This window comes from Cellvibrio mixtus subsp. mixtus J3-8 (assembly GCF_000766945.1).
GTDB lineage: Bacteria > Pseudomonadota > Gammaproteobacteria > Pseudomonadales > Cellvibrionaceae > Cellvibrio > Cellvibrio mixtus_A.
Genome location: NZ_KN266210.1, coordinates 119,593 through 234,935, shown reverse-complemented (window position 1 = coordinate 234,935; position 115,343 = coordinate 119,593). Strand labels below are relative to the sequence as shown.

Below are 115,343 nucleotides of genomic sequence, written 5' to 3'. Positions count from 1 at the left end.
AATTGAAGGTAGCCCCACTCCGTTAGGGGTTACCTGGATACCCTCTGAAACAAGTTTTAATTTTTCAATATATGCACGCAATGCAACGGGCATTATTTTGTTGCTGTTCCGTGAGGGGAATTACACCGAGCCGGTAGCGGAATTGGTGTTTGATGTTATCAAAAATCGCTCCGGTCGCATCTGGCATATACGTGTTGCCTTGGAGGATGCACAGGATGCCCGATATTACGCGTATCGGGCCCTGGGTGAATTCAATCCTTCGCAAGGGCATAGATACGATCCGCAAAAATTATTGCTTGACCCTTACGCGCGCGGGGTATTTTTTCCTCCGGATTACAGCCGTGGTGCATGTGCGCAACCGGGTTCGACTATGGGTAAAGCGCCGCTCGGTGTACTGCCGCCCAACAATAGTGAATCCTATGATTGGGCTGGCGATGTAAAGCCCCCACGACATCAACACGATTTAATTATTTATGAAATGCACGTGCGCGGTTTTACTCGCGACCCCAGTTCTGGCGTAGCAATTAATGAGCGTGGCACGTATTCAGGAGTTATTAAAAAAATCCCTTATTTGCAGGAATTGGGAATCACGGCGGTTGAGTTATTGCCGGTGCATCAATTTGATCCGCAAGAAGGAAACTATTGGGGTTACATGACCCTGAATTTTTTCTCGCCCCACCATGCTTACAGCCAATTTCCGCAACGTTGTAAACAAATGGACGAGTTTCGCGATATGGTGAAAGCGCTGCACCAGGCCGGAATCGAAGTTATTCTGGATGTGGTTTACAACCACACCTCGGAAACCAATGAACTTGGGCCGACCTACAGTTTTCGCGGGCTGGATAATCTCACCTATTATTTGCTCGCGGACAATCGCGAGTACTACATGAATGACAGTGGTACGGGAAATGTTTTCCATACATCCAACCGTTATGTGCGTCATTTAATTGTGGAGAGCCTGCGATTTTGGGTAAAGGAAATGCATGTCGATGGATTCCGTTTTGACCTGGCTTCTATCTTTACACGCGATAGTAATGGCGGTGTCAATTTAATTGATCCACCTATTATTGCTGCGATTACATCTGACCCCGATTTTCAGGATATCCGCTTGATTGCGGAAGCCTGGGATATTAATAGTTATCAATTAGGCAGCAAATTCCCGGGTATCAGTTGGTTGCAATGGAATGGTGAATATCGCGATACAGTTCGGCGTTTTGTGAAAGGCGATGAACAACAAGTACCCGCATTGATGTCCCGCATTTATGGCAGTACCGATTTATTTCCGGATAATCTACCTGATGTCTATCATCCGTACCAAAGTATTAATTTTATTACTGCCCACGATGGTTTTTGTTTATACGATCTGGTGTCCTACCATCATAAACGTAACCTTGCCAACGGCAATAATAATACTGACGGGACTGACAGTAATTTCAGTTGGAACCACGGTTGGGAAGGTGATGAAAATCTTCCTAATGACATATTGCTATTGCGCAAACAGCAAATAAAAAATCTATTCACCATTTTAATGCTGAGCAACGGCACACCGATGTTTGTAATGGGCGATGAATTTCTGAATACCCAACATGGTAATAACAATCCTTACAATCAAGATACTGAAATTTCCTGGTTAAACTGGCACCAGCTGCAACAATTCCCGGACATGTTTCGTTTTTTTAAATTAATGATTCAATTTCGCAAACAACATCCGTCTATTGGGCGCAGTCGTTTTTGGCGTGACCAGGTGAAATGGTATGGAACTTCGGGGGCTGTGGACCTGGCCAGTTATTCGCGCACGCTAGCTTTTTGCATTCTGGGTGCAACGGAGTTTGACGATGATATTTATGTAATGATTAACGCGTACTGGCAAGCATTGGAGTTTCGTATTCAGGAATCGGGCGCCTGGCATTTGGTGGTTGATACGAGTCTAAGCGGGCCTGACGATATTGTTGATACTAATGAATCACTATTATTGACCAGCGATAGTTATTGGGTAAATGCTCGCTCGGTGGCGGTGTTTATCAAAAAAAGAGAGTAACTATTTTAGGGTTAAAAAGTAATCATTGCGCTCGGTGATGTTAGATCAAAATCCTATTTTAACGACCAATACTACATCTATACTGACAGAAGCTGGCGAATGCGTTTTGCAAAATAAGTCCTACATTCATCAGCAAGGAGAAACATAATGTTAAAAAAAGAAGTTGGCCATATTTTTTCATCAGTAGAAATTCAATCTATTGCGCCCAGCCAACGCCTGCATTTGATTTTGTTGGGTGTAGAGAGTGTTGCGAAATCCCAAGCGTTTTATGAAGCCTTGGGATGGCAGAAATCACCGACAGGTCATGATGAATTTGTGAAGTTTGATCTGGGCGGTTACGCGTTATGTTTAATAGGGCGTGAGGTTTTTGCTGCGGACTCTTTGGCGGACTCTGCAAAACCAGGTGGTTTCAATGGGGTGGGCTTTGTATACCTGGCAAAAACGCCAGAAGAAGTGCCGGCAATTCTTGCCAAAGCAGTGGAGGCGGGTGGGGAATTAGTAAAACCGGCGACACGTACTCCCTTCGGAATTGCGGGATATTTTAAAGATCCGGATGGTCATTTATTTGAAGTAGATTACGAAGAAGTGTGGGTTTTTGACAAGCAACATCGCTTGGTCGTTGATACAGTGAACGAGCGTACTTGTTGAAATAATTATTTAAGGAGTTTGCCTATGGCATTGCCGGAATCCGAACAGCAACGAACCGATGTAAAAAGTCGTCGCATTGATGCTCCTGTCTCACAAGTGTTTGCTGCATTTCGCGATGCAAATAGTTTGGAGCGGTGGTGGGGACCTGCGGGCTTTTCCAATACATTTCATGAGTTTGATTTTCGCACCGGCGGTCAGTGGCGGCATACCATGCACGGCCCTGATGGCAATGATTATGAAAATGAAAGCCGGTTTTTAGAAGTCAGTGATAATCAGCGGATCGTGATTGAGCATTTATCCGGTCATCATTTTATTTTAACGATTACGTTTGAACCTTCGGGTGAGGCTACCCTGGTTCACTGGCAACAATTATTTGATACCGTTGAACACTATGAGCAAATTCGCCAGTTTGTATCACCGGCGAATGAGCAGAACCTGGAAAAATATGCGGCGGAAGTTAATCGAAGGGCGGCCGGGAAATAACAACCTTTAAACTCCGGTCACTCTGTATAAGGCGTATCAACAGCAGTGACCGGACTTTTATTATTTATTTTTTCGTGCCTTCAACATTTCTTTTTTGAAAAATTCACCTTGTTCTGACGGTGTAAAATTCCAGTCCTTGATCATCACTGGTGACCACTCCGGATCAAAAACCCACACTGTATAGGACACACCTTTTCTCGCCATATATTCAACAATATTTGGCCCGTAGGTTCCATCGTTGTTAATCACCGGCACATGCGCGCCGTAATCTGTTTCTTTGGCCCAGCCAAGTTCGGTGGCGATCAGCGGATATTTGTCAGCAACATAGCCCCAGGTTTTTTCCCACATCGCAAAAAAGTTTGCTTTGGTTGGATCTTGCGGCTTGGCTTTTTGCGGATAAGGATGAATTGCGTAAGCAATGTTATCGCGACGCACCGGCGCTGTGGCGACGGGAGATAAATCATAAGCCCAGTTATAACCGGCCACCAATGGAATAGCGTTCTTGTTATAGAGGCGAATTAAATCGATGTAATCTTCCAGCAAATTACGCCAGCTTTCCCAACTCGCTTTGCCTAACGAAAAATCGCCGGTGCCAATATAGTTATGTGTGGGTTCATTAAAAATTTCATAAACCGCAATGGTAGGCACTGTGCGATAACGCAATGCAATTTTGCGCCAGAAGTCGGCCGTTTCATGTTGCGTGGTTTCATACATCACATGTTGGTACATTTCGGCTTCAAGGTTGCCGATGGAATGCCAGTCGATAATTAAATACAGTCCTTGGCTATTGGCCCAGAGCACTGCTTCATCAATGCGTTCAAAGAACCAGTCTTTACCATATTTGCGCCAGGACAGTGGATGAATCGGTAAGCGAATTGTATTTGCCCCCCAGCGATGGACTTCTTCAAACAGTGCCTTGTTCCATCGACCTTGCTGATACAGTTTGCCCGGGTCCGCAATATTTACACCGCGAAAAATAAATGCGTTGCCATCTTCAGTTACAAAGCCCTTGCCTTGTACTTTAATCAGGCTTTGTTTGCGCTCCAGTTTTTTTGCATCAAATGATTGTGGATAGGGAATATTCCACCATTCATCCGCCGATTGCTGGGTATTGGTAAAACCGTGGTTTTGTTCCGGTTTTTGAGGTGTGGCAGTCTTGGGCGTAGCGCTACAAGCAATTAATTGGCTGCACAATAAAAATGCGGCAAAGAGTTTCAAATACAGCTTCATGGTTATTAGCTCTTTTATTGGAATCGGATAACTCGAGGAGGGAATTCAGTCAGTTAAATTCCGCCGGGGCAGGACTCTAACAAAACAGGAGTGGGCTGGCCACTCACTGTCATTACCAGATAGAAGCTTAATATTCCGGGATTTTTATCGGTTAAAAAATTATATTTTATTTTTTAAACGGTGATTAATGGTTTGCTTGAAAAGCAAAAATGCGATGACCCACAGTGTGATCAATATCACTAATAAAAACACAGCGATAAAAGCAAAAATATCCGGTGCTTTCATCAGAGTGGTCATCAGTGAATCCTGGTAATAAAAAAACCATTGATGGCCTGCGGGAAAAATTTGCACATGCAACCAGTAAAACACATCGGTTGGGCCTATTGCCAACACTGCTGCGGTGATTAATGCGATACCTGCAATAAAACCGGTTAACACTTTTTTATAGGAAGGCGGTGGCCATTTTTTCAAGACAGCGATGGCAATCAATATGAGCCATATCGCCGCACCTATCAGCCCTGCCTGGTAAAACCGATCAATCAGATTGGCTACATCTTGCAGGTGAATAATTTCTGCTTCATGCATTAGTCCGGTGGTTTGTCCATTAGGCAACGGGTAACTGATATTTTGCAAACCGCGGCCACTGTCTTGTACCGCATCCGTAATTTCACCAAATAATCGCCAGTGATCTGCGGGAGTGGTGTATTCGAAATCCGCTTTGTTGCGATTGAGTGGCGCATATTCGGCGATGTGTTTATCCAATCCTAATAATTGATACCCAAGTGGATACGCAAAATGGAATTGGGCCAATAGATGCCAGCTAACAAGGGCAAGGGCGATTAACTGGCAGCTAAAAAATACGGGCCAGAACACAATTGAAAGGGAACGCTTCATGGGTGGGAAAGGCGCTGTCTCTGAGGATTTGAAATTGGCCTGCAACTTACCACGTCGGTTTTACCTCTGCATCCCGCAACCTGTTTATCGGTTAAAAAATCATTCCATCGCGGTAGTTACCCAGCACCCGATGACAAGGTTTTGACAGATTTAAGGTGCCAAAAAGTCGAAAAAAATGACATTTTTGCAGTTTTAAGTGCCCAAATGGCGGATTGGTCAGTTTTAAACAGTTGTTTCATATGATGATTTTGGCGACGGCATTAAATATGCTTTTGTGAGTGAGACATATGTCACATTAGGTGTGGGAGGAGCAACTATGTCTAACTCATGGAAAATCAATGTCGTTAGTGTGTTAACTGCAATTTGGGTTTCTATTGCCAATGCGGGGCCTATTACGTGTGAACCGGATAACCAGCGCGTTGCTACGTTGGGAGATGCGCTTGAATGCAGAACGCAAAACTCAATCAATCTGAATGATTCAGATGATCTCAATGCTCTGTTTGAAACGGATTTCGATTGGATAAAAGAAGGTGAATTGACTGCGGAAGGCAGCAATGATTTGTTTTCGGTCGATACAGATTCCTGGGGAACGGATGTGATGGGAACCTGGTATATCGATGAATCTTTCTGGGAAAGTTATAGTCGTGCAGTTATTACTATGCATGTTGGCCAGGGTGGCGGTGATCCCGATGCCTTTGCCTGGATGATTAGCCCCGGCGAGACTTCAGGCTCTTTTTCCTACGAGCGCGTTGCAGGTAAAGGTGGTGGATTGTCTAACATGTTTTTATTTGGTTCCGGCGTACCGGATGTAAAAGTCCCTGAGCCAAATATCAATTTGTTGTTGGCGATTGGTTTGTTGTCGATTTACTTTACTCGCCGTCGTATTTCAAGCTAACGCAGGGAATGCAAGGAGGGGAATGGCCGCGGAATCTTCCGCGGCTTTTTTATTACTGTTTTTTGCCAAATAATCGTTCACTTTTTTCGCCATTTGTTGGCGATCTGTTTTACGTTTGGCTTTGTTGGTTTTTTCATGCACACCACCCTTGCGCATAATCGGGTGGAATGCATGGCCATTGCGACTTTCTTTTTTACCTGGCATTGCAGTATTCCTCTTGGATAATTTTTAAAAAATAGTCATGAAATATACCCACCAATACTACTTCCATATTTCCCTCACCCTTTAATACATAACACTTGTTTGAGTGTATGAACCACTTCAATTAAATCCGATTGGTTCTCCATGACGTCGTCGATGTCTTTGTAGGCCGCAGGGATTTCGTCAATGACATGTTTGTCTTTACGGCATTCCACGCCTTTGGTTTGGGCAATCAAATCGTCTTTACTAAACATATTGCGCGCTGCGGTACGGCTCATTTTTCTGCCTGCACCATGGGCGCAGGAACAAAATGAATCCGCGTTACCTTTACCGCGCACAATGAATGATTTGGCGCCCATGCTGCCGGGGATAATCCCCAGTTCTCCCGCGCGCGCACTGATTGCACCTTTGCGTGTCACCATTACGTCCGCACCAAAATGTTGCTCGCGGCTGACGTAATTGTGATGACAATTGATCGCATGGCGAACGGCGTGGAATTTTGGCAAGAATGGAACAATTGCCCTCAACACCAAGCCCATCATTTCCTCGCGATTAATCCGCGCATATTCTTGTGCCCAATTCACCGCCGTTACGTAATCCACAAAGTGCTCGCTGCCTTCGGTGAAATAGGCGAGGTCTTTGTCCGGCAAATTATGGATATGTTTGCCCATATCCTTTTTTGCCAACTGGATAAAGTATTGGCCGATGGCATTGCCAATCCCGCGGCTGCCGGAATGCAACATCACCCACACATCCTTGTTGTCATCTACACAAATTTCGATAAAGTGATTGCCGCTTCCCAGTGTTCCCAGTTGCTTGGTCCAGATGGTTTGCGGTTGCTTCAGCATCTTCATTACGGTGGGATGTTTTTCAAAAAGCCACTCCACACCGTACGCGAGCTTGTTGCAGCTACTGGTGCGCACATTAACGGTTTTGTGCGCAGCTAAACCCACTGGTACTGCCCGTTCAATCGCACCGCGCATGGCTGCGAGGTTGTCGGGCAATTGCGATGACTTCACTGACAAACGCACCGCGCTCATTCCGCATCCGATGTCTACACCCACCGCAGCGGGAATAATCGCGTTGAGTGTGGGGATTACCGACCCCACCGTTGCACCGATTCCCATATGTACGTCCGGCATGGCGGCAATGTGCGAGTGGATAATCGGTAATTGTGCAATTTGTTTTAATTGCGCCAATGCCTGGTTTTCAATATCGCTGGTGTAAATCTTTACCGGCTTCAAACCATTATTAGCATTTTTATTCAATTCAATTTTTACAGGCATAAAAATCCCTTGCGCGCGTTGATTGATGCGCGAAAAAGTCGAGTGAACCTTCCGGTGGGCAAGATAGTCGCTTACTATTTGACGCGAATCGGGATAAGCTCCGTAATCAATTCGCTGTTAGTAAACATTGAGAAACAAAAAGCCCCGATCAGTTTCCCGATCAGGGCTTTTGTGCCTGACCTGGAAGGTATTAAAAAACCTTCCAGGTATGAATACTCAGAAGGTGTTATGCGTTGGTATAACCTGCGTAAGTCATTGTGAGTACTCCTGTTAAAGTTAGGGCAAGAAACCTTGCGGGCTTGCGGTATTGAACATTGGGTTACCGTGAAATCGGGCCCCTGAAAATTGGCGGCGATAATACGCCGATTTTTTTGCCTGTCAACGCCTTTTAAAATTGCGAATGATTTTTTTGCGCCGGGTAATTGCCAATGCATTGTGATGTCCAGTCATATTAGTGTCTTAATTCTGTCATAGCATCAGTGAGCAATTGTTCCATCACTCTTAATCTGGAAATAGCGAGGATTTACTGTGCCTGAGTTATTTATTCCCCCGGCAAAAAATACATTCCCGGCTTACGGTATTTGGTTGTATAAAGAAAAAAGTCCGGCAATTAAACGGGTAAAAAAGGAATCTGCGCCCAGCGCCCACGGCGATCGCCATTGGGACTCCAGCTATTTATTGATGGATTATTTCACCCATAATCCACTGAAGAAAAAAAGCCGTGTGCTGGATGTGGGATGTGGTTGGGGGCCAACGTCAATTTATCTGGCAAACCAGGGGCATAAGGTTACTGGCCTGGATATTGATGATCAGGTATTCGGTTTTTTACAACTACAAGCTGATTTAAATAATGTGGAAGTCAAAACCCGCCAGGGTGCGATGGACTCCTTGAAAAAAGCTGATTTAACCAAGTTCGATGTGATCGTCGGTGGCGATATTTGTTTTTGGCCGGAACTCACCGATGAATGGTTTTCATTGTTAAAGCGCGCTGCGAATGCCGGCGTAAAAAAATTGGTGTTGGCTGATCCGGGGCGTCAGCCTTTCCTGGATCTGGTAGATAAATGCGAGCGCTGGGATAATGAAATGTTGACCTGGTATTGCCTTGAGCCGAAACGTTTTACCGGTAGTTTGCTTATCGTCAATTTGAATTGAGCTTAATGAATTGCGCGTTAACAACGTGTAAATCAGCTACAAAGCGCATGAGCATCATTTCCCATCAATAACTAGCTTGGCAAGCTCTGTGTTATGAGAGCTTGTCATGAGTAGTCCAGAATCATCGCCGTTGTATCCCCGGCGCGTGAATGCGCCTTATTTTACACATTGATTGCATTGCAATTTATAGTGATCGTGGCTTTCATGATCATGATGCTATTGTCCGCACAAAAATGGTCACAAAAAATTAGCTGCATAAAGTCAGGCATCGTCCTTGATGCAAAGTAGCAATTATTCTGTTCATAAAAAATCCTTCTCGCATCCATTATTGTGATTGTTTTTGGTCAGTGCAATTATTGGATTTCCACCGACTCTCCTTTGTTATTTTTTGCGAACATTCTGGTGTAGCTGGATGCATCAAACGCGCTGTCCAAAACGTTGCTTAATAATGTACTTTCCGTTTCTGCGGGTAAGGGTTTGGTGGCAGGAATGAACGGTGCAACCGGTTTTTTATGTTCATAGCGACCTGAGCCAATCACTTCATTTTCATCCAGGGCTTTTTTCAAGAGTTGTTGTACTTGTGCGCTGGGTGAATCAACAGGGCAGGCGATAAGGTCCATATAATCCACACCTAAACGGTAGGGTGGCCAACCATTTTCCAACCCGGTTTTTACCAACTCGCGATAACAGTGTTTTGCCCGCGAAACTTCGTGTGGATTTTTGCGATCAAACAACAACGGAATTGTGCCGGACAATGTGCGTGATGAGCGTGAGGTAACTGCCAGCAACGGATCAAAACCGTTATCGGTTAAGCATTTACTCATTACTGTGCGATAACGTTCTACCTCATCGGCAGTAAATGGCACTAATGGGGCATACCATAAAATACCTGCACCATCTTTGGCGGGATGTGAATTCAAATCGAGTTTTTTTGCGGTGGGATCAAGCGCATAGGCGATTTTTAAAAAGGCCACTATCGGATAGCCTTCAACGGTTCCCAGTGTATTAACCAATGCACCAAAATGGCGGCGCAGTGCGGAGAATCCCCACTTGGGCAAGTAATCCTGGATTTTTTGCAGCTGTTTAATGTGCTCCGGGCTAAAGCTCCATACACGACAATTTTTTAAACGACGACGGATATCTTTTACCGAGCCAGCAACCGCCGCACGTGAACCATAAAGGGTTCCAAGGCCTGTCCAGGCAGAAATTTTTCTTTGTGTTGCTAATCCACGCAAATAATTTGCGCGTGCTTCGCCGGTGAGTGGTGATGCGAGTGGAGTATCGACTTGCGTAGAAAGAATGCGGCAATCATTCATCATAATAATGCCGCCAATGCCGGGAATATCTTCTGTTAATTTATTCAGCTCGGCCTGGCTTGCAATAAACGCCTCATTGGATTTCCATTCGAATACTAAAATGCGTGTGGCTTCCGGTGCGCGCGCCAATTGCACGCGCGCTTTGGTCACTATGCCAAAATTGCCTTGCCGCAATAATCCTGCCCATGAATATCCGGTGCCCGCATTCCAGCGTTTGGCCATTTCGGCGCAACCCAGATCCTGATATGTGTGACGAAACTCTGTGCCGTTACCCCAAAAACCTTCCAGTTCACAAATTGCATTAAAGTGATCGGCAATCGGCGTCAAACCATATCCACCATCCAGTGCATTCCCCAAAATATTACCGTTGGGTCCAACACCCGTTGTGGGAACTAATAAATTAGCGCCGGATTTTTTTATCGCCGCGTGTAAATCACTTTGGGTAACACCGGGTTCGATTAATGCGGTCGATGAATGCACATCAATATGCACACGACGCAGTTGCGATAAATCCAGAATAAAACTGCGTGTATCAACGGGCAGTGATGTTCCGTAACCAAAATTACGTCCGCCACTGATTGGCCAGAGGGGAACTTTAAACTCATTGGCCAGGGCCAGGATTGCTTCAACGGCATCCACTTCTTTAATAACGATGGCTCCAGCGGGCAAACGGCTGCTCGCACCGGTATCTGCACCGTATTGAAAAGCCGCTTCTTCACGACTCAAGATTTTAGTTCCGGGGATTCGCAGGGCTTCGCTGAAAAAAGAGTTAGTCATATTCATTTTCCTTTCAATGCTGAATGACAAATATTGCTTGAATAGCAAAAGATGGGCTTGAAACTGCACGCAGAAAGCGTTCAAAAAGTCGACACTCCTGGCAGTCAAAGCAAGCATGAGCAAGAATTATGACAAGTCTGGATTTGTTAATGATTTCAAAAGGTTCGCGAAGAAAAACAGCACAATTTGTCAATGGGTAAAGCCATGATTTTGGCGTTTAGGAAAACAAAAACCCGTATCGCCAATTAAATAACTACTAAATAGTCGGCCATATCACAAAAATTTTTTAATCAGTATTGTCGCCAAAAACATTTTTAAATAAAACCGGCAGCGTTTTTTCAGTAAGTGTTGGCTTAAAAGATTTTTTGCATGATGCAAATGACGTCAGTATGTAAAGCAAACCGGCAAGTAGTTGGATTTATCTGAATAAGGCAATTTTTCAATTTCCCCTATAAATAAAGCCACATAGGAGTTTTATTTATAGGGGGGCAGGGGAAGTAAAATCAGGCCAGTAAATTTTCCAGTGTTTTTTCGTAGATGGCCGTTAACGTATTTAAATCTTTGGCACTAATACATTCGTTCACTTTATGGATGGTGGCATTGATTGGGCCCAGCTCCACCACTTGCGCACCTGTTGGCGCGATGAAGCGCCCATCTGATGTGCCACCGGAAGTAGATAATTCAGTGTCCAATCCGGTTTCTGTTTTAATCGCATTTACTACAGCATTTACCAAATCACCACGCGCGGTTAAAAAAGGTTGACCGCTTAATGTCCATTGCAAATCGTATTTCAGGCCGTGTTTATCCAGAATGGCATGAGTACGGTTACGCAGGATTTGTTCGGTTAATTCGGTAGAAAAACGGAAATTAAATACGACAGTGACATCGCCTGGAATTACATTGGTGGCGCCGGTGCCACCATTAATATTGGAAACCTGGAAACTCGTAGCCGGAAAAAACTCGTTGCCATTATCCCAATGTTCAGCAGCCAATTCAGCCAGCGCCGGAGCAAGTTTATGGATAGGGTTATCGGCAAGATGTGGATAGGCCACATGGCCTTGGATACCTTTCACGGTTAATACCGCGCCTAAAGAACCGCGGCGGCCATTTTTAATCACGTCGCCGACTATTGCGGTACTGGAAGGTTCACCCACGATGCACCAGGTCATTTTGGTATTGCGTGCTTCCAGCCACTCCACCACTTTTACTGTGCCGTTAACGGATGGGCCTTCCTCATCACTGGTAATTAAAAACGCAATGCGACCTTTGTGATTGGGATATTTGGCAACGAAGTTCTCGCATGCAATGACCATACTGGCCAGTGAACCTTTCATGTCGGCAGCACCGCGGCCGTGCAGCATGCCATCAATAATTTTTGGTTCGAAGGGGGGATTATTCCAATGGGTTTCGGGGCCGGTGGGTACTACATCGGTGTGTCCAGCAAATGCGAGGATAGGGCCGGATTCTCCTTCTGAACCATTGCGAATGGCCCAGAAGTTATCTACCTCACCAAAGCGCAGGTGTTCGGTTTTGAAGCCGATGGCTTCGAGGCGTTGAATCATTAGCGCCTGGCAGCCGTCATCTTCAGGCGTTACTGAGCGGCAGCGGATTAAATCAATGGCGAGTTGCAGGGTTGGGGTTAACGCAGAAGTCATGGTGTTGTCCAGGATCAAAAAAACTGCGGCAATTCTACGCGATTTTCCCCGGGGTTCTATGGCTTGCCTAAATAAATCTATGGGACTACTGATCCTCCAGGGCCAATACCAGGCGTTAACACTGACTCAAGATTGCGATTCGTTTGCGCCCGTACAAAATGCGGGCTTAAACGGTGAACAAAATCGATGACGTTATTGGTAAGGTCCGGTGCACCATGCGGGCAATGAAAACCCATCGCAGCCTAAACAATGCCATTGAGCGTTTTTGTAAAATTCTGATTTTACATTTTCGAATTTAACGATGGATTTTTTTGGAGATTAAATTATGAATGGGAGCTGTTAAATTTATTTTTTATTTAAACATGCATGATTTCCTGATGATTCTTGTGGCAATGCCTGCACCCGTGTGTTTTAACAGTTTTGTTGTTGCAGGTTGCCGAATAAAAGCTTCTCTTTTCTATGACGATTGCACGATAATAAGCTTTTTATTTATTGCCCCCTGTCTATGGCTAGCTCCTCTACCCGAAATCAATTCCTGTCCCTCCGCTCCCGTCGCCTGGCCGAAGCCACACGCGAATTCCTCGCGCGCGGTAAGTCAGTGATTCGTTGTGATGATTGCCAGCTGGCTGCGTATGCGTGTATTTGCCAATGGCGACCAACCCTGGGTTCACGCAGTGAATTTATTTTGCTGATGCATCGCGATGAGGTATTGAAGCCCACTAATACCGGGCGTTTGATTGCAGATGTATTGCCTGCGCATACCCATGTTTTTTGTTGGAGCCGCACCGAACCTGATGAGAAATTACTCAGGCTCTTGGCGGATCAACAGCGTCGTTGCCTGATTGTTTTTCCTGAGGAGGCAAATGAAGCTGCTGCTAATGCGCGGGAGTTAATCAGTGATTTACCCTCAGATGAAAGAATTAATACATTTATTTTGCTGGATGGAACCTGGAAGCAAAGTGGCCGTATGTTTCATTTAAGTCGATGGCTGGAGAAGATTCCTTGCGTGGTGTTGCCTGAGGTTGAAGGGCGTGGTTATGCCGTCCGCAAATCCCATCAGGAGAATTATTTATCCACCGCAGAAGCGGCAGCACTGTGTTTGCAGTTGGCAAATGAGAGCGTGACCGCAGACGTGCTACGCGATTATTTTGAGCTGTTTAACATCCACTACCTGGCAACGCGCGCTTGTGTACCGCCACAAGCGAGTGAATTGCATGCACGTCTCGCGCGATTAGGTAATTAACAGTTAGTAATCTATCGGCAATCGCTATTGCTGTTTGGTTATAAGCCAATTGCCCCGGTCGTTAATGGCTAATTTCCTACAAAATTCATCGCGTTTTGCGACTATCGCCACAAAGCCATTTACTTGAAAATGGCTTCTAACAAGGAGGTCGTCAGGGAGGGTAGGTTGACCACGTAGGGTCAAGGGAAGCGCCTAATTCTTTGCTCACCTTAGTTAATTGTCATGCAAGAGGGAGACGCCCGGTCTGTGCAGGATGCACGATGGGTAATCAACAAAACGGGATCAATCGTGAAGATTGATCCCGTTTTTCTTTAGGGTTTGGTTTGTCCGCCCGCTTTATTTTCGCTCGCGCCTTGTACTTCAGTCCCACTGGCATGCCGCTGCATAAAGCCACGCACACGTGCTGCCAAAAAGCTGCGTGGGTCGTCTTCCACAATTTTGGGTTGGCTATCTAATGAAGCCTGGATATAGCTGTCCAATTTTTGCCGCATAGCAACTGCGCGATGTAAATCACGTGCTGTGGTTTGGTCGGCATCATCGGGGTTAAAAAAAACATCCAGAACCGGCAATTGCTTATTGGCAAAAATCGAGGTCAATTCGCTGGTATTGAGCGGCTCCTGGTTTTGTAAATTAGTAATTACTAACGCCTGGATGGGGCCGTCAATAGTAGCTGGATCTCTCGGGTTTTCCTTTATTTGCGGTAATAGTTGTTGCAGCACTTGATTGGCAGAGCTGTTATCCACCAGTAATACCGCGTTGAATTGGCCCTTGTCTTGAAGAAACTTGAAAGTGGCCTGTACATAAGCCTGAATCAAAGTATCCCTTGGTATCTGTGACGAGGAGGAAGACGAAGCCTGGCTTGCCGGTTCAGCGCTCGCCGATGATGCAGCCGGTGCCGGTGCCGGTGCCGCTTCGCTTGTGGTTGCTGCGCTGGAGCTGGCACTAGCCGGGCTTGGGCGCCCGGGGATTGGTGCCGGGTACTTTTGCGGCAGGGTTACAGCCAGGGTTTCCCAGCCATAGCGTGGCAGGTTTGCACGCAGGTTTTCCAGGATGGGCGGCCAGGTTTGTGGGTCTTCTGCGGAATGAAACAGAATTAGCACTCCGTGAGTTTTTTTCGCTTCAGTCGGGCGATAAAACGCCAATAGCTTGCCGTACTCTGTATCCAGCCACTGCGCCTGCTCCCCGGCGGCATTAGCGATCAGGGTTTTATCGCGTATATCGCGCGATTCATAGAGCGGTGGCTCTGAGGATGCAGCGCTCGATTGTGTGCTGGCCGTCGCTTCGCTGGATTGATCTGCCGCAGCAGGTTGCTGGGCATAAGTTGTCAGACTGAATGCTATACCAATGCAGATTGCACTGGCGTAATAAGCAAGTACATTAAGGTTTTTTATTGGCATTGAACGTTTGATTGGCTGCATTCTGTTAGCTTATCGGGTTTTGGTTATAAACCTTATCACGTAAAATGATTTGATAAATGGCGTTATCTCTACAATCAACCTGCGCCAGCTACTACAAATATCGGGATATTCACAAAGAACTTTAATTTATGCAGAACTTTAAACGGGATTACAAAATTGCGCCCTCTATCCTCTCTGCCGATTTTGCGCGCCTGGGCGCTGAGGTCGATGCGGTATTGGCTGCAGGAGCGGATATCATTCACTTCGATGTGATGGATAATCATTACGTTCCCAACCTGACATTGGGGCCAATGGTGTGCAAGGCCTTGCGCAACTACGGCATCACCGCACCCATGGATGTGCATTTAATGGTCGAGCCGGTGGATGACCTGATCGTCCAGTTTGCCGATGCCGGTGCAACGTTTATTACCTTTCACCCGGAGGCAACTCGCCACCTGGACCGTTCGCTGCAGCTGATTAAAGATAAGGGCTGCAAGGCTGGCCTGGTACTTAATCCCGCCAGCTCACTTGATAAGGTCAAGTATGTGATGGAAAAGCTGGATATGATCCTGTTGATGTCAGTGAATCCAGGTTTTGGCGGCCAGAAATTTATTCCCTATATCCTCGATAAATTACGCGAAGCCCGTACCTTGATTGATACCAGCGGTTTACCTATTCGTTTGGAGGTTGATGGTGGGGTAGGGATAACCAATATTCGCGCAGTGGCCGAAGCCGGGGCCGATACGTTTGTGGCTGGTTCTGCCATTTTTAATGCACCCGATTATGCCCGCGCGATTGCGGATATGCGTGCGCAATTAGCATTAGTCGAATAAGCCGGTTTGAGGGTAGGCAGTGGCTGAATAATTCAGTACACTTGCCCTCAATTCAAACAGGAAAACTCCTCGTGATACACGCAACTTTTACCACTACAGAGTGCGCTACCCACCTCGTCGCCCGATGGCGCCGCTAGTTCCTATCGCTTTGCCAGACATCTCTGTTCCTGAGCAAAGTCCGCCCTTTCTCTGTTGCGCTATGAATTTCAGTTAGCTGTGTCGCAACGGAGACCTGAACCGATTTCAATAATATGAAACAGCTTGCCCCCTTCTAAATAAAAGAGCAGGGCGAGCCCAAAGGTAATGCCATGAATTCCGAACAATTTATCGAGTTAGCCGCGCAAGGCTATAACCGTATTCCGGTCATGCGTGAAGTATTGGCCGATCTGGATACTCCTTTATCCTCCTACCTGAAACTGGCCGCAGGCCCTTATTCCTATCTATTTGAATCGGTACAAGGCGGCGAAAAATGGGGCCGTTATTCCATGATCGGTTTACCGGCACGCACGGTGTTGAAAGCCTTTGGTGAAACGGTAACTGTCGAGCGCGATGGAGCGGTTGTTGAAACTCATCACTGTGCCGATGCATTGGCATTTGTCGAAGTATTTAAAGAACGTTATCGCGCACCGGAATTGCCGGGTTTGCCACGCTTTACGGGTGGATTGGTTGGATATTTTGGTTACGATTGTGTGCGCTATGTCGAGCCACATTTAAAATCCAGCACGCCCAAAGATGTTATTGGCACACCGGATATTTTGTTAAGTGTTTCCGATGAAGTACTGGTATTTGACAACCTCGCCGGCAAATTAATTTTTGTGATCCACGCCAATCCGGAAATTGAAAACGCGTTTGCCAAAGCCAATGCGCGCCTGGATGAACTGGAGAAAAAACTGCGCGGCGAAACGCCGGCAACGCCCGCTTTATCATTGGGTAATAACGGTAACAGCGAACCACTGTTTACTTCTAATTGCGGCGAAGAAAATTTCCATCGCTACGTCGATAAAATCAAGGACTACATTCTCGCCGGCGACACCATGCAGGTGGTGGTTGCGCAACGTATGTCGATTGATTTTAGTGGCGAACCGATCAATCTTTATCGCGCACTGCGCAATTTGAACCCGTCGCCCTATATGTATTTTATGAATCTGGGTGATCACCACGTGGTTGGTTCAAGCCCCGAAATTCTTGCGCGCCTTGAAGATGGCGAAGTAACTGTGCGTCCAATCGCCGGCACCCGCCGTCGCGGCCGAACAGCAGAAGAAGATAAAGCGCTTGAAGTTGAATTGGTCAATGATCCCAAAGAAATTGCCGAGCATTTGATGTTGATCGATTTGGGCCGCAACGATGTTGGCCGTGTTGCAAAAGTGGGCAGTGTAAAACTGACTGATAAAATGGTGGTAGAGCGTTACTCTCACGTTATGCATATTACTTCCAACGTCACTGGAAAATTGAATGACGGTTTGCGTGCAATGGATGTGCTGCGTGCAGCATTACCTGCGGGAACCTTGAGCGGCGCACCGAAAATTCGCGCGATGGAAATTATCGATGAGCTGGAAAGTGAAAAGCGCGGTATTTATGGCGGCGCTGTTGGTTACATTTCCTGGAACGGCAATATGGATACCGCGATTGCTATTCGTACCGCAGTAATTAAAAACGGCAAATTGTATGTCCAGGCTGGCGCTGGTGTGGTGGCAGATTCGATTCCTGCATTGGAGTGGAAAGAAACCATGAATAAAGCGCGCGCGATTTTCAAAGCAGTGGATATGATCGGTGAAGCAGCAGTAAAAGGGGGCGCAAAATGATTTTAATGATTGATAACTACGACTCCTTCACCTACAACCTGGTGCAATATTTTGGTGAGTTGGGCGCAGAGATAAAAGTCGTGCGCAACGATGAAATCACTGTTGCAGAAATTGCAGCGCTTGCACCGGAAAAAATTGTCATCTCCCCCGGACCTTGTACGCCTAATGAGGCGGGCGTATCCATTGAAACGCTCCAGACGTTTGCCGGCAAAATTCCTTTGCTCGGCGTTTGCCTCGGGCACCAGAGTATCGGCCAGGCATTTGGTGGCAAAGTGATTCGCGCGCCTTTTGTGATGCATGGAAAAACATCGCCGGTATATCACAACAACACCGGGGTGTTTAAAGGATTAAAAAATCCATTCCAGGCCACGCGCTATCACTCATTGGTTATTGAAAAAGAATCCATTCCCGAGTGTTTGGAAATTACTGCCTGGACACAAAATGAAGATGGCAGCATGGCGGAAATTATGGGAGTGAAACATAAAACTCTCGCGGTAGAGGGAGTGCAATTCCACCCTGAATCAATTTTGACTGAACATGGCCATGACATGCTGCGCAATTTTTTAACAGCCTATTAAACTTTATCAACCTGACACAAGACTCTAGAGGCCGGTTCCTGGACCGGGCAACTGACAAAAAGGTAACAGGCAATGGATATAAAACAAGCGTTAACAAAACTGGTTGCGCAACTTGATCTGACCACAGAAGAAATGATTGCAGTGATGCGCCAGGTAATGACCGGCGGTGCAACGCCGGCACAAATTGGCGGTTTCCTGGTAGCGTTGCGCATGAAGAGCGAAACGCTCGATGAAATTACCGGTGCGGCGATGGTGATGCGCGAATTGGCTACACCGGTCAGCATTGATGTTGATTATCTGGTGGACACCTGTGGCACCGGCGGCGACGGTGCCAACTTGTTTAACGTCTCTACCGCGAGCGCATTTGTTGTTGCCGCGGCGGGTGGACGAGTTGCGAAACATGGCAATCGCTCGGTGTCCAGTTCGACTGGCAGTGCGGATGTATTGGAAGCCGCCGGAATAAAACTGGATATCACGTCTGAACAAGTTGCGCGTTGCGTAAAAGAAATCGGTGTGGGCTTTATGTTTGCACCGGCCCATCACAGTGCAATGCGTCACGCCATTGGTCCGCGCAAGGAACTGGGCATGCGCACCATTTTTAATATGCTTGGCCCGATGACCAATCCGGCTAACGTAAAACGCCAGGTGATCGGTGTATTTAACGGTGAGCTGTGCAAACCTATGGCCGAAGTTCTCGGTCGTTTGGGCAGTGAGCATGTGATGGTTGTTCACGCTAAAGATGGGCTGGACGAAATCAGTCTCGCTACTGAAACCCAGGTGGCAGAATTAAAAAATGGCGAAATCCGCGAATACATTATTAAACCGGAAGATTTTGGCATGCAATCCAAAAGCCTGATCGGTTTGAGTGTGACGAATGCGGAAGATTCGCTGTTGTTAATCCGCGATGCGCTTGGCAATCGCCGTGGTCAATACGCTGAAAAAGCGGCTGATATTATCGCGCTTAATGCCGGCGCTGCGATTTATGTCAGCGGTGTTGCCAGCAGCTTGTCTGACGGTGTGGAAATGGCACGCGATGCTATCGGTAGCAGTCTTGCTGGAGAAAAAATTCGCGAGCTGGCGGCGTTTACCCAGTACCTTGAATGATCGAACTTTTATAAATGTTAATTGGAAAATTCCATGTCTGATACACCAACCGTATTACGCAAAATTATCGCCCGTAAGTGGGAAGAAATTGCTGAACGAAAAGCGCGTGTTTCACTTGATGAATTAAAAAGTCGTGCAGCGGCTCAATTGCCTGCACGTGGCTTTGTCAACGCGATTGAAACCAAAATTGCCCAAGGTAAAGCGGCAGTTATTGCGGAAATTAAAAAAGCATCGCCCAGCAAAGGTGTTATTCGTGAGCATTTTGTGCCGGATGAAATCGCGTGCTCCTATGAAAAAGGTGGTGCAGCGTGCTTATCGATATTAACAGACGTGGATTTTTTCCAGGGCGCTGATAGTTATCTACAACAAGCGCGTGCTGCGGTGAGTTTGCCGGTAATCCGCAAGGATTTTCTGGTCGATGAATATCACATTTACGAAGCGCGTGCGTTGGGTGCGGATTGCGTGCTGTTAATTGTTTCCGCATTGGAAACGGCCAAGCTGAAAGAACTTAATGCGCTTGCCCATGAAATCGGTTTGGATGTATTGGTAGAGGTGCATGACGAGCGCGAGCTGGATATCGCATTGGAATTGCCCAACAAATTAATCGGTATTAACAATCGCAATCTCCATACGTTTGATTTAACGCTGGATACCACCTATCAACTGCTGGATAAAATTGGCAATGACAGGATTGTGGTTACCGAAAGCGGAATCCTTGCTCCGGCCGATGTAAAAGCCATGCGCGATAAAAATGTGCATGCATTTCTGGTTGGCGAAGCGTTTATGCGCGCAGCAGAACCGGGGCAGGCGCTAGCGGAATTCTTTGCCTGATTTTCTCCGGCGCAAAAAATAAAGCCCGCATGTGCGGGCTTTATTTTTTTATTCTGGTCAGGCAATTAACGCGTGCCGTAAACTACCATCGTTTTACCTTTCACTAACACAAGGCCTTGATCTTCCAATGTCTTGAGTACGCGACCAACCATCTCACGTGAGCAGCCAACAATACGACCAATTTCCTGGCGAGTAATCTTGATTTGCATACCATCGGGATGAGTCATTGCATCGGGTTCCTTGCACAGTTCCAGCAGTGTACGCGCAACACGACCAGTTACATCGAGGAAGGCAAGGTCGCCCACTTTCCGTGTAGTGGCGCGCAAGCGACGGGCCATCTGGCTGCCCAGGGCAAATAAAAACTCCGGATGGGATTCGGAAATTTCCTGGAATTTGGCATAGCTGATTTCGGCAACTTCACATTCGGATTTTGCGCGAACCCAGGCACTGCGGGAATCTTTTTCATCGAACAGGCCCATCTCCCCAAAGAAGTCGCCATCGTTCAAATAGGCAACGATCATTTCGTGGCCTTCGTCATCCTCAATCAGTACGGTCACTGACCCTTTGACTATGTAATACAGGGAGTCACTCTTGTCGCCCGCGTAAATGATAGTGCTTTTGGCGGGATAACGGCGACGGTGACAATGAACTAGAAATTCTTCCACATTCTTAATGTGCGGTGTTAGTGAGACAGCGACCAAGGTGTGGCTCCTGATTTTTGTAATGGTTGAGAGATTTTTATATGATTAATTTACATATGAAATTTATTATGACGACAAGGACGCTTGGCGGCTATAGAGGAGCCGTAACATCCTGAAAATTTGTGATGCAGTTATAAGCCTAGTTAATTGAATTGTCTAGAAAAAATGACTTGCATAACGGTAAATGTTGAATAATGCGACATTTCGGCTTTGCACTTTTAATATGGTAGGCTACGCGCCTTCTCGAAATGAACGGTAAATACCGGGTGGATGAATATGCAAGCAGTTGTGAAGTGGGTTGATGGTGCCCAATTTCTGGGAGAATCGGGTAGTGGTCACGCTGTATTAATGGATGGCCCGCCGGATCATGGTGGTCGCAATACCGGCGTACGCCCGATGGAAATGTTGTTATTGGGGCTGGGTGGTTGTTCATCGTTTGATGTAATGAGCATTTTGACCAAGGCCCGCCAACAAGTTACTGATTGTCGTTGCGAGCTGGATGCAGAACGTGCTGAAGGTGTGCCCTCGCCATTTACCAAAATCCATATGAAATTTCTGGTAACCGGTAAGGAATTGAAGGAAGCGCAGGTTAAGCGTGCTGTTGAATTATCGGCAACCAAATATTGTTCCGCGTCAATTATGCTGGAAGCGGGCGGGGTAGAGATTACTCATTCTTATGAAATTCGTGAGGCTTGATTAGCGGTATTTTTGCGGGTTTTGTTTTGCCGGAGTTGCATTAAAACAACTCCGGCAAAAAAATTGACACTGTCCGATAGCTTTTAAATGTAATAACTGGTTTGCGTCATTGCTTTTGAAACCAGTGTCATTATTCCTTTCACGGGCGTAGGGAAATTGTAACCACCTGCACTCAATGCCATATCTGCATGGCGCGCTTCATCTTCCAACATTTGTTCTACGACTGCACGACTGCGCAAGTCAGTAATTGGCAATTGCTCCAGATGGCTTTCCAGATGTTTGCACACCTGGTCTTCCGTGGCTGCCACAAATCCCAAACTGACTCTATCACTTACCAGGCCAGCGCCAGCGCCAATCGCGAAAGACAACCCATACCAAACCGGATTGAGATAACTGGTGTGGCTACCCAATGCATCGATTCGCTCCTGGCACCATACCAAATGATCAATTTCTTCCTCTGCCGCATGTTCCATTTCTTTTCGCACTTGCGGCAATTTTGCGGTAAGCGCCTGGCCTTGGTAGAGCGCTTGTGCGCAGACTTCCCCGGTGTGGTTCACACGCATAAGGGCAGCAGCTTGTTTGCGCTCGCTATCACTGAGGTCTGCTTCATCAAGTGGTCGAGCAGGTGAGGGACGCTCGCAGGTCATATCGCCACCTGCTGCGAGGGTACGCAATGCACGGTCAGCGTTGATGATAAAATTGTCGATGAGGCTGAGGTGTCGGGACATGGTCAGTTCTCCGCAGAAGATGTGTTATTAAAACAGAAATCCCGCACAGGCTTAACCCTAATTTACTTGTATACAAGTGGTGCCCTGAATATAGTCAAAAAATAATAAATTTTTTCTGGCTAACGGGGCTTTTTTCCATGTATTTCCGTTTTTCCTTTCGCGTTTTTTCAATGATGCTTGCGACATCTGGCTTGGTGTCAGCTGTGGCAGCTCCGCCGCCACCGATTCAAATCCATGATGCTATTTATAAAGATGCCTCACGTACGTTTGAAATGCGCGCCGCTGATCTTGTAGCGCGCATGACGCTGGAGGAAAAAGTGGCGCAGATGCTCAATGATGCCCCGGCGATTCCGCGTTTGGGGGTGCCTGGATATGAATGGTGGAACGAAGCTCTACACGGTGTGGCGCGCGCCGGTGATGCCACGGTATTTCCCCAGGCGATTGGTTTGGCAGCGACGTTTGACCCGGCGTTGATTGGCGAAGTTGCCCGCGCTATTAGCGATGAAGGCCGTGCGAAACACCATGAATTTGCTCGCCGCGACCAGCGTTTACGTTATCAGGGGCTGACGTTCTGGTCGCCCAATATCAATATTTTCCGCGATCCACGTTGGGGGCGCGGCCAGGAAACCTACGGCGAAGACCCTTACCTCACCAGCCGTATGGGCGTTGAGTTTGTAAAAGGTTTGCAGGGCGATTACACCGGTGCACCAACCACTAAATATCGCAAAACCGATGCAACGGCCAAGCATTTTGCTGTGCATTCCGGCCCTGAAGCCGATCGCCATCATTTCGACGTTTCTCCAAGTGAACGCGACTTATATGAAACCTACTTACCTGCATTTAAAGCGTTGGTACAGGAGGGAAATGTTGCCTCAGTAATGGGCGCTTACAACCGCGTTGGTGGGGAATCTGCATCGGCCAGCCAGCGTTTATTAATTGATATTTTACGCAAGGACTGGGGTTTTACCGGTTATGTTGTTTCTGATTGCGATTCAATTGAAGATATTTTCCTGCATCACAAAATTGTTAAGACGGCTGAACAAGCGGCGGCCCTCGGTGTTAAAAAAGGCACTGAATTAAATTGTGGAAAAACCTATCACGCGTTAGTGAATGCCGTTAAGCAAGGTTTGGTGAGCGAAGCGGAAATCGATGATTCGTTGCGCCGTTTGTTTTTAACACGCTTTCGCCTGGGAATGTTTGATTCTGTTGCTGATGTATCCTGGGCGCAAATTCCTTACTCAGTTAATCAATCCCCCAAGCATGATCAACTTGCACGCAAAGCCGCGCAACAATCGCTTGTGTTATTAAAAAATAATGGCATTTTGCCATTAAAAAAATCGGTAAAAAATATTGCAGTTGTCGGCCCCACCGCGGATGAGGTCATGTCGCTGCTCGGTAATTATTACGGTACGCCAGCTGCACCAGTCACTATTTTACAGGGAATTCGCGCAGCGGTTTCGCCGGATACACAGGTTGTGTATGCGCGTGGCGTTGACCTGGTGGAAGGGCGGGAAGATCCACGTGCGGCTGCGGTAATTGATCCCGCTTATTTGCGTCCTTCAGCGAATTCAACTGAACAAGGTTTACACGGTGAATATTTCAAAGGTGTAGAGCTTGCTGGAAAACCGGTGCTGGCTCGTGTGGATTCTCGTATTGCTTTTCGCTGGGATCGTGGGGCACCTACAGATTCATTTGTTGCGCGCGGAGAAATTGCCGCGACTGCCGGTTTGCCTGGTGATAATTTTAGTGTGCGCTGGACTGGGCAATTATTGCCCCCGGTTTCCGGTGTGTACGAATTAAATGTCAGTGCCAATGATGGCGTGCGATTAAAAATTGATGGAAAAACAATAATCGATTCATGGCAATTGGCTGAGCGTTTGCGCAGCCATAGTGCGCAAATTGAATTGCACGCTGGCAAAGCATATGACATTACCCTGGAATATTTTGAAGATATTCGCGATGCTGAAGTGCGTCTCGCCTGGCGTTTGCCTGGAGGCAAAGCCCCATTTGATGAAGCAATCGCCGCTGCAAAAAATGCGGATGTTATTGTCTTCGCCGGCGGTTTAACCGGCGATGTGGAAGGGGAAGAAATGAAAGTAAATTATCCCGGCTTTGCCGGCGGAGATCGCACTGATATTCGCATACCCTCCATCCAGCAAAAATTATTGGAAGCGTTACACAAAACTGGAAAACCCATTGTCATGGTGTTGACGGGTGGTTCGGCGATGGCAATTGATTGGGCAGATAAAAACCTTTCCGCCATTTTAATGAGCTGGTATCCCGGCCAGCGTGGGGGGAATGCGGTCGCGGATGTATTGTTTGGTGATATCAACCCCGCCGGGCGTTTACCTGTTACGTTCTACAAGGCGGATGAAAAGTTGCCACCTTTTGAAGATTATTCCATGGCAAATCGCACCTATCGTTATTTTGCCGGCGACGCGCTTTATCCATTTGGTTTTGGACTGTCCTACACGCGGTTTAATTATTCCGGATTGAAACTCGATCAAACCCGTATCACAGCACAACAGAAAATTAACCTGCAATTGCAAGTAAAAAATACCGGAAAATGGGCGGGCGATGAGGTGGTGCAGGTATACGTTAAACCGCTGCAACCGCAACGTTCACGGGCATTAAAAGAATTACGTGCAGTGCAGCGAGTGCATTTGGATAAAGGCGAATCCCGTTCGCTGTATTTTACCTTGCAGCCTGACAGGGATTTGCTGATTTACGACGAGCAGAAAAAAGCCTACGCCGTTGATCCCGGCCGTTATGAGATCCAGGTCGGAGCCTCCAGCAGCGATATTCGCGTCCAACAAGTAATTGAAGTCATGGCGCCTTAACAGTTTGGGTAAAAATTGATTGCAAGGTGTTGGTTGTCGCTGCATGCTTGTTTCCTGCAACTGTAACGGCTGGTGGTAATAACCGCGGTCGGATCGAAAGGAGACAAGCGTGCAAGATGTTGATGAAATAAAACTGTTACTGGATTCGCGCATACCATTATTGGTAATCGAAACCTACGAAGAAAAGAAAGCGCTGGATGTCTTGCTGAAAGTAGCTAACAAACATAGCAAGGATTTGCATCGCTGGTCTGTGACTGATGGTTTATCGCGTTTGAACTTTGGTCCGCAACTGGTTCCCAAAGGTACTGAATTAAATGAAGCAGAAGAAATGCTTCGTCATATCAAGCAGCAAATGCAACCGGGCATGTATGCGTTGTGTGATATTCATCCGTTCCTTATTGACCAGCCGCAAATTGTACGGTTGTTAAAAGATATTGCACTCAATCACTTTGCTATTCCCCACACGCTGGTTTTCCTGAGCCATCAATTGCGCTTGCCCGCTGAATTATCGCGTTACAGTGCGAGCTATGCGTTGACCTTGCCTGATGACGATAAAATCATGGAAATTATTCGCGATGAAGCCAAAGACTGGTCTGATCGCCATATGGGGGCGCGTGTCAAAACGGACAACATTACACTTAAAAAACTTGTGAATAATTTGCAGGGCATGAATGCCAGCGATGTGCGCCGTTTGGTGCGCGGCGCTATCTGGAATGATGGTTCTTTGAATGAGGATGATTTGCCGCGCATCAATAAAGCAAAATTTGCGTTGCTCGATATGGAAGGTGTGGTCAGCTTTGAACAGCAAACGGAAGATTTTTCCAATGTGGGTGGTTTACACAATTTAAAACGCTGGCTGTTAACGCGCCGCGAGGCGTTTAGCGATGACGACTCTAAACTCGACAGACCCAAAGGGATTTTATTATTGGGGGTGCAGGGCAGTGGTAAAAGCCTTGCGGCGAAAGCAGTTGCCGGTTTGTGGGGCCTGCCGTTAATGCGGATGGACGTAGGTGCGCTCTACAATAAATTCCATGGTGAAACCGAACGCAATTTGCGCGAAGCCTTAAAGTTGGCCGACGCAATGTCGCCTTGTGTGTTATGGCTGGATGAAATTGAAAAAGGCATGGCGCAGGATGGTAACGATAATGGTGTATCGCAGCGGTTACTCGGCACTTTATTAACCTGGATGGCGGAGCGGCGCACAAGGGTATTTATCGTAGCGACCAGTAATGATATTTCGCGCCTGCCACCGGAATTAATTCGCAAGGGTCGCCTGGATGAAATCTTTTTTGTCGATTTGCCGGGTCCGGAGGTACGCAAAGATATCTTTGCAATTCATTTGCGCAAGCGCGGTTGCCCATTGCCGGGTTTTGATCTGGAAAAATTAAGCCTCACAACCCAGGGATTTTCCGGTTCGGAAATTGAGCAGGTGATTATTGCTGCGCTTTATTCTGCATCTGCAGAAGGTAAACCGATAAGTACAGATATATTGCTGCATGAAATTGCAGCAACCAGTCCGCTATCGGTTGTTATGGCAGAACAGATTGCGCAGTTGCGTGTTTGGGCCGAAGATCGCACAATTCCTGCGTAATTTCATTTCTTTAGTTGCGCTCTCTCATTTGGGGAGAGCAAATCAGGTTTAACAATGACAACTGCGAACGAACAAGACATCGCCATTGTTGATAGTTGGTTAAACATTGCGCGCAAAGTACCATCACCCAATTTCAACCAGCGTCCGCCCGATACACCAATCAGTTTGCTGGTGATTCACAATATCAGCTTGCCGCCCGGGGAATTTGGTGGTGGATATGTGCAGCAATTTTTCCAGAATCAATTGGATGCAAGCCGGCATCCTTATTTTGCAACAATTGCTGCTTTGCAGGTTTCTGCGCATTTATTCATCGAACGCGACGGTAACGTGACGCAATTTGTCGCGTTTGACCAGCGTGCATGGCATGCGGGTACGTCCAGTTTTAACGGCATAGCCAACTGCAACGATTATTCAATTGGCATAGAATTGGAAGGTACGGATACCCTGGCGTACACCGATAAACAGTATGCCACGCTGGCGAAAGTGACTCGCCAGCTGTTGCTGACTTATCCTACACTTACACCTGAGCGTATTACTGGCCATGAGCAGATCGCTCCCGGACGCAAAACAGATCCGGGCCCCGCATTTGATTGGCCGCGTTTTTCTGCATCCTTGTGAACCTGGTTTTTAATTCACGAGCCGTGTAAGCGTTAAACCTCAAGAGTTAACCATTATGATTTTTCTCAGTTTGGTCGTAGTACTTGGAATTGTATATTGGTTGGGATCAGCCAGTGTGTTGCACTACGATGGTTGGTTCCGCTGGCTAATTAATCGCCTGCAAAAGGTGCCCGGTTTTTCATCGGTGGCAGGATTGCCTTTGGCACTTTCACTGATAATTCCGCTAGCGGTGCTGGTTGTTATCTTTGTGATTATTAACCAGGCGTTTGATAAATCATGGATCTGGTTATTTTTGCTCTACTCCGTTGTATTGCTCTACAGCCTGGGGCGCGGCGATATAGTGGCAGATGTAAAAGAATATATTGAATTAGCCACACGAGGTGACTCGGTGGCTGCTGCTCAATTGCTGGATCGTGTGCGTGGGAACAGTGATGTGGACCCGGTGGTAGGCGATGTATCCGATTGGCGCACCTTACATACAGAAGCATTAAAAATTATCGCCTATCGCGGTTTTGAACGTACGTTTGCCGTGCTCTTCTGGTTTTTTATTGCGGGCCCGTTCGGAGCATTGCTATATCGCTTGAGTGTTTTGTACCGCGATTTTTCCGAGCATGACAGCGATGCGGCGAAAATGGCGAGCAAATGGTTATGGTTGCTGGAGTTTCCGTCGGTACGTTTGATGGGGCTTACCTGGGCGTTTGTGGGCAACTTTGAAACTTGTCCGTTGCGCAACAATTTACTGGATGTACAAAGTTCGTCCGAGCACGTGTTAAATGAATGCTTGCGCGGTGCGTTGGGTGCGCCTACAGAAAGCTCGACTGAAATTCTGGCAACATTGAATCCGGAACAAAAGGCGGAGCTGCAAGAAGAAATGGAAGAGGAAACCCAGGATATTATTGAAGATCTCACGGGTGATGTAGTGACTACCCACACTGAGCCGGCGTATTCATTTGCATTAATTAAATCCAGTGTGCCGCTCTATACTCGTTCATTGTTGTTCTGGGTATGTGCTATCGCTTTCGCCACCCTGATTGTTTAAAGCTTAATTTGAAATTGATTGAGGTTAGTTATGCCATCGTTTGATGTGGTTTCGGAAGTTGATAAACACGCGTTGACCAACTCGGTTGATCAGGCCCAGCGTTTGATTACCAATCGTTTTGACTTTAAAGGCGTAAATGCAAGTTTCGAACTTAAGGAATACGAAATTACCATCACGGCTGATGCTGAAATGCAACTTGATCAAATGCTGGACATTCTCAGGCCAGCAATGGCAAAAAATGGTATTGATGTGAGTTGCCTGGAAATCGGCCAGGTAAAAAGTGCCGGCAAACAAGTGAAGCGTGAAGTCACTGTGCGCACCGGTATTGATAAAGATTTGGCCAAAAAAATTGTGGCGCTGGTGAAAGACAAGAAATTAAAAGTCCAGGCCAGCATCCAGGGTGAACAAGTGCGCGTTACCGGTAAAAAACGCGATGACTTACAGGAGTGCATCGCTGCATTGCGCGCCGCGGAATTGGGAATGCCCATGCAGTTTGAAAATTTCCGCGATTAATTTTTAATTCGCAGTTGCTACAAAAAAGCCCTGTTCATTGAGCAGGGCTTTTTGTTTTTTGGCGGGAGCAAGTAGGTCGTAAGGGATGAGCCGGATACGGGTTTAATCGCACTCCCTATTGTACGGGCTACTCAAGCTAATCGGTTTTTTGTAGTCGATTCCAGAGCCAGGCCAGAATTAACAAGGTAGGTATTACTGACAAACTGCTAAAAATATAAAACCAGGAATAGCTCGTTGCTTCAACGATATACCCGGACAATCCACCAATAAATTTCCCCGGCAAATTGGCCAGGGATGCAAGTAATGCATATTGCGTTGCGGTGAAGTTCTGGTTGGTCAGGCTGGACATAAATGCAACCAACACAACACCGGCAAATCCTTGCGAAATATTGTCTGCACTGATGGTGGCAAAAAATGCCCACTCCTGACCAGGGTTGTTTGCCATCAATAAATAAGCGATGTTCGACAGTGAAACGATAATGGCGGCGACTACCAACATGCTTCGCATACTGAATGCGGCGATACAAATCCCACCTAGAAATGCGCCGGCGATTCCCACCCACACACCAAATAATTTGGATACTGTTGCTATATCTGCTTTGGTATAACCCGAGTCCAAATAAAAAGGTCCGGCCATTACCCCGATCATTTGATCGGGCAATTTAAACAAGCCGACAAAAAGTAATAATGCCAATGCCAGCAGGATACCATTGCGCGAAAAAAATTCCTGGAAGGGTTTTATAAATGCGTCAATGATATGAACATCGCGGGCTTCAAGTGCGCGTTCGGCGTTTGGTTCTTTGCAAATAATGGCGGCAATTAATGGAATGACGAGAAATAGTGCCATCATTAAATAAGCACTGGTCCAGCTAAAAAGTTCAGCGATATAGAAAGCAACTGCACCGGATAAAATCAACGCAATGCGATAACCCAAAATATACGTTGAAGCCAGTGCAGCCTGAAATTCTATCGGTGCAACCTCAATGCGATAAGCATCAATGACCGTATCCAGTGTTGCGCCGGCAAATGCGGCCACACCTACTAAAACAATGAAAAAGCTCAGCGATGATGTTGGCCCCTGCAATGCAATTGCCGCCAGTGAAACAATTAGCACTATGAGGGATACTACCAACCACCCTTTGCGACGCCCCAAAAAAGGCAGGCTGTATCTGTCGATCAATGGTGCCCATAAAAATTTGAGTACGTAAAAAAAACCGGCGAAGCTGATCAAGCCAATCACACTTAATTCAAATCCAACATCGCGCAGCCAGGTCGACAGCGTCATGCCGCCCACCAGTAAAAATGGCAGGCCGGAGCCCAGGCCAAGGCAAAATAAAGTCAGTGCAGAGGGCGTAGCAAACGCACGTTTTATTCCGCTCCAGCCTTTGTAATTATTTTCGTTGGTATCGGGTGATGAAGTCATAGGGCGAGATGCTTTTAATAATCGGTGGGTGGTTACCGGTGATGATTAATTATTGTAACCGTAAATACGCAGGCTAATTTTGTTGTTTTTAACCACAACACCTTCAGCTTCCAGACGACGTTTTTGTTCGGCGTGACCCGGCGAACCTTCTGGCAATGAGATTTTCCCTTGCGAATTAATCACTCTATGCCAGGGCAATTCGGTATTGTTTGGCAAACCGGATAACACTTTTCCCGCAAGGCGCGCATTTCCCGGCAAACCGGCCAGTTTTGCCAATTGGCCATAGGCGATGACCTTTCCTTCCGGAATATTCATCAATGCCAGATAAATCGCTGCCTTGCTTTGCGCGAGCGCTGTGCCAACCGATTTTTCTGCTGCATCTGCTACTTTCGTCGATGTTTTTGCTGTTTTTTTCATAGCGCTACCAAAATGCGGAAAATTGACCGCTATTAACTCGCCTAAACGCCAGCCTAACCAATATTTACACTATTAACATTTCTGACATTGCAGCGCCGGATGCCGGTTACTTTAATGAATATCTCCATTCAGGTAAAACCGGCGGGTTAATTGTGAAGCATTTTGTCATTTTATTCGGCTGGTTATTTGCATTCAGTGCACAAGCAGGAGTGATCGAGTTAGCCAACGGCGACCGTTTGGAAGGCGAGTTGGTTCGCCTGGATGGAGAGCATGTCGTGTGGAAGTCCAGCAATTTTGGCGAGCAATGGATCACTAAAGCAAAGATCAGAAATATCCAATCAGAGCGCCCATTGAAAATTAATGGCAGCAAATCGGCTTGTCGACTGCAAAATATGGAAAGCGAAAATTTAGTTTATCAATGTGAAAATTCTTCCCGTATTCGCCGTTCATCGTTACTGACTGTTAAAACACTGATGCCCTACGAGGAGTACAAAAAGGGCGCTTTTATGCATCGCGGGCGATTGAATTTGTGGGGCGCTTATTCGCGCGGTAATGAAGTGCGCGATGAGTGGAATTTACAAACTGAAATGGAATTTCGCCGCAGTGATTTTCGCCATATAGTCGGCGGTGAGTTTGCGCGGGCATCCTGGAATCATGCGCCGGCGCAAGATCGCTGGAACAGCCGTTATTCGCTCGATTGGTTTTTGGCTGACCACTGGTTTTGGTATAACAGCCTGCTCGCTGGTGCTGATCCGCAGCGGGGTATGGATAGTTACCGCAGTTTGGGTTCCGGTGCGGGTTATCAGTTTTTTGAAAATCAAAAATCAGCACTTTCGGTAAAAACCGGGGCTGCTTATATGGATGAGCAATACATTGTTCCGCAACATATTTCTGATGAGTTTGCCGCGGAGGATGAGTTTATGGCGTTTCGCCTCGCCACGGATTTTCGTTACGCCATGCCTTGGGGAGTGGGTTTTTTCCATAACAATGAAGTGTTGCAGTCGACAGAGGATAAACCCAACTGGCGTTTGAAAACCTCAACGGGCCTGAGCTCGATGATCCTCAAGCGCATCTATTCAGAATTTAAAGTTGATTACTGGAGGGACAACGAACCCCAACCTACCCGCAAAAGTGCAGATACCCGTATGTCGCTGGGTGTGAGTTACAAGTGGTAGACTAGCCCTTCATTTATTGCTGTGGATTGATTGCCAATGCGTGTTCTACTCCTGTTAGCGTTTCCCTTCCTTGAGCTCTGGCTGATGATTGTCATCGGCGATGAAGTAGGGGCGTTGGCAGTTATCCTGTGGTTGGTGGCAATGATTGTTATTGGTATGAATTTGCTGCGTTACCTGGGAGCGGCGAGCATGCTGAAGGCGGCGCAAGGGGTGCGCACTGGCGAATTACCCGGTGTTGCAATTGCCGAAGGTTTGTTTAAAGCCATAGGGGCGATTTTACTGATAATTCCCGGATTCATTACCGATGCGCTGGCGTTGATTTGTTTTATTCCCTGGTTCCGGCGTTTACTTATCCAGCGTTGGGCGGCAAAAATGACGATCCGCGCTGCCGGCTTTGCCAATCAACAATCACCTTTTGGCCGCGATCCGTATGGTGCGGGTAATATTTATGATCACGATGGCTCCGCACGAACTGATGCCGATACCCCGCATGGCGGGGTGTTAATTGAGCAGGAAAAATCCCCGTCACAGGATAATTCCAACCCGTCCGATTCCAAAAAGCCTTAATTCAGGATTTTTTCATTTTTCCGGTTGAAATCCCCAAAGCCAGCCCCACATAGGTTGTCACCGCTTTCGGCCACCGGTTTCCGGACGCTCCGGAGTATCGGCGGCCATCCGGACAGCCTTGAAACTTTCAGGACTGTCCCTATAAACCTCACGCTGGAGTCGCTTCGCTCAGCCCACCTGAGCCGGGCTCCCTGTTTAGTAAAAATTGATTGTTAGGAGACATAACTTCATGAAAATTCGTCCATTGCATGATCGCGTTGTGGTTCGTCGCAAAGAAGAAGAAACCAAAACTGCTGGCGGTATCATTCTGTCCGGTTCTGCCAAAGAGAAGCCAAATCAAGGTGAAGTGGTTGCTGTGGGGAATGGCCGCGTATTGACCAGCGGTGAATTGCGCCCGCTGGATGTGAAAGTGGGTGATGTAGTGGTGTTTGGCAAATACGCTGGCAGCGACACTATCACTATCGATGGTGAAGAGCTGGTGATTCTGAGCGAATCTGACATTAAAGCGGTATTGGAATAATTCCACCGTTTCGACAATTTCCCAATATCAAAACGAATTTTTAAAGGTATAAATCATGTCAGCTAAAGAAGTTAAGTTTGGTGATAACGCCCGTCAACGTATGCTCGCTGGTGTAAATATCCTGGCCGATGCGGTTAAAGCAACCCTGGGCCCGAAAGGCCGTAACGTAGTTCTGGAAAAATCCTTCGGTGCTCCAACCATCACCAAAGACGGTGTTTCTGTTGCCAAAGAAATTTCCCTGAAAGACAAGTTCGAAAACATGGGCGCGCAAATGGTGAAAGAAGTTGCGTCCAAAGCGTCTGACGATGCGGGTGACGGTACTACTACGGCAACCGTTCTGGCACAAGCTATCGTGAACGAAGGTTTGAAATCGGTTGCTGCGGGTATGAACCCGATGGACCTGAAGCGCGGTATCGACAAAGCAATCGCTGCTGCCGTTAAACACGTTCAATCTATCGCTGTTCCTTGTGCTGATACCAAGTCTATCTCCCAAGTAGGCAGTATCTCCGCTAACAGCGATACCTCTGTGGGTGAGCTGATTGCAGAAGCGATGGAAAAAGTAGGTAAAGAAGGTGTTATCACCGTAGAAGAAGGTACCAGCCTGGAAAACGAGCTGGACGTGGTAGAAGGTATGCAATTCGACCGCGGTTACCTGTCTCCTTACTTCATCAATAACCAGGACAGCATGAGCGTTGAACACGATCATCCGTTCATCCTGTTGGTTGACAAGAAAATCTCCAATATCCGCGAATTGCTTCCAGTGCTGGAAGGTGTTGCCAAGTCTGGCAAGCCGCTGATCATAGTTGCTGAAGACGTTGAAGGTGAAGCGCTGGCGACCCTGGTTGTGAACAACATCCGCGGTATCGTGAAAGTAGCTGCTGTTAAGGCGCCAGGTTTCGGTGATCGTCGCAAGGCCATGCTGCAAGACATCGCGGTGTTGACTGGCGGTACTGTAATTTCTGAAGAAGTTGGTTTGGACCTGGAAAGCGCCACCCTGGAGCATTTGGGTACTGCAAAACGCGTAACCATGAACAAAGACAACACTACTATCGTTGATGGTGCTGGTAACGCTGACGAAATCAAAGCGCGCGTACAACAAATCCGCGTACAAATCGAAGAAACCTCTTCTGATTATGACCGCGAAAAACTGCAAGAGCGCGTCGCTAAACTGGCTGGCGGTGTTGCGGTAATCAAAGTAGGCGCTGCTACCGAAGTTGAAATGAAAGAGAAGAAAGCACGCGTTGAAGATGCCCTGCACGCTACCCGTGCGGCGGTAGAAGAAGGCGTGGTTCCTGGCGGTGGTACTGCTCTGATTCGTGCAGTTGCTGCTATCGCTGACCTGAAAGGTGACAACGAAGATCAAAACGCCGGTATCACCATCGCACGTCGTGCAATGGAAGCACCGTTGCGTCAAATCGTTGCCAACGCCGGTGACGAGCCATCAGTCGTTGCTGATTCAGTGAAAAAAGGTTCCGGTAACTACGGTTACAACGCGGCGACTGGTGTATATGGCGACATGATCGAAATGGGTATCCTCGATCCGGCTAAAGTTACCCGCACTGCACTGCAAGCTGCCGGTTCTATCGCAGGTTTGATGATCACTACTGAAGCAATGGTTGCTGATCTGCCTGAAGATAAGCCAGCTGGTGGTGGACATAGCCATGATATGGGTGGCATGGGTGGTATGGGCGGCATGATGTAATTGCTGTTCAGGATGACCTGTAAAATGCGCGCAACTGTTGAGCCTATTAGCTTTAATACGTGGCACTTTTTTGGTGCCGAAGGTAATGGCTCATAATTTTGCGTTATAGTTACGGCCCTTTTGGGCCGTAACTATTTTTAATCATGAGAAAATTATTAAGCTGTTATTATTCGGCCCGCACATGATTAGTTGAATTTTGTTTTGTCCAAAAACTGATTTGATCGATACAACCGTGAATTAGGAGAACCATCATGGCTTTTGAATTACCAGCACTTCCTTATGCCAAAGACGCTCTGGCACCACATATCTCTGCAGAGACTCTGGATTACCACCACGGCAAACACCACAAAGCGTATGTAGATAAACTGAACACACTGGTTCCTGGTACCGAGTTTGAAGGCAAAAGCCTTGAAGAAATCATCAAGTCTTCTACTGGCCCGGTATTCAACAATGCTGCACAAATCTGGAACCACACGTTTTTCTGGAACAGCCTGAGTCCCAATGGCGGTGGCGCTCCAACCGGTGCTGTTGCAGAAGCAATCACCAAAGCATTTGGCTCTTTCGATAAATTCAAAGAAGACTTCACCAACTCTGCAATCAACAACTTTGGTTCTTCATGGACCTGGCTGGTGAAAAAAGCAGACGGTGGCGTAGCTATCGTAAACACCAGCAATGCAGCGACTCCACTGACTGACTCTTCAGTAACTCCTATCCTGACTCTGGATTTGTGGGAACATGCTTACTATATTGACTACCGCAATTCGCGTCCAAACTACATTGGCGCTTTCTGGTCATTGGTAAACTGGGAATTCGTGAACGCCAACTTTGCCAAGTAATAACCAGGCAAAGAGATTTGGTGGCATCACTACAAACGGGCTTCATGCCCGTTTTTTTTATGGCTTTTGTACGAGGTTTATTGCTGATACTGGCCTATGTTTGTACTAGCCGCTGCTATAAAATGCGCGCACACTGAGCTATCCCTCCCAAATTACTGAATTGTTTAAGGTATTGTTGTTATGGAACGCAGAGAACCCACACTGTCCACCGGCGGAGTATCCGAACAGCCCGAGCCGCGTCGCCAACAATCCCTCGTGCCGGATCATGATGAGCAGCCCTCACGCCCGGCACGCAGACCTACACCCACATCAAATGTTGCTTATGCTCCGGCACCGTCTGGCAGCCTGCCGGCCATCGCTTTGGTCATCGCCCTGGTTGCCGCAGGCGGCGCCGGATTTTTAGGATGGCAATTATTTGAAGCACAAGCACATCTCAAGCAAGCGGATGAGCGTATTAAAGGATTGGAAGAGCAATTGAATTTGACCTCGGAGCAATCCAGCGGATCGGTAATTGCGATTGAAGCCAATCTCAAGAAGGTCGATGCAGAAGTGCGTCGTATTGCCGGGGTGGTGGAGGAGCATCGCAAAGGCCTCGCGGCAAACGGTGAAAAAATTGCGGCTGTTGGGCGCGATACTGCCAATGCACAAAAAGCCATCGCGGATGGAAAAACTGCACTTGCATCACTTAAGCAAGAAGTTGCCGCCAACAAAACAACGGCTGATGCGGCAGCAGCAAAAATTGATGGTATGACCACCGGTGTTAGCCAGCAAGCCCAACGCGTACAAAACATGAAAGAAGAATTGGATAAAATGGCCTTGGAGATGACTGCGCTGGATAGCCTTGCATCGCGCACCAAGAATAATGAAGAAGCTATTTCTGCAATCGATGATTTCCGCCGCAGTACCAACCGTGAAATCCTGCAAATTAAACAACAATTAGGTACTGCACCAAAATAATTACCGGCTCTTGAAAATACGCTCGCCACACGGCGGGCGTTTTACTTCTACAGCATCTGTTTTCACCGCAAATATTTTTGAAAGTGTGTAGTACTTTTAGTGAGTTGTACTTTCTTCAGCAAGACGAGAAATGATTATGCCAACCGTGATTCGCCAACAAGATCTTATCGACAGCGTCGCCGATGCGCTGCAATTTATTTCCTACTATCACCCTGTTGATTTCATCCAGGCCATCCACAAAGCATACGCGCGGGAGCAAAACAAAGCCGCAAAAGATGCGATGGCGCAAATCCTGATTAATTCACGTATGTGTGCCATGGGCCATCGCCCGATTTGCCAGGACACCGGTATCGTAACGGTATTTGTAACCGTGGGTATGGACGTACAGTGGGATGCGCAAATGAGCCTCACCGATATGGTCAACGAAGGTGTGCGTCGCGCTTACAATCATCCAGATAACGTATTGCGCGCATCTATTTTGTCTGACCCGGATGGCGCGCGTAAAAATACCGGCGATAACACGCCGGCAGTTATTCACTACAACATTGTTCCCGGTAATACCGTTGATGTTCATGTTGCGGCGAAAGGTGGTGGCTCTGAGGCCAAAACCAAATTTGCGATGCTGAACCCATCAGATTCTGTTGTTGATTGGGTGTTGAAAGTCGTTCCTGAAATGGGCGCAGGTTGGTGTCCGCCGGGAATGCTGGGAATTGGTATCGGTGGTACTGCTGAAAAAGCCATGTTACTCGCCAAAGAGGCCTTGCTTGATCCGGTTGATATTCAAGAGTTGCAAGAGCGCGGTGCAAGCAATCGCTACGAAGAGTTGCGTATCGAATTATTCGATAAAGTAAACCGTTTGGGAATTGGTGCGCAGGGGCTCGGCGGTTTAACGACAGTGGTGGATGTCAAAATCAAAGACTACCCAACCCACGCCGCTAATAAAGCCATCGCCATCATTCCTAACTGTGCTGCAACGCGTCACGCGCATTTTGTATTGGATGGTTCAGGTCCATCATTCCAGACTCCACCAGCGTTGGAAGATTATCCGGAAATCAGTTGGGATGTTGGCAGCAGTGTGCGCCGTGTGAATATGGACACCGTCACTCCGGAAGATGTACTGGAGTGGAAAACCGGCGAAACCATTTTGCTCTCTGGCAAGATGCTGACAGGCCGCGATGCGGCGCATAAGAAAATGACTGACCTGCTCGCTAAAGGGGAATCACTGCCGGTGGATTTGAAAGGCCGCTTCATTTATTACGTGGGTCCGGTTGACCCCGTGCGCGATGAAGTTGTTGGTCCTGCAGGTCCGACCACTGCAACGCGGATGGATAAATTCACACGCACTATGTTAGAGCAAACCGGTTTGCTTGGCATGATTGGTAAATCTGAGCGCGGTCCAACAGCAATTGATGCAATTCGCGATAACAAATCGGTATATCTGATGGCCGTCGGTGGCGCAGCCTATCTGGTAGCCCAAGCGATTAAGTCATCAAAAGTTCTTGGTTTCCCGGAATTGGGGATGGAAGCTATTTACGAGTTTGATGTGAAAGATATGCCTGTCACTGTCGCGGTAGATTCACGCGGTGAATCGGTCCATACCATCGGACCTAAAATCTGGAAGGCAAAAATAGAAGAGGGTGTTGTTGAAGTTAAATAGCTCTGTACTAACTTCACCTTTAAAAAGCGGCAGCTAATAACTGCCGCTTTTTTTATGCAGAAAAAATTACATTTATAAATTGAGAGAATAAAAAATAAATTGCTATATGTAATTAATCACCACACCGTTTTAAAAGTTATGTTGCTATTTTTGACGACATAAATTTTTATCAAAATCATCGCAAACACAGCATTAGAAAATAAACCTGCTACTTTTAAATCATTCCTCTGTAAGAGCCATTTAGGTCGGTGAGGTGGTTATTGCATTATTTGCGATGGAGTCGGATGCGCGTATGCAGGTAAAACGGGTGACATTTTTTTTAGCGGCTGGAATAAGTGGCTGCCTTGTTTCCTACTTTGTATATCCCATTGCCGGGCCTGTGGTTGCATGCATTATTTTGGCGTTAGATAAATGGCATTCGCCAGAAGCGATAACAACGATTGCTAATCACCGGGATGAAAACATCACGTCAACCCAAACGCTGCAAGATGCGAGCATTCTTTTCGGTCAGATATTGCAGGAAAGTAAAGAAAATTTGCAGGCGCAAATTGGCATTCAAACCGATGCGGTTAATACCCTGAGTAATGCTTTTAACCAGATCAAGGAATTACTTGAAGCGCAACAGCGCGATGTAAAACGCTTGTTATATGAAGCCGGCGATGATCAGAGCCTGGATACCATTTCTGCACGTATGAGTTCATTTGCAGAAAATACGTATAACTTACTCAATCGATTTGTCGATACCACCGTCAACATGAGTACATCGTCCATGGAACTGGTGGAAAAAGTTGATGCTATTGCCGATCAAATGCCGCGAGTATTAAAAGCATTGAAAGATATAGATCAAATTGCATCACAAACTAACCTGCTGGCATTGAATGCAGCGATTGAAGCTGCGCGTGCTGGCGAAAGTGGCCGTGGTTTTGCGGTGGTTGCCGATGAAGTGCGGGCATTATCAACACGTTCTGCCGGCTTTAGCCTGGATATACAAAAACAATTAAGCGCAATTGCAGCTGCAATTGACGATTTAACCAAAACTGTTGGCGATGTTGCCTCACAAGATATGACGTATGTTTTGCAAGCCAAAGGTGAAATGCAAAAAGTCAGTGACAGCATGATTCATAAAGCTGACAAGGACCAGGCAATAACAGAATCAATGGAACAGCAAGTTGTACAGTTGGTTGATGCATTGCATACCGCTATGCGTGCAATGCAATTTGAAGATATGTCTACCCAAAATATGCGTTACATGATTCAACGCCTGGATGAATTGATTCCAGTCAGCCGTTTGTTGGCAGATACATCGCATGGCTTTTCGCAATTGGAGATTGCCCTGGGGCAATATAAAGAAAATGAGAGGCACATTAAACACAATCCTGTGTCTGCAACTTCTGTTGAGAGTGGAAGTGTTGATCTTTTTTGATAATGGTTATAGGAGCACCCTATGAGCAACTCTGCAGTCATAAGAATGCCGAAGCGGTTTGACTATTCATCCAGTGCCGATTTTAACAGCGCAATTGCAAGTGCGCTGGAGCACCCGGGAATAATTACCCTGGACTGTATCGAGCTGGAATATGTAGACAGTGCCGGTATTGGTTTATTAGTTATGTCACAAAAAAAAGCGCAGTCACGGAATTCAAAACTCGTCATGATCAATCTTAAAGCTGCACCTAAAGAAATCCTTAATTTGGCTAACTTGCAGAAAATTATCGACATTCGTTAATGCATGAACATAAATTGGTTGAACATTATTTGACTGGATACTAGCTGGTTGAAATGTGGGTGGAATCGGTTATGGCAACAACAGCAACCGTCATATTACCTGGTCGTTTTGATTATGGTTATCACAATGATTTTCAGCATCAGTGTGCGGAGCACATTGAAAACCCAGCAATCAGCGGCCTGATTTTTGATTTCAGTCGGGTCGAATATGTAGACAGTTCTGCATTGGGTATGATGCTGATGTGGCAGCGAAGAGCTGCTTCCGCCAGCAAAAAAATGTATATCAAAGGTGCAAAAGGCGCTACAGCCCAGATATTGGAAATGGCCCATATGCAGCGAATATTTGAATATATTTAACTCTTTGTTCATCAGGTTTTTACTTCCATTTAATTCCTGGTTTAACTACAGCAGCGGCGTATATGGTAATTGAAGCGGCTCAAGCAGATTTCTCCAACAGCATTTTTGTTGTGGATGATGATCTATTTCTTAACGAATTATTTTGCCAGTTTTTGCAGGGAAAAGGTTTTACTACCCACAGCGCCGGCAGTCTTGTCGAGGCTATTTTAATTATTGAAAAAGGTATAGCCACAGATCTTATTTTGTTGGACTACAACCTGGGGGATGGCACCGGCCTGGATTTTTTAGCGCGCTTGCAACAGGTTTCCGGCAACAATATTCCTCCGGTTATTATGGTCAGTACGAACGAAGACCCTTTATTTCTGGAAAATTGTTTTGCGGCTGGTGTTGCAGATTATGTTATTAAACCGGTCAATCTTTCATTGCTGGCATTGAAAGTGGCTGCACTAATCCGGTCAATAACATTGCAGCGTTTGATTAGCCTGCAAAATATTGAACTGGAGCGATTCAAAAAAAATGCTGAACGCGAGGAGGCGGTTGCTAAATTTACGTATGAATATTTGCTGCGTCATAACAGCCAGGTTATTGACGGCGTCAGCATATGGTTAAAACCGTCAACGTCGTTTAGTGGTGATATTGCTATAGCAAAAATTTCACCTGGTGGCGACCTGTACTTTTTATTGGCCGATGCAACAGGGCATGGATTGTCCGCGGCGATTACTGTTATGCCGGTAGTTTCTATTTTTAACACCATGGTAGCAAAAGGATTTGATTTGCAACCCATTGTTATTGAAATGAATCGCAAGCTGGTGCGCGACACCCCTCATGACCGTTTTGTCGCCGCCGTAGTGATACAAATTCAGCATGTTCGCAATGAGATTCATATATGGAATGGCGGCATGCCAACTGCTTACTGGATCTGGAATGGAGAAATAACCCGGCAATTTAAATCGCGGCATATGGCATTGGGTATTTTGGAGGATGATCGCTTCGATGCAAATGTAGAAAGCTGGCGCCCTACTAACAATGGTATGTTGTTCATTTGCAGTGATGGCCTACTGGAAGAAACTAACAAGCAGGGCGAATGTTTTTCCAATGAGCGGCTGCTCGAAATAATCCATTCAGATCCTGAGGATTTGCAACGTTCGGTTGTTGATGCTTTGGCGGAGCATTCCGGAAATTCATCTTATATTGATGATGTTTCTATTTGCATATTAACGCCAGCGCAGATTCCGCGGAGCAGGAATATTGCCGCTGATGAAAAATCGTTCCATGGATATATTGAAGAAGAACTATCCGATTTTTTTTGGCACATCCGCATCAGCGGAAAAAAATTATCCAATTGCGAGTTGCCACCTTTATGTAACAAATTTTTGCAACATATTGGTATTGAACAAAATTTTTGCCAGATTATTTTTTTAATTGTTAGTGAAATGATCAGCAATGCATTGGATCACGGAATTTTACGCCTGGATTCAAATTTAAAAGAGGAACCGGAGGGGTTCACACGCTATTTCCAGGAGCGTGAAGCGCGATTGGCTCGCTTAACCAGTGTCGATGCTATTGATCTGAAGTTGCGGTGGGAGCCATCCCCTTCCGGTGCACAACTGGTTGTCAGCGTGGAAGACACCGGTGAAGGTTATGGTTATTCCGGTGTGTGGGCACAACGTGATGACCTTCTTTCCGGGCGCGGCTTACGCATGATTAAAAGCTTGTCCAAACAGGTAAAAATTTTTCCACCGGGAAATCGTATTGAAGCGGTTATTAGTACCAGTTGATACAAAACGTTTAGGAAAATTGTTATGAGCAAACAAGTATTAATTGTGGATGATTCGGTATCGGTGCGGCAAATGGTAGAAGCCACATTGAAATCAGCAGGCTATATCGTTACGGCGGCAAAAGATGGGCTGGAAGCCTTGAATATTTGTAAAGCCCGGAGTTTTGATTTTATTTTGACGGATCAAAATATGCCAAATATGGATGGGCTTACCTTCATTAAATCGACACGTGAGTTGCCAGCACATTTGCGCACACCGATTGTAGTATTGACTACAGAAGCCAGCGATGCGATGAAGGCGCAAGGTCGTGCAGCAGGCGCAACCGGTTGGATGGTAAAACCGTTCGATCCGGCGAAGTTGTTGGAAATTGCCAAAAAAGTTATGGGTTAATCAATTCCAGCGTGGCAGCCCTAAATAACCGCGAAACATAATTGGTAATCGGGTGATACTCCGAAATTTCGAAGGACGTGAATATGTCTATCGACATGCAACAATTCCATGCTGTCTTCTTTGAGGAAAGCCAGGAGCACCTTGAAGAAATGGAGCAGCTATTGCTGGCTCTGGACATCGAGGCTCCAGACTCGGAAATGCTTAATAGTATTTTTCGCGCTGCCCATTCCATTAAAGGTGGAAGCGGAATTTTTGGTTTTGACGCCTTGGGCAGTGTCACCCATATTATGGAAAATCTGCTCGATAAAATTCGCAAGGGACAAATGGCAATTTCTTCCAGTATGGTTGATTTGTTTTTGCGCTCTGTTGATCAATTGAAAGATATTTTGCATTCCTACCGTACGAACGAATCTATTGATTGGGCGAGTGTGCACCAGCTTACCCAACAATTGGAATTAGTCACATCCGGAAAAAACCAGCAGGAAGCGGATTTGGAAAAAAAACAAGGTTACGGATTTTTCCCAAAAACTGAATCACTCCCTGAAGATGCCTATGGCTTTTTTGATAAGCCGGCGGCCGATGACAGTTTTGGTTTTTTTGACGATACCGTTGAGGCAGATGGTTTCGGATTTTTTGGTGATTTACCTGCAGCGGTCGGGCAGCCAGCACAATCTGCCACTGAATCTGCGCGGGCAGCAAGTGCTGCCGTTTTTGGTTTTTTTGAAGAGTTACTTGAGCCGGGTAATACCAAAAACGCTTCAGAAAATAATCCTGGCGCAGGTATTCCCGCGTTTTCTCCACACAATATTGTTGAAATAAAAAATCTACCGGACCCACCTGTAACAATACCAACTGCTTCGCCAGTAGCGGTGGATTCATTTGAAAAAACAGTATCTGAAAAAAAAGATCCTGAGCAAAAACAACCGATACCCAAACAAAAGCCTGCTGATCATGTCAGTGTGGAAAGTTCTTCCATTCGTGTCGATGTTGCCAAGGTTGACCAATTAATTAATCTGGTTGGTGAAATTGTTATCACCCAATCAATGATGAGTTTGTTAGGGAAAAGCCTGGAAGGCGCGTTGGCCGAAAAATTCCAGGCCGTTGCCAATGAACTGGAACGTAATACCCGTGAAATCCAGGAAGCGGTGATGTCCATTCGCATGTTGCCTGTGTCATTTGTATTTAATCGCTTTCCGCGTGTGGTTCGCGATCTTTCCACCAAGCTTGGAAAGCAAATTGAATTGCTAATTGAAGGTGGCGAAACAGAGTTGGACAAAGGCCTTACGGAAAAGTTGGTAGATCCACTGACACATTTGGTTCGCAACAGCATTGACCACGGTATTGAATCAGCAGATGTAAGGCGCGCGCGTGGAAAAAATGCAACGGGCAAAGTGGTGCTTCGCGCTGCGCAACAAGGTGGCAATATTGTTATTAGCATCAGGGATGATGGCGGCGGCTTAAATCGCGAACGCATCCTCGCTAAAGCACGCGAAAATAATATTCCTATCGGCGAAAATCCACGCGATGAAGATGTATGGCAATTAATTTTTGCCCCCGGCTTTTCCACAGCGGCTGAGGTTACTGATGTCTCCGGTCGCGGTGTCGGTATGGATGTAGTGAAGCGCAATGTGCAAAGTTTAGGCGGGCGGATTGATATTGAATCGCGCGCCGGGCAGGGCGCAATTTTTACGATCCATTTGCCTCTTACCCTCGCGATTGTGGACGGCATGGGTGTTGCTGTCGGTGATCAAACATTTATTGTACCGCTCGTTCACATTGTTGAATCCATGCAGCCTGCCGCGAAAGACATAAAAACGCTGGCTGGCGAAGACCAGTTGCTTCATGTGCGTAACGAATACTGGCCCATCTTATCGCTTCATAAAGTCATGCAATTGGAACCGCAGTTTACCGATACCAGTAAAGGCATTGTCGTTCTTATCGAAACCACTAAATATCGCTTTGCATTATTTGTGGATGCACTCGTTGGACAACAACAAGTAGTAATAAAAAGTCTTGAAAAGCATTACAAGCGCGTGCAAGGGGTCGCAGGTGCAACCATTATGGGGGATGGCAGCGTCGCACTCATTCTGGATGTCGAATCCCTGGCATTAAGCGTTAATCAGACTGCGCACCTGGCCATAGCAGTTTAACAACGAGCAGAGTAATGAGGGGTTTATGGACGCATCATCAACAACCGATATTTCCAAGGAATACCTGACATTTACGTTAGGTGATGAACATTACGCCATTGACATTTTAATGGTTAAGGAAATTCGCGGCTATGAATCTGTGACGAAAATTGCTAACGCCCCGCCTTTTATAAAAGGCGTGATTAATTTGCGTGGAGATATAGTGCCGATTATCGACTTGCGTATTAAGTTCAATGTGGGTGCCGCTTCCTATGATGAATTTACTATCGTCATAGTACTCCATATCCATAATCGCATTGTAGGTATCGTTGTTGATGGAGTAAGCGATGTCGTCAGTTTGAGCCGGGATCAACTGCGGCCTCCGCCAGATTTCGGTGTTGCGTTCGATAGTCGTTATCTCTTGGGCTTAGCCACGATTAATGAGCAAATGATTATTTTGGTAGATATTAACGAACTAATTTCAAGCGAGGAAATGGGGCTGTTTGCCTTTGATGAGAAGTAAATGACTCAATTGAAATTGTGAAGGATTTTTAAATTTTTTTGCAGGGTTATGTGGAGCATTAAACATGATACTTAATAACATAAAAGTAAAAACAAAACTAATTACCAGTTTTGTTGTTGTAGCTCTGGTCAGTGCTGTTGTGGGTATTTTTGGCATCTCCAACATGTCAAAGATAAGCGCGGCAACTGAACTAATGTTTGAAAAGGAAGTGTTGGGTGTTTCATATATCAAAGATGCCAATCTCAATTTATTGGAAGTGGCCCGGGATTGGCGTTCTGCCCTTTTAGCAAAAGATGCGACTGAACGACTCCAGAAGATTGAGGATTCCAAAACCTGGATGAAAAAATTTGAAGAAAATCTGGATAAAGCAAAACCGCTTTTTTATACACAAAGTGGTAAAGACACTTTTGATAATCTGGAAGAAGCGAAGAGTAAATGGAAATCTTCCATGCAAGTAATTTATCGCCTTATTCCCAATGAAAATGCCGCCGCGTTAAGCCCTGAATTCGACAAGGTCGCGGTGGATGCGCGCGAACAATTAAAGGATGTAAATACCTATTTGGGAGAGCTAGGCACAGCAAAAGTAAAAAATGCACAGAAAGCCTCCGAAGATATATCGGCCCTTTATCAGTTCAGCCGCTCTATGATGATCGGGGTGATAATTTTTGGAGTTATATTGGGCGCTAGCATTGGCTACTTTATATCGCGGCTGATTACTCGTCCCTTGGCTGATGCTGTGGTAGTTGCTAAAAAATTATCGGTTGCAGACGTCAGTGGCGAAATTGACATTCCCGGTTCGGATGAATTGGGAGTACTGCTGTCCTCAATGCAAACAATGAAAGAATCCATTAAGGAAGGTTTCATCGCGGCTGAGGCGAATTCTCGAGTAAAACAAGCGCTGGATGCCACATCTTCTAATGTTATGGTGGCCGATGTTAATCGTAACATCGTTTATATGAATCCGGCAGTTATGAATATGCTGCGGGTTGCTGAGGCAGATATTCGTGCGGTATTACCGCATTTCGCGGTTGATAAAATATTAGGTAGCAACATGGATATTTTTCATAAAAATCCGGCTCACCAAATGAAGTTATTAGAAAACCTTAGTACATCCTATGCATCAAATATTGTGGTCGGTAAACGGCATTTCCGACTGGTAGCTAATCCCATTTTTTTCACCGATGGTACTCGGTTGGGGTCTGTTGTGGAGTGGCAGGACCGCACACAGGAAATAGCTGTAGAATCCGAAGTAAGTGATGTTGTGCAAGCCGCCGCTGCGGGGAATTTTACAGCGCGAATTCCACTGGACGGAAAAGCCGGATTCTTTTTAACGTTAGCGGAAGGTTTGAATTCCCTAATGCAAACAGCAGAAATCGGTTTGGGTGAAGTCAATCGTGTCTTGGGGGCTATTGCGAAAGGAGATCTCACCGAAAAAATTACCACAGATTACTCTGGCACGTTTGGTGAATTGAAAGACTATTGCAATAGCACGACGAATAGCCTTAGCGAGATCATTGGAGAAATACGCGGAGCAGCAGAAACAATTTACACCGCTTCCAGTGAAATTGCCCAGGGGAACGCTGATTTATCGAGCCGGACCGAACAGCAAGCGGCAAATTTGGAAGAGACCGCTTCCAGCATGGAGGAGTTAACATCCACTGTTAAATTAAATGCAGACAATGCAAAACAGGCCAATGTATTGGCCGAGCAAGCTTGTACTGTAGCAATAGATGGCGGTACCTTGATTGAAGATGTGGTTACGACGATGAGTTCGATCAATGACTCCTCACAAAAAATTGCAGATATTATTGGCGTCATTGATGGCATCGCTTTCCAGACCAATATTCTGGCACTGAATGCGGCTGTAGAGGCCGCTCGAGCCGGGGACCAGGGGCGTGGGTTTGCGGTCGTCGCCTCTGAGGTAAGAACGCTGGCGCAACGCTCGGCGAATGCAGCAAAAGATATCAAAGGTTTGATTTCTGACTCTGTTAAGAAAATTGAAAATGGAAATGTTTTGGTTAGCAAATCAGGCGATACCATGAAAGATATCGTTACGGCTATTAAACGCGTGAACGATATCATGTCTGAAATTGCGGCCGCTTCTGTAGAGCAATCATCCGGTATTGAAGAAGTATCCACTGCTGTATCGCAAATGGATGAAATGACCCAACAAAATGCGGCGCTGGTTGAACAGGCCGCCGCCGCCGCTGAAAGTTTGCAGTCACAAGCAGATCAATTGAATCGTAGTGTGTCGAGGTTCCGCCTTGGAGATAACCATGATCTCCCTGTGCCTTCAATTCGTACCAGCCCCCCCAGGGCGATAACAAAATCGCCAATTAAGCCAGCGGCAAAAACAGATGCCGCTAAAGCTTCAGTTGCGAATAAAAAACTCATTCCACCTGCGTCTTCCGCAGAAGATGAGTGGGAGCAGTTTTAAGATATTTTTATGAGTAACGGTGGCACTTTGCTGTCATCTTTATGAAATTAATTTCAGCGGGAATGATAAGCGTGAGTACGCATTCGGGGCGCGAATTTGAGTATGCAGACGCTGATTTCAATCGGGTGAAAGCAGTAATTCATCGCAAAGCTGGTATTCATTTGGCAGATAGCAAAAAGCAATTGGTTTATAGCCGTCTGGCACGACGGCTACGTTTTCTGAATTTGCATTCTTTCAGGGCCTATCTGGATTACCTCGAACACACGCCAGATGAATTGCAAGAATTTATAAATGCATTAACAACTAATCTCACGGCATTTTTTCGGGAAGAGCACCATTTTCAAATACTTTCGGATTTCCTTCAAAAGTCCGGAAAGAATAAATTATGCCGGATTTGGTGTGCGGCTTCCAGCACGGGGGAGGAGCCTTATTCAATTGCTATGACAGCTATACATGCTTACGCTAGTTACACACCTCCGGTTGAGATTATTGCTTCCGATATTGATAGCCAGGTTTTGCATACTGCTGCTGCGGGTGTGTACACGATGGAACGGCTCGAATCGCTGAGCATCGAACAAAAGAAACAGTTCTTTCTGCGCGGAAAAGGCGCTAATTCAGGTAGGGCTAAAGTCATCCAGGAACTGCGCTCGCTAATTGATTTTCGTCAGATTAATTTGTTGGATAAAGATTGGCCACTGGATGGAAAATTTGATCTTATTTTTTGTCGAAATGTGATGATTTATTTTGATAAGCCGACCCAAATTAAAATATTGGAGCGTATGGTTCAATTACTCGCCCCGAATGGGTTGTATATCGCGGGTCATTCTGAAAGTTTCTCCCATGCAAACCACTTGGTATCTCTCGTAGGAAAAACAACTTATCGACGGACAAGCTCCAGAGCTACAGAGATAGCCAATGAATTACGATAATAATGTTTATCTCGCCCCTAATATCTATTTTGATCGTCATTTCGGGCGGCAAGCGGTAAAGATTTTGCCAGGTGAATATTATGTTACCGCTGGCGACAAATTAATTGTCACTGTGCTCGGTTCATGTGTCGCAGTTTGCTTGCGAGATAAGCACACCGGTACGGGGGGCATGAATCATTTTTTACTACCCAGTGATAATCCCAATAATTCAGATTTACCTGGCGAATCCGCGCGTTATGGTGTTCATGCAATGGAACTGCTGATCAACCATTTATTAAAAATGGGCGCGAACCGTTCGCGGATGGAGGCTAAAGTATTCGGTGGTGGCAATGTCCTGCGCGGAATGATAATGAACAATGTTGGGCAGCGTAACGCGGAATTTGTGCTGGATTATTTGCAGATTGAGCAAATTCCCGTTACAGCAAAGGATTTGCTTGGTGAGTTCCCGCGTAAAGTTTATTTCTTTCCCGACACCGGGCAAGTATTGGTAAAGAAAATCAAAATCCTGCACAACAGTACAATTACAGATCGCGAAAGCGAATACCGTATGCGGGTCAAGTTCACTCCCAAAAGTGGTGACGTGGAGTTGTTTGATTAACTTTTTGCATCTGAAATTTCCAGGGATTTGAATATGGCGATTAAAGTATTGGTTGTCGATGATTCTGCGTTGGTGCGTAGTTTGTTGGCAGAAATTATCCATGATGCACCGGATATGACATTAGTCGGTGCAGCGCCCGATGCGTATGTGGCCCGCGATATGGTGAATCAATTTACACCCGATGTCATTACGCTGGATATAGAAATGCCGCGTATGGATGGCCTGGCGTTTTTGGAAAAATTAATGGGCGCCCGCCCGACTCCCGTAGTAATGATTTCTACCCTGACTGAAGAGGGGGCCGATGCAACCTTGCGTGCGTTGGAATTGGGGGCGCTGGATTTTATTCCCAAACCCAAACTCGGGGTAACCAGTGGCATTCGTGAATATGCAGAGTTAATAGTTGAAAAAATTCGCGCCGCAGCGGGTGTCAAGGTAAAGCCACTGGTAAAAAAAAATCGTCCGGAATTGGGCAGTGAACAAAAATTACCGGCGTCCGCAAGTTTGCAAAGTACCGAGAAAATTATTGCGATTGGTGCATCTACCGGTGGCACTGAAGCCATTAAGGATTTATTGGTGCAGTTGCCTGCGGCAGTTCCCGGTATAGTAATGACCCAACATATGCCGCCAGGATTTACGCGTACGTTCGCTGAACGTTTAAATAAAACCACACGCTTGCACGTAGTGGAAGCCAAAGGCGGTGAGCGTATTTTGCCGGGGCATGCTTTTTTGGCTCCGGGTGGCCATCATTTGGTGGTAGTGCGTTCCGGTGCGGATTATCGTGTAAAACTTTCCGATGCTGAACCTGTACATCGCCACCGGCCTGCCGTGGATATCATGATGGAATCGGTAGCGCAGATCGGTGGTAAGAATGTGGTGGGCGTATTGCTCACCGGGATGGGAAAAGATGGCGCCAGGGGAATGCTGGCTATTCGCAATCGGGGCGGTTATACGCTGGCACAAGATGAGGCCAGTTGTGTGGTGTACGGCATGCCTAAAGAAGCGGTGGCATTGGGTGGTGTCGATCAGATTGTTGCGTTGGATAAAATGGGGCAAGTGCTGCTGGAGAAAATAAAAGCATTGGGCAGTGGCAATCGTTTGTAACCGGTTTTCAGCTTAGGAACTGGTTGATCGCGCGCGGAAAATCTATTTGAAAGTAGCAAAATTCTTCTTTGTTCTCGACATGGATTTTTCCATGCATTTTTTCGATGATTTCTTTTGCAATTGCAATTCCCACATCGCCTGGTTCAATGTAATCCTGTTTCTCATTTTCCGTTGCATTGCCAAAGTGCTCGCACAGGTTTTTACGTTGCTCATCCGTTAGCCCGCGATTATTAAAATGGATGCCGATATTAACCCGGCTGCGCTCTTCATTAAGGCGAATAACCAATTCTGTGTCAGGCGGTGAGTTTTTAAATGCGTATTGCAGCAGCTGCGTCATTGCCTGGTAAAAACGGGTGATATCGATATGAATAGTCAGGTCATCTGTGCTGGCAGTAATAGTCGCTCTATTTTGGTAAATATCTCCAAAGGTTTTGTTCCTCCGTACCACTTCTTCCAGGAGTGGCAGAATCGGTGTGGTTTCCAAACGGAAGTTGATATCGCCTTTGGATATATTTTGAATTTCGATCAAATCGTGCATCAGTTGCTGCAAGCGCAAACTATTGGTATGGGCAATATCCACCACATTTTTTATGGGCGTCGATAAATTATTTTGCTCTTTGTTTTTCAGGCGCAAAATAGCTTCGCTAATCAGATTCAGGGGGCCAAGAATTTCTTTGCTGGCACTGGTAATAAATTGGTTACGTAAGTTATCGGCACGCTTTTTTTCAGTGATATCACGGATAATGCCAATAAACACTGGCTCACCGTTTTGAAATACTCGCGACACCATGAGGTCCATGGGGAATTGATTGCCATTGCGACGCAACCCGATCACTTCGCGGCCTATTCCCAAAATATTTTTTTTGCCGGTGAGGAGATGGTTGCGAATATATTCGTCGTGCATGGATTTATAGGGATCAGGCATAAGCGCGCTGATACTTTTGCCAATAATTTGTCGGGCACGGTAACCAAAAATAGTTTCGGCAGCGTGATTGAAGGATTGGATAATACCGCGCTTATCGATGGTAATGATGCCATCAGCAATATCATTTAAAATAGTTTGGGTTTGTTGCGTGGTGGCCTCCAGGGCGGCGCGATCACGGGCATGGCGTTGTTCATGGTTCATTGTTTGCACAAATTGCGCAATGGTTTTCAGGATGGGTTCCAGTTTGGTGGCATCGTCGAGGTGATAACCACCAGGTGAATTGGCCAGGCCGAGAATCGCAATTTGTTCGCGCCCGCTAAAGATAGGAATACCAATAAAATTGTGAATTTTAGGATGGCCTTCCGGTAAGGTCCCGGCACGCATATCGCGCGCCAGGTTAATACTGATAACAGGCCGCTCCGATTGCATGATCATGCCAAATAAATTATCCAGGTTGCGATATTCACCATTTTCCGGCAGGTGGGTTATCCGAAAATTTTCCAGATCGCGATTATCTTTTTGCGTGCTGCCAAAAATCAGTGCGCGCATGTAGGGGGTGCCATTGGGGGCGTGCATAACCTGGCCGATGAATCCCTGCTCGCTATTGGTGGCAGGCAAGGTTTCCCATAACAGATTTTGTAGTGCGGATTTAATGTCGTTATCGCTAATAAAAATTGACTGGGCATTGTTAATAATTTTTTCCAGCTGCTGTTTATGGTTGAGTTCTGTGGTGAGTTTGAGCAAATGCTGGTTTTTCTGGATTTGCTCTTCCATATTGCGCCGTGTGCGGGTGCTGCTGGCAATCACAAAAAATATAAACAGGAATGTCATGCTCGACATGGCAATCGCTGTGGGACCTTCGTCCAAAAAAATAAACAGGCTGAGTGGTGTTATTGCCAGAATGACAAATCCCAATGATGAATATTTATCGGCAGTGAGGGATGTCATTGAACCGGCGGCGACACCGGCGAGTGAAAAAGCGAGTAGAGCCTGGTAAATCGCATTGTTATCGGCAAATAACAGTAGCGCTGTAGTACCCCAGGCTGCTCCGGTCAGCCAGACACCAACACGAAAACACCACAACCAGAAACGGGCTGAATAAAGTTGCCAGGTGTTTTGCCAGAAAATCCATAGGGTCAAGCGCGCGAGCAGGGTGCTGCCTAATAATAAATTCCATAGAATTATTTCTGCTTGCCCAATGACTTTCCAGTGGGACAAACTGAGAATCAAGGCGATCACAATGGATGAGAGCAAAGAGACTGGCAAGCTATGGTAAAGCGAATGGACTTGCTGTTGTGTGAGCGTCCACTCATCGGCAGGCTCCATCGGCACGTCATTATTCTGTGGCGACTCTGTCATGTATATCCCGACACTATGAGGGGTGGATGACATGGGCAACAATTGTGCCCTGCGAAGAAACAAAGAGAAACAAAACGGAAATAAAACTGCTTTGAGTATAGATCAGCTTTTAGCCTTTCCGGATATTCGGCGCAGGGAATTCCCCTTCCTCCACAACAACGCGCGGCAAGCTGAAATAAAAGCAACTGCCCTGGCCGGGGCTCGAATTGACGCCGATACTGCCGCCCATTCGTTCAATTAATTCCTTGCTAATTGCAAGGCCCAAACCTGTTCCGCCTTTTTGGCGGGTAGATGAGGAATCGATTTGGGAAAATTTTTTAAATAATTTGTGCTGTTGATCTTTGGCGATTCCTGTTCCCTGATCTTGTATTGTCACTTGTACCCGATCCGCTTCGAGCAATAACGAGATCAGGATTTCACTGTGGGGGGGTGAGAATTTTGCGGCGTTGGATAACAGGTTGGTGAGCACCTGCTGCAAGCGCAATGCATCAACATTTACCAACGGCGATGTGGAGGGTACTTGTAAACGATAACTGACTTGATATTGCTGCGCGTAATATTGATTACTTTCCAGCGCTTTTTCGATCAAAGGCAATAAAGGTTGTATGGTGGAATCGAATTCCATTTTGCCGGCAATCAATTTATCCATATCCAGCAAATCATTGATAAGTCGCGCCAGCTTTTCGCTGTTTTGCACGGCAATTTGTAGAATTTTTTCGGTGCCGCCATGGTGTTCCAGTTTTCCACTAGCCATTAATTTCAGCGACCCCATAATCGCGGTGAGAGGCGTGCGCAATTCATGGCTGACGATAGAAACGAATTCATTTTTTAATTGATCCAGCCGCGTGCGTTCACTGATATCGAGCATTTGTAACAACCAGTGTGTTTCTTCATTGCTGCGATAACAAATACCAAGGGTGATAAAGCTCGTTAACCATTGCCCGTCGGAACGGATTAAACGTGCCTCAAATTGCCGGCTGTGATCGGTGTGCGATACGTAATCATTGCGAATATCCTGCATGTGATTAAGCAGCTGCACCCGGGCTTCCGGAGTAAATAGATCAATTAAGCGGGCCTGGTGGATATCCGCTGCGGTGTAACCCAGCATCAAACAGAAGCTGGTATTTATTTCAATCCAGTGACCCTCATCATCAAGCAGTGCGAGGCCTTGTGGCGATGTGGTAAACATGCGCGCAAACCGCTCCTGGTGTTCGCGCAGGGCGAGCAGGGTTTGAGCGTGTGCTTTGATGGAGCGCAAAAAGCGAGCGAGTAAAATGGTGGTGAGCAAAGCGACCAGCCAGCCACCAATTCGTAAACTGATTAACGTTGAATTCATGGGGAGGGGTGCTACTGCACCGGTAATCTCCCAGCGATGTCCCGGTACTTCCATAATTTGCCGCGTTTGTATCGCGCCCATAACGGCATTGCTGGCTAACACAATTTTGCCGGAATCCGGATCGCTAATATTGAGCACTAAGCTATGCTCATCCGCGTAGGTAAATAATCGTTTGAATAAAGTATCGGCATTGATAACAACACTGATAATTCCCCAGTAGTGATCATTCTCTAAAAATACTGGCGAGCGATAAATAAGCCCGTTACCCCCTTGCTCCAGGGCGAGCGGGCCAACCAGGTTGGCCCTGCGTGTTTGAATTACTTTTTCAATGTCCGGCCATTGCTTGGGATTGTCTGGATAATAAAGCCCCACGGCCTTCTCATTGCCTGTAAGCGGGAACATATAGGCGATACGATTGTCCGGTGCTATACCGATATTGCGAATATGGCGGCCGCGCGCTTGCAAATTGGTAAGCCAGGGGGCAATTTCTTCCGCACGCAGATTGCCGGATTTGGATTCCACATAAGCTTGCAAACCGTTGACTAAATAAATGGACGCGTTAAGTTCCTGCTCCAGCAAACGGCTGAGGTCGGCAATATCTTTACCTAATTGTTGCAATTGCTGGTTGCGCAACTGGTTATGGTTGCCCTTGATCGCCAACTCGAGGGCGCTCACCATAAAAATGAATAACACTATCGGCAAGGCAAGGCTGGCGAGTTTGAGCCAACGCGTGCGTTGGCTTATGTCGCCTGACACTGTGCCAGCTTGATCTTGCCTGATGGATCTCATTACAACTCCTGAAGGAGTAAAGAAATTATGTTAAGTGAAAAAAACTGTAGCGCATGTCGGAGCGATTCGCCGCTATTGAGCCAACAAGAGTTGGAGCTCGCCCTGAATGAATTGCCTGGCTGGACGATAGAAGTAGTGGCTGGTGTCAATCAATTAGCACAAACTTTTCAATTCAAAAACTTTGTGCAGGCAATGGCGTTTACCCAGGCGGTAGGTGCGCTAGCGGAGGAATACGGACATCACCCGGCGCTGTTAACAGAGTGGGGGAAAGTCAAAGTGAGTTGGTGGACGCACAAGATAAAAGGATTGCACGAAAATGACACAATCATGGCCGCAAAAACCGGGCAACTTTTTAATGCCCGGTTTGCGGCAGATTTGAAGCGTTAGCCAAAGGGATTAATAAAATAATTAATACAGGCGATATTGCTCGGGGATTTGTTCAATAGAGTCGATTGGCGGTGTCAGTTTGTGCAGGATGCCGTCATGAATATCGTAGATCCAGCCGTGGATGGTTAATTCCTGTCCGCGTGACCAGGCATTTTGCACGATGTTGCTGCGTGAAATATTGTCTACTTGCTGGATTACATTGAGTTCGCACAGACGGTTAACTCGCTCATCCATATCCGTCAACTGATCGACAACCTCTTTATTGTTGTAATACACATCGCGAATATTCCGTAGCCAATAATCAATTAAACCCAGTTTGCGATTTTCCAGTGCTGCCCTTACACCACCGCAACCGTAGTGACCGGTGATCATCACGTGTTTTACTTTCAAAAATTCTACGGCGTAATTTAATACCGTCATACAATTCAGATCGGTATGGATTACTACGTTTGCCACATTGCGGTGCACAAAAATCTCGCCCGGTGCCAGGTTGAGAATCTGGTTGGCGGGTACACGGCTGTCGGAGCAGCCGATCCATAAATATTCCGGGGCTTGTTGTTTGGCCAGGGTGGAAAAAAATTCGGGGTCTTCCCGTTTAATATCTTCAGCCCATTTAACGTTGGCGGCAAACAGGCTCTCTAAATCGCTCATGGCAGGCTCCAATCTCTCTTGTAACGAATGTTGTTGGGGTCGCTTGTTGTGTTGGCTTCAGGTTTAGCTGGATTTGGGTCGGCAGTATAGGGGAAAGCGGCCCATGGGTGTTACATTGCAGCTTTTGTTCCAGCAGTAATAGCGAATTATTTTCTAGTGGTGGATATAACGAATGATCAAGGGCGAGCAGCAAAGCACATTGTATTGGCACGATTACGAAACCTGGGGCGAAGTGCCGGCGATAGACCGTCCGTCACAATTTGCCGGAGTGCGCACGGACGAAGACCTGAATATTATCGGCGAGCCATTAATGATTTATTGCAAACCCGCGCCTGATATATTGCCCAAGCCGGAAGCCTGTTTAATCACCGGTTTACTGCCTGAGGTTGCCGAAGAAAAAGGGCTGCCGGAATACCAGTTTATTGCACGTATCCACGCGGAATTATCCCGCCCCGGCACCTGTGGCGTCGGGTTTAATTCCATTCGGTTTGACGATGAAGTAACCCGCTATACGCTCTACCGGAATTTTTATGATCCCTATGAGCGCGAGTGGCGCAATGGCAATTCGCGCTGGGACATTATTGATATGGTGCGCATGACGCGCGCGCTGCGCCCTGACGGCATTGAATGGCCCAATTACGAGGATGGTCGCCCCTGTTTCAAATTGGAAATGCTGACTAACGCCAATAACTTGATTCACGAAGCGGCGCACGATGCGCTCTCGGATGTTTACGCTACTATCGCTGTGGCCAAACTGATCAAAACCCGCCAGCCCAAACTGTATGATTACGCCTATAAATTGCGCGATAAACGCTTTGTTGCAAGCATGATTGATATCGATAGCCACAAACCGCTGCTGCATATTTCATCGCGTTTTCCATCCGAAAATGGCAATGCCGCGCTGGTGTTGCCGCTCGCGATGCATCCCACCAATAAAAATTCGGTGATTGCATTTAATTTAGCGACTGATCCAACAGCGTTGTTATCGTTGCCTGTTGAAGAATTGCGAGTAAGTTTATATACGCGCACGGAAGATTTACCCGAAGGTGTCGAACGTTTGTCGTTAAAGGAAATTCATTTCAATAAAACGCCGATGCTGTTGCCGGCAAACATGCTGGATGATGCAACTGCACAACGGTTGCAGATCGATAAATCGCTGTGTGAACAACATTGGAATCGGCTGCGCAATTTGACCTTGATTGAGCAACAACAATTGCAACAAACTTTGTTCCAGTTGTATGGCGACAATAATTTTGCCGAAAAAACCGATCCCGAGCAGATGCTTTACAGTGGTTTTTTTGATGATCAGGATAAGCGTTTAATAAACCTTGTGCGGCAAGCAGATGCTGAAACCCTGGCCAATGGCTCGTTTGAATTTCGCGATGCCCGATTGGGAGAAATCCTGTTCCGCTATCGCGCGCGTAATTTCCCCTCCAGCCTTAATCCTGACGAGCAAGCGCGTTGGAAAGCATTTTGCCAATGGCGCCTTACTAATAAAGAGGCCCAATCCAGCCTCACCCTTGCAGAGTTTTATGCGCGACTGGCGCACCTTGCGGGCGATGCTAACCTTAGTGAACAACAACAATTATTGCTCAAGAAACTTCAGGCTTATGCCGATGGGTTACAAGTGCAATAGCAGCATTGCAATAACAAAATAAATAGATAAGTCAATAACAACAATATTCCATGGATGGTCCATCAACCCGGCGGGACAAAAACACAGAGCACCATAACGATAACTCGCCGGTACAGGTCAACCACTACTCTGGAGTCCAGTCAATGGCAGCTCGTTGGTCACTACGCAAAAAAATCAGTGCGTCGGTTGCGGTTTCGCTTTTATTAGTCGGCTGCGCTGTTTCGTATCTTTCTTACTCCTCGGCCATGACGGCGATGGAAGTCAATATTAATCGCCAGATTGCCGGTATTTCCGCCACATTTAGCAAATATGTGAGCGATTGGTTTGCACTCAAAGGCAAAGCGCTGGAAGGTTTTCCTGCCAGTGCAACCGACGAAAATTACAACGCGCATTTAACCCAGGTAAAAATTTCAGCGGATGTCGATAACAGTTTCCTCGCATTTGCCGATGGCAAACTCTATAACGCCAATAACCTGGTAATGGCAGCGGGGAATGACGATCCGCGTGTGTGGGGCTGGTATATCGCTGCGAATAAAAATCCGCGTGAAACCTATATTGATAATCCATCAGTCGCCTCGGCGACCGGTAAAAATGTTGTGTCACTGGGGCGCGCTGTGTTGGATGGCGATGGCAACATCAAAGCTATTTTGGGTGTGGATGTGGTGATCGATGATATTGTCCAGCAACTGCGCGATATCGATTTGCCCGGTAACGGTTATATGTTTATTGCACGCGGAGGAAAAGTATTTGCGCATGCGGATAAAAACCTATTGAGTAAATCGCTAACCGATATTTCGGCCGATCTCACTCCCGCCAAACTTGAGCAAGTAATACGTACGCAAGATGATCTGCATTTAATCCAGATTGATGGAAAATCCATACAGGTTTTTGCATCCGCAATTCCCAAAACGGATTTAACCCTGGTGATGTTATCCGAGCGCGATTTATTGGTGGGGCCTGTGCAATCCACGTTGCTCGGTCAACTTGCGGCAATTCTGGTGTTATTGGTTGCTACAATTCTCGCGCTCAATTGGCTTAACGGCGTGTTGTTGCAACCGTTACACAATGTGTCTGAATCGCTCTCGCAAATTGCATCCGGTGGCGGGGATTTATCCCGACGATTATCGGTAACGTCCAATGATGAAGTGGGATTACTGGCGGAGAATTTTAATTCGTTTGTCGACCATATGAACGATCTGGTTCGCCATATCCGGACACAAGCCAACGACCTGCAGGATAACGCCCGCGCTATGGCAGATTCGGCGGTGAAATCGGTACGCGAACTGGAAGTGCAGCAACAACAAATCGGTATGGTTGCGCAAGCGATGAACGAAATGACCAATGCCACCCGGGAAATTGCCCATCATGCAGAACATACCGCAGATTCGGTGCGCGAATCAGTGAGCAGCGCTGAAGAGGGTAAACACCAGGTGGATAAAACCCGCGATTCCATCGTGATACTGGCAGAAAAAGTGGATCAAGCCGGATCAGTCATCTCTACCCTGAATGCCAATGCGCAGAATATCAGCGGGATTCTGTCTACCATCAAAGGCATCGCCGAACAAACTAACTTGCTCGCACTCAACGCTGCCATTGAGGCCGCGCGGGCTGGTGAGCAAGGCAGGGGATTTGCAGTGGTAGCGGATGAAGTGCGGGTACTTTCCCAGCGTACACACGCCAGTACAGAAGAAATCCAGGCGATGATTGCTGCTTTGCAATCGACGGCGCAACACGCAGTGTCGATTATGGAAGAGGGAAGTCATCTGGCGGGCGGCAGTGTGCAGAATGCGGATAATGCATCACAATCGCTGGCTAAAATTAATACATCAGTGGGAGCGATCAGCGGCATGGCTGTGCAGATTGCGACGGCTGCGGAAGAGCAAAGCCATGTGGTGAAGGAAGTATTGCGCAATATTACCGCGATCCAGCGTGTCGCCAATGAAGCGGCGACGGATGCCAACCAGGGTGAAACGCGCGCGAAAAGCCTGCAGGATCTGGCACTCGGGCTGAATGACAAGGTATCCAGTTTCCGTCTCTAAATAGCGTTTCATTTGCGCCGTTAAAAAAAGCAGCCTCCATGGCTGCTTTTTTATGGATGCAGGTTGATAGCTATTTGCGTTTGCGTCGGGATAGTGGATTTAGCTGCAATAAAAGCGTGCATTTAACTGCAAGAAGTGTGGGAATTTCACTGGCGGGCGAGTACAATTCCGCGCCCGAATAAGCACCTGCCCCAAGTGGATCGTTAACGAATTTTAGTGGGAGCCCCCCTATGTCTTCTATCAAGAAAGTGGTTCTGGCCTATTCCGGCGGCCTGGATACCTCTGTGATCGTCAAATGGCTGCAAGAAAACTACAACTGTGAAGTGATCACCTTTACCGCTGACATAGGTCAGGGCGAAGAGGTAGAACCAGCGCGCGCCAAAGCCCAGGCATTGGGCGTGAAGCAAATTTATATTGATGACCTGCGCGAGGAATTCGTCCGCGATTTCGTATTCCCGATGTTCCGCGCGAACACCATTTATGAAGGCGAATACCTGTTGGGTACGTCAATTGCCCGTCCACTGATCGCCAAGCGTTTGATTGAAATCGCCAACGAAGTCGGTGCAGACGCAATTTCCCACGGTGCAACGGGTAAAGGTAATGACCAGGTGCGATTCGAGCTGGGTGCTTATGCATTGAAACCCGGTATCAAAGTAATCGCTCCATGGCGCGAGTGGGACCTGACTTCCCGCGAAACCCTGATGGAATACTGCGAGAAGCACAATATTCCGGTTGATTACACCAAGAAGAAAAAATCCCCTTACTCAATGGATGCCAACCTGTTGCACATTTCTTACGAAGGCAAGGTTCTGGAAAATCCATGGGCTGAAGCAGAAGAAGATATGTGGCGCTGGACTGTTGCCCCTGAAGCCGCTCCGGATAAAGCCACTTACCTTGAATTGACCTACGAGAAAGGCGACATCGTTGCTATCGATGGCAAGCCAATGTCACCCGCTACCGTGCTGGCTTACTTAAACAAAGTGGGTGGCGAGAACGGTGTTGGCCGTCTGGATATCGTAGAAAACCGCTACGTAGGTATGAAGTCACGTGGCTGCTACGAAACTCCTGGCGGCACCATCATGATGCGTGCACACCGCGCGATAGAATCTATTACCCTGGATCGCGAAGTTGCCCACTTGAAAGATAGCCTGATCCCCAAATATGCAGACATGATTTACAACGGTTACTGGTGGAGTCCCGAGCGTCTGATGATGCAGGCAATGATCGACCAGTCACAGGTTCATGTTAATGGTGATGTCCGCGTGAAGCTTTATAAAGGTTCGGTACAAGTTGTTGGCCGTCGTTCAGCAGACAGCCTGTTCGACGAAAAAATCGCGACTTTTGAAGATGATGCAGGCGCATACAACCAGAAGGATGCGGAAGGTTTCATCAAGCTGAATGCCTTGCGTATGCGTATTGCTGCCAATAAAGGACGCACCCTTAAATAGGACAGGCATGCCCTTAAGTAAAAACAACAAATGCCGAAATACCGGTTTGTACAGAAAATATCCAATAATGGACTATTCTACAAACCGGTTACACGTGCATAAATAATTTGATAAATATCAATCCTCATACCGGTTAAGTGAGACAAAATGCCACGCTTAGGGCAAAATGCCGCACCGAAAGTAGGGGTATAGGCTTGATGATTGCCGTTAGTTCTGAGAGACAAGTTTGGTGCTGTCAGAGACAAAAAGTTTTTATTTCTCTTAAGTTATAGGAAAGTCCTATGGGTAGTCATGCAACAGTTGCTGGGGATCCACCAGCATACGACTTCGATATAGTGCGCAAATTCTCGATTATGACCATTGTGTGGGGCATATTCGGTATGGGAGTGGGCGTATTTATTGCGGCGGAATTGGTGTGGCCTGGTCTGAACGACCTGCTGCAACCGTATACCGGGTTTGGCCGTTTGCGCCCATTGCACACTAACGCGGTAATCTTTGCGTTTGGTGGTTGTGCGCTCTTTGCTACTTCTTATTATGTAGTCCAACGTACTTGCCAGACGACATTATTTGGTGGATGGCTGGTTCCCTTTACCTTCTGGGGCTGGCAAGCGGTTATTGTTCTTGCAGCAATTACACTGCCTCAGGGTATGACTTCTGCAAAAGAATACGCTGAGCTTGAGTGGCCAATTGATATTCTGCTGGCAGTGGTGTGGATCTCCTACGCGATTGTGTTTTTTGGCACTATCGTCAAGCGCAGAACCTCGCACATCTATGTTGCCAACTGGTTCTACGGTGGTTTTATCGTAACTGTTGCTGTACTCCATATCGTTAACAGCGCCGCTATCCCTGTTACCCTGACCAAATCCTATTCTGCTTATGCCGGTGCTGCCGATGCGATGGTGCAGTGGTGGTATGGTCATAACGCAGTAGGTTTCTTCCTGACTGCGGGCTTCCTGGGCATGATGTACTACTTCGTACCCAAGCAAGCGGGCCGTCCTGTTTACTCTTATCAATTGTCTATCGTTCACTTCTGGGCGTTGATTTCCCTGTACATCTGGGCTGGCTCACACCACCTGCATTACTCTGCATTGCCTGATTGGACCCAATCACTAGGTATGGTGATGTCGCTGATCCTGTTGGCTCCCAGTTGGGGCGGTATGATCAACGGCATCATGACCCTGTCTGGCGCATGGCACAAACTGCGTACTGACCCAACCCTGCGTTTCCTTGTGGTAGCCCTGTCGTTCTACGGTATGTCTACTTTCGAGGGCCCGATGATGGCAATCAAAAACGTAAACGCCTTATCCCACAACACTGACTGGACTGTAGGCCACGTTCACTCCGGTGCTTTGGGCTGGGTTGCGATGATTTCTATCGGTGCTGTTTATCACATGATCCCGAAACTGTTTAACCGCGAAGAAATGTTCAGTGTCAAGTTAATCAACGCCCACTTCTGGTTGGCGACGGTTGGTACCGTACTGTACGTAGTGGCGATGTGGATCAACGGTATTGGCCAGGGTTTGATGTGGCGTGCATTCAACCCGGACGGTTCTTTGACTTACAGCTTCATTGAAACTGTAGTGTTCAGCAAGGGCGGTTACCTGATGCGCTTTATCGGCGGAGCCTTCTTCTTGAGCGGTATGCTGATCATGGCGTACAACACTTATCGCACCGTTAAGGCAGCCAACGAAGCTGCTGCTACTAACCAGCCTGTCCAGGCGCCAGCTGTGTAAGGGGAAAGCCGTGAAAGGTCATGAAATAGTAGAAAAAAATATCGGCCTGATGACTGTGTTTATGGTTATCGCCATTAGCTTCGGGGGTTTGGTAGAGATTGTTCCGCAGTTTTTCCTCAAGCAAACCACAACACCAATAGAAGGCTTGAAGCCTCTGACCGCATTGCAACTGGAAGGTCGCGATGTGTATATCCGTGAAGGCTGCCACGTATGCCACACCCAAATGGTGCGCCCGTTACGTGCAGAAGTTGAGCGTTATGGCCATTACTCGGTTGCCGGTGAATCTGTTTATGAGCACCCGTTCCTGTGGGGCTCCAAACGTACCGGCCCGGACTTGGCCCGTGTAGGTGGTCGCTATTCGGATGATTGGCACAAAGTGCACTTGTTCAACCCGCGTATTGTTGTACCTGAGTCCATCATGCCTGCCTATCCCTGGTTGTATGACAACAAACTCGATGGCAAACACACTGCAGCTAAAATGCGTGCGTTATCCAAAGTGGGTGTTCCTTACACTGAAGAAGATATGGCTGGTGCAGAGCGTGCAGTAAAAGGCACGACTGAAATGGATGCATTGGTAGCCTATCTGCAAAACCTCGGCGTATTACTGAAAGAGAAACGCTAATGGACGCAGGTACAGTCGGTGCAATTTCAACGGTATTGGTAACTATTGCCTTCTTCGGAGTGTGCTTCTGGGCATTCTCGCCCAAACTGAAAAAGCGCTTTGAAGAAGATGCAAAGTTGCCATTTGCCGATGATGAAGAGCAGAAACCGACCGCAACCCAGGCGAAAAACAATCAGACAGATGACGATGGTCGCAAGTAATCATCGATTAGGGCGGATTTAACTATGAGTACTTTTTGGAGTTTTTGGATCATTATCCTGACTACCACCAATCTGGTGCTGTTGTTCTGGATTCTTATGGCCAACCGCAGAAGAGCGGTGCATGGCGAAGAAAGCACGGAAGCAAAAACCACTGGTCACGAATACGACGGTATTGAGGAGTACGATAACCCTCTGCCGCGCTGGTGGTTCTACATGTTCTTGTTGACGTTTATATTTTCTATTGGCTACCTGATTATTTATCCAGGCTATGGCGCCTACGAAGGTTTGAAGTTCAAAGACGCTCCGGCGTGGACCTCTGTGGGTGAATTGCGTGGCGATCAGGCAAAAGCGGAAAAAGTATACGCCGAAACCTACGGTGTCTATTCCAAAATGCCAATTGAAGAAGTGGCTAAAAACCCGGATGCGCTGAAAATGGGTTTCCGTTTGTTTGCTAATAACTGTGCGGTTTGCCATGGTGCAGACGGTGGTGGTAACCCCGGCTTCCCGAACTTAACCGACAAAGATTGGCTCTATGGTGGTACTACCGAAAAAATTCTGGAAACCATTACCCACGGTCGTAAAGCGGCTATGCCGGCCTGGTTGCAAGTCATCGGTGAAGAAGGTGTCGTAAACGTTACCGAATATGTACTGCAAATTTCTGGCAATGAGCACGATGCTGCTAAAGCAGAAGCGGGCGCCAAAGTATTTGCTGCCAACTGTGTTGCTTGTCACGGAGCTGACGGTAAAGGTAATCAGTTGGTTGGTGCCCCTAACCTGACCGATAAAATCTGGTTGTACGGTGGCAAGGCTGCCACTATTCGTCAAACCGTGCGCGATGGCCGTAACGGTGTGATGCCCGCACAACAGGAACTGTTGAAGGAAGATCGCATCCATTTACTGGCTGCTTACGTGTATAGCCTGTCATTGGAATCTAATTGATTTTTCGTGCAAGGAAGGCAGGCTAAAAGCCTGCCTTTTTTTTCGCGTCCAATTAGCTTTTTTGACTATTTTTAAACCAAAAAAGGTTGGATAGTCAAAAGAGCTGGAGCAACGAGGTAACGCTGTGACCCAACAACCTCCATCAGAACAAAAACCGGCATCTCAAGATACTGGTATTCGTTATGTAAACCTCTACGAAGCTGACGACAAAATCTACACTCGTCGCATCACCGGTTTTTATCAGCGCTTGCGTCGCTATACCGGCTTGCCGTTAATGCTTGGTTTCCTGTTATTGCCGTGGTTGGTTATTGATGATCGCCCGGCGGTATTATTCGATTTGCCCGCGCGCAAGTTCCATGTCCTCTGGTTAACCTTCTGGCCGCAAGATGCCATGTATCTCGCATGGTTATTGGTCATCGCAGCATTTTTATTATTTACCGTCACGGTCCTGGTTGGGCGAGTCTGGTGCGGTTTTACTTGTCCGCAAACCGTATGGACCCAAATGTTTATTTGGGCGGAGCATGTGTGTGAAGGAGACCGCAACAAGCGTATCAAGCTGGATGCACAGCCCTGGAATTTTGAAAAAATCTGGCGTAAATCGGCCAAGCAATTTATCTGGATTGCCATTAGCCTGGTCACGTCAATGACCTTCGTTGGCTATTTCATGCCAGTGCGTGAATTGGTTGGTGGTTTTTTTACGTTCAGCCTGGATCTCGTGCCGTTGTTCTGGGTGTTTCTCTTTGTAGGTGCAACCTACATGAACGCCGGTTTTATGCGTGAGCAATTTTGTAAGTACATTTGCCCTTATGCGCGCTTCCAGGCAGTGATGTATGACAAGGACACGCTGACTGTTTCCTATAACAACCTGCGTGGTGAAAAGCGCGGTCCACGTAAACCTGGCGAGGATTACCAAGCCAAAGGCATGGGCGATTGCATCGATTGTTCCTGGTGCGTCCAGGTATGCCCGGTGGATATTGATATCCGCGATGGCTTGCAAGCAGAATGTATCGATTGCGGATTATGCGTCGATGCCTGCAATACCGTCATGGATAAAATGGGGTACCCGCGCGGTCTGATCAGTTTCACTACTGAAGACGCAATCCGCACTGGCCATACCCAGGTGTTTCGTCCGCGTTTGATTGGTTATGGCTTGATGCTCGGTATTATGATCTCGCTGTTTGTCTATTCGATTGCGACGCGCGTGCCGGTTGGCCTTGAAGCGCAACGTGATCGCGGTGTGCGTATGTATCGTGAAGTGGAAGATAACATCCAGAATGTGTACACATTGAAAATCAGCAATATGGATCGCGGCACCCACACTTACGATCTGGAAGTGGAAGGCGATTATCCTTTTACAATCCAGGGCTACAAAGTTATTCCGGCGGAAGAGGGCGAGGTGTTGACGGTGCCGGTGCGCGTTTCAGTAAAATCTTCTGAATTGACAACGACCAAAACTGAAATTCATTTCAGGGTTCGTGCGCGTGAAAATCCTGAAATCACTGCAACCAATACCACTACCTTTATTGGCCCATGATTGAGGAAAATGTTGTGCAAATGAGAGAAGCAACTATGGTCGATCCAAATGATGAAAGTGTAAAACCCTGGTATCGCCAGTTCTGGTTCTGGTTTGTATTCAGCCCATTAATTTATATTGTCATCATGTGCTCTGTTACGGTGACCATCGCGCTCAAAGGTGCAGATGATGTGATCATCGACAATTACTACAAAGAAGGACGCATGATTAACCAGGCACTGGATCAGGATAAGCGTGCAAGTGAGTTGGGGTTAAGTGGTGATTTACGTTTTGACCTAACCACCGGCGACGTGATTTTGAAAATCGCGAATGCCCCGGTCGATGAAACATTAATGCCTTCCGAGTTATTGTTGATGATGGGGCATCCTGTCAAAGCCGCAAAAGACCAAATGATAAAACTTAAAAATATTTCACCCGGTTACTACCGTGGCGAATTATTGGAGAAGCCTGAATACTCCTGGTATTTAACGCTTTATCCAATTAATGATATTGCCAATCGCAATGCCGCGCCCTGGACCTTGAGTGGCGATGTGAATTTCCAACTGGGCGATACCACACAGTTGACTCCGCGCGTTAAAAATTAACGCAATGATTGACGTTATTGCGACAACGTCCAAACCGCAGATGTGTTATCACTGCGGTTTACCTGTTCCTGAAGCAAGCTATTATCCTGTGCGAATCCAGGGGCAGGAACATTTAATGTGTTGCCCTGGTTGCCAGGCGGTAGCGATGGCTATTGTCGACGGCGGTTTGGAGAATTTTTATCAGTTTCGCACTACTGCGAATGATCGCCCGGAAACAAATCCGCAAGGTGAACAACGTTTTTCTATTTATGATCTGCCGGAAGTCCAATCTGAATTTGTTATTCCCTTCGACGGTTCCTTCAAACAAGCCAATTTATTATTGGAAGGTATTACTTGCGCTGCTTGCAGTTGGCTGATCGAAACCCACCTCAAAAAAAATCCTGCGATTCAATCTATCACCGTAAATGTAAGCACGCATCGTTGCGCAATCGTTTGGGATTCGCGCGAGTCTCTCAGTGATATTTTTTGCGCGTTAGCTGCAATTGGTTATACGCCGCGTCCAGCCACCGATGACCAGCAACAACAATTAATTAAAAAAGAAAATCGCATTGCGCTTTTTCGCATTGGCGTTGCCGGTTTTGGCATGATGCAAGCGATGATGGTTGCGGTGGGTATGTACACTGGTGCGACGGATTTTTGGCTGGATTTTTTGCGCTGGCTCTCGATGCTGGTGGCTACGCCGGTGGTATTTTTTTCCGCCTGGCCTTTTTTCCAGGCGGCCTGGCGCAGCATAAAAATGCGGCACCTGGTAATGGATGTTCCTGTTGCCCTCGCAATTGGTTTGGCGTACCTCGCCAGTGTGTGGGCAACAATAACCAGTACTGGCGAAGTGTATTTTGAATCGGTTTCGATGTTTACGTTTTTCCTGTTGCTTGGTCGCTATGTAGAACTGCGTGCGCGTCATCGCAACCGTTTGGCGTTTGGTAATCTCGCCCAATTAATGCCGCTAACAGCCTGTTGTTTACGTGAAGAAAATGGCTGCGAAGTTGAACAAAATTTGCCGTTGAAACTATTGAAAGCGGGCGATCTTATTTTAGTAAAACCCGGTGAGACGTTTCCCTGTGACGGACAGGTTGTTGTCGGACAAAGTGCAGTTGTGGAAGCATTGCTCACGGGTGAATCCCATCCGGTAACCAAAGGTCCTGGCGACAGGGTTATTGCGGGAACCTTGAATCAACATAGCCCGTTAAAAGTGGAAGTGACGGCCGTTGCCGGCCAAACCCAATTGTCTGCGATTGAGCGCATGGCAACGCGCGCCGCAGAAGAAAAACCGCAACAAGTACTCGCTGCAGATCGCACCGCGCGATTTTTTATTGCGCGCCTGTTAATTGTTTGCAGCGCTGTGTTTGCATTCTGGATGTGGTATCGGCCGGAAGATGCGTTCTGGATTACCTTGTCAGTATTGGTGGTCACTTGCCCTTGTGCATTGGCGCTGGCAATGCCCGCCGCGTTATCGGCGGCGACTGCCAATTTGCGCAAGCGCGGTTTCCTGGTGGCACGCGGTCATGTGATTGAAGGATTAAATGATATTACCCGCGTTATTTTCGATAAAACCGGCACGCTCACTCGCGGTCAATTTGTTGTCGAAGATGTCATTCCGTTTCCTTCTGTATTGTTAGCGCGCGATGAAGTACTGGCTCTGGCGGCAGCACTGGAAACAGGTTCAAATCACCCATTAGCGGCAGCATTTAATCCCTGGCGCGACCGGGTTATTGCTTCCGGCGTCCGCCAAATTACCGCTGCCGGTGTCGAAGGTCAGGTCGATAATACCCGTTACCGATTGGGCACCATCGCATTTATCGCAGAATGGGTGGGTGTGAAAGAACCATTGGAATTACCACAGGCATCGCATCACACCTGGTTGTTATTGGCTGATGAAACACGTGCATTAGCCTGGATTAGTCTCGCCGATGAAATCCGGCCTGATGCGCCAGTGTTAATCCAGCGCTTGAAATCACACGGAATTGCCATAGAGCTGTTAAGTGGTGATCAACCGGCAGCCGTGAGTTATCTGGCGAAGCAGCTGGGTATCGATACCTTTACCGCCTGCGCAACTCCAGGCGACAAATTGTCACACCTGAGTGCGCGGCAAGCGGCGGGTGATAAAGTATTGATGATTGGTGACGGTATTAATGATGTGCCGGTATTAGCCGGAGCAGATGTTTCAGTCGCCATGGCTTCCGCATCGGATCTGGCCCAAACCCGCGCAGATGCCGTATTGCTGAATAACCAACTGATTGTTATTGCAGATGCTTTGGCGATTGCGCGGCGCACCAAAGCGGTTATCCGGCAAAATTTACGTTTTTCATTGTTATACAATTTACTCGCCCTGCCATTGGCCGCGGCTGGTATGATTCCGCCATGGCTGGCAGCGATAGGTATGACGGCCAGTTCCCTGATCGTGATTTTCAACGCATTACGCCTGGTAGATTAACTCTGTGGAAAGTCTCTATTTTCTTGTTCCATGTGCTTTGATTTTTATTGGTCTGGCGATCAAGGTTTTGTTCTGGGCCATCAACAACGGGCAATACGATAATCTGGATACTGAAGCTCATCGCATCCTGTTCGATGCGGAAAAATCCAAAAAGGCGAAAAACCCTTCCGATCCTTCCCCTCCAGCGCCTGACTCCAAGAACCCTTAATTATGTTTGATTGGTCATCATTGGCTGCCGCTTTCGCGCTAGGCCTTTTCAGTAGCGCCCATTGTGTCGGAATGTGTGGCGGCATTATGGGGGCGCTCAGCATGGCGATCCCCGCCGAAGCCAAAACACGCCGTTGGTGGATACTCCTGTGTTACAACCTCGGGCGTATTGGCAGCTACGGGCTGATTGGATTATTAGCGGGTGCGATGGCGAATGAATTGGCGCAACTCGGCGCTGCTTCCTGGTTACGCTGGATTGCCGGTTTGTTATTGATTGCGATGGGGCTGTATTTGGCTGATTGGTGGCGCGGCCTGACGTATCTTGAAACTGTAGGGCGCTACCTCTGGGCCTATATCCAACCCCTTGGCAAACGTTTAATGCCAGTGGATTCCATTTCCAAAGCAACATTATTGGGATTGGTTTGGGGTTGGTTGCCCTGTGGACTGGTTTATTCCGCGCTGGCCTATGCGATGGCGCAAGGGCAAGCTGTTAATGCGGGATTGGTGATGCTGGCATTTGGTTTGGGCACCCTGCCATCGGTGTTAGCCACCGGCCTTGCGGCACAACAATTGGGTAAATGGCTACGCAAACCGCAGGTGCGTTGGCCATTGGCTGTAGCAATTATTTTATTCGGGTGTTGGACAATTTGGGGCGGCGGCCATACCGGCCATGATCATAACCATCATGGATCATCTGCTCCGGAACTGCATGATCATTCAGCGATGGAGCATGGTAATTCGACCAAAAGTGAAGTTGATCGCGACAGTATGGATCATTCACAAATGGATCATTCACATATGAACCACGAACATATGAACCACGAACATATGGATCATTCGCAAATGGATTCAGATCAAACCAACACTGACAGCGCTTCTGCAAATAGTTCCGCTAGCCATGAGCATCATCATTAAAAACTTCTTAACAACTGGTCGCTATGCGAACTTATTCGTGCGTGGTAATTTGCGCGCGCCTGCTAAACTTGAAACTCAACAGAAATTGTTTTGTCCAAGTACTCGTAACTAGCTTGTCCGCCAATTCCCCCGTGAATATTTGAGACACGTTTTATGATTAGAATCCCGTATGTCGGGCTTCCAAAAGGATTATCTGCGTTGCGTGTCAGCGCACTCTCTCTTTTCATGCTGGCTGTAAACGCGCAAGCTGAAGATGCGCCAGAGACTGACCCTAGCTGTAAACCATTTGGCAGTTACCGCGAAAAAATCGATGATTTAAAAAATACCCGTATAGATTCAAAAATTTTTGATTCATTGGCGGGAAAAAAAATTCGCCATATTGAATACAATACTATTTCTGTTTTTAACAAGGATGATCCTGACGAAAACAATTCCCTTTATTTATTTTTAAATAAACTGCACGTCAATACCCGCCCCGGAACCATTAAAGCTCAATTATTATTCAGCGAAAATGATTTGCTGGATATTAAAAAGGTCCAGGAAAGTGAACGTATACTGCGTAAACGTGCTTACCTGACTAATGCGTATATTTTGCCGGTGACGGTGTGTGATGATCAGGTAGATCTAATGGTAGTTACCCAGGATTCCTGGGCACTGGAACCACAATTCTCCGTGAGCAAGGAATCTGAAGGAACCAATTCAGGTCTTGCGATTTCCGATGGTAACGTATTTGGTACAGGTACAAACCTCACTATTGGCTACGAAGAAAATACCCAGCGCAATCTGGTGTCATACGAATTCAGCAACCCGCATATTTTTAATTCACAAATTGCAACCAAACTTTATTTTGCTGATACCAGCGATGGACGGGATACTATTGTTGATATCTCCCATCCATTTTATTCCCTGGAAACGCCTTGGTCCGCCGGTTTTTACACGCAGGATGTCAGCCAGGAATTACCTATTCGCCATATGGATGAAGAGATAAATGAATTCCGTCACCAAAGCATGTCAAACCGGATGTTTTTTGGTGTGGCAACGGATATCCAGGAAGACCATACCCAACGCTGGGTTGTTGGCATTTCCAATGAGGAGGATAAATTTTATCCCACCGATGAAACGCTCATGCCAATTCCCGGGCCGCGTAAATTGGTTTATCCCTGGGTTGAATATCAATATCTGCAAAATCGCTACGGTGTTTTTAAAAATATCAATCAAATCCAGCGTCCTGAAGATGTGGCGTTAGGGCACAACCTGGTATTTCGTTTAGGTTATGCCGGTACCAGTCTGGATAATCCTGATGATGTTTATCGCTACATCGGCAAATACAGTTACATTATGGATTTTGATGCGAAGCATATTTTTGAAACCTCAATCACCCTTGATGGTCGTCATCACAACCGTTTAGCAAATAGCAACAGTGCAATAATGACAGCCAGCTTTGCGTATAATTATTTTGATGATGACAAGCGTCGCTGGTACATGGGGCTTAACTACAGCTTGGGCCAGGATCTTGCTCAATATGAAGAATTAACCGTGGGCGATATGACCGGGTTGCGCGGCTACCCAACGGATTTCCAGCGCGGTGAAAAAAGTTATGTCTTCACAATTGAGCGCCGTTACTTTTCTGATATCCACGTGTTCAATATTTTGCGTATGGGCGCTGTGGCTTTCTTCGATGTGGGCAAAGCTTGGGGATTGGAGCAATATGGTTACAGTCCAACCCTGAGCAACGTTGGTTTCGGTTTGCGTTTAAGCTCCAGTAAAGTGCGTATTGGGAATGTGGTACATGTTGATATCGCCACTCCGCTCGCGGCAAAAGACAGCGTTGATAAATATCAACTTACGATTGGTGCTCAGCAGCGATTTTAGGTCCACAGCAATTTCTACCAATACGTAACTCGAAATTAAGTCTCTTCTACGCCGGTGTATTGTAAAATGCACCGGTATTCATGTTTGATTTATTGTCAGCATTACAACCAATTTTTATTTGTCGATAAAGGATGAGTATGCGTATCCTTCATACTATGTTGCGAGTAGGCAACCTGCAAAAATCCATCAACTTCTATACTCAAGTGCTGGGCATGAAGCTCTTGCGCCAGCATGATTATCCGGAAGGACAATTTACCCTTGCGTTTATTGGTTATGGTGATGAAGCAACCAACACGGTGATTGAGCTCACGTACAACTACGGGGTTGAATTCTACGACCTTGGCAAAGGTTACGGGCACATCGCGCTGGGTTGTAGTGATGTATATGCAACTTGCGAAAAAATTCGTGCTGCCGGTGGCAAAATTACGCGTGAACCAGGCCCGATGATGCACGGCACTACCATTCTTGCTTTTGTAGAAGATCCGGATGGTTACAAAATTGAATTATTAGGTATTGAGTAATGATTTCATCCTTGCAGGAGCTGGTGTTCGACAATCGCCTGGTGCGTGAATTACCCGCTGATCCGGAACTGGAAAATTATCGTCGTCAAGTCACCAATGCGGTGTATTCACGCGTAACGCCGACGCCGGTAAAAAATCCGCAGTTAATCGCGGGCGCTAGTGAAGTCGCTGCGTTACTGGATTTACCTGCAACGGTTTTTTCTGATCCTCAATTTGCACAAGTTTTTGGCGGTAATGAATTACTGGCGGGAATGGACCCCCACGCCTGTGTGTACGGTGGCCATCAATTTGGTAATTGGGCAGGGCAATTGGGTGACGGGCGCGCGATTAATTTAGGCGAAGTGCGTAACCATCAAGGTGATCATTGGACACTACAATTAAAAGGTGCAGGGCCTACTCCTTATTCACGCACTGCCGACGGCCTCGCCGTATTGCGTTCTTCTGTGCGCGAATTTTTATGCAGTGAAGCAATGCATCATTTAGGTGTCCCTACCACTCGTGCTTTAAGCCTGGTGAGCAGCGGCGAGATGGTAAGGCGCGATATGTTTTACGATGGTAATCCGCAACTGGAGCCGGGTGCAATTGTTTGCCGTGTGGCACCCACATTTACCCGTTTCGGCAATTTCGAAATTTTTTCAGCGCGTAACGATATTGTTTTGTTAAAACAATTTACCGATTTTACTTTGCGCACGGATTTTTCCGAGTTATTTCCTGCTGCAACGAGTGAATTTGGTAAAGCAGATTATCTGCACTGGTTTAATGAAATTTGTATTCGCACTGCACAATTAATGGCGCATTGGATGCGTGTTGGTTTTGTTCACGGCGTGATGAATACCGACAACATGTCAATTCTCGGGTTAACTATCGATTATGGTCCTTATGGGTGGCTTGAGGGTTATGACCAGGATTGGACTCCTAATACCACTGATGCCCAGGGGCGTCGCTATCGCTATGGTAACCAGCCACGCGTTGCGCTCTGGAATCTGGCGCAACTGGGCAACGCAATTTATCCGCTGATTAATGAGGTAGAACCTTTGCAAGCGGCGCTGGAAAATTATCGCGTGGAATATGAACGTTGTGCGCAACGCGATGCTGCTGCAAAATTGGGGTTAAAGGAATTTGATCCTGCGCAGGATCAAACGTTGACGGAGCAGTTGCTGGCATTTTTACCGTTAATTGAAACCGATATGACCATTTTTTATCGCAACCTTGCGCAGTTGAATGTTGATGACATTCCTCATTATGCGGATGCCCGCTGTGTTGATATTGTGCGCGAAAGTTTTTACTCAACACCTGATGAACATATCGAGACACATTTGGCAAACTGGATGCGAGCGTATGCGGCGCGCTTGCAACAGGATTATGTATTGACCGGTAATACCCATGCGCAAAAAGTTGCGCGCATGAATGCAGTGAACCCTAAATATGTGCTGCGCAATTACCTCGCGCAACAGGCTATTGATAAAGCCACACTGGGTGATTATTCCGAAGTGGAAAAACTCTTGAATATCCTGCGCAAACCTTATGATGAACAACCCGAACATCAGGATTATTTTGTTAAACGCCCGGAATGGGCGCGACATAAAGCCGGTTGCTCCATGTTATCCTGTAGTTCCTGATTATTTCTTTTGCAGTAGCACATTATGATTGGAAAAATTATTGGGTTTTTTATCGGCCTCGCGCTGTTGAATCCGTTTACCGCAATTATCGGTGCGATCCTTGGGCATTATTTTATCGATAAACCCCGTCGCGTCGCGCCTAAAATCCCGCCTGAACAACTGCACGCCATTCAGGAAAGTTTCTTTACCACCGTATTTACTGTATCGGGGTATCTGGCCAAGGCGGATGGACGTGTTAGTGAAACGGAAATCCAGTTGACCGAATCACTGATGAACAAAATGGGCTTGAGTGCAGATCACCGCCGCGAAGCGATTCGTTTGTTTAAAGTAGGCGCGACGGCGGATTTCAACCTCGACTCCGCGTTGGCAGACTACAAACGTGTGTGCGGGACAAGCAGTAACCTGAATAACATGCTGGTGGTGAATTTATTGAACCTGTCCATGGCTGATGGTGTGCTGGATGAACAGGAAGCACAGGTATTGCGACAGGTTGCTGATCGTATCGGTTTTTCACGTTTCGGGTTTGAGCAATTATTGCGAATGTTGAATGCGCAAAATGCATTTAATCGTGAACACCGGGATGGTAATCAAAGCGGATATCAGCAGGGCGGTTATCAACAACCGCGCGCTGATGAGCTTGCGCTCGCCTATGAAGCGCTAGGCGTTGAGAAGGACATTTCCGATGCAGATTTGAAAAAAGCGTACCGTAAGTTAATGAGTGAATACCACCCGGATAAACTTATCGGACAGGGCATGCCGGAAGATATGATCAAGGCTGCCACCGAACGTGCCCAGGAAATCCAGGCAGCTTACGACCTTATTAAAAAATCCCGCCGGTAACCTGGTTGTAAATGCTGCTTATAAATATCGGCTAAATTTTTGGGCTATTTAAGCCTGTTTTTTTGCTTAAATTTATAAGCAGCCCACATTACTTTCTAGTCAATAAATCCCCTGTACGATAAATTCGTGACGCCTTAAACATTCTTCTGACAAATCGTTGACAACGTTGTCGGTGTGGGTGTATGTTTGAATCGTTTTCTGGTTTTACACTATTTAACAATAACAACAATCCGTTCAACCAAGGACCGACGGTGAAAAGCAAATTTCCCTGTGGGCCTTTGTTATTTCATTGCACTTCATCCAGGACGTAATTTGGCTCTGTCTACACAGGGTTAGCGGTACGTTTTATTCCAAATTTCTTTTTCAATAATCGGGTAATTACCCAGGGCCTCGTTTTGCCTGAAATTCATGGGCAATAAAAAATCCCGGCCAAAAAAATGAAAAAGAATTTCCAAAATAGTTTTAAAAAAACCTGATTACCATGATTGACCTGATGGTAAAAAAAAGGAAACCAGGTACTCGCGGACAAAAAAATAACAAATGGAAAAAGGTGAGAAACGGGCTTGCCGAATGCTATCGAAAATAGTGCGAGAGATACACCGAGTGCTATTTACGAGTGGGCATCGTTTGTGAGACTGGGAGATTGCACGTGCTGGCACACGATATTATTGCGACAGTTTTTCGCGATGATTTCTTGCCTGGCACGATGCAATAAAAACAAAAATGATTCCGAGGAAAAACCAATGAAATCGCTTAAATTAATTATGTTGTTGTCTGCAGCAGGTTTAATGACTGCTGAAGCGCAGGCTTACAATTGCAGTGGTGTACCTAATTATCAACAAGGTACTTATGCAAACGGTGCAATCGTACAAAATGGTGGCAACGCCTATTCTTGTACCGTTGGCGGTTGGTGTTCGGTAGGTGGACCTTATGAGCCAGGTGTCGGTTGGGCCTGGGGTAATGCATGGTCAAGTCTGGGTGCATGTTCCGGTACGACAACGTCATCAGTCACATCGAGCGTGACACCGGTAGCAAGCTCGGTAAAAAGTTCAGTGGCAAGCAGTGTTGTCTCATCTGTTGCAACAACGACAGGTTGCAATGGCATTGCTGAATGGACTACAACGGCAGCTTATTCCGGTAACACCCAAGTGAGCCGTAGCGGTTCACTTTATCAAGCGAAATGGTGGACCCAGGGGCAAGACCCGCTCAACAATTCCGGTGCTTACGATGTGTGGGCAAATAAAGGTGCTTGCGGCACAACGTCATCTGTTGCGAGTTCCGTTGTTGTTAGTTCAAGCAGTTCATCTAAAAGCGCTGTGGCAAGTTCAGTTGTAACATCTGTCAGCAGTGCGATTAGTAGTTCATCTGCCAGTTCTGTCGCCAGTTCAAAATCCAGCGTTGTTGTTTCCAGCAGTTCAAGTTCTGTTGCAACTGTCGGCGGCAAAAAAGTGGTGGGTTACTTTGCCGAGTGGGGCGTTTACGGCCGTAACTATCACGTGAAAAATATTGCAACCAGCGGTTCTGCGGCGCAATTAACTCACATCCTTTATTCATTCGGTAATGTGCAGAACGGCAAGTGTACTATTGGCGATTCTTATGCCGCCTATGACAAAGCCTATGATGCAGCTGGCAGTGTAGACGGTGTTGCCGATGCATGGGATCAACCACTGCGCGGTAACTTCAACCAATTGCGTAAACTGAAGAAGCTGAATCCGAATTTGAAAGTGATTTGGTCATTCGGTGGCTGGACCTGGTCTGATGGCTTCCCGCAAGCTGCTCAAAATCCAGCTGCATTTGCAGAATCTTGCTATGCATTGGTTGAAGATGCGCGTTGGGCTGATGTGTTTGATGGTATTGATATCGATTGGGAATATCCAAATGAATGCGGTTTGAAATGTGATACCACCAGCGGATTTTCCGGCTATAAAAATCTCATACAAGCATTGCGTGCACGTTTCGGCAGCAGCGCACTGATCACATCTGCAATTGGTGCCGGTACTGCAAAAATTAACGCGGCGGATTACGCCGGTGCTGCACAATATCTCGATTTCTATATGCCTATGACTTATGACTTCTTTGGTGCCTGGGATAAAACCGGTCCGACGGCTCCGCACTCAGCGCTTTACGATTACGCAGGAATTCCAATTGCCGGTTATAACTCTGACAATGCGATCCAGTTGTTAAAATCAAAAGGTATTCCTGCAAACAAAATTCTGTTAGGAGTCGGTTTTTATGGTCGTGGCTGGACCGGGGTAACTCAAGCTGCGCCTGGTGGTTCTGCAACGGGTGCTGCCGCCGGTACCTACGAAGCGGGAATTGATGATTACAAAGTATTGAAGTCCAAATGCCCTGCAACAGGTACAGTGGCCGGAAGTGCTTACGCATTCTGTGGCAACAATTGGTGGAGTTACGATACACCGCAAACCCTGGTAGGAAAAATGGATTATGTCCATCAACAAGGGCTGGCCGGAACTTTCTTCTGGGAATTAAGTGGCGATACTACAGACGGTGAACTGATACGTGTGATTGGCAACTCAATGCGTTGATACTATTTTAATACGCAATTTAAAAAAACCGGGAATCCTGAACTGCATCCAAAAGTTGGACATCCGTCCAACAAAGTAAGGTGCAGTTCAGTTTTCCGATTTTTTTATGGCTGTAATAAGCGATAGTTATGCAATCAACCAATGCAGAGCTAAAAATACCTGGATAGATTAAACTGCGCGCTCTTTTTCTGGATTATTGGAAAACATGTATGAGCGTGCTTGAAAATTACCCTATCAATGAAATCAGTGTGGGCCAAGCGGTCACCTACAGTAAAACACTGACCCAAACCGATGTGATTCTATTTGCTGCCTGTTCAGGCGATGTAAACCCGGTACATTTAGATAAAGATTATGCGTCGACCACAGTGTTTGGCGAACCTATTGGCCACGGTATGTGGACTGGCTCACTGGTTTCTGCGGCAATTGCTACCCGCTTGCCGGGGCCGGGTTCTATTTATCGCAGCCAGAATATTAGTTTCAAACATCCCGTAAAAATTGGTGACACTGTGACGGTTACGCTCACCGTTAGCGACATTAAAGCGCGAGTGAAATTGGTAACGCTGGATTGTGAAGCACACAACCAGGATGGGAAATTAATTGCGAAAGGGGTTGCAGAAGTAATTGCACCGGCGGAAAAACTTTCAATCAAGGCTGGCGAACTGCCTGCAATCACAATTGATTCAAGCAAGTAATTCAATCAAAAAGGTCGCTGCTAATTTTTCAGCGATCTTGGTCCATTGCCAATAATAAACTGGCAACATTTTTCCCCATGCCTTTCACTACTAATTGATACGAATTATCAATCATACGCTTAACTTCCCCATCGGGAATTGAGCCATTGATGATGACCGTATTCCAATGTTTTTTATTCATGTGATAGCCGGGAATGACAGCATCAAAAACCATCCGCAATTGTTCGGCTTCGACCGGGTCACATTTTAAATTGATACGTACTTCTTTATTTTCTGTACCTATCAGGGCGAACATTTTATCGCGCACTTTATAGACGGCAACCTCGGGGCCAAAGGGAAAATCCTCTTTGGCTTCGGGTTTATCAAGCAGGTATTTTTTGATGTTGAAAGCCATGATGTCTGCTCCCGGAAATTTACGCGAATAAATTATTCCGTTTCTTCATCAACTTCGCCTTCCACGGGCTGCCAACCGCCCAATTCTTTCCAGCGATTGACAATCATGCAAAATAAATCAGCCGTTTTTTCTGCATCGTAAGCCGCAGAATGCGCCGCCGAATTACTGAATTCAATTCCCGCTACCTGGCAGGCTTTGGCAAGTACAGTTTGACCAAACGCAAGGCCGGCGAGTGTGGCGGTATCAAATACAGAAAATGGATGGAACGGGCTACGTTTGATATTGCAACGTTCAATTACCGCGTTAACAAAATTCAAATCGAAATGCGCGTTATGGCCAACAATCACGGCGCGGGTACAACCATTTTCCTTTACCGAGCGACGCACCGCGGTGAGCAAATCCGTCATTACCATTAATTCCGGTTCGGCCAAACGCTCGGGGTTATCCAAATCTATGCCGGTAAAATCCAGTGCGGCCTGTTCGATGTTGGCACCTTCAAATGGCTCAACATGAAATGAAAAGGTTTCATGTCGATGCAAATTGCCGTCGTCATCCATACGAATGGTGACAGCGGCAATTTCCAGAAGTGCATCGGTTTGCGAGTTAAAACCGCCAGTTTCCACATCGACAATCACTGGCAAAAAACCACGGAAGCGCTGCGCCAATGGAGAATTAGGATCGCGGGTATTTTCAGGTGGATTCACTGGTGTCCCTTAAGCAGTATGTAACTGCCAGCGTAATGTTTCGCCCGCGCGCAATGGCACCAGCGGTTGATCGCCAAAACTCAATGAGTCAGGCACTTGCCATTCTTCTTTCACCAACGTGATGGTATCGGTATTCCGTGACAAACCATAAAAATCAGCGCCGAAGTGGCTGGCGAAGGCTTCGAGTTTATCCAGCGCATTCGCATCCTCAAACGCTTCTGCATAGAGTTCAATTGCCGCATAAGCCGTGTAGCTACCGGCGCAACCGCAAGCGGCTTCTTTTTTGTCTTTTGCGTGCGGTGCGGAATCGGTACCCAAAAAGAATTTCGGGCTTCCACTGGTTGCTGCTTTGATGAGCGCTTGCTGGTGTGTGCCGCGTTTTAAAATCGGCAAACAATAATAATGCGGGCGAATACCGCCGGCGAGCATATGGTTGCGGTTGTATAACAAGTGGTGAGCGGTGATGGTCGCTGCAACATTTGCCGGCGCTGCTGCAACAAATTCAGCTGCATCAGCTGTGGTGATATGTTCCAGCACCATTTTCAAGGCCGGGAAATTTTTAACCACCTGGCTGAAGGTGCGATCCAGGAATACCTTTTCGCGATCAAAGATATCAATTGCAGAATCAGTGACTTCGCCGTGTAGCAAAAAATGCATACCGGCTTTTTCCATGGCTTCCAGTACCGGATAGATTTTTTGCAAATCTGTTACACCGGATGCGGAGTTGGTTGTGGCCCCTGCCGGATAAAGTTTGCAGGCAGTAACGCCAGCGGCTTTGGCCTTGGCAATTTCGGCTGGATCGGTGTTGTCTGTCAGGTAGAGAACCATTAATGGCTCAAAATTGTTACCTGCCGGGCGCGCTGCCTTGATACGTGTTTTATAAGCCAGTGCCTGTTCTGTATTCATCACTGGCGGTACCAGATTGGGCATTACGATGGCGCGGGCAAATTGCCGGGCCGCGTCAGTCACGGTGCGGCTCAGGGCAGTGCCATCGCGCAAGTGAATATGCCAATCATCGGGGCGAAGCAGGGTCAATTGTTGGGTCATGAGGTGGGGATTCCATAGCAGTACACCAAAACAGGCGAATTGGGCGGCATGCTACCAAAATCGCGTCCCCTCCGCAGCCTTATCCGTAGCGGGCATTTTGGGCGGGGCTGGCTATACTCGGTAAATTCCTTTAACACGGCGGTGCGGCTCTCCCGATGAATGTGGTTTTTCTATCAAATATGCCCCTTGCGGCGCGTCTATTTTTGACAGTGATTACGCTGTCTCCCGGTTTTCTGGTTAGCCATGCAGCGGCACAAACTTATATCGCTCCTTTTTCTGACTCCCAATGGAAGAATCAATCCGGTGATTTTGCTTGCAGCCTGACCCACGAAATCCCTGGCTTTGGTAGTGCGCGATTAGCCCGCAAAGCCGGAAGCGGTGAAGTGCTTGAGCTAAATGCCAAATCCCAGGGGCTGGGTTCTGATGCTTTCAAAGTAGAAGCTGTCGCTCCCCCGTGGCGTAGTGATGTCACCCCGAGAACCCTCGGGCAAGCGCAAGCAAATAACCAATCCTTAAACGTTAGTGGTACGCAAATTGGCGCAATCACTAGTGCTTTGGAGCAGGGCACTAACGTGATTTTCAGTGGCAGTACCCTGCGTGCAGGGTTAGCGGCGCGTAATTTCGGACCCGCGTTTGCAATCTATCAGAAATGTGTGAAAAATTTGATTCCTTATACCTTTCAACAATTGTCACACACAGTATTGAGTTATGACGTCGATGCAGATGAGTTGAGTTCCCGATCCAAAACCGGGCTGGATAAAATTGTGCGCTACGTAAAAGCGGATAAACAAGTGCTGGGGCTCATCGTGGATGCCCACAGCGATAAGCTGCCAAAACCGGAGCAGGGTGATGCATTATCCAAACGGGAAGCAGAATGGGTGACGGCTTATCTGGTTGAAAAAGGTATTCCTGCAGAACAAATCACTACCCGTTGGCATGGGGATAAGTTTCCCATCGCGGATAATAAAACCAAAGCCGGGCAGGCTAAAAACCGCCGTGTAACCGTGCGTTTGGAAAACGCGGAAACCCGCAAGGAAATGGAAAAAAAAGTAGCAGCTATTAAAGCAGCAGAAGAACAAGCCGCTGCGGAAAAAGCAACGAGTTCCGCCGCTGAAAAATCAGTGCCGGCGATAGACGCCAAACAGCTTCAGGATTTAACCGAACAGCAAAATATATTGAATGGAAAACAGCCTGAGGTGGGGTTGCCGCGGTGAATCAGGCTGTAATTGGTTGTAAGTCTCGTTATTGATAATTATTCTGCCGCGCTTGCATTTTTTTAGCATAATTCCCTAAACATTCTTAACCCGGAATTTACAACCGGATTGGAATTTTTTGCAAACCGTTTAGTCTCAAGCTGCGAATGCATGTTGTAGTGGCCCGAGTGGTGCATTACTTCAGCGAATTAATAACCAAGGAGTTAATTATGCAAGTTTTAACCCGCCAATGGATGAACACCATGTTGGTTCTCTGTGTGGCATGTTTTTCCTTCAACACTTTTGCAGCAGAACTGCCTGATTTCACACAGCTTATTGAGAAGCACTCACCGGCCGTGGTGAAGATTACCGCTATTTCCAAAGCATCAGTAGCAAGAGTAGACCAGCAACAATTACCACCTGATTTGCAGGGTTTACCCGATATTTTCCGCGAGCTGCTGGAGCGTCGCCAGGCACCGCGTGATCGTGGTTCCATGGGTTCCGGTTTTATTATTTCTGATGATGGTTATGTACTGACAAACAACCACGTTATTGAGCAAATGGATAACATCACCGTGATCCTCAATGACCAGCGCGAATACACTGCCAAATTAGTGGGCAGCGACGAGCGCTCGGATTTGGCGCTATTAAAAGTCGAAGCGAAAAATTTGCCGACCTTAACCCTGGCCAAAGATGAAACCTTGAAAGTGGGCCAGTGGGTTGTCGCTATTGGCTCGCCATTTGGTTTGGATTATTCCGCTACTGCAGGCATTGTTAGTGCAATAGGCCGCAGCATTCCGTCGGCGCGTACAGAGAGCAATTATGTTCCATTTATTCAAACCGATGTGGCAATTAACCCGGGCAATTCCGGTGGCCCATTGTTTAATTTGAACGGTGAAGTGGTGGGCATCAATTCACAAATATATTCACCCTCCGGTGGTTCTGTAGGGCTTTCATTCGCAATTCCTTCAAGTTTGGCAATCGATGTCGTTGCCCAGTTAAAAGATAAAGGCCGCGTAGATCGCGGTTGGTTGGGGGTAATGATCCAGGATGTTGATAAAAATCTGGCCAATTCGCTTGGTATTGATAAGCCGATAGGCGCATTGATCAGTGAAGCTGACCCTGAAGGCCCGGCCACTAAATCCGGTTTGAAAGCGGGTGACTTGATTATTAAATTCAATGGACACGATGTGCATACTTCCAGCGACTTGCCGTATCTGGTTGGCAGAACCGTGCCTAAATCCAAAGTGCCGGTTGTAATTATGCGCAAGGGTAAAGAGCAAACACTGAATGTAACTGTAGGTATATTGCCAGTATCACCGGAAGAAGCAGTTGAGCGTCCGGCTAACGCACCTAAAACAGAAACGGCGGTAGATAGTTTGGGCTTAACCGTAACACCACTGGATCGTTCTACCCGTGGTGGTGCAGAAGCAGGGGTCATTGTGAAAGACGTTAAGCCTAATAGCCCAGCCGCAGAAGCCGGTTTGCAACCAGGTGATGTGATTACGCAGTTGGCATTTGGTGATATCAAATCTGTTGCGGATTACAACAAGATTGTGAAAGGCTTGCCAAAAAATGAACCTCACGCAGTTCGCTTCTATCGCCAGGACCGCCCTGTGTTCAGGTCGATCATTATTAAATAAAGAGTGTTATTTAAAGCTACAACGAAAAACGCCAGCAATAATATTGCTGGCGTTTTTTTTGAGTCGGTATTGTCAATCAACGTATATGAAAAAGACCTGTGGGTATCTGGCATCGATAGTCCCACAGGTATAAAACAGAAAGAGCTTAATTCAAAAACCAGTATGGTGATATCCAGTGGATGGTGCGCCGTATTTGATTCGGTATCGTTTGGTGATCCGATGCCGATAAACAACTTAATCCATGGTTGTTCAACGGCGTGCTGCTGCCATGACCGCATTGTTATTGTGCAAAAACAGTCGTATTCCGTCTGTAAAAAATTGTGGGTAAGTTTACCTATCTGTAACAGTGACGTTACCTGAAAAGCGGTGGTGAAGCCTTTCACTTTCTAAAATGAAGGTCGATTCACAGAACTCTTTCCCGCGCCGGCGTCACATGGCACCGGATGGCCAAATAGGCTAGAATGCCGCCCATTCTTATCGCCCCCCTGTTTCCGGGGATCAAATCCAACTCGTTAAAGTAGTTAAGCACCTGTGACTGACCTGAGCCATATCCGCAACTTTTCCATCATCGCCCATATTGACCACGGTAAATCCACCATTGCCGACCGCTTTATCCAAATGTGCGGTGGCTTGAGTGACCGTGAAATGGAGGCGCAAGTCCTTGATTCCATGGATTTGGAGCGTGAACGTGGTATCACCATCAAAGCCCACAGCGTAACCTTGCACTACAAAGCACGCGATGGCAAAACCTATCAACTCAATTTCATTGATACCCCGGGTCACGTGGACTTTACCTATGAAGTATCCCGTTCGCTTGCGGCGTGTGAAGGTGCGTTGCTAGTGGTGGATGCGGGCCAGGGCGTAGAAGCCCAGTCTGTTGCTAACTGCTATACCGCAATCGAACAAGGCCTGGAGGTAATTCCGGTCTTGAATAAGATGGATTTGCCTCAGGCAGAGCCAGACCGCGTTGCGCAGGAAATCGAAGATATTATTGGTATCGATGCTACTGAAGCTGTGCGTTGCTCGGCCAAATCCGGCATGGGTATGGAAGATGTATTGGAAGAATTAGTGCGACTGGTTCCACCGCCGGTTGGCGATGTTGATGCACCCTTGCAAGCGCTAATTATCGATTCCTGGTTCGACAACTATCTCGGTGTAGTGTCGCTGGTGCGCGTAAAGCAGGGCACCTTGCGATTGAAAGACAAAATCATTACCAAGACTATCGGCAAAGCCCAGATTGTTGATGGTGTGGGGGTATTTAGCCCGAAACCAACCCAATTAAAAGAACTGAAAGCCGGCGAAGTAGGTTTTGTAGTTGCTGGTATCAAGGACATTCACGGTGCACCGGTAGGCGATACCATCACCCATGCGCAAACGCCGGATGTTGAAGCGCTGGAAGGTTTCCAGAAGATTAAGCCGCAAGTTTATGCCGGTATGTTCCCGATCAGCTCTGACGACTTTGAGGATTTCCGCGAAGCGCTGGCCAAGTTGACCCTGAACGATGCTTCCCTCTTCTACGAACCGGAAAGTTCGGATGCATTGGGCTTTGGTTTCCGTGTCGGTTTCCTCGGCATGCTGCATATGGAAATCATCCAGGAGCGTTTGGAGCGTGAATATGATCTCGACCTGATCACTACTGCTCCAACGGTGGTTTTTGAAGTGGTTAAACGCGGTGGCGAAGTTATTTACGTTGATAACCCATCCAAATTACCCGACCCGGGTTCAATCGATGAAATGCGTGAGCCAATCGTTGAAGCCAATATCCTGGTTCCCCAGGAACATTTAGGTAATGTGATCACGCTTTGTATTGAAAAGCGTGGCGTACAAAAAGATTTGCAATTCACCGGTTCACAAGTATCGGTTAAATACGAGTTGCCGATGAATGAAGTTGTGACAGATTTCTTTGATCGCCTGAAGTCAGTAAGCCGGGGGTTTGCGTCGCTGGATTACAGTTTTGTGCGTTTCCAGGCTGCAAGTCTGGTGCGTTTGGATGTACTGATTAACAGTGAAAAAGTAGACGCGTTGGCGATTATTGTGCACCGCGATAAAGCGCATGGTATGGGGCGCTCACTCACTGAAAAAATGAAAGAGTTGATTCCTCGCCAAATGTATGACGTTGCAATCCAGGCGGCGATTGGTGGTCAAATTGTTGCACGTTCTACTGTAAAAGCTTTGCGTAAAGATGTGACGGCAAAATGTTACGGCGGTGATGCAACGCGTAAGAAGAAACTGTTGGAAAAACAAAAAGCCGGTAAGAAGCGCATGAAACAAGTGGGTAGTGTTGAAATCCCGCAAGCGGCGTTCTTTGCGGTATTAAAAATAGATAGTTAATGCATTGCTGGCCAACAACACATTAAGGAAACTCAATGAGCAGTATTAATCTTCCGCTGATTCTCACGCTGGCTGTACTGGTTACCGGTTTGGTGTGGTTATTTGATGCACTGGTATTGGCGCGTCCGCGCAAGCAAAAAGTTGCGGCTGTTGAACAGCAATTTAGCGGTATGGCATTGGAAACCGAGCAACAGAAAACGGCTTATGAGGACGCTAAAAGTGTTGCGGGCCGCGAGCCTGTATTGGTGGAATACGCCAAGTCATTTTTCCCGGTGTTGTTTATTGTCTTCTTTTTACGTTCCTTTTTAGTGGAACCGTTCCAAATCCCATCGGGCTCTATGATTCCAACATTGGAGGTCGGTGATTTTATTCTGGTGAATAAATTTGCCTATGGTGTCCGCGAGCCTATTACTAATACCCAACTTATTCCGGTAGGAAAACCACAGCGCGGTGATGTTATGGTGTTTTTCCCGCCCCATGCTCCCGATACTTACTATATTAAGCGTGTTATCGGTATTCCAGGCGATCATATTTCCTATAACAATCACGTGTTGACTATTAATGGCAAAGTGATTGAAGAAAAATTGGTGGCTCAATTACCGGTAGGTGCACCTTATTATCGTACTGTGACGGAAACTATCGACGATAAAACCTTTACTGCGAATAAGTATTTGCAGCCTGGTCATTTGAGTGTGCGTGGCTCATGGGTTGTTCCTGAAGGACACTACTTCATGATGGGCGATAACCGCGATAACAGTCTGGATAGCCGTGAATGGGGCGTGGTGTCTGAAGATGCGATTGTCGGTAAGGCATTTGCCGTGTGGATGCACTGGGATAAATTCCTGAGCATTCCTTCTTTTGATCATGTTGGCGTTATCAAATAAGTTTTTGTGCTAGCGTAAATGCAGGACCATTTTCTGTTGCGGAGACCAAGCGAATGAAAGCTATTCAGATGAAATCACTTAAACATCAGCGTGGTTTGGGGATGTTGCAATGGGCCCTTGTTATTGCTGTTGCCGGTTTTTTTCTGTTATTCGCTTTTAAAGTTGTCCCCCTTTATGCAGAGAATCGTTATGTAGAATCTGCATTGCGTTCGCTGGTCTCCGGCGGTGAAAAAATTGAGGAGATGACGGATGCAGAAATCACTAAAAAACTTAATAACTTCTACATGATTAATAATGTCCGTAGTGAAGGGCCAACTAAAAACATCAAGATTGAACGTGAAGCAGAAAAAGCGGTAATTACCGTTGATTACGAAACACGTGTCCCGTTGTTGTACAACATTGATTTGGTATTGGTATTCAAGAATCATCTTGATAGCACCAAGCCAACGCAGTGTTGCAAACCTGTAACTAATGCCGCGACCAAGTAATTTTGCAAAACCTTAAATACCAGCGCCTTGAAGAACGTCTTGGCTATCAATTTGAAAACCAGCGCCAGTTGCAACTGGCGTTGACCCACCGTAGCCATGGGGCTACTAATAATGAGCGCCTTGAGTTTCTGGGCGATTCCATTTTAAATTTTATCATTGGCGAAGCATTATTCAGCCGGTTTCCTGAAGTGCGGGAAGGGCAGCTCAGCCGTTTGCGTTCCCAACTGGTTAAGGGTGAAACCCTGGCTGAATTAGCCCGTGAATTTGAAATGGGGGATTACCTGATTTTAGGTGAGGGCGAGTTGAAATCGGGGGGGCGAAGTCGCGACTCCATTTTGGCAGATAGTATAGAGGCGATTATTGGTGCGATTTACAGCGAACGCGGTTTGGAAATATGCCGCGAGCGGGTATTAACCTGGTTTGCTTCTCGTTTGGATGCAATCGGCATTGATACCAGCGCCAAGGATTCCAAATCACGCCTGCAGGAATATTTACAGGCCCAACGCCAACCGTTGCCGGAATATGCTGTAATCAATGTTGGTGGTGAAGGTCATGCACAAGTATTTACGATTGAATGCCGGGTAGCTATCGCCAAAAAACCGACCCAGGCTTCTGCATCCAGCCGAAGAGAAGCGGAAAAGCAATCTGCGGTATTGATGCTTAAACAGCTGAAAATTGACTAATCTGCTTCCGCTGTTTTTTTATTTTTAATCCTTATTTTTTCTGTAGTACTCGCTTATGACTTTTGATTCCGATACTGAAAACACCGATACCCGTTGTGGCTATGTTGCCATTGTTGGCCGGCCTAACGTGGGTAAGTCGACGTTGCTCAATCATATTCTCGGGCAAAAAATCAGTATCACTTCACGTAAGCCGCAAACCACCCGCAATGCGGTTGTTGGTATTAAAACTGAAGGTGGTGTACAAATTATTTTTGTGGATACACCGGGAATGCACCTTGGTCAGCAAAAGGCGATTAATCGTTACATGAATCGCGCTGCTACTACTGCAATGAAAGATGTGGATGTTGTGGTGTTTGTGGTGGATCGCTTTATCTGGACCGAAGAAGATGAAGCTGTTGCAGAAAAGCTCCAACACATTAACAGCCCGGTGATTCTGGCGGTCAATAAAGTCGACCAAATAGAAGATAAAGAAACCTTGTTGCCGCATTTACAGCAATTGGCTGAAAAATTAAATATTGCAGAAATTGTCCCTATCTCGGCGTTGCGTAACAATAACCTGGATCGCCTGGAACAATTAATTATCGAGCGTTTACCGGAAGGCATTCATATGTATCCGGAAGATCAAATTACTGATCGTAGTTCGCGTTTCATGGCCGCTGAAATCGTGCGTGAAAAAATTACTCGCCAGCTCGGTGATGAATTGCCTTATGAAATGGCTGTTGAAATTGAGGAGTTTAAGCAGGAAGGAAACTTACTCAATATTTCAGCACTGATTCTGGTTGAGCGCGATGGACAGAAAAAAATCCTGATTGGCGATAAGGGGGCGCGTATCAAATTGATTGGTACCGAAGCCCGTATCGATATGGAAAAATTATTTGAAATGAAAATCATGCTCAAGCTCTGGGTGAAAGTAAAATCTGGCTGGTCGGATGACGAGCGGGCGTTACGCAGCCTCGGCTACAATGATTTTTAATCGTCACAGATGCGTGTTGATCTCCAGCCAGCATATATCCTTCATTCCCGTCCTTACCGTGATACCAGTTTATTAGTTGATTTGCTCACGCCCGATTTCGGGCGCGTCACTGCTATCGCGCGCGGTGTGCGTAAAACCAAAACCCCGAAGCGACAATTGCTTAATCCTTTCAGCCGTTTGTTAGTGTGTTGGCAAGGCAAAACGGACATGAAACTGCTTACCAGCTTTGAAGCGGATAATCATTTTCTCTCGCTCAAAGGCAATCATTTATATTCTGCGTTTTACCTCAATGAATTGTTAGTACGATTGTTGCCGGAAATGGATCGACATAACGGTTTATTCTTCGCGTATGAGCAGTGCCTAGCTGCATTGCAGCAAGAGTTGGATATAGAACCCCTGTTGCGCGGTTTTGAATTTCGCTTGCTGGAAGAACTGGGTTATGCGCTGGATTTTACGCTGGATGTGCGCAATGGATGTGAAATAGAGGCGCAAGGGTTTTATGATTGCCACATCCAGGAAGGATTTTATGCCGCTGCGCCGGATATTCCGGAAGCCTATTTGTTAAAAGGTGAATGGATATTGGCTATCGCTGCGGGAAATTATTCCGCGCCTGCAACTCGCCAGGCAGCAAAAAAATTGGCGCGGCGTATGCTCAAGCCTTTGCTGGGCAGTAAGCCATTGCATAGCCGCGAACTGTTTAAACAAATTAATCCTGATAATTAATTGGCTGGTGATTCGTCCGGCTCAAGGCCAAATAGCGCATCAATATTTTTATTCCGCCCCCAATTAATCAAGTCATCCAATGCGTGGTTAAGTGCAGGTATTGCACTGCGTGCCTGTTCATATTGTTTGCTTTGAAATAATTTATCCAACAAACCACTGATATGTTTCAAGCGCGGCACTCCGCAATAGCAACTACTGCCGTAAAGCCGATGGACCAGTTCGCCCACTTCTTCATACTGTTCTGCATTTAACGTTTGATTGATCTGTTCCTTTTCCACTTCAAGCCCCGCTAATAACATGCTCAGCATATCGCGGGCGAGTGCCGGTTTGTGATTGGCGAGTTTCAGGCACAATTGAATATCAACCGAACCGGTGAGGTCTTCCGTGGGAATAGTTTCCCGGGTGCTGGTAATCAATTTTTCTTCGGGTTGCACGACAACTTCTTTTTTACCGGAAAGGCTAGCCCAGCGATTAATGATGTGCGCCAATTGGCTTTCATTCACGGGCTTGCTGATACAGTCATCCATTCCGGCAATTAATAATTCAGCTTTTTGTTCGGTGATGGTGTGTGCTGTTAACGCAATAATGGGTGTGCGACGCTTGCCTTGTTCCAGCATGCGAATGTGGCGTGTTGCTTCCATGCCATCCATGCCTGGCATTTGGATGTCCATAAAAATTACATCGAATTCATTTTCTTTACAGGCATCAATTGCTTGCGGGCCGCTATTAGCCTGGGTGACTTGGGTATTTAATCCCCGCAATAATTCCGAAGCCAGTTGCAGGTTGGCAGGATTATCGTCTACCAATAATACTGAAATACTTGGGCCAAGCAGTTCTTCATCTTCCTGTTCGCGCATATCTTTAATATGCAGGTCCAGTTGCCTTCCGAGCGTTTGCAGCAACGAATCGTACGCGATAGGCTTGTTAATAAAGAGCACTTGTGATTTATCGGAGTGATTGCGGAATAACCGTTGATGTGCCGGTGTACAACATACAATCAAGGTACAACTGAACTCCATATGCAATTGTTCAGCAAGATTATTCAATAGCACCGGCGGAATTTTTCGTTCGTTGGGTGCGATATCCAGAATTAATAGATCAAAATTATTATTGCTATTGCGCGCATTGCGCAAAATAGGGAAACAGTCATGAATCGCAGGAATATTTTGGGTGTTGCCATTCCACTCGTGCAACAAATTATCAATTTGTTTGAGCGAGGCCTGGTTTTCTCCGCAAAGTAAAATCCGGTAATCGCTAAGATTAGCTAGCTGGCTAACGGATGGTTGGCGTTTATCGATACCGAGGCGCGCTGTAAACCAGAAGGTAGAACCTTGTTCGGGCTCGCTCACTACACCGATTTCACCATGCATCCGCTCTACCAGGCCCTTACATATCGCAAGACCAAGGCCGGTTCCTTCATGCTCGCGTGTAATTGAGGTATCAGCCTGGTTGAATGGGCTAAATAATTGATCCTGTTCTTCGCGGCTTAAACCAATCCCTTCATCACTTACGCATACTTTTAGTGTAATTTGAGTTTCTTGTCTTTGTAGTACGCTTATATCAACAATGATGTTGCCACTATTGCTGTATTTGATTGCATTGGTAACTAAATTCGATAATACCTGTTTAAAGCGAAGCGCATCGCCGAGCAAATTTTTAGGGATGGATGGCTCAATATAATTGACTAATTCAAGGTTTTTTTCATGGGCATCGGGTGCAAGTATGTGCAGTACTTCATCAATACTTTGACGAATGGGGAGCGGTGCATAATCCAGGGTTAATTTACCGGATTCAATTTTGGAGAAGTCGAGGATACCGTTAATAACAGTCAACAGGTTTTGTGCTGAATCGCGGATAGTTTCCATATATTCGCGCTGTTGTTCATTTAACTCGGTTTTTAGCGCGAGGTTAATAAAACCAAGAATGCCATTTAACGGTGTGCGAATTTCATGACTGGTGTTGGCGAGGAATTCGGATTTAACCCGGCTGGCTTCCAATGCCTCTTTGCGCGCTAAATCGAGCTCAACGTTTTGGATTTCAATGGTTTCCAGTGTTTCGCGCAGATCTTCGATTGCATGATCAATATGGCCTTGCATATCCGTTTGCGCTGCTTCCATATAATCCGCCATGGTATTAATGGCTTCTGCAAGGCCAAAAAACTCACTGGAACTCTGCTGTGCAACCCGCTCACTTAAACGCCCGCGGGCGAGAGCGTGGACAATATTTTTAATGTGGTCGAGAGGATCAGTAATGCGATAGTAAAGTGAAATCGCAAAATAGGCGCCGATGATCAAACATAAAATAGTCAATGCAATCGTCAGCACAATCGCTTCATAACGAACCACTGCATAAGGCGCAGCTAACAATTCAATTTCAACCCAGCCGACAGGATTTTTGTTTTCAAGGTTTACTAATGGATGCGAAAAGCGCAGGGTGCGATAGGTTTTTCGTTCTAGCGGCTGGATCATATTCGGCTCGCCTGAGTCATGGGTTTCCATAAATTGTGGGCCGCTATGGAAGGTTTGGTCCTTGTCTGCGTAGTAAACGTGAATCGCGCGAATGTAAGGTTCTTCCAGCGAAGCATCCATGATGTTTTGCACCAATTCGCGATTATTTTCCAGCATCGGTTTGTGCAATAGATGGGCGGTTTTTTGGGCGAGGATGCTACCGCGTAAATCGATAAATTTATCGACCTGGGAAATGCACAAATACGTCAGGCTCACCGCGATGAAAATAATAATACTGATGGAAGGGATAAATATAAGGCGCCATACATCGGACTTAATACTGTTGCGTTTATTCATGGCTGGATGCCTTGTTCCTTTTTTTTTGCTGAAAGGGCGTTGATAGAAAAGCGTTATTGATACACACCTGGCTGGTTATTGGATAAAAACCTGTTGATATGGTCACGGCGAGTGTAGCCAGGTGTTCGCAGGGGCGAGTGATCACAGGTAGAATAGCCGCCTCGCGCGCGCATGCGCAACCAGCCCACAAATTGATCTGCCTATACCAGTATAAGTGCAGTTGACGGGCATCAGACTCACTGACTGAGGCATTTATGGATTTCCCTACAATTGACGCGTTTGTTGGCAACACGCCATTGGTGCGTTTGCAACGCCTGCCGGGCGCTACGACCAATAATGTACTGGTAAAGCTGGAAGGCAATAACCCTGCCGGCTCGGTTAAAGATCGCCCGGCGCTGTCGATGATTACCCGCGCTGAATTGCGCGGTGATATTAAACCCGGCGATACCCTGATTGAAGCTACCAGTGGTAATACCGGGATTGCACTGGCGATGGTGGCAGCGATTAAAGGCTATCGCATAATTTTAATTATGCCGGACAATTCCACTGCAGAGCGCAAAGCCTCCATGGCTGCCTATGGAGCGGAATTGATTCTGGTTTCCAAGGAATCCGGTATGGAAGGCGCGCGCGACCTTGCATTGCAAATGCAAGCAGAAGGCAAGGGTATTGTGTTAGATCAATTTGGTAATCCCGATAATCCACTCGCGCATTACACAACCACAGGGCCAGAGCTTTGGCAGCAGACTGGCGGTACCATCACTCACTTTGTCAGTTCCATGGGAACTACCGGAACTATCATGGGGACCTCGCGTTTTCTCAAAGAGAAAAATCCGGAGATCCGGATTATTGGTTTGCAGCCGTCGGAAGGGGCACAAATCCCCGGGATTCGCCGCTGGCCAGAAGCGTACCTGCCTAAAATATATGAGCGTGACCGTGTCGACGGCATAGTAAGCATGCCCCAGCAACTTGCAGAAGACACTATGCGTGAGCTTGCACGTAAAGAAGGGATTTTCTGTGGTGTTTCATCTGGCGGTGCAGTGGCTGCGGCGTTAGAACTTAGCCAGCAAGTAGAAAATGCGGTAATAGTGGCGATTATTTGTGATCGCGGTGATCGCTACTTATCGTCAGGTTTGTTCAACGTTTAAGTAAAAGTTTTTCACACAATACAGCGATAAAAAATTAATCAACAATAATGAATCAGGAGATTTTATGTCGGCAGTTATTCGGGTTTTAGTGATCGTTTCGGCGTTACTAACAGGGGCGTGTGGAGGTTCAGGTTCAGGCAGCAAAGGCAGCGGGGCTTCATCGCCGGCAACGGTTTCCTCCGCGGTAAGTTTGTCTTCCACGGCAAGCGATTCGTCACTGGCTATAGTGTCATCAAGCGCAAGCAGCCTTGCAATACCAGCAGAATTTCCCAAGGGAACGGCTGAAACCCTGCCGAAATTATCGATTACTACCGATGGTGCAGCACCTATTGTCTCTAAAGAAAATTACATCACCGGGCAATTCTCGTTAGCAGGTGCTGATGTTGAGCAAGTCAGTGGCACGATGGAGATTCGTGGGCGCGGCAATTCCACCTGGTCCTGGGATAAAAAACCGTATCGTTTAAAATTAACCAACTCTACTACGTTGCTGGGAATGCCGGCGAGCAAGCATTGGGTGCTGTTGGCGAATTACGCCGATAAAACCTTAATGCGCAATGACGTCGCCTTTATGTTTAGTAAAAGTGTGGGAATGGAATACACACCGCGCGCGCAATATGTGGAAGTTAGTGTAAATGGTGCGTATCAAGGTGTTTATCAATTAGTTGAACATATCCGTGTGGCCAAGGATCGTGTGAATATTCCGGAAATGAAAGTGACAGATGTCGATGCAGAAAAAATTACCGGCGGTTATTTAATGGAAATTGATTTCCGTTATCACAAGGATTTTTGCAAGAACAACGCTTATGAATCTTTCTGTGTCAATGGCGAGAATATTAATCGCCAGATCGACTTCTGCATTGATTCAAACTATGGTATGGACCCATTTTGCTTGCAGAGCCCGGAAACTTTACTCGATCCCGCCTGGTCTGCCCAGCGCGAATATATAGCGAAATATTTTGCCGATACTGAAGCCGCATTATTTGGTGGTGATTTTAAAGATCCTAATAAAGGCTATGCCGCATTTATTGATGTAGACTCTGTGGTGAATTACTACATTATTAATGAATTGTTTAAGAATCCGGATGGCGCCGCTGCAAGTGCATTTGTGTACAAGAAGCGCGGTGGAAAATTATTTTTCGGTCCGGTATGGGATTTTGATTTGTCATTTGGTAATGCCGGTTATAACGATGTCGATAAAACCTATAATTGGCACATCCGCAATTCGTCGTGGTTTAAGCGTTTATTTGAAGATCCTGCTTTTGAAGCCAAGGTGAAGACGCGCTGGCAAGCCCTGAAAGCCGAGGGCAAATTTGAATTATTATTTATTTATGCTGACGCACGGGCAACCTGGCTGGAAAAACAACAGGCAAAAAATTACACCATTTGGTCAGTTACGGATTTTGCGCCCTGGATTCTCCATGGTACACATGGTGGCACCGGCAGTTATGATGCAGAAGTGAAAGAAATGATTCGCTGGCAGAAGGCAAGGTATCAATGGATCGACTCGCAACTCGGTAAATAACTATTGTCTTTGTACAAGAGTTGTTTGGTGAATGTTTGTAAATCAATGTTGGTTAATAACAGCGTGTAAGTAAATGTTCGTTAATAGATGTTCGTTAATAGATGTTCAGAGAAGGTTTAATGACCAATCGCAGTGGTAAAGGTGGCAATAGTAAAAACGGCAACGCTAGTAGCGGCAAACGTACCGGTGGAAGTTTGCTCGGGAAAAAACCGCGCCCGAAAAAAGCAGGCGAACCGGCGTATGTTCGCGATGATGCACCACGGATGAACGCTCCGCGTGTGGCGGAAAAAATCCTGCCGCAAATTAATAAGCGTATGGGCGAATTTACTATTGAGCGATGGAGCCACGATGGCCGTGGCCTAACTCATCTGGATGGTAAAACCTTATTTATTCAAGGTGCGTTGCCGGGTGAGCGAGTAAGTGCGCGGTTGGTCGAAGAGCATCCACGATTTATTGAGGCCCGTGCGGATCAAATAATAGAGGCATCTGCTGATCGAACCGAGCCTCCTTGTGTGCATTATCATGAGTGCGGTGGTTGCCAGTTACAGCATGTAAAACCTGACGCACAAATTGCGCTTAAGCAACACGCGCTAATTCAACAATTGCAACATTGGGGCAAGGTAACCCCGGCGCGAATTTTGCCTGCGGTGAGCGTTGCTGATATGGAATATCGCAACCGCGCACGTTTAGGTGTGTGGTATGAAAATGATGGCAGTGTGAGCCTCGGTTTTCGTCAACAGCAGAGTAAAACAATTGCCGCGATTCAACATTGTTTAGTGCTTGCACCGGAATTAAATGCGCTGATTAAACCGTTGCAAGCATGGTTGGAATTGCACTCGGCAAAGGTAGTAACCCATATCGAACTGGTGCGCGGCGGCGATGAATCAGCGGTAATTTTGCGACATATCAAAAAATTATCTGAACAGGACTTGCATAATCTCAAACAATTTTCACAGCAGTACCAATGCATTGTGTGGCTGGAGCCAAATGGCAATACCGGGTTGACGGATTTGGATAGTAGTGCCGTTAATCCGCGTTTAAATTATTTAGTAGATAAATTGCAATTACATTTTCATCCGCAGGATTTTACCCAGGTGAATCCGCGAGTGAACGAACAAATGGTGACCCAGGCATTGGCGTTACTTAATCTACAACCCCATGAACGGGCATTGGATTTGTTCTGTGGTATTGGCAATTTCACCTTGCCAATGGCGAGGGTTTGCCGCGAAGTAATAGGCATTGAAGCAGTTGAATCGATGGTATTGCGTGGTCGTGAAAATGCACAGCGCCTGGGAATTGCCAACGCAAAATTTATTGCCGCGAATCTGGCTGATATGACCCATACTCAATGGCAACGCTTGGCGGGGGGTAAAGAACATGAAATTGCTGCAATTTTGCTTGATCCGCCCCGCGATGGTGCAAAAGAAGTGGTAACAACCATAAAACAGTGGGTTGAGGCGAAGCAACTTTCCCCCAAGCGGATTGTCTACGTCAGTTGCAACCCGGCCACTCTGGCGCGAGATGCAGCAATTTTGGCTGAAGCAGGTTACCAATTGGATGCTGCCGGGGTGCTGGATATGTTTCCCCACACTAGCCACGTAGAGTCAATGGCGTTGTTTTTGCTTAAGTGATTGGCTTGTTATGGCATTTAAATTCTCATTAAATGCCAATCGTAAAAACCAGAAAAATAAAACAACCCCGAATTATTGAAGTAGACGTTATGGTTAAAGTCAGAGCAGATCACCCCATAGCCGCTGATGGCAAGGTCGATATTGATGCCTGGATCGACCGCCTCAATCACTCCCACCTGCAAGTGGAAACCAGCCGTGCCGAGCTGCGTCGCGCCGCCGAAAAAAGCTTATCGCTGGTCAATATTCATGCCGACGATGACCATAACTGGGGTGAAGAATTCTCCTGTTTTCGCATCGGCCTGGAAATGGCGGAAATCCTGACCGATTTGCAATTGGATCAGGATGCATTGGTTGCGGCCATTCTCTATCGCGCAGTGCGCGAACATAAAATCAGCCTCAAGGATGTGCAAGACGAGTTTGGTGAAACAGTAGGCAAGCTGGTAAAAGGTGTGTTGCGTATGGCGGCCATTAGTTATCAGCGCAATGAGGAGGAGCGGGTACTTGGTTCCCAGGCAACTGAACAGGCAGAGAAAATCCGCAAGATGCTGGTTGCCATGGTTGATGATGTCCGTATCGCCCTTATCAAGCTGGCCGAACGTACTTGCGCAATCCGCTCGGTAAAAAACGCGAGCCCGGATCGTCGTCGCCAGGTTTCCCGTGAGGTCGCTGATATTTATGCACCGCTTGCCCATCGCCTGGGCATTGGCCACATCAAGTGGGAATTGGAAGATCTTTCCTTTCGCTATTTGCAACCCGATGATTACAAGCGCATTGCCAAACTGCTGGATGAACGCCGTTTGGCGCGGCAGGAATATATCGATAACCTGCTAAGGCTTCTGCGCGATGAATTGAAAAAAGCGAATATTGATGGCGCTGTGGGTGGACGTGCAAAACACATCTATAGCATCTGGCGAAAAATGCAGCGCAAAGGCATTCCTTTTTCGCAGGTTTATGATATTCGCGCTGTGCGTATCCTGGTTCCGACCATCCGTGACTGTTATACCGTCCTCGGTATAGTGCACAGCCTCTGGCGTAACATCCCCCATGAATTTGATGATTACATTGCGTCGCCTAAAGAAAATGGTTATCGCTCGTTGCACACCGCCGTGTGGGGGCCGGAAAATAAAGTACTGGAAATCCAGATCCGCACCCAGGAGATGCATGAGGAATCTGAACTTGGCGTGTGCGCCCACTGGCGTTACAAAGGCACAGATACCAAGTCCACCCAGGATGCTTACGAACAAAAAATCTCCTGGCTGCGTCAGGTGCTTGAGTGGCATGAAGAGCTGGGCGGCGATAGTTCGCAATTACAAGATGATTTGCGCTCGGTTAACCAGGACCGTATCTATGTCTTTACCCCTGAGGGGCATGTGGTGGATTTACCGCGCACCGCGACGCCACTTGATTTCGCTTACAAAATCCACACGGATGTCGGGCATCGTTGTCGTGGTGCAAAAGTTAATAACCGCATAGTACCGCTCAATTATCATCTGACTAACGCAGATCAGGTGGAAATCCTGACCGGTAAACTGGAATCGCCCAGCCGCGATTGGTTGAATGCTGCACTGGGTTATGTGAATACACCGCGCGCGCGCGCCAAAATCCAGCATTGGTTCAAGCAACAGGCGCGCGATAAAAACATCGCTGAAGGCCAGGCGTTGTTGGATCGCGAATTCAAACGCCTCGCATTATTGGATCTGGATTTTGAAGAGCTGGCGAAAAAGCTGCGCTTCAACTCGCTCGATGATTTATACGCTGCGGTAGGGGCGAGTGATATTGGTGTGGGCCAGGTATTAAATGCTGCCCAGAAATTGATTGATGAGGCGGATCCACAACAGCCGTTAATTCCATTCAAAACCAGGGCGCCGCGCCCGAAAAAAGATTCGGATTTTTATATCGAAGGTGTGGGCAACTTGCTTACCCAAATCGCCAATTGCTGTAATCCGGTGCCAGGGGATGCAATCACAGGTTACATTACCCTTGGGAAGGGCGTTTCTATTCATCGCCAGGATTGTTCGAATATCCTGCAACTGCAAGCCGATGAACCCCAGCGCATTATTAAAGTCGAGTGGGGCGATGCACCGCAAAGTTTCTATTCCGTGGATGTGGTGATTGAGGCCTATGATCGTTACGGATTGTTAAAAGATATTACGGCGCTGCTTGATCAGGAGCGTATTAATATCATCGCTTTGCAAACACTATCGGACAAACGCAAAAATACAGTGGATATGCAGGTGACTGTGGAGATTCGTGGTTTTGACGAACTGAGCCGCATACTTACCAAGTTAAACCAATTGCCGAACATTGCCTCTGCGCGCCGCAAGCATTGATTTTTATGGAATTTGCTGTGAACCAATACTCTATCGATGACTTACTGTATCTCATGGCACGGTTGCGCGATCCGGAGTCAGGCTGTCCCTGGGATATCAAACAGGATTATGCCAGCATTGCACCCTCAACATTGGAAGAGGCTTACGAGGTTGTCGACGCAATAGAAAAGCAGGATTTTGTTCATCTGAAAGAAGAGCTGGGCGATTTGTTGTTTCAGGTTATCTTTTACAGCCAACTGGGGAAAGAAGAGCATCGTTTTGAATTTGCAGGCGTTGTATCTGACTTGGTTACCAAACTAATTCGCCGTCATCCCCACGTATTTCCAGACGGCACTTTGCAGAGCTACATCGATAATCGCCATACCTTGCCAGGCGATGTAAAGGCGCGCTGGGAGGCTATTAAGCAACAGGAACGTGAGGCCAAGGGGGCGCAAGGTTTGTTGGCCGATATCCCGCTAAATTTACCGGCGCTCAGTCGCGCCGCAAAATTGCAAAAACGCGCGGCCAGTGTTGGTTTTGATTGGGATGATGTGTACGGGCCTATTGCCAAGGTCCGTGAAGAATTACTGGAAGTTGAAGCCGAACTGGATTCAGGTGACCACCAGGCGCTGGAAGAAGAATTGGGTGATTTATTGTTTGCAGTGGTGAATATTGCGCGTTATATGAAGGTTGATCCCGAGCAGGCATTGCGTCGAGCGAATCAAAAGTTTGAACAGCGATTTGGTTTTATTGAAGAAAATGTCAGTCGACCGTTAGAGGAAACCTCAATCGATGAAATGAACCGTTTATGGGATCTGGCCAAAATCTCATAACTTTTTACCCTGTAAAAACCCCCATTTGATCGAATTTACCTATTGAAAGCTGGCACATAAATCTTCATAAAGTAATAAGCCGTTATTTTTTGATAGCTTTTTGTTTAATGTTAACGCTTTCAAAAGCAGCTATGATTCGATCATCGGTGAGTCATTTACCCACCATTTTTCTAATCAATACGGCGCTCCGCAGTAATAATAACAACAGCAAAGTGAGGTTTCTTTGGATCGGCATGAAGTAAAGCCGGGCTATGTGGATAAGCGTCTAAGTACCGTCAAGATCCACATCTCTGAGCTGAAAATAGGTATGTTTGTTTCCAAGCTGGATCGCGACTGGCAGGAAACCCCATTCTTGATGCAAGGCTTTATGATTGAAAGCCTGGATGATATAGACGCGGTTGCCCAATATTCACAACATATCTGGATTGATGCTGTCCGTGAAGAGTGGATTCCGCCCGAACAGCGCGGTGTTTCTGGTCCTCCTATCCCCAAAGTCAAATCCTATATCAACAAGATTGATGCGCAAAAAGAACATCAGGCAGCGCTGGGTGTTTTTCGTGAAGCCAAGAAATTAACCAAATCCTTGCTGGATGATGCCCGTTTGGGGGGCGTCGTCAATACCGAGCAAGCCAAAGCGACGGTCAAAGACTGTGTCGGCAGTATTTTGCGTAATCCGGATGCATTGATCTGGATGTCACGCATGCGCAATGAAGATGAATACACCGCCGAGCACTGCTTGAATGTGTGCATCCTTTCTATCGCCTTTGGGCGACATCTTGGTATGAATGAAGATGAATTGGAAAAGTTAGGGCTGTGTGGATTGCTGCACGATGTGGGCAAAATGCGTGTACCGGCCAATGTCTTGAATAAACGCGAAGAGCTTTCCGATAAAGAGTTCAACATTATCAAGGCCCATACAGTTCATGGTCGCAATTTACTAATGTCATCTCCCGGTATCCCTAACGCCACTGTTGACGTTGCCTACAGCCACCATGAACGTGTCGATGGAACAGGTTATCCCCGTAAACTGAAGGCGTCAGGGATTTCCGATTTCGCGCGTATTATCGCTATTGTTGATGCATATGATGCAATGACGGGCGATCGTTGTTACTCCCGTGCCGTTCCCGGAACGGATGCGTTAAAGCGTATTTTTGATGATCGCGGCAAACATTTTGATGAGCGCCTGGCATTGGAGTTTATTAAATGCGTTGGGCTTTATCCTCCGGGAAGTATCGTTGAGCTGATCAACGGTTTGATTGGTATAGTATTGGAAACCAATTATCGTTATCGCCACTTGCCAAAAATCATTGTAGTGAAGGATTTGAGCAAGCCTTTGGAAAAAGAATTGATTTTAAACCTGGTGGATGTGGAGCAGAAAAAGCTCGACAAAACGTATCTGATCAAGCGCGCGTTATGCGACGGCACTCATGGTATTCGACTGCGGGATTATCGAGAAAAAGGGCTGACTTTTACTTATGGTTAAGCAGATTTTTAAACACTAAAGGCGCTTCGGGCGCCTTTTTTATTGGGCTTGCAGGAGGTTTTTCCATGTTACAGGGGGCGGAGCTTATGTTGGCTCCCGTGTAATCTTTGGCTTTGGTTTTTGAATCACCAATGTTTGTGTTGCCGGTTTGGCTACTTTGGTTGGCAGTTTTGCCCGCGAACCGGCTCCCGGTTTTTTTCCTGCTGCTGGTTTTGCTGTACGTCCTGTCTCCCCCGATTTGTTGGTAGCGCGACCATCCGTTGATTTGTACTGGGCAGGTTTATGATGCGTATTCGTTCCGCCCGGTTTTTTCGCTTCCGCAGTTGTGTTGCCAGTGCGCCGTTGGGTTGGCCGTGCCTGGGGGCTTCCCGCCGTCCTGGGCAAATGGATGGTTTCAGTTTTATATTTACCCGGTTCAATGCCTTCCAATGTCCATGAGCCTATTTTCACCCGCACCAGGCGTAGCGTAGGGTGACCGACTGCTGCAGTCATACGGCGCACCTGGCGATTACGGCCTTCTGTAATGACAATTTCGATCCATTGGGTTGGAATATTTGCGCGGTCGCGAATCGGTGGATCCCGCTCCCAGAGTTTAGGTGCTGGAATCAGACGTACTTCAGCTGGTTGCGTCATGCCATCATTGAGTTCCACGCCCTGGCGCAGCCTGGTTAATGCGTAGCTGTTCGGAGCCCCTTCGACTTGCGCCCAATAGGTTTTGGGCAGTTTGTGTGACGGATGGGCAATATGATGTTGCAACTGGCCGTCATCGGTCAGCAATAGCAGTCCTTCCGAGTCATGATCAAGGCGGCCGGCCGGGTAAACATGAGGGATTTTGATATATTCCTTCAGCGTGGGGCGGCCTTCTTCGTCTGTGAATTGCGAGAGCACACCAAATGGTTTATTAAAAAGAATCAGAGCAGACATAAAGCGTTACATAACTCACTATGGATACCAACAGAACGCGAATTTTATCCCATATTGGTGCTCCGGCCATAGCAACATAACTCATGCATAAAGGCGGATAGACGTGTAGAATCGCCGGCGCTCTGGCAAGGGGGCAGTTCCCTGTGGCGGGGCTCTTTTTCTAAATTTTCATAACGTTTATGGCAAAGCTCACAAGGCCGAGCCGCATGAATTGATGGAGCCATCTTAAATGACTGATTCAAAAATTATCTATACCCAAACTGACGAAGCCCCAGCCTTAGCTACTTATTCTTTACTCCCTATCGTTCAAGCCTTCACTCAATCTTCCGGTATAGCTATCGAAACTCGTGATATTTCCCTTTCAGGGCGTATCATCGCTGCCTTCCCCGAGTCGCTGACGGAAGAACAACGTATTGGCGATCACCTGGCTGAATTGGGGAAATTGGCAACCACTCCAGAAGCGAACATCATCAAGCTGCCAAATATCAGTGCGTCCATTCCACAATTGAAAGCCGCCATCAAAGAATTGCAATCCCAGGGTTACAAACTGCCTGATTATCCTGAGAACCCGGCGAATGATGCCGAAAAAGACGCGAAAGCGCGCTACGACAAAATCAAAGGTTCCGCTGTAAACCCGGTACTGCGTGAAGGTAACTCTGACCGCCGCGCACCCTTGTCAGTAAAAAACTATGCCCGTAAGAATCCCCACAAAATGGGTGCCTGGTCGGCAGATTCCAAATCCCATGTTGCGCACATGGATGCCCATGATTTCTTTGGTAGCGAAAAATCCACGACTGTTGCAGAAGCAGGCACGGTAAAAATTGAACTCGTTGCTAAAGATGGCTCTACCAAAGTTCTGAAAGAGACCACCAAAGTACAGGCAGGCGAAGTTATCGATGCTTCGGTACTGAGCAAAAACGCTCTGCGTGCTTACATTGCTGCACAAATTGAAGATGCTAAAAATGCTGGTGTATTGTTTTCAGTTCATTTGAAAGCAACCATGATGAAAGTATCGGACCCGATTATTTTCGGTCACTTTGTTTCTGTTTACTATGCGCCAGTGCTGGAAAAACATGCCGCCGTTTTGGCTGAGTTGGCGGTAGATGTTAACAACGGCATCGGTGACCTTTACACCAAGATCAAATCGCTGCCTGCCGAAAAACAAGCGGAAATCGAAGCGGATATCAAAGCGCTTTATGCAACTCGCCCGCAATTGGCGATGGTGAATTCTGATAAAGGCATTACCAACCTGCACGTTCCCAGTGATGTGATTGTGGATGCGTCCATGCCGGCGATGATTCGCGACTCCGGCAAAATGTGGAATGCCGAAGGCAAACTGCAAGATACCAAAGCGTGTATCCCTGATCGTTGCTATGCCGGTGTGTATCAAGTTGTGATTGATGATTGTAAAAAGCACGGCGCTTTCGATCCAAAAACCATGGGTAGCGTGCCGAACGTAGGTCTGATGGCGCAAGCAGCCGAAGAATATGGTTCACACGATAAAACGTTCCAAATTCCTGCTGATGGCGTGGTACGTGTTGTCGATGCTGCAGGAAAAGTCCTGTTGGAGCAAAACGTAGAGCAAGGTGATATCTGGCGTATGTGCCAAGTAAAAGATGCACCAATCCAGGATTGGGTGAAGCTCGCCGTAAATCGCGCCCGCGCTTCCAATACCCCGGCCGTATTCTGGTTGAATCCTGCCCGCGCCCACGATGCCCAGCTGATTGCCAAGGTTAATACCTACCTGAAAAATCACGATACTTCCGGTTTGGAAATTCTCATCAAAACTCCGGAAGAAGCTACGCAGTACTCACTGGATCGCATTCGTGCTGGCAAAGATACTATCTCGGTTACAGGCAACGTATTGCGCGATTATCTGACTGACCTGTTTCCGATTATGGAATTGGGTACTTCAGCAAAAATGTTGTCGATTGTTCCTCTGATGAACGGCGGTGGCTTGTTTGAAACCGGTGCTGGCGGTTCTGCGCCCAAGCATGTGCAGCAATTTGTCGAAGAGGGCCACCTGCGTTGGGACTCGTTGGGCGAGTTCCTTGCATTGGCTGAATCGCTGGATCATTTCGGCAACGTTGCCAACAATGCCAAAGCGAAAGTGTTTGCTAAAACCCTGGACCAAGCTAATGGCAAGTTCCTGGATGAAAACAAATCTCCAGGTCGTGCAGCGGGTGAGTTGGATAACCGTGGCAGCCACTTCTATCTGGCTCTTTACTGGGCCCAGGCTCTGGCTGCACAAACTGAAGATGCAGCATTGCAAGCACAATTTGCACCTTTGGCCAAAACCCTGGCTGAAAACGAAGCGAAGATTGTGGCAGAGCTGAAAGCAGCTTCTGGCAAGCCAATTGATTTGGGTGGCTATTATCGCCCGAATTTCGCCAAAGCTTCAGCAGCATTGCGTCCAAGTGCAACTTTTAATAACGCCCTCGCAAGCCTGAACTAATTCCGGGGTTAAATCCCAGGCAAGACAAAAAGCCTCTTGTGGAAACACGAGAGGCTTTTTTATGAGTGATGTTACACTCCAGTTATTGTGTAACTACTTGATTTTTCTAAGCCGGAACCGGGCTCGTTCGTAAATTGCTGCCAGCAGCAATAGGGGCAGCAATGTTGACTGCATGCAGCCCTTTATCTCCCTTGGTGATCTCGAAAGTCACCTGTTGGCCTGCCTTGAGGGTTTTGTAGCCCTCCATTGTGATGGCCGAATAATGTGCAAACAGATCTTCACCACCTTCATCCGCAAGAATAAAGCCGTAACCTTTTGCATTATTGAACCATTTGACTGTGCCTGTTGGCATATTATGGAATCCTTCTGCCCGAGTGATGCCCTTGAAAAACACCACTGTCGTTATTATTGTCCCAAGTACTGCAATTGCTCGGGGGTCATGGACGAGAGATTTTGCTTGCCGGGGTGCTAGTGCATTTAACTTATGCTTTTAAGTGGCCAAGTATTTTATTGTTATTTGCAATAACCGCCCCAATGTAAGCAAAGTGCCGTGTTTATATACAAACGGCGTTCTTTTTTTATCCAACAATTGACCCAAAGTCAAGCTCTTAGTCTGTATTGGCGAAGATTAGGCTGCGTTGGTGGGGCATTAGGGAGTTGTTATGCCGATGAGTTACAATGCCGGCGAATATCCAATCATTTTTTATTTGTATTGAATCTCTATGGGCAATCTCCAAAACCTTCAACTAACCTTAGGTAAAGATGATGATAATTCTGCCGATGAATCTGATGGCGGTCTTGCAGTTTTAACATCCAAACCCAAGTTAAAACGACCACCGATGTATAAAGTGGTTTTATTGAATGATGACTACACACCCATGGATTTCGTGGTGGAAATATTGGAAGTGTTTTTTTCCATGTCGCGCGAAAAAGCTACCCATGTGATGTTAACGGTCCATGTTCACGGTAAAGCGGTTTGCGGCATATATTCTCGCGATATTGCTGAAACTAAAGCGGCGCAAGTGAATCAATATGCTAGAGAAAATCAACATCCGCTGTTATGCGAAATCGAAGCGGTTGAGGATGAGCAGTGAATATGAGTTGTTAAAATCATATTGGTAAATGTGAGAAGTTAATTTTGTTGGTTAGAAGAGGGTAGGCGCGATGTTAAGTAAAGATCTGGAAGTAACCTTAAATCTTGCTTTCAAAGGTGCGCGCTCCAAGCGACACGAATTCATGACCGTTGAGCATCTACTTCTTGCGCTCATCGATAATGATTCGGCGGCCAATGTGTTACGCGCTTGCGGTGCTGATTTAATTAGTTTACGCAAAGAATTAATCGAATTTGTCGATTCCACTACTCCGCTCATCCCCGAAAATGACAGCGAACGCGAGACACAGCCTACGCTGGGTTTTCAACGTGTATTACAACGCGCTGTATTCCATGTTCAATCTTCCGGTAAGCAAGAAGTGACCGGTGCAAATGTACTGGTGGCTATCTTTAGTGAGCAGGAAAGCCAGGCTGTTTATTATCTGAAACAACAAAGTATTGCTCGCATTGATGTGGTTAATTACATCACTCACGGCATCCATAAAGTGGCAGGCAACAATGACCATAGCGGTGATCATCATCACGGCTCACAAGAAAATCAGGATGAAGAATCGGTAACGGGTGAGTCCACATCGCAAAGTCCATTGGAAAATTTTGCTACCAACCTGAATGAAGCTGCAATGCAAGGGCGTATTGATCCTTTGGTAGGCCGTGAATTTGAGGTTGAGCGTGTTTGCCAGATTTTGTCTCGTCGCCGTAAAAATAATCCATTATTGGTTGGTGAATCCGGTGTGGGTAAAACTGCAATTGCGGAAGGGTTGGCCAAACGTATTGTGGATGGTGATGTACCAGAGTCATTAGCGGATAGTGTTGTTTTTTCGCTCGATATGGGAGCACTTTTGGCGGGTACCAAATATCGTGGCGATTTTGAAAAACGCTTCAAAAGCTTGCTTAACGAATTGAAAAAACAAAAGAATTCCATTTTGTTTATTGATGAGATTCACACTATTATTGGTGCTGGTGCAGCATCGGGTGGGGTGATGGATGCCTCTAATTTGTTGAAGCCTTTATTGTCCTCTGGCGAAATTCGTTGCATGGGTTCAACAACCTATCAGGAATATCGCGGTATTTTCGATAAAGACCGTGCGCTCTCCCGTCGCTTCCAAAAAGTAGATGTTAATGAGCCCACTGTTGATGAAACCTATCAAATTCTTAAAGGCTTGAAGAGCCGTTTTGAGAAGCACCACAATTTACGTTACACCGATGCTGCATTGCGCGCGGCTGCAGAATTGGCTGAACGTTACATTAATGACCGTTTCCTGCCGGATAAAGCGATTGATGTAATTGACGAAGCGGGTGCATACCAGCAATTGCAAACACCAAGTAAACGCAAGAAAACCATTGGTGTGACTGATGTAGAAAACGTTGTGGCTAAAATTGCGCGTATTCCTCCAAAAAGTGTGTCTTCTTCTGATAAGGAACAGCTGCGTAAGTTGGATCAGAATTTGAAGATGACTGTATTTGGTCAGGATGAAGCGATCGACACTTTGGCTACTGCAATCAAATTGTCGCGCGCTGGCTTGGGTTCTGCTGAAAAACCGATTGGCTCATTCCTGTTTGCAGGGCCGACAGGTGTTGGTAAAACAGAAGTATGCCGGCAGCTGGCAAAATGCATGGGAATGGAGTTGGTGCGCTTTGATATGTCCGAATATATGGAGCGTCACACGGTATCCCGTTTAATTGGCGCACCTCCAGGTTATGTTGGTTTTGACCAGGGTGGTTTGTTAACTGACGCAATTACCAAGCAACCGCATTGCGTATTGTTATTGGATGAGATCGAAAAAGCGCACCCTGAGGTTTTTAACTTGTTATTACAAGTTATGGATCATGGCAGCTTGACTGACAACAATGGCCGCAAAGCAGATTTCCGCAATGTGATTTTGATCATGACCACCAACGCAGGTGCTGAAGTGATGAGTCGTGCCTCTATCGGCTTTACTCATCAGGACCACACTACCGATGGTATGGAAGCGATCAAGAAAATGTTTACACCGGAGTTCCGCAACCGTTTGGATGCGATTGTCCAGTTCGCCGCACTGACACTGGGCACCATCAAAACTGTGGTAGATAAATTCCTGATGGAACTGCAAACCCAGTTGGACGATAAGCATGTAACCCTTGAAATCAGTGATGAGGCTCGCGAGTGGCTGGCAATCCACGGCTACGACGTAAAAATGGGGGCACGTCCAATGGCTCGCCTGATTCAGGATAAACTGAAAAAACCGCTGGCAGAGGAAATCCTGTTTGGAACCTTATCCAATGGCGGTGGTACTGTGGATGTTGATGTTGATCCGGTTGAGGATAAGATCACTATCGCAGTAAAAGCCAGGCAGGCTGCGCAACCCGCCTGATGGTTTTTGGTGATGTTAAAAACAAAAGCCGCACTGTTTAGTGCGGCTTTTTGTTTTCAAGCGATGTGTCAGAAAACAACTTGATTAACGGGCGCGGTAAGTGATGCGGCCTTTAGTCAGGTCATAGGGAGTCATCTCAACCTTGACCTTGTCTCCTGTCAGGATACGAATATAGTTTTTGCGCATCTTGCCAGAGATGTGGGCGATAACCACATGTCCATTTTCCAGTTTTACGCGAAAGGTTGTGTTGGGAAGGGTATCAACCACTTCACCGTCAAATTCAATGCAATCGTCTTTTGCCATGCGGCAGTTTCCTCAGGGTTCAATAATTCTTGCCTGCCACTATGGGGGTGACAGGGGGGGTAAAAAAATAGGCGTGAATTGTGCCTTAATTAACCAGAGCCGCCAAGGGGAATAAGGGACAAAAGCGGGATTTCCCGCAGGGTTCGGCGTATATCTGCGCAAATCTGCCGCTAATTATTCAGTTGAGGCGCATCCAGCGGCGGTTGACCAGCAGCTCCAAGGGGCGATATTGGGTTTTATAGTTCATTTTTTCGCAATCTTTGATCCAGTAACCCAGATAAACGTAATCGAGATTCATTTCCCGGGCTTTCTCGATCTGGGCCAATATGGCGAATTTACCGGGGCTGCGATGCTCTTCGGCCGGATCGTAAAAAGTGTAAACAGCAGATAGGCCATCCCCCAATTGATCACAGACAGACACTCCGATCAATCGCCCTTCCAGGCGCAACTCTATATATTGGGTGATACCCCATTCACTGGTTAAAAACGCTTTGTATTGATCCTCTGATGGAGGGTACATATCACCATCCTGGTGGCGCCCCTCAATATAACGCGCGTACAGGCTGTAATGTTCCCGTGTGTTGATATCGTTGGTAATGTGCAGTGAAACATCGCTATTGCGTTGCAGGCAGCGGCGTTGGGTCCGTGTGGGTTTGAACAGCTTTACCGGAATGCGGCAGGAAACACAGGCCTGGCAGCGAAGGCATTGCGGGCGATATAAATGCGCCCCGCTGCGACGAAAGCCCAATTGCGACAGCTGCGTATAGAGCGATGGATCTATTTTTGCCTCCGGATCGACAAAAACAGTCGTAGCCTCCTGCCCATCGAGATAACTACAGGGGTGAGGCTGGGTCGCAAATAATTTTAATGTTGATAGGTCAGACATGATTGCCTCGCGCAAATCCGGTTATTCCCACGGCCCTGGGATCAATGTTGACCACGGCTGGGAATACACACTCGGCTCACGAACAAAGTTTACCAGTATTTTTTGAAATTCTTCACGGGGAATTTCTATTGCCCCCAGGCTGAATAAATGATCGTTGGCAACCTGGCAATCAATGAGTTCAAAATTCCATTCGCATAATTGCCGAACCAGATGCGCAAATCCGAATTTGGAAGCATTATCGGCCCGACTAAACATGGATTCTCCAAAAAAAACTTTACCCAATGCGATACCATAAAGGCCGCCAACTAATTGATTTTCCTGCCAGACTTCCACCGAGTGAGCAAAGCCACGGCGATGTAATTCAGTATAGCCCGCAATAATATCTTCACTAATCCAGGTTCCATCGGCATAGCTTCGCGGTTGTGCGCAGGCACGCATCACATCTTCAAAACAATTGTCAAAGGTCACGCGATAAATTTCTTTGCGCAGCAATTTACGCAAGCTTCTGGAAAGATGGAGTTGATGTGGATAAATCACGGTACGCGGGCTGGGGCTCCACCATAAAATCGGATCATCAGGATTGAACCAGGGAAAAATGCCCCGATGATAAGCCGCGAGGATGCGCTCAGGTGACAGGTCACCACCAACTGCCAACAAGCCATTAGGTTCATCCAACGCACATTCGAGCGCTGGAAATTGATAATCGTAAGGATCAAGCCAGGGAATAGAAATCATGAATATCTACAATATCCGGAAAATGATCGGGTGTGATTATGATTCAGTGATAGGTAAGTCATTGGTAAAAAATTTACATTGTTATAGTGTTTACTTGGCGCGTTTTTTGAGTGTAAAAGTTTAACGGGAAATCAGTCAATTAATTGTTATTACTTTTAATACTTGAGAAATTTAAGGCTATGCTTAGGGATAAAGAATTATGGTATTTTTTCAACGCGAAGGGCATTTTAAACCTGTTACTGTTTTATTGATCTGCATTTACCGCTTTAATCGCTAACCGAGGTAGATTATGAGTATATTCAGTCATTATCGCGAACGTTTTGAAACTACCCAGCAGGAAGAGTTAACGATTAAGGAGTATCTCGATCTTTGCAAAAAAGACCCTGGCGTCTACGCGTCAGCCGCTGAACGTATGCTGATGGCTATTGGTGAACCCGAAGTTGTTGATACATCTCAAGATCCACGCCTAAGCAGAATTTTTTCCAATAAAATTATCAAACGTTATAAAGCCTTTGGTGAATTTTATGGCATGGAAGAATCTATCCAGCAAATAGTGTCGTTTTTCAAGCATGCTGCGCAAGGACTGGAGGAAAAGAAACAAATTCTTTATTTACTCGGGCCGGTCGGTGGTGGTAAGTCATCACTTGCTGAAATGCTGAAGTCCTTAATGGAGAAAATGCCAATTTATTGCATTAAAGGTTCTCCGGTATTTGAGTCTCCACTCGGGTTATTCAATCCGGATGAAGACGGAAAAATCCTGGAAGAAGATTACGGGATTCCGCGCCGCTACATCAAATCAATTATGTCTCCTTGGGCTGCAAAACGTTTACAAGAATTTCATGGTGATATAACCCAATTTAAAGTCGTAAAAGTTTATCCCTCAATCCTCAATCAAATTGCGATAACCAAAACCGAACCGGGCGATGAAAACAATCAGGATATTTCTTCCCTGGTGGGTAAAGTAGATATCCGCAAACTGGAAGATTTTCCGCAAAACGATCCGGATGCTTACAGTTTCAGCGGTGGTTTGTGTCGCGCGAATCAAGGTTTGATGGAATTTGTGGAAATGTTCAAGGCACCGATTAAAGTGCTGCACCCCTTATTAACAGCAACACAGGAAGGTAATTTCAACAGCACAGAAGGTTTGGGTGCGATTCCTTTTGATGGCATTATCCTCGCGCACTCGAATGAATCCGAGTGGCAAAATTTCCGCAACAACAAAAACAATGAAGCTTTTATCGACCGTGTTTACATCGTCAAAGTTCCTTATTGTTTGCGTGTTACGGAAGAAATGAAAATTTATGAGAAGTTATTGCAAAATTCTTCCCTGTCCAGGGCGCCATGCGCACCCGATACATTGCGGATGCTTGCGCAATTTTCAGTGTTGTCGCGCATTAAAGAACCTGAAAATTCCAATATCTACTCCAAGATGCGGATCTATGATGGTGAGAATCTCAAAGACACTGACCCACGCGCAAAATCCCTGCAGGAATATAAGGATGCTGCCGGTGTAGATGAAGGGATGAACGGCTTGTCGACCCGTTTCTCATTTAAAATTTTATCTAAAGTATTCAATTTCGATCCTACTGAAATTGCAGCAAACCCGGTGCATTTAATGTATGTGCTCGAGCAACAAATCGAGCAGGAACAATTCCCTAAAGAAGTGCAAGATAAATACCTGAATGCCTTAAAAGAATACATCTCACCCAAGTATGTAGACTTTATCGGTAAAGAGATTCAAACCGCTTATTTGGAATCCTATGCGGAATACGGCCAAAATATTTTTGATCGCTATGTAACCTATGCGGATTTCTGGATTCAGGATCAGGAATATCGCGATCCGGAAACCGGTGAAATACTCAATCGCTCTTCACTCAACGACGAGCTTGAGAAAATTGAAAAACCTGCAGGCATTAGCAATCCCAAAGATTTCCGCAATGAAATTGTTAACTTTGTGTTGCGTGCAAAAGCACACAATGCCGGTAAAAATCCGGATTGGCGCGGTTACGAAAAATTGCGCATTGTGATTGAGAAGAAAATGTTCTCCAACACCGAGGATTTACTGCCGGTTATTTCGTTTAATGCCAAGGCTTCAGTCCAGGACAAGAAAAAACATCAGGATTTCGTGCAACGTATGGTTGAACGTGGGTACACCGAAAAACAAGTACGCTTGTTATCAGAATGGTATCTAAGGGTAAGAAAGTCCCAATAACAGAGGAAAGCAACCTGAAAGTCTTTTGCGTTCATCAAGGTTAAGGTCGGACTATGAGTTACATTATTGATCGACGTCTGAATGCCAAAAATAAAAGCGCTGTGAATCGGCAGCGCTTTTTAAGACGCTATCGCGAGCAAATACAAAAAGCAGTTTCTGACGCAGTAAACGAACGTTCTATCACTGATATTGATAAGGGCGGCAAAGTGAGTATTCCTGGCCGTGATATCAATGAGCCAATTATTCACCACGGACAGGGTGGATATAACGAACGTGTATTGCCGGGTAATAAACAATTCTCTGAAGGTGACAAAATCGCGCGCCCGCAAGGCGGCAGTGGCCAGGGCGGTGGTGGAAAAGCCAGTGATTCCGGTGAAGGAATGGATGATTTTTCATTCACGCTTTCCCAAGAGGAATTTCTGGATTTTATGTTTGATGGGCTTGAGCTACCGAATCTCATTAAGCGCCAACTATCTGGCTTGGAAGAATTTAAAACGGTGCGCGGTGGTATTGCCAATGAAGGTCAGCCGGGGCGTATGAATATCGTGCGCTCATTACGCTCCGCCAATATGCGTCGTTTGGCATTAAGTGGTGGAAAGCGTCGCCAGTTGCAAGAATTAAATGCTGAATTGGCGGAGCTTGAAAAAATCCCTGAATCTGCGCGTGATTTAATTCGTTATCGCGAAGTATTGGAACTCATTGCCAAACTCGAACGTTCTATTAGTAAAATACCCTGGTTGGATACTTTTGATCTCAAATATAACCTGATGATCAAACAACCGGTTCCGCGCTCCAAAGCGGTAATGTTTTGTATTATGGACGTGTCCGGTTCAATGGATCAGGCCACCAAAGATATCGCCAAACGTTTTTTTATCCTTCTTTATTTATTCTTGCAACGCAATTACGAAAAAACTGAAATTGTATTTATTCGCCATCATACCAGCGCGAAAGAAGTGGATGAAGACGAATTCTTTCACTCGCGCGAGACTGGCGGCACAGTTGTTTCCAGTGCTTTGCAATTGATGCAGGAAATTATTAAAGATCGCTACTCTCCCGAGCAATGGAACATTTATGGTGCCCAGGCTTCCGATGGTGACAACTGGGGGGAGGATTCCGATGTGTGCCGCGATATTCTGGTCGATGATCTTTTGCCCGGCTGCCAATATTTTTCCTACATTGAAATTACCAACAATGAGCACCAGGCGCTGTGGAGTGTGTACGAATCCATCCAACAGCAATATCCGGATGTCTTTGCATTGCAACACATTCGTGGTGTGGGCGATATTTATCCGGTATTCCGTGAGCTTTTCCATAAGAAGGTCGCATGAAAAAACCGTTGTTTACCACCTCTGAGTGGAATTTTGATTTGATTCAGGACGTGGACAAAGTTCTCGGCGATCTGGCTGCAGAATTTGGTTTGGATACTTATCCAAATCAAATCGAAGTCATCAGTTCCGAGCAAATGATGGATGCCTATTCGTCGGTAGGGATGCCTATTGGTTACAGCCATTGGTCCTATGGTAAACAATTGCTCAGTACCGAGCACTCCTACAAACGCGGGCAAATGGGGCTTGCCTATGAAATTGTGATTAATTCCAATCCATGTATTGCGTATTTGATGGAAGAAAACACCATGACCATGCAAACGCTGGTCATTGCCCATGCATGTTATGGGCATAATTCTTTTTTCAAAGGCAATTATTTATTTCGCACCTGGACAGATGCCAGTTCAATTATTGATTATCTGGTATTTGCAAAAAATTACATCAGTAAATGTGAAGAGCGTTATGGCATAAGTGCGGTTGAAGATATCCTGGACTCTTGCCACGCGTTAATGAATTACGGTGTTGATCGATATAAGCGCCCTTATCCCATCTCAGCGCAAGAGGAAGAGCGCCGGCAAAACGAACGTGCAGAGTATCTGCAAAAGCATGTTAATGACCTATGGCGTACTATTCCCAAATCTGCGGCAACAGATACGCAAAAAAATGCCCCACGTTTTCCAACAGAACCCCAGGAAAATATTCTGTATTTCCTGGAAAAAAATTCTCCGTTATTGGAATCCTGGCAGCGCGAAGTGATTCGTATTGTGCGCAAAATCGCCCAGTATTTTTATCCGCAGCGACAAACGCAAGTAATGAACGAAGGGTGGGCAACTTTTTGGCATTACACCCTACTGAATGAATTACATGAGCGCGGTTATGTGACCGATGGTTTTATCATGGAGTTTTTACAATCACACACCAGTGTGGTAGCGCAGCCTGCTTACGACAGTCCCTATTTCAGCGGCATTAATCCTTATACGTTGGGTTTCGCAATGATGAGCGATATACGCAGGATCTGTGAAAACCCGACAGAAGAAGACCGTGTCTGGTTTCCCGAGATTGCCGGTTCCAATTGGAAGGAAACATTGCAGTTCGCAATGAAAAACTTCAAGGACGAAAGTTTTATCCTGCAATTTTTATCGCCCAAAGTAATGCGCGATTTAAAACTTTTCAGCATTGTTGATAACGATGAGGAAGAGAAAATTCGTGTCGATGCTATTCATAATGAACGCGGATTTCGCAAATTGCGTGAAAACCTGGCGGGGCAATATAACCTCGGCAACCGCGAGCCCAACATCCAGGTGTATAACGTGGAAGTGCGTGGTGACCGCTCTCTAACATTGCATCACTACATGCACAATCGCCGGCCCCTTGGCGACTCAACGCCGGAGGTGCTGAAACATTTGCACCGTCTGTGGGGGTTTGATGTGCATTTACATTCTGTGGATGGCAACGACATAAAACAAAGTTTCCATTGTCAGCAACACCCTTCCTGATACTTGAGTGCACAAATAGTTAATGATATAAACCAATGAGTGGCGGTGTGGTCAGCCTATGCTGTACACATGCTTTCTGTGTCTTATTGGGTGAATTCCCGAGGGATGAATAAATAATAACCAGGATATATTTATGTGCAATTCAATTTTTCGTTTTTTTATACTCTTTATTACATTCCTGCCGTTCAATATCCATGCCCGTGAAATTGCGCTAACGTTCGATGATGCGCCCACTCCTGACTCGGCGTTAATGACTGGCAATGAACGTACGCAAAAATTAATTTCTGCATTGAAACAGGCGCAAATCCCTGATGCAATGTTCTTCGTGAAGGCAGATTACATAAATTCGCAAACAAGCGCACGCTTGAAACAATATACAGATGCAGGCTTTCATTTGGCGAACCATAGTTTTACGCACCAATCTGCTAATCAGTTAGATATAAATGCTTATGCAGTGGATGTCTATAAAGCACATCTCGCATTAAAGCCCTTTAACAATGTGCTTAACTATCATCGCTTTCCCTATTTGCATTACGGCAAGGATTTATCCGATATTAATCAGTTACAAAAATTATTGATCGAATTGGGCTACAAGGATGGTTATGTCACTATTGATAACT

General features: G+C 46.7%; 97 protein-coding genes and 1 pseudogene (2 of these 98 only partly in view). 75 read left to right on the top strand and 23 right to left on the bottom strand.

All coding sequences use genetic code 11. From position 1 onward, the window contains the following. The 3 genes from A596_RS15995 to A596_RS15985 all read left to right on the top strand — a co-directional run. A protein-coding gene (locus A596_RS15995; RefSeq protein ID WP_039916545.1) for a glycogen debranching protein crosses the window boundary here: on the top strand, positions 1-2,038 show its 3' portion. 17 nt of this gene lie to the left of the window's left edge; the window shows 2,038 of its 2,055 coding nt (coding positions 18-2,055); its start codon lies beyond the left edge, outside the window; its stop codon occupies positions 2,036-2,038. Between the two features lie 147 nt (positions 2,039-2,185). Next, entirely contained in the window at positions 2,186-2,686 is a 501-nt protein-coding gene (locus A596_RS15990; protein ID WP_084128461.1) for a VOC family protein, read from the top strand. 24 nt (positions 2,687-2,710) lie between these two features. Beyond that, positions 2,711-3,169 carry an SRPBCC family protein gene (locus tag A596_RS15985; RefSeq protein WP_039916543.1) on the top strand — a complete coding sequence of 153 codons (459 nt, stop codon included), beginning with the start codon at positions 2,711-2,713 and terminating at the stop codon, positions 3,167-3,169. Positions 3,170-3,229: 60 nt separating this feature from the next. On the opposite strand, the gene A596_RS15980 is transcribed toward A596_RS15985, so the two are convergent. Next, positions 3,230-4,399 carry a glycoside hydrolase family 5 protein gene (locus A596_RS15980; protein ID WP_039916542.1) on the bottom strand — a complete coding sequence of 390 codons (1,170 nt, stop codon included), beginning with the start codon at positions 4,397-4,399 and terminating at the stop codon, positions 3,230-3,232. Between the two features lie 159 nt (positions 4,400-4,558). Then, positions 4,559-5,293 (bottom strand): lipoprotein intramolecular transacylase Lit, encoded by a 735-nt coding sequence (locus A596_RS15975; RefSeq protein WP_052417587.1) that lies wholly within the window; start codon positions 5,291-5,293, stop codon positions 4,559-4,561. Between the two features lie 316 nt (positions 5,294-5,609). Here A596_RS15975 and A596_RS15970 point away from each other — a divergent pair, with 316 nt between their 5' ends. Further along, the gene (locus A596_RS15970) at positions 5,610-6,188 is read left to right on the top strand and encodes a PEP-CTERM sorting domain-containing protein (protein ID WP_039916540.1); all 579 of its coding nucleotides are present in this window, start codon (positions 5,610-5,612) and stop codon (positions 6,186-6,188) included. Here the strand turns inward: A596_RS15970 and A596_RS15965 are convergent. Both A596_RS15965 and A596_RS15960 read right to left on the bottom strand, forming a co-directional pair. Further along, positions 6,180-6,392 carry a hypothetical protein gene (locus A596_RS15965; RefSeq protein ID WP_039916538.1) on the bottom strand — a complete coding sequence of 71 codons (213 nt, stop codon included), beginning with the start codon at positions 6,390-6,392 and terminating at the stop codon, positions 6,180-6,182. The two genes, A596_RS15970 and A596_RS15965, sit on opposite strands and share 9 nt — an antisense overlap. A gap of 74 nt (positions 6,393-6,466) precedes the next feature. Continuing rightward, positions 6,467-7,675 carry an RtcB family protein gene (locus A596_RS15960; protein ID WP_039916535.1) on the bottom strand — a complete coding sequence of 403 codons (1,209 nt, stop codon included), beginning with the start codon at positions 7,673-7,675 and terminating at the stop codon, positions 6,467-6,469. A 528-nt stretch (positions 7,676-8,203) separates the two neighbouring features. Here A596_RS15960 and A596_RS15950 point away from each other — a divergent pair. Further along, positions 8,204-8,827, top strand: coding sequence for a class I SAM-dependent methyltransferase (locus tag A596_RS15950; protein WP_039916531.1), 624 nt, complete (start codon positions 8,204-8,206; stop codon positions 8,825-8,827). A gap of 353 nt (positions 8,828-9,180) precedes the next feature. Here A596_RS15950 and A596_RS15945 read toward each other — a convergent pair whose 3' ends face one another. Further along, a complete protein-coding gene (locus A596_RS15945; RefSeq protein ID WP_039916529.1) occupies positions 9,181-10,920 on the bottom strand; it encodes an FAD-binding oxidoreductase in 1,740 nt (579 codons plus the stop codon). A 503-nt stretch (positions 10,921-11,423) separates the two neighbouring features. After that, positions 11,424-12,575, bottom strand: coding sequence for a succinyl-diaminopimelate desuccinylase (gene dapE, locus A596_RS15940; protein ID WP_039916527.1), 1,152 nt, complete (start codon positions 12,573-12,575; stop codon positions 11,424-11,426). 505 nt (positions 12,576-13,080) lie between these two features. Here dapE and A596_RS15930 point away from each other — a divergent pair. Beyond that, positions 13,081-13,818, top strand: a complete 738-nt coding sequence (locus tag A596_RS15930) for a tRNA-uridine aminocarboxypropyltransferase (RefSeq protein ID WP_039916524.1) — start codon at positions 13,081-13,083, stop codon at positions 13,816-13,818. Positions 13,819-14,129: 311 nt separating this feature from the next. Here A596_RS15930 and A596_RS15925 read toward each other — a convergent pair whose 3' ends face one another. Next, positions 14,130-15,236, bottom strand: a complete 1,107-nt coding sequence (locus A596_RS15925; RefSeq protein WP_039916522.1) for a DUF3530 family protein — start codon at positions 15,234-15,236, stop codon at positions 14,130-14,132. A 128-nt stretch (positions 15,237-15,364) separates the two neighbouring features. On the opposite strand from A596_RS15925, the gene rpe reads away from it, so the two are divergent. From rpe to trpC, 5 genes are all read left to right on the top strand, one after another. Further along, positions 15,365-16,048 (top strand): ribulose-phosphate 3-epimerase, encoded by a 684-nt coding sequence (gene rpe / locus A596_RS15920; RefSeq protein WP_039916520.1) that lies wholly within the window; start codon positions 15,365-15,367, stop codon positions 16,046-16,048. A 308-nt stretch (positions 16,049-16,356) separates the two neighbouring features. Further along, entirely contained in the window at positions 16,357-17,850 is a 1,494-nt protein-coding gene (trpE, locus tag A596_RS15915; protein ID WP_039916518.1) for an anthranilate synthase component I, read from the top strand. Next, on the top strand, positions 17,847-18,428 hold the full coding sequence (locus A596_RS15910; protein WP_039916516.1) for an anthranilate synthase component II: 582 nt from the start codon (positions 17,847-17,849) through the stop codon (positions 18,426-18,428). Before trpE ends, A596_RS15910 begins: the two co-directional genes overlap by 4 nt. Positions 18,429-18,500: 72 nt before the next feature. Continuing rightward, on the top strand, positions 18,501-19,532 hold the full coding sequence (gene trpD / locus A596_RS15905; RefSeq protein WP_039916514.1) for an anthranilate phosphoribosyltransferase: 1,032 nt from the start codon (positions 18,501-18,503) through the stop codon (positions 19,530-19,532). A gap of 33 nt (positions 19,533-19,565) precedes the next feature. Then, entirely contained in the window at positions 19,566-20,363 is a 798-nt protein-coding gene (gene trpC / locus A596_RS15900) for an indole-3-glycerol phosphate synthase TrpC (RefSeq protein WP_200882941.1), read from the top strand. Between the two features lie 65 nt (positions 20,364-20,428). Here the strand turns inward: trpC and crp are convergent, their stop codons facing one another. Further along, positions 20,429-21,064, bottom strand: coding sequence for a cAMP-activated global transcriptional regulator CRP (gene crp, locus A596_RS15895; RefSeq protein ID WP_039916509.1), 636 nt, complete (start codon positions 21,062-21,064; stop codon positions 20,429-20,431). 276 nt (positions 21,065-21,340) lie between these two features. Here crp and A596_RS15890 point away from each other — a divergent pair, with 276 nt between their 5' ends. Next, positions 21,341-21,760 carry an OsmC family protein gene (locus A596_RS15890; protein WP_039916506.1) on the top strand — a complete coding sequence of 140 codons (420 nt, stop codon included), beginning with the start codon at positions 21,341-21,343 and terminating at the stop codon, positions 21,758-21,760. Positions 21,761-21,843: 83 nt separating this feature from the next. On the opposite strand, the gene coq7 is transcribed toward A596_RS15890, so the two are convergent. Next, entirely contained in the window at positions 21,844-22,488 is a 645-nt protein-coding gene (coq7, locus tag A596_RS15885; RefSeq protein ID WP_039916504.1) for a 2-polyprenyl-3-methyl-6-methoxy-1,4-benzoquinone monooxygenase, read from the bottom strand. A gap of 203 nt (positions 22,489-22,691) precedes the next feature. Between coq7 and A596_RS15880 the strand changes: the two genes are divergently transcribed. From A596_RS15880 to A596_RS15860, 5 genes are all read left to right on the top strand, one after another. Next, complete coding sequence (locus A596_RS15880; protein ID WP_200882940.1) at positions 22,692-25,328, top strand: glycoside hydrolase family 3 protein; 2,637 nt, start codon at positions 22,692-22,694, stop codon at positions 25,326-25,328. A gap of 109 nt (positions 25,329-25,437) precedes the next feature. Continuing rightward, the gene (locus tag A596_RS15875; RefSeq protein ID WP_039916502.1) at positions 25,438-26,919 is read left to right on the top strand and encodes an AAA family ATPase; all 1,482 of its coding nucleotides are present in this window, start codon (positions 25,438-25,440) and stop codon (positions 26,917-26,919) included. A gap of 54 nt (positions 26,920-26,973) precedes the next feature. Continuing rightward, positions 26,974-27,537 carry a 1,6-anhydro-N-acetylmuramyl-L-alanine amidase AmpD gene (ampD, locus tag A596_RS15870; protein WP_052417586.1) on the top strand — a complete coding sequence of 188 codons (564 nt, stop codon included), beginning with the start codon at positions 26,974-26,976 and terminating at the stop codon, positions 27,535-27,537. A 55-nt stretch (positions 27,538-27,592) separates the two neighbouring features. After that, positions 27,593-28,576, top strand: a complete 984-nt coding sequence (gene ampE / locus A596_RS15865) for a regulatory signaling modulator protein AmpE (RefSeq protein ID WP_039916500.1) — start codon at positions 27,593-27,595, stop codon at positions 28,574-28,576. Positions 28,577-28,606: 30 nt separating this feature from the next. Further along, positions 28,607-29,089 carry a YajQ family cyclic di-GMP-binding protein gene (locus A596_RS15860; RefSeq protein ID WP_039916498.1) on the top strand — a complete coding sequence of 161 codons (483 nt, stop codon included), beginning with the start codon at positions 28,607-28,609 and terminating at the stop codon, positions 29,087-29,089. 136 nt (positions 29,090-29,225) lie between these two features. On the opposite strand, the gene A596_RS15855 is transcribed toward A596_RS15860, so the two are convergent. Next, complete coding sequence (locus A596_RS15855) at positions 29,226-30,512, bottom strand: AmpG family muropeptide MFS transporter (protein WP_039916497.1); 1,287 nt, start codon at positions 30,510-30,512, stop codon at positions 29,226-29,228. A 45-nt stretch (positions 30,513-30,557) separates the two neighbouring features. Beyond that, positions 30,558-30,929 carry an MGMT family protein gene (locus tag A596_RS15850; RefSeq protein WP_084128455.1) on the bottom strand — a complete coding sequence of 124 codons (372 nt, stop codon included), beginning with the start codon at positions 30,927-30,929 and terminating at the stop codon, positions 30,558-30,560. A gap of 152 nt (positions 30,930-31,081) precedes the next feature. Between A596_RS15850 and A596_RS15845 the strand changes: the two genes are divergently transcribed. The 18 genes from A596_RS15845 to A596_RS15760 all read left to right on the top strand — a co-directional run bounded on the left by A596_RS15845 (position 31,082) and on the right by A596_RS15760 (position 50,307). Further along, a complete protein-coding gene (locus A596_RS15845) occupies positions 31,082-32,104 on the top strand; it encodes a DUF481 domain-containing protein (protein WP_235425753.1) in 1,023 nt (340 codons plus the stop codon). Between the two features lie 36 nt (positions 32,105-32,140). Continuing rightward, positions 32,141-32,671 carry an FxsA family protein gene (locus tag A596_RS22220; protein WP_084128452.1) on the top strand — a complete coding sequence of 177 codons (531 nt, stop codon included), beginning with the start codon at positions 32,141-32,143 and terminating at the stop codon, positions 32,669-32,671. A 229-nt stretch (positions 32,672-32,900) separates the two neighbouring features. Further along, positions 32,901-33,191, top strand: a complete 291-nt coding sequence (locus tag A596_RS15835; protein WP_039916494.1) for a co-chaperone GroES — start codon at positions 32,901-32,903, stop codon at positions 33,189-33,191. Positions 33,192-33,246: 55 nt separating this feature from the next. Beyond that, positions 33,247-34,893 (top strand): chaperonin GroEL, encoded by a 1,647-nt coding sequence (gene groL / locus A596_RS15830; protein ID WP_039916492.1) that lies wholly within the window; start codon positions 33,247-33,249, stop codon positions 34,891-34,893. Between the two features lie 251 nt (positions 34,894-35,144). After that, on the top strand, positions 35,145-35,729 hold the full coding sequence (locus A596_RS15825) for a superoxide dismutase (protein WP_039916490.1): 585 nt from the start codon (positions 35,145-35,147) through the stop codon (positions 35,727-35,729). A gap of 180 nt (positions 35,730-35,909) precedes the next feature. Beyond that, on the top strand, positions 35,910-36,686 hold the full coding sequence (locus A596_RS15820; RefSeq protein ID WP_039916488.1) for a coiled-coil domain-containing protein: 777 nt from the start codon (positions 35,910-35,912) through the stop codon (positions 36,684-36,686). Between the two features lie 136 nt (positions 36,687-36,822). Beyond that, on the top strand, positions 36,823-38,343 hold the full coding sequence (locus tag A596_RS15815) for a fumarate hydratase (protein WP_039916684.1): 1,521 nt from the start codon (positions 36,823-36,825) through the stop codon (positions 38,341-38,343). A 253-nt stretch (positions 38,344-38,596) separates the two neighbouring features. Continuing rightward, positions 38,597-39,766, top strand: a complete 1,170-nt coding sequence (locus A596_RS15810) for a methyl-accepting chemotaxis protein (RefSeq protein ID WP_052417583.1) — start codon at positions 38,597-38,599, stop codon at positions 39,764-39,766. Between the two features lie 21 nt (positions 39,767-39,787). Next, positions 39,788-40,066: an STAS domain-containing protein gene (locus A596_RS15805; protein ID WP_039916487.1), complete on the top strand. Its 279-nt coding sequence runs from the start codon at positions 39,788-39,790 to the stop codon at positions 40,064-40,066. 71 nt (positions 40,067-40,137) lie between these two features. Continuing rightward, complete coding sequence (locus A596_RS15800) at positions 40,138-40,422, top strand: STAS domain-containing protein (RefSeq protein WP_039916679.1); 285 nt, start codon at positions 40,138-40,140, stop codon at positions 40,420-40,422. A 62-nt stretch (positions 40,423-40,484) separates the two neighbouring features. After that, positions 40,485-42,200 carry a fused response regulator/phosphatase gene (locus A596_RS15795; RefSeq protein ID WP_039916486.1) on the top strand — a complete coding sequence of 572 codons (1,716 nt, stop codon included), beginning with the start codon at positions 40,485-40,487 and terminating at the stop codon, positions 42,198-42,200. Positions 42,201-42,224: 24 nt separating this feature from the next. Further along, positions 42,225-42,590 (top strand): response regulator, encoded by a 366-nt coding sequence (locus A596_RS15790; RefSeq protein ID WP_039916484.1) that lies wholly within the window; start codon positions 42,225-42,227, stop codon positions 42,588-42,590. An 83-nt stretch (positions 42,591-42,673) separates the two neighbouring features. Further along, positions 42,674-44,740, top strand: a complete 2,067-nt coding sequence (locus A596_RS15785) for a chemotaxis protein CheA (RefSeq protein ID WP_039916483.1) — start codon at positions 42,674-42,676, stop codon at positions 44,738-44,740. A 25-nt stretch (positions 44,741-44,765) separates the two neighbouring features. Next, entirely contained in the window at positions 44,766-45,242 is a 477-nt protein-coding gene (locus A596_RS15780) for a chemotaxis protein CheW (protein ID WP_039916482.1), read from the top strand. 64 nt (positions 45,243-45,306) lie between these two features. Beyond that, the gene (locus tag A596_RS15775; RefSeq protein ID WP_084128450.1) at positions 45,307-47,679 is read left to right on the top strand and encodes a methyl-accepting chemotaxis protein; all 2,373 of its coding nucleotides are present in this window, start codon (positions 45,307-45,309) and stop codon (positions 47,677-47,679) included. A 71-nt stretch (positions 47,680-47,750) separates the two neighbouring features. Next, the gene (locus A596_RS15770) at positions 47,751-48,608 is read left to right on the top strand and encodes a CheR family methyltransferase (RefSeq protein WP_235425752.1); all 858 of its coding nucleotides are present in this window, start codon (positions 47,751-47,753) and stop codon (positions 48,606-48,608) included. Further along, entirely contained in the window at positions 48,595-49,206 is a 612-nt protein-coding gene (gene cheD, locus A596_RS15765) for a chemoreceptor glutamine deamidase CheD (protein ID WP_039916479.1), read from the top strand. Before A596_RS15770 ends, cheD begins: the two co-directional genes overlap by 14 nt. 33 nt (positions 49,207-49,239) lie before the next feature. After that, positions 49,240-50,307: a protein-glutamate methylesterase/protein-glutamine glutaminase gene (locus A596_RS15760; RefSeq protein ID WP_039916477.1), complete on the top strand. Its 1,068-nt coding sequence runs from the start codon at positions 49,240-49,242 to the stop codon at positions 50,305-50,307. A 7-nt stretch (positions 50,308-50,314) separates the two neighbouring features. Here the strand turns inward: A596_RS15760 and A596_RS15755 are convergent, their stop codons facing one another. After that, positions 50,315-52,591 carry a PAS domain S-box protein gene (locus tag A596_RS15755; protein WP_039916476.1) on the bottom strand — a complete coding sequence of 759 codons (2,277 nt, stop codon included), beginning with the start codon at positions 52,589-52,591 and terminating at the stop codon, positions 50,315-50,317. Between the two features lie 109 nt (positions 52,592-52,700). Then, complete coding sequence (locus A596_RS15750; RefSeq protein WP_039916474.1) at positions 52,701-54,716, bottom strand: ATP-binding protein; 2,016 nt, start codon at positions 54,714-54,716, stop codon at positions 52,701-52,703. A gap of 27 nt (positions 54,717-54,743) precedes the next feature. Here A596_RS15750 and A596_RS15745 point away from each other — a divergent pair, with 27 nt between their 5' ends. Further along, a complete protein-coding gene (locus tag A596_RS15745; RefSeq protein WP_039916473.1) occupies positions 54,744-55,103 on the top strand; it encodes a 4a-hydroxytetrahydrobiopterin dehydratase in 360 nt (119 codons plus the stop codon). A 21-nt stretch (positions 55,104-55,124) separates the two neighbouring features. On the opposite strand, the gene can is transcribed toward A596_RS15745, so the two are convergent. Further along, positions 55,125-55,754: a carbonate dehydratase gene (gene can, locus A596_RS15740; protein ID WP_039916472.1), complete on the bottom strand. Its 630-nt coding sequence runs from the start codon at positions 55,752-55,754 to the stop codon at positions 55,125-55,127. Between the two features lie 172 nt (positions 55,755-55,926). Here can and sbcB point away from each other — a divergent pair, with 172 nt between their 5' ends. The 18 genes from sbcB to A596_RS15650 all read left to right on the top strand — a co-directional run bounded on the left by sbcB (position 55,927) and on the right by A596_RS15650 (position 78,135). Then, positions 55,927-57,390: an exodeoxyribonuclease I gene (gene sbcB / locus A596_RS15735; protein ID WP_039916471.1), complete on the top strand. Its 1,464-nt coding sequence runs from the start codon at positions 55,927-55,929 to the stop codon at positions 57,388-57,390. A 143-nt stretch (positions 57,391-57,533) separates the two neighbouring features. After that, the gene (locus tag A596_RS15730; protein ID WP_039916470.1) at positions 57,534-59,429 is read left to right on the top strand and encodes a methyl-accepting chemotaxis protein; all 1,896 of its coding nucleotides are present in this window, start codon (positions 57,534-57,536) and stop codon (positions 59,427-59,429) included. A gap of 230 nt (positions 59,430-59,659) precedes the next feature. Continuing rightward, on the top strand, positions 59,660-60,877 hold the full coding sequence (locus A596_RS15725; RefSeq protein WP_039916469.1) for an argininosuccinate synthase: 1,218 nt from the start codon (positions 59,660-59,662) through the stop codon (positions 60,875-60,877). A 281-nt stretch (positions 60,878-61,158) separates the two neighbouring features. Then, positions 61,159-62,610: a cytochrome-c oxidase, cbb3-type subunit I gene (gene ccoN / locus A596_RS15720; RefSeq protein WP_039916468.1), complete on the top strand. Its 1,452-nt coding sequence runs from the start codon at positions 61,159-61,161 to the stop codon at positions 62,608-62,610. 10 nt (positions 62,611-62,620) lie between these two features. Then, on the top strand, positions 62,621-63,232 hold the full coding sequence (ccoO, locus tag A596_RS15715; RefSeq protein ID WP_039916467.1) for a cytochrome-c oxidase, cbb3-type subunit II: 612 nt from the start codon (positions 62,621-62,623) through the stop codon (positions 63,230-63,232). Beyond that, positions 63,232-63,432: a CcoQ/FixQ family Cbb3-type cytochrome c oxidase assembly chaperone gene (locus tag A596_RS15710; RefSeq protein WP_039916465.1), complete on the top strand. Its 201-nt coding sequence runs from the start codon at positions 63,232-63,234 to the stop codon at positions 63,430-63,432. Before ccoO ends, A596_RS15710 begins: the two co-directional genes overlap by 1 nt. Before the next feature lie 24 nt (positions 63,433-63,456). After that, positions 63,457-64,371 carry a cytochrome-c oxidase, cbb3-type subunit III gene (gene ccoP / locus A596_RS15705; protein WP_200882939.1) on the top strand — a complete coding sequence of 305 codons (915 nt, stop codon included), beginning with the start codon at positions 63,457-63,459 and terminating at the stop codon, positions 64,369-64,371. A gap of 124 nt (positions 64,372-64,495) precedes the next feature. Then, positions 64,496-65,905 carry a cytochrome c oxidase accessory protein CcoG gene (gene ccoG / locus A596_RS15700; RefSeq protein ID WP_039916464.1) on the top strand — a complete coding sequence of 470 codons (1,410 nt, stop codon included), beginning with the start codon at positions 64,496-64,498 and terminating at the stop codon, positions 65,903-65,905. A gap of 20 nt (positions 65,906-65,925) precedes the next feature. After that, on the top strand, positions 65,926-66,489 hold the full coding sequence (locus A596_RS15695; RefSeq protein WP_235425758.1) for a FixH family protein: 564 nt from the start codon (positions 65,926-65,928) through the stop codon (positions 66,487-66,489). Positions 66,490-66,493: 4 nt separating this feature from the next. Beyond that, positions 66,494-68,923 (top strand): heavy metal translocating P-type ATPase, encoded by a 2,430-nt coding sequence (locus A596_RS15690; RefSeq protein ID WP_235425751.1) that lies wholly within the window; start codon positions 66,494-66,496, stop codon positions 68,921-68,923. A gap of 4 nt (positions 68,924-68,927) precedes the next feature. Continuing rightward, positions 68,928-69,131 carry a cbb3-type cytochrome oxidase assembly protein CcoS gene (gene ccoS / locus A596_RS15685; protein WP_039916460.1) on the top strand — a complete coding sequence of 68 codons (204 nt, stop codon included), beginning with the start codon at positions 68,928-68,930 and terminating at the stop codon, positions 69,129-69,131. 2 nt (positions 69,132-69,133) lie between these two features. After that, the gene (locus A596_RS15680; RefSeq protein ID WP_084128441.1) at positions 69,134-70,045 is read left to right on the top strand and encodes a sulfite exporter TauE/SafE family protein; all 912 of its coding nucleotides are present in this window, start codon (positions 69,134-69,136) and stop codon (positions 70,043-70,045) included. Between the two features lie 153 nt (positions 70,046-70,198). Beyond that, a complete protein-coding gene (locus tag A596_RS15675) occupies positions 70,199-71,917 on the top strand; it encodes a BamA/TamA family outer membrane protein (RefSeq protein ID WP_052417581.1) in 1,719 nt (572 codons plus the stop codon). Between the two features lie 137 nt (positions 71,918-72,054). Then, on the top strand, positions 72,055-72,438 hold the full coding sequence (gene gloA, locus A596_RS15670; RefSeq protein ID WP_039916456.1) for a lactoylglutathione lyase: 384 nt from the start codon (positions 72,055-72,057) through the stop codon (positions 72,436-72,438). Next, a complete protein-coding gene (locus tag A596_RS15665) occupies positions 72,438-74,057 on the top strand; it encodes a protein adenylyltransferase SelO (protein WP_039916454.1) in 1,620 nt (539 codons plus the stop codon). Before gloA ends, A596_RS15665 begins: the two co-directional genes overlap by 1 nt. A gap of 24 nt (positions 74,058-74,081) precedes the next feature. Next, positions 74,082-74,897, top strand: coding sequence for a co-chaperone DjlA (djlA, locus tag A596_RS15660; RefSeq protein ID WP_039916452.1), 816 nt, complete (start codon positions 74,082-74,084; stop codon positions 74,895-74,897). Positions 74,898-75,640: 743 nt separating this feature from the next. Then, complete coding sequence (locus A596_RS15655) at positions 75,641-77,443, top strand: glycosyl hydrolase family 18 protein (RefSeq protein ID WP_039916451.1); 1,803 nt, start codon at positions 75,641-75,643, stop codon at positions 77,441-77,443. Positions 77,444-77,652: 209 nt separating this feature from the next. Further along, on the top strand, positions 77,653-78,135 hold the full coding sequence (locus A596_RS15650; RefSeq protein WP_039916449.1) for a MaoC/PaaZ C-terminal domain-containing protein: 483 nt from the start codon (positions 77,653-77,655) through the stop codon (positions 78,133-78,135). A 28-nt stretch (positions 78,136-78,163) separates the two neighbouring features. Here the strand turns inward: A596_RS15650 and A596_RS15645 are convergent, their stop codons facing one another. Genes A596_RS15645 through pyrC form a run of 3 tightly spaced genes read right to left on the bottom strand, consistent with a single transcriptional unit; the run spans position 78,164 to position 80,280 of the window. Next, entirely contained in the window at positions 78,164-78,529 is a 366-nt protein-coding gene (locus A596_RS15645) for an MmcQ/YjbR family DNA-binding protein (protein ID WP_039916447.1), read from the bottom strand. Positions 78,530-78,561: 32 nt separating this feature from the next. Beyond that, entirely contained in the window at positions 78,562-79,233 is a 672-nt protein-coding gene (gene rnt / locus A596_RS15640) for a ribonuclease T (protein WP_039916445.1), read from the bottom strand. A gap of 9 nt (positions 79,234-79,242) precedes the next feature. Further along, entirely contained in the window at positions 79,243-80,280 is a 1,038-nt protein-coding gene (gene pyrC, locus A596_RS15635) for a dihydroorotase (protein WP_039916443.1), read from the bottom strand. Between the two features lie 209 nt (positions 80,281-80,489). On the opposite strand from pyrC, the gene A596_RS15630 reads away from it, so the two are divergent. From A596_RS15630 to recO, 8 genes are all read left to right on the top strand, one after another. Then, a complete protein-coding gene (locus tag A596_RS15630; protein ID WP_235425757.1) occupies positions 80,490-81,494 on the top strand; it encodes a MotY family protein in 1,005 nt (334 codons plus the stop codon). A 209-nt stretch (positions 81,495-81,703) separates the two neighbouring features. Then, a complete protein-coding gene (locus tag A596_RS15625; RefSeq protein WP_039916437.1) occupies positions 81,704-83,116 on the top strand; it encodes a DegQ family serine endoprotease in 1,413 nt (470 codons plus the stop codon). Between the two features lie 531 nt (positions 83,117-83,647). After that, a complete protein-coding gene (gene lepA, locus A596_RS15615; protein ID WP_039916434.1) occupies positions 83,648-85,447 on the top strand; it encodes a translation elongation factor 4 in 1,800 nt (599 codons plus the stop codon). Positions 85,448-85,482: 35 nt separating this feature from the next. Further along, entirely contained in the window at positions 85,483-86,331 is an 849-nt protein-coding gene (lepB, locus tag A596_RS15610; protein WP_039916432.1) for a signal peptidase I, read from the top strand. Between the two features lie 53 nt (positions 86,332-86,384). After that, positions 86,385-86,819 carry a DUF4845 domain-containing protein gene (locus tag A596_RS15605; protein WP_039916430.1) on the top strand — a complete coding sequence of 145 codons (435 nt, stop codon included), beginning with the start codon at positions 86,385-86,387 and terminating at the stop codon, positions 86,817-86,819. 2 nt (positions 86,820-86,821) lie between these two features. Further along, positions 86,822-87,502, top strand: coding sequence for a ribonuclease III (rnc, locus tag A596_RS15600; protein ID WP_039916429.1), 681 nt, complete (start codon positions 86,822-86,824; stop codon positions 87,500-87,502). Between the two features lie 55 nt (positions 87,503-87,557). Further along, on the top strand, positions 87,558-88,475 hold the full coding sequence (era, locus tag A596_RS15595) for a GTPase Era (RefSeq protein ID WP_039916427.1): 918 nt from the start codon (positions 87,558-87,560) through the stop codon (positions 88,473-88,475). A gap of 9 nt (positions 88,476-88,484) precedes the next feature. Beyond that, positions 88,485-89,198, top strand: a complete 714-nt coding sequence (gene recO / locus A596_RS15590) for a DNA repair protein RecO (RefSeq protein WP_039916425.1) — start codon at positions 88,485-88,487, stop codon at positions 89,196-89,198. Here recO and A596_RS15585 read toward each other — a convergent pair. Beyond that, on the bottom strand, positions 89,195-92,002 hold the full coding sequence (locus A596_RS15585; protein ID WP_084128438.1) for a response regulator: 2,808 nt from the start codon (positions 92,000-92,002) through the stop codon (positions 89,195-89,197). The two genes, recO and A596_RS15585, sit on opposite strands and share 4 nt — an antisense overlap. Positions 92,003-92,256: 254 nt before the next feature. On the opposite strand from A596_RS15585, the gene cysM reads away from it, so the two are divergent. The 6 genes from cysM to A596_RS15550 all read left to right on the top strand — a co-directional run bounded on the left by cysM (position 92,257) and on the right by A596_RS15550 (position 100,925). Then, entirely contained in the window at positions 92,257-93,147 is an 891-nt protein-coding gene (cysM, locus tag A596_RS15580) for a cysteine synthase CysM (RefSeq protein ID WP_039916423.1), read from the top strand. A 64-nt stretch (positions 93,148-93,211) separates the two neighbouring features. After that, positions 93,212-94,669 (top strand): CotH kinase family protein, encoded by a 1,458-nt coding sequence (locus tag A596_RS15570; protein ID WP_084128435.1) that lies wholly within the window; start codon positions 93,212-93,214, stop codon positions 94,667-94,669. A 119-nt stretch (positions 94,670-94,788) separates the two neighbouring features. Then, positions 94,789-96,300: a 23S rRNA (uracil(1939)-C(5))-methyltransferase RlmD gene (rlmD, locus tag A596_RS15565; protein ID WP_052417578.1), complete on the top strand. Its 1,512-nt coding sequence runs from the start codon at positions 94,789-94,791 to the stop codon at positions 96,298-96,300. Positions 96,301-96,389: 89 nt separating this feature from the next. Further along, entirely contained in the window at positions 96,390-98,630 is a 2,241-nt protein-coding gene (gene relA, locus A596_RS15560) for a GTP diphosphokinase (RefSeq protein ID WP_039916663.1), read from the top strand. Positions 98,631-98,635: 5 nt separating this feature from the next. Further along, positions 98,636-99,442, top strand: coding sequence for a nucleoside triphosphate pyrophosphohydrolase (gene mazG, locus A596_RS15555; RefSeq protein WP_039916420.1), 807 nt, complete (start codon positions 98,636-98,638; stop codon positions 99,440-99,442). A gap of 223 nt (positions 99,443-99,665) precedes the next feature. Beyond that, entirely contained in the window at positions 99,666-100,925 is a 1,260-nt protein-coding gene (locus A596_RS15550; RefSeq protein WP_084128432.1) for an HD-GYP domain-containing protein, read from the top strand. A gap of 372 nt (positions 100,926-101,297) precedes the next feature. On the opposite strand, the pseudogene A596_RS22715 reads toward A596_RS15550, so the two are convergent. Beyond that, positions 101,298-101,849 (bottom strand): annotated as a pseudogene (locus A596_RS22715) (pseudouridine synthase); the annotation flags it as partial. A gap of 229 nt (positions 101,850-102,078) precedes the next feature. Here A596_RS22715 and A596_RS15540 point away from each other — a divergent pair. Next, complete coding sequence (locus A596_RS15540) at positions 102,079-104,304, top strand: NADP-dependent isocitrate dehydrogenase (RefSeq protein ID WP_039916418.1); 2,226 nt, start codon at positions 102,079-102,081, stop codon at positions 104,302-104,304. A 106-nt stretch (positions 104,305-104,410) separates the two neighbouring features. On the opposite strand, the gene cspD is transcribed toward A596_RS15540, so the two are convergent. Further along, the gene (gene cspD / locus A596_RS15535; RefSeq protein WP_039916416.1) at positions 104,411-104,656 is read right to left on the bottom strand and encodes a cold shock domain-containing protein CspD; all 246 of its coding nucleotides are present in this window, start codon (positions 104,654-104,656) and stop codon (positions 104,411-104,413) included. Positions 104,657-105,026: 370 nt separating this feature from the next. Between cspD and clpS the strand changes: the two genes are divergently transcribed. Together clpS and clpA are read left to right on the top strand one after the other, a co-directional pair. Continuing rightward, a complete protein-coding gene (gene clpS, locus A596_RS15530; protein WP_039916414.1) occupies positions 105,027-105,398 on the top strand; it encodes an ATP-dependent Clp protease adapter ClpS in 372 nt (123 codons plus the stop codon). A 70-nt stretch (positions 105,399-105,468) separates the two neighbouring features. After that, positions 105,469-107,766: an ATP-dependent Clp protease ATP-binding subunit ClpA gene (gene clpA / locus A596_RS15525; RefSeq protein ID WP_039916412.1), complete on the top strand. Its 2,298-nt coding sequence runs from the start codon at positions 105,469-105,471 to the stop codon at positions 107,764-107,766. A gap of 84 nt (positions 107,767-107,850) precedes the next feature. On the opposite strand, the gene infA is transcribed toward clpA, so the two are convergent. The 3 genes from infA to aat all read right to left on the bottom strand — a co-directional run bounded on the left by infA (position 107,851) and on the right by aat (position 109,690). After that, on the bottom strand, positions 107,851-108,069 hold the full coding sequence (infA, locus tag A596_RS15520; protein ID WP_039916411.1) for a translation initiation factor IF-1: 219 nt from the start codon (positions 108,067-108,069) through the stop codon (positions 107,851-107,853). Between the two features lie 178 nt (positions 108,070-108,247). Continuing rightward, positions 108,248-108,955, bottom strand: a complete 708-nt coding sequence (locus A596_RS15515; RefSeq protein WP_039916409.1) for an arginyltransferase — start codon at positions 108,953-108,955, stop codon at positions 108,248-108,250. 21 nt (positions 108,956-108,976) lie between these two features. Beyond that, entirely contained in the window at positions 108,977-109,690 is a 714-nt protein-coding gene (gene aat / locus A596_RS15510; protein WP_052417576.1) for a leucyl/phenylalanyl-tRNA--protein transferase, read from the bottom strand. 289 nt (positions 109,691-109,979) lie between these two features. Here aat and A596_RS15505 point away from each other — a divergent pair, with 289 nt between their 5' ends. The 4 genes from A596_RS15505 to A596_RS15490 form a co-directional block, all read left to right on the top strand. Continuing rightward, entirely contained in the window at positions 109,980-111,902 is a 1,923-nt protein-coding gene (locus A596_RS15505) for a PrkA family serine protein kinase (RefSeq protein WP_039916408.1), read from the top strand. Positions 111,903-111,955: 53 nt separating this feature from the next. Beyond that, positions 111,956-113,230 (top strand): YeaH/YhbH family protein, encoded by a 1,275-nt coding sequence (locus A596_RS15500; RefSeq protein WP_039916406.1) that lies wholly within the window; start codon positions 111,956-111,958, stop codon positions 113,228-113,230. After that, the gene (locus A596_RS15495; RefSeq protein ID WP_039916405.1) at positions 113,227-114,723 is read left to right on the top strand and encodes a SpoVR family protein; all 1,497 of its coding nucleotides are present in this window, start codon (positions 113,227-113,229) and stop codon (positions 114,721-114,723) included. The genes A596_RS15500 and A596_RS15495 overlap by 4 nt, the downstream gene beginning before the upstream one ends. 133 nt (positions 114,724-114,856) lie before the next feature. Then, positions 114,857-115,343, top strand: the 5' portion of a protein-coding gene (locus tag A596_RS15490) for a polysaccharide deacetylase family protein (RefSeq protein ID WP_052417575.1). Its footprint extends 434 nt past the window's final position; only the first 487 of its 921 coding nucleotides appear in the window; it begins with the start codon at positions 114,857-114,859; its stop codon lies off the right edge, out of view.

Coding starts and splice junctions, on each gene's coding strand:
- A596_RS15990 (WP_084128461.1), top strand. CDS start 2,186: ATGTTAAAAAAAGAAGTTGGCCATATTTTTTCATCAGTAGAAATTCAA.
- A596_RS15985 (WP_039916543.1), top strand. CDS start 2,711: ATGGCATTGCCGGAATCCGAACAGCAACGAACCGATGTAAAAAGTCGT.
- A596_RS15980 (WP_039916542.1), bottom strand. CDS start 4,399: ATGAAGCTGTATTTGAAACTCTTTGCCGCATTTTTATTGTGCAGCCAA.
- A596_RS15975 (WP_052417587.1), bottom strand. CDS start 5,293: ATGAAGCGTTCCCTTTCAATTGTGTTCTGGCCCGTATTTTTTAGCTGC.
- A596_RS15970 (WP_039916540.1), top strand. CDS start 5,610: ATGTCTAACTCATGGAAAATCAATGTCGTTAGTGTGTTAACTGCAATT.
- A596_RS15965 (WP_039916538.1), bottom strand. CDS start 6,392: ATGCCAGGTAAAAAAGAAAGTCGCAATGGCCATGCATTCCACCCGATT.
- A596_RS15960 (WP_039916535.1), bottom strand. CDS start 7,675: ATGCCTGTAAAAATTGAATTGAATAAAAATGCTAATAATGGTTTGAAG.
- A596_RS15945 (WP_039916529.1), bottom strand. CDS start 10,920: ATGACTAACTCTTTTTTCAGCGAAGCCCTGCGAATCCCCGGAACTAAA.
- dapE (WP_039916527.1), bottom strand. CDS start 12,575: ATGACTTCTGCGTTAACCCCAACCCTGCAACTCGCCATTGATTTAATC.
- A596_RS15930 (WP_039916524.1), top strand. CDS start 13,081: ATGGCTAGCTCCTCTACCCGAAATCAATTCCTGTCCCTCCGCTCCCGT.
- A596_RS15925 (WP_039916522.1), bottom strand. CDS start 15,236: ATGCAGCCAATCAAACGTTCAATGCCAATAAAAAACCTTAATGTACTT.
- rpe (WP_039916520.1), top strand. CDS start 15,365: ATGCAGAACTTTAAACGGGATTACAAAATTGCGCCCTCTATCCTCTCT.
- trpE (WP_039916518.1), top strand. CDS start 16,357: ATGAATTCCGAACAATTTATCGAGTTAGCCGCGCAAGGCTATAACCGT.
- A596_RS15910 (WP_039916516.1), top strand. CDS start 17,847: ATGATTTTAATGATTGATAACTACGACTCCTTCACCTACAACCTGGTG.
- trpD (WP_039916514.1), top strand. CDS start 18,501: ATGGATATAAAACAAGCGTTAACAAAACTGGTTGCGCAACTTGATCTG.
- trpC (WP_200882941.1), top strand. CDS start 19,566: ATGTCTGATACACCAACCGTATTACGCAAAATTATCGCCCGTAAGTGG.
- A596_RS15890 (WP_039916506.1), top strand. CDS start 21,341: ATGCAAGCAGTTGTGAAGTGGGTTGATGGTGCCCAATTTCTGGGAGAA.
- coq7 (WP_039916504.1), bottom strand. CDS start 22,488: ATGTCCCGACACCTCAGCCTCATCGACAATTTTATCATCAACGCTGAC.
- ampD (WP_052417586.1), top strand. CDS start 26,974: ATGACAACTGCGAACGAACAAGACATCGCCATTGTTGATAGTTGGTTA.
- ampE (WP_039916500.1), top strand. CDS start 27,593: ATGATTTTTCTCAGTTTGGTCGTAGTACTTGGAATTGTATATTGGTTG.
- A596_RS15860 (WP_039916498.1), top strand. CDS start 28,607: ATGCCATCGTTTGATGTGGTTTCGGAAGTTGATAAACACGCGTTGACC.
- A596_RS15855 (WP_039916497.1), bottom strand. CDS start 30,512: ATGACTTCATCACCCGATACCAACGAAAATAATTACAAAGGCTGGAGC.
- A596_RS15850 (WP_084128455.1), bottom strand. CDS start 30,929: ATGAAAAAAACAGCAAAAACATCGACGAAAGTAGCAGATGCAGCAGAA.
- A596_RS22220 (WP_084128452.1), top strand. CDS start 32,141: ATGCGTGTTCTACTCCTGTTAGCGTTTCCCTTCCTTGAGCTCTGGCTG.
- A596_RS15835 (WP_039916494.1), top strand. CDS start 32,901: ATGAAAATTCGTCCATTGCATGATCGCGTTGTGGTTCGTCGCAAAGAA.
- groL (WP_039916492.1), top strand. CDS start 33,247: ATGTCAGCTAAAGAAGTTAAGTTTGGTGATAACGCCCGTCAACGTATG.
- A596_RS15825 (WP_039916490.1), top strand. CDS start 35,145: ATGGCTTTTGAATTACCAGCACTTCCTTATGCCAAAGACGCTCTGGCA.
- A596_RS15820 (WP_039916488.1), top strand. CDS start 35,910: ATGGAACGCAGAGAACCCACACTGTCCACCGGCGGAGTATCCGAACAG.
- A596_RS15815 (WP_039916684.1), top strand. CDS start 36,823: ATGCCAACCGTGATTCGCCAACAAGATCTTATCGACAGCGTCGCCGAT.
- A596_RS15805 (WP_039916487.1), top strand. CDS start 39,788: ATGAGCAACTCTGCAGTCATAAGAATGCCGAAGCGGTTTGACTATTCA.
- A596_RS15800 (WP_039916679.1), top strand. CDS start 40,138: ATGGCAACAACAGCAACCGTCATATTACCTGGTCGTTTTGATTATGGT.
- A596_RS15795 (WP_039916486.1), top strand. CDS start 40,485: ATGGTAATTGAAGCGGCTCAAGCAGATTTCTCCAACAGCATTTTTGTT.
- A596_RS15790 (WP_039916484.1), top strand. CDS start 42,225: ATGAGCAAACAAGTATTAATTGTGGATGATTCGGTATCGGTGCGGCAA.
- A596_RS15785 (WP_039916483.1), top strand. CDS start 42,674: ATGTCTATCGACATGCAACAATTCCATGCTGTCTTCTTTGAGGAAAGC.
- A596_RS15780 (WP_039916482.1), top strand. CDS start 44,766: ATGGACGCATCATCAACAACCGATATTTCCAAGGAATACCTGACATTT.
- A596_RS15775 (WP_084128450.1), top strand. CDS start 45,307: ATGATACTTAATAACATAAAAGTAAAAACAAAACTAATTACCAGTTTT.
- cheD (WP_039916479.1), top strand. CDS start 48,595: ATGAATTACGATAATAATGTTTATCTCGCCCCTAATATCTATTTTGAT.
- A596_RS15760 (WP_039916477.1), top strand. CDS start 49,240: ATGGCGATTAAAGTATTGGTTGTCGATGATTCTGCGTTGGTGCGTAGT.
- A596_RS15755 (WP_039916476.1), bottom strand. CDS start 52,591: ATGACAGAGTCGCCACAGAATAATGACGTGCCGATGGAGCCTGCCGAT.
- A596_RS15750 (WP_039916474.1), bottom strand. CDS start 54,716: ATGAGATCCATCAGGCAAGATCAAGCTGGCACAGTGTCAGGCGACATA.
- A596_RS15745 (WP_039916473.1), top strand. CDS start 54,744: ATGTTAAGTGAAAAAAACTGTAGCGCATGTCGGAGCGATTCGCCGCTA.
- can (WP_039916472.1), bottom strand. CDS start 55,754: ATGAGCGATTTAGAGAGCCTGTTTGCCGCCAACGTTAAATGGGCTGAA.
- sbcB (WP_039916471.1), top strand. CDS start 55,927: ATGATCAAGGGCGAGCAGCAAAGCACATTGTATTGGCACGATTACGAA.
- A596_RS15730 (WP_039916470.1), top strand. CDS start 57,534: ATGGCAGCTCGTTGGTCACTACGCAAAAAAATCAGTGCGTCGGTTGCG.
- A596_RS15725 (WP_039916469.1), top strand. CDS start 59,660: ATGTCTTCTATCAAGAAAGTGGTTCTGGCCTATTCCGGCGGCCTGGAT.
- ccoN (WP_039916468.1), top strand. CDS start 61,159: ATGGGTAGTCATGCAACAGTTGCTGGGGATCCACCAGCATACGACTTC.
- A596_RS15710 (WP_039916465.1), top strand. CDS start 63,232: ATGGACGCAGGTACAGTCGGTGCAATTTCAACGGTATTGGTAACTATT.
- ccoP (WP_200882939.1), top strand. CDS start 63,457: ATGAGTACTTTTTGGAGTTTTTGGATCATTATCCTGACTACCACCAAT.
- A596_RS15695 (WP_235425758.1), top strand. CDS start 65,926: ATGAGAGAAGCAACTATGGTCGATCCAAATGATGAAAGTGTAAAACCC.
- A596_RS15690 (WP_235425751.1), top strand. CDS start 66,494: ATGATTGACGTTATTGCGACAACGTCCAAACCGCAGATGTGTTATCAC.
- A596_RS15680 (WP_084128441.1), top strand. CDS start 69,134: ATGTTTGATTGGTCATCATTGGCTGCCGCTTTCGCGCTAGGCCTTTTC.
- A596_RS15675 (WP_052417581.1), top strand. CDS start 70,199: ATGATTAGAATCCCGTATGTCGGGCTTCCAAAAGGATTATCTGCGTTG.
- gloA (WP_039916456.1), top strand. CDS start 72,055: ATGCGTATCCTTCATACTATGTTGCGAGTAGGCAACCTGCAAAAATCC.
- A596_RS15665 (WP_039916454.1), top strand. CDS start 72,438: ATGATTTCATCCTTGCAGGAGCTGGTGTTCGACAATCGCCTGGTGCGT.
- djlA (WP_039916452.1), top strand. CDS start 74,082: ATGATTGGAAAAATTATTGGGTTTTTTATCGGCCTCGCGCTGTTGAAT.
- A596_RS15655 (WP_039916451.1), top strand. CDS start 75,641: ATGAAATCGCTTAAATTAATTATGTTGTTGTCTGCAGCAGGTTTAATG.
- A596_RS15650 (WP_039916449.1), top strand. CDS start 77,653: ATGAGCGTGCTTGAAAATTACCCTATCAATGAAATCAGTGTGGGCCAA.
- A596_RS15645 (WP_039916447.1), bottom strand. CDS start 78,529: ATGGCTTTCAACATCAAAAAATACCTGCTTGATAAACCCGAAGCCAAA.
- pyrC (WP_039916443.1), bottom strand. CDS start 80,280: ATGACCCAACAATTGACCCTGCTTCGCCCCGATGATTGGCATATTCAC.
- A596_RS15625 (WP_039916437.1), top strand. CDS start 81,704: ATGCAAGTTTTAACCCGCCAATGGATGAACACCATGTTGGTTCTCTGT.
- lepB (WP_039916432.1), top strand. CDS start 85,483: ATGAGCAGTATTAATCTTCCGCTGATTCTCACGCTGGCTGTACTGGTT.
- A596_RS15605 (WP_039916430.1), top strand. CDS start 86,385: ATGAAAGCTATTCAGATGAAATCACTTAAACATCAGCGTGGTTTGGGG.
- era (WP_039916427.1), top strand. CDS start 87,558: ATGACTTTTGATTCCGATACTGAAAACACCGATACCCGTTGTGGCTAT.
- recO (WP_039916425.1), top strand. CDS start 88,485: ATGCGTGTTGATCTCCAGCCAGCATATATCCTTCATTCCCGTCCTTAC.
- A596_RS15585 (WP_084128438.1), bottom strand. CDS start 92,002: ATGAATAAACGCAACAGTATTAAGTCCGATGTATGGCGCCTTATATTT.
- cysM (WP_039916423.1), top strand. CDS start 92,257: ATGGATTTCCCTACAATTGACGCGTTTGTTGGCAACACGCCATTGGTG.
- A596_RS15570 (WP_084128435.1), top strand. CDS start 93,212: ATGTCGGCAGTTATTCGGGTTTTAGTGATCGTTTCGGCGTTACTAACA.
- rlmD (WP_052417578.1), top strand. CDS start 94,789: ATGACCAATCGCAGTGGTAAAGGTGGCAATAGTAAAAACGGCAACGCT.
- relA (WP_039916663.1), top strand. CDS start 96,390: ATGGTTAAAGTCAGAGCAGATCACCCCATAGCCGCTGATGGCAAGGTC.
- mazG (WP_039916420.1), top strand. CDS start 98,636: ATGGAATTTGCTGTGAACCAATACTCTATCGATGACTTACTGTATCTC.
- A596_RS15540 (WP_039916418.1), top strand. CDS start 102,079: ATGACTGATTCAAAAATTATCTATACCCAAACTGACGAAGCCCCAGCC.
- cspD (WP_039916416.1), bottom strand. CDS start 104,656: ATGCCAACAGGCACAGTCAAATGGTTCAATAATGCAAAAGGTTACGGC.
- clpS (WP_039916414.1), top strand. CDS start 105,027: ATGGGCAATCTCCAAAACCTTCAACTAACCTTAGGTAAAGATGATGAT.
- clpA (WP_039916412.1), top strand. CDS start 105,469: ATGTTAAGTAAAGATCTGGAAGTAACCTTAAATCTTGCTTTCAAAGGT.
- infA (WP_039916411.1), bottom strand. CDS start 108,069: ATGGCAAAAGACGATTGCATTGAATTTGACGGTGAAGTGGTTGATACC.
- A596_RS15515 (WP_039916409.1), bottom strand. CDS start 108,955: ATGTCTGACCTATCAACATTAAAATTATTTGCGACCCAGCCTCACCCC.
- aat (WP_052417576.1), bottom strand. CDS start 109,690: ATGATTTCTATTCCCTGGCTTGATCCTTACGATTATCAATTTCCAGCG.
- A596_RS15505 (WP_039916408.1), top strand. CDS start 109,980: ATGAGTATATTCAGTCATTATCGCGAACGTTTTGAAACTACCCAGCAG.
- A596_RS15500 (WP_039916406.1), top strand. CDS start 111,956: ATGAGTTACATTATTGATCGACGTCTGAATGCCAAAAATAAAAGCGCT.
- A596_RS15495 (WP_039916405.1), top strand. CDS start 113,227: ATGAAAAAACCGTTGTTTACCACCTCTGAGTGGAATTTTGATTTGATT.